The 115,343-nt window shown below is 71.1% G+C and carries 99 protein-coding genes (2 of these 99 cut by a window edge); 67 read left to right on the top strand and 32 right to left on the bottom strand.

Going from position 1 to position 115,343, the window contains the following annotated elements:
- The 8 genes from K8556_RS10635 to K8556_RS10600 form a co-directional block, all read left to right on the top strand.
- Positions 1-248: the 3' end of an ABC transporter substrate-binding protein gene (locus K8556_RS10635; protein WP_223739923.1), read on the top strand. The gene continues 940 nt to the left of window position 1, outside the view; the window shows 248 of its 1,188 coding nt (coding positions 941-1,188); its start codon lies off the left edge, out of view; its stop codon occupies positions 246-248.
- A 31-nt stretch (positions 249-279) separates the two neighbouring features.
- Positions 280-1,086, top strand: coding sequence for a hypothetical protein (locus K8556_RS10630; protein ID WP_223739922.1), 807 nt, complete (start codon positions 280-282; stop codon positions 1,084-1,086).
- Between the two features lie 118 nt (positions 1,087-1,204).
- The gene (locus K8556_RS10625) at positions 1,205-2,860 is read left to right on the top strand and encodes a hypothetical protein (RefSeq protein ID WP_223739921.1); all 1,656 of its coding nucleotides are present in this window, start codon (positions 1,205-1,207) and stop codon (positions 2,858-2,860) included.
- Positions 2,857-3,561 (top strand): ABC transporter ATP-binding protein, encoded by a 705-nt coding sequence (locus tag K8556_RS10620; RefSeq protein WP_223739920.1) that lies wholly within the window; start codon positions 2,857-2,859, stop codon positions 3,559-3,561. Before K8556_RS10625 ends, K8556_RS10620 begins: the two co-directional genes overlap by 4 nt.
- A complete protein-coding gene (locus K8556_RS10615) occupies positions 3,558-4,844 on the top strand; it encodes an ABC transporter permease (RefSeq protein WP_223739919.1) in 1,287 nt (428 codons plus the stop codon). The genes K8556_RS10620 and K8556_RS10615 overlap by 4 nt, the downstream gene beginning before the upstream one ends.
- Positions 4,841-5,611: a hypothetical protein gene (locus K8556_RS10610; protein ID WP_223739918.1), complete on the top strand. Its 771-nt coding sequence runs from the start codon at positions 4,841-4,843 to the stop codon at positions 5,609-5,611. The genes K8556_RS10615 and K8556_RS10610 overlap by 4 nt, the downstream gene beginning before the upstream one ends.
- 118 nt (positions 5,612-5,729) lie before the next feature.
- A complete protein-coding gene (locus K8556_RS10605) occupies positions 5,730-8,258 on the top strand; it encodes a serine/threonine-protein kinase (RefSeq protein ID WP_223739917.1) in 2,529 nt (842 codons plus the stop codon).
- A gap of 85 nt (positions 8,259-8,343) precedes the next feature.
- Complete coding sequence (locus K8556_RS10600) at positions 8,344-10,101, top strand: AAA family ATPase (RefSeq protein WP_223739916.1); 1,758 nt, start codon at positions 8,344-8,346, stop codon at positions 10,099-10,101.
- Positions 10,102-10,119: 18 nt separating this feature from the next.
- Here the strand turns inward: K8556_RS10600 and K8556_RS10595 are convergent, their stop codons facing one another.
- The 4 genes from K8556_RS10595 to K8556_RS10580 all read right to left on the bottom strand — a co-directional run bounded on the left by K8556_RS10595 (position 10,120) and on the right by K8556_RS10580 (position 15,338).
- The gene (locus tag K8556_RS10595; RefSeq protein WP_370639911.1) at positions 10,120-10,983 is read right to left on the bottom strand and encodes a L,D-transpeptidase family protein; all 864 of its coding nucleotides are present in this window, start codon (positions 10,981-10,983) and stop codon (positions 10,120-10,122) included.
- Positions 10,984-11,275: 292 nt separating this feature from the next.
- On the bottom strand, positions 11,276-13,240 hold the full coding sequence (locus tag K8556_RS10590) for a LysM peptidoglycan-binding domain-containing protein (RefSeq protein WP_223739915.1): 1,965 nt from the start codon (positions 13,238-13,240) through the stop codon (positions 11,276-11,278).
- 125 nt (positions 13,241-13,365) lie between these two features.
- Complete coding sequence (locus K8556_RS10585) at positions 13,366-14,952, bottom strand: multiheme c-type cytochrome (protein WP_370639910.1); 1,587 nt, start codon at positions 14,950-14,952, stop codon at positions 13,366-13,368.
- Positions 14,952-15,338, bottom strand: a complete 387-nt coding sequence (locus tag K8556_RS10580) for a PleD family two-component system response regulator (protein ID WP_206790174.1) — start codon at positions 15,336-15,338, stop codon at positions 14,952-14,954. The genes K8556_RS10585 and K8556_RS10580 overlap by 1 nt, the downstream gene beginning before the upstream one ends.
- Positions 15,339-15,519: 181 nt before the next feature.
- On the opposite strand from K8556_RS10580, the gene K8556_RS10575 reads away from it, so the two are divergent.
- From K8556_RS10575 to K8556_RS10540, 8 genes are all read left to right on the top strand, one after another.
- The gene (locus K8556_RS10575) at positions 15,520-17,163 is read left to right on the top strand and encodes a mechanosensitive ion channel family protein (RefSeq protein WP_223739914.1); all 1,644 of its coding nucleotides are present in this window, start codon (positions 15,520-15,522) and stop codon (positions 17,161-17,163) included.
- Between the two features lie 132 nt (positions 17,164-17,295).
- On the top strand, positions 17,296-17,859 hold the full coding sequence (locus tag K8556_RS10570) for a hypothetical protein (protein ID WP_223739913.1): 564 nt from the start codon (positions 17,296-17,298) through the stop codon (positions 17,857-17,859).
- Between the two features lie 10 nt (positions 17,860-17,869).
- On the top strand, positions 17,870-18,685 hold the full coding sequence (locus tag K8556_RS10565) for a hypothetical protein (RefSeq protein ID WP_223739912.1): 816 nt from the start codon (positions 17,870-17,872) through the stop codon (positions 18,683-18,685).
- Between the two features lie 14 nt (positions 18,686-18,699).
- Positions 18,700-19,311 (top strand): penicillin-binding protein activator LpoB, encoded by a 612-nt coding sequence (gene lpoB / locus K8556_RS10560; protein ID WP_223739911.1) that lies wholly within the window; start codon positions 18,700-18,702, stop codon positions 19,309-19,311.
- Positions 19,312-19,320: 9 nt separating this feature from the next.
- A complete protein-coding gene (locus K8556_RS10555; protein ID WP_223739910.1) occupies positions 19,321-20,601 on the top strand; it encodes a hypothetical protein in 1,281 nt (426 codons plus the stop codon).
- 32 nt (positions 20,602-20,633) lie between these two features.
- On the top strand, positions 20,634-21,392 hold the full coding sequence (locus K8556_RS10550; protein ID WP_223739909.1) for a ZIP family metal transporter: 759 nt from the start codon (positions 20,634-20,636) through the stop codon (positions 21,390-21,392).
- A 7-nt stretch (positions 21,393-21,399) separates the two neighbouring features.
- Entirely contained in the window at positions 21,400-22,197 is a 798-nt protein-coding gene (locus K8556_RS10545; RefSeq protein ID WP_223739908.1) for a bifunctional 2-polyprenyl-6-hydroxyphenol methylase/3-demethylubiquinol 3-O-methyltransferase UbiG, read from the top strand.
- 596 nt (positions 22,198-22,793) lie between these two features.
- Entirely contained in the window at positions 22,794-24,491 is a 1,698-nt protein-coding gene (locus tag K8556_RS10540; RefSeq protein ID WP_370639909.1) for a sigma-54-dependent transcriptional regulator, read from the top strand.
- Between the two features lie 16 nt (positions 24,492-24,507).
- Here K8556_RS10540 and K8556_RS10535 read toward each other — a convergent pair whose 3' ends face one another.
- Genes K8556_RS10535 through K8556_RS10520 form a run of 4 tightly spaced genes read right to left on the bottom strand, consistent with a single transcriptional unit; the run spans position 24,508 to position 28,154 of the window.
- Positions 24,508-25,005 (bottom strand): GDYXXLXY domain-containing protein, encoded by a 498-nt coding sequence (locus K8556_RS10535; protein ID WP_223739906.1) that lies wholly within the window; start codon positions 25,003-25,005, stop codon positions 24,508-24,510.
- On the bottom strand, positions 25,002-26,111 hold the full coding sequence (locus K8556_RS10530; RefSeq protein ID WP_223739905.1) for a DUF4401 domain-containing protein: 1,110 nt from the start codon (positions 26,109-26,111) through the stop codon (positions 25,002-25,004). Before K8556_RS10530 ends, K8556_RS10535 begins: the two co-directional genes overlap by 4 nt.
- A gap of 2 nt (positions 26,112-26,113) precedes the next feature.
- Entirely contained in the window at positions 26,114-27,124 is a 1,011-nt protein-coding gene (locus K8556_RS10525) for a DUF2157 domain-containing protein (RefSeq protein WP_223739904.1), read from the bottom strand.
- A gap of 49 nt (positions 27,125-27,173) precedes the next feature.
- Positions 27,174-28,154, bottom strand: a complete 981-nt coding sequence (locus tag K8556_RS10520; protein ID WP_223739903.1) for an alpha/beta fold hydrolase — start codon at positions 28,152-28,154, stop codon at positions 27,174-27,176.
- Between the two features lie 115 nt (positions 28,155-28,269).
- Between K8556_RS10520 and K8556_RS10515 the strand changes: the two genes are divergently transcribed.
- The 9 genes from K8556_RS10515 to K8556_RS10475 all read left to right on the top strand — a co-directional run bounded on the left by K8556_RS10515 (position 28,270) and on the right by K8556_RS10475 (position 37,341).
- On the top strand, positions 28,270-29,259 hold the full coding sequence (locus tag K8556_RS10515; protein WP_223739902.1) for a MoxR family ATPase: 990 nt from the start codon (positions 28,270-28,272) through the stop codon (positions 29,257-29,259).
- 24 nt (positions 29,260-29,283) lie between these two features.
- Positions 29,284-30,165 carry a DUF58 domain-containing protein gene (locus K8556_RS10510; protein WP_223739901.1) on the top strand — a complete coding sequence of 294 codons (882 nt, stop codon included), beginning with the start codon at positions 29,284-29,286 and terminating at the stop codon, positions 30,163-30,165.
- Entirely contained in the window at positions 30,162-31,160 is a 999-nt protein-coding gene (locus K8556_RS10505; RefSeq protein WP_223739900.1) for a hypothetical protein, read from the top strand. Before K8556_RS10510 ends, K8556_RS10505 begins: the two co-directional genes overlap by 4 nt.
- Positions 31,135-32,145: a VWA domain-containing protein gene (locus K8556_RS10500; protein WP_306799595.1), complete on the top strand. Its 1,011-nt coding sequence runs from the start codon at positions 31,135-31,137 to the stop codon at positions 32,143-32,145. The genes K8556_RS10505 and K8556_RS10500 overlap by 26 nt, the downstream gene beginning before the upstream one ends.
- Positions 32,145-33,200, top strand: a complete 1,056-nt coding sequence (locus tag K8556_RS10495; protein ID WP_223740136.1) for a VWA domain-containing protein — start codon at positions 32,145-32,147, stop codon at positions 33,198-33,200. The genes K8556_RS10500 and K8556_RS10495 overlap by 1 nt, the downstream gene beginning before the upstream one ends.
- Positions 33,197-34,225, top strand: a complete 1,029-nt coding sequence (locus K8556_RS10490) for a tetratricopeptide repeat protein (protein ID WP_223739898.1) — start codon at positions 33,197-33,199, stop codon at positions 34,223-34,225. The genes K8556_RS10495 and K8556_RS10490 overlap by 4 nt, the downstream gene beginning before the upstream one ends.
- Positions 34,209-36,086: a BatD family protein gene (locus K8556_RS10485; RefSeq protein WP_223739897.1), complete on the top strand. Its 1,878-nt coding sequence runs from the start codon at positions 34,209-34,211 to the stop codon at positions 36,084-36,086. Before K8556_RS10490 ends, K8556_RS10485 begins: the two co-directional genes overlap by 17 nt.
- Positions 36,086-36,811: an SH3 domain-containing protein gene (locus K8556_RS10480; RefSeq protein WP_223739896.1), complete on the top strand. Its 726-nt coding sequence runs from the start codon at positions 36,086-36,088 to the stop codon at positions 36,809-36,811. Before K8556_RS10485 ends, K8556_RS10480 begins: the two co-directional genes overlap by 1 nt.
- Before the next feature lie 128 nt (positions 36,812-36,939).
- A complete protein-coding gene (locus K8556_RS10475; protein WP_223739895.1) occupies positions 36,940-37,341 on the top strand; it encodes a response regulator in 402 nt (133 codons plus the stop codon).
- An 18-nt stretch (positions 37,342-37,359) separates the two neighbouring features.
- Here K8556_RS10475 and K8556_RS10470 read toward each other — a convergent pair whose 3' ends face one another.
- Positions 37,360-37,692: a PilZ domain-containing protein gene (locus K8556_RS10470; RefSeq protein WP_014398934.1), complete on the bottom strand. Its 333-nt coding sequence runs from the start codon at positions 37,690-37,692 to the stop codon at positions 37,360-37,362.
- Between the two features lie 226 nt (positions 37,693-37,918).
- Here K8556_RS10470 and K8556_RS10465 point away from each other — a divergent pair, with 226 nt between their 5' ends.
- The 11 genes from K8556_RS10465 to K8556_RS10415 all read left to right on the top strand — a co-directional run bounded on the left by K8556_RS10465 (position 37,919) and on the right by K8556_RS10415 (position 46,891).
- Complete coding sequence (locus K8556_RS10465; protein ID WP_223739894.1) at positions 37,919-38,416, top strand: hypothetical protein; 498 nt, start codon at positions 37,919-37,921, stop codon at positions 38,414-38,416.
- Positions 38,417-38,428: 12 nt separating this feature from the next.
- Positions 38,429-38,917 (top strand): ATP-dependent helicase HrpB, encoded by a 489-nt coding sequence (locus K8556_RS10460; RefSeq protein WP_223739893.1) that lies wholly within the window; start codon positions 38,429-38,431, stop codon positions 38,915-38,917.
- Positions 38,918-38,932: 15 nt separating this feature from the next.
- Complete coding sequence (locus tag K8556_RS10455; protein ID WP_223739892.1) at positions 38,933-39,748, top strand: flagellar M-ring protein FliF; 816 nt, start codon at positions 38,933-38,935, stop codon at positions 39,746-39,748.
- Positions 39,749-39,757: 9 nt separating this feature from the next.
- Positions 39,758-40,237 carry a hypothetical protein gene (locus K8556_RS10450; RefSeq protein WP_223739891.1) on the top strand — a complete coding sequence of 160 codons (480 nt, stop codon included), beginning with the start codon at positions 39,758-39,760 and terminating at the stop codon, positions 40,235-40,237.
- Between the two features lie 133 nt (positions 40,238-40,370).
- Positions 40,371-41,519, top strand: a complete 1,149-nt coding sequence (locus tag K8556_RS10445; RefSeq protein ID WP_223739890.1) for a FliM/FliN family flagellar motor switch protein — start codon at positions 40,371-40,373, stop codon at positions 41,517-41,519.
- Positions 41,516-41,986, top strand: coding sequence for a flagellar biosynthetic protein FliO (locus tag K8556_RS10440; RefSeq protein ID WP_223739889.1), 471 nt, complete (start codon positions 41,516-41,518; stop codon positions 41,984-41,986). Before K8556_RS10445 ends, K8556_RS10440 begins: the two co-directional genes overlap by 4 nt.
- Positions 41,983-42,708, top strand: coding sequence for a type III secretion system export apparatus subunit SctR (sctR, locus tag K8556_RS10435; RefSeq protein WP_223739888.1), 726 nt, complete (start codon positions 41,983-41,985; stop codon positions 42,706-42,708). Before K8556_RS10440 ends, sctR begins: the two co-directional genes overlap by 4 nt.
- Before the next feature lie 4 nt (positions 42,709-42,712).
- Entirely contained in the window at positions 42,713-42,982 is a 270-nt protein-coding gene (locus K8556_RS10430; protein ID WP_223739887.1) for a flagellar biosynthetic protein FliQ, read from the top strand.
- Positions 42,979-43,773, top strand: coding sequence for a flagellar biosynthetic protein FliR (locus tag K8556_RS10425; RefSeq protein ID WP_223739886.1), 795 nt, complete (start codon positions 42,979-42,981; stop codon positions 43,771-43,773). Before K8556_RS10430 ends, K8556_RS10425 begins: the two co-directional genes overlap by 4 nt.
- Positions 43,770-44,816: an EscU/YscU/HrcU family type III secretion system export apparatus switch protein gene (locus K8556_RS10420; protein WP_223739885.1), complete on the top strand. Its 1,047-nt coding sequence runs from the start codon at positions 43,770-43,772 to the stop codon at positions 44,814-44,816. Before K8556_RS10425 ends, K8556_RS10420 begins: the two co-directional genes overlap by 4 nt.
- On the top strand, positions 44,816-46,891 hold the full coding sequence (locus tag K8556_RS10415; protein WP_223739884.1) for a flagellar biosynthesis protein FlhA: 2,076 nt from the start codon (positions 44,816-44,818) through the stop codon (positions 46,889-46,891). The genes K8556_RS10420 and K8556_RS10415 overlap by 1 nt, the downstream gene beginning before the upstream one ends.
- 3 nt (positions 46,892-46,894) lie before the next feature.
- Here K8556_RS10415 and K8556_RS10410 read toward each other — a convergent pair whose 3' ends face one another.
- The 6 genes from K8556_RS10410 to ligA all read right to left on the bottom strand — a co-directional run bounded on the left by K8556_RS10410 (position 46,895) and on the right by ligA (position 55,180).
- On the bottom strand, positions 46,895-47,245 hold the full coding sequence (locus K8556_RS10410; RefSeq protein WP_043321998.1) for an HU family DNA-binding protein: 351 nt from the start codon (positions 47,243-47,245) through the stop codon (positions 46,895-46,897).
- Positions 47,246-47,370: 125 nt separating this feature from the next.
- Positions 47,371-48,774: a YhjD/YihY/BrkB family envelope integrity protein gene (locus K8556_RS10405; RefSeq protein WP_370639908.1), complete on the bottom strand. Its 1,404-nt coding sequence runs from the start codon at positions 48,772-48,774 to the stop codon at positions 47,371-47,373.
- Positions 48,775-49,127: 353 nt separating this feature from the next.
- Complete coding sequence (locus tag K8556_RS10400) at positions 49,128-51,845, bottom strand: Rne/Rng family ribonuclease (RefSeq protein WP_223739883.1); 2,718 nt, start codon at positions 51,843-51,845, stop codon at positions 49,128-49,130.
- 572 nt (positions 51,846-52,417) lie between these two features.
- Positions 52,418-52,861, bottom strand: coding sequence for a DUF3052 family protein (locus K8556_RS10395; RefSeq protein WP_014398919.1), 444 nt, complete (start codon positions 52,859-52,861; stop codon positions 52,418-52,420).
- Positions 52,858-53,145, bottom strand: a complete 288-nt coding sequence (locus K8556_RS10390) for an acylphosphatase (RefSeq protein WP_223739882.1) — start codon at positions 53,143-53,145, stop codon at positions 52,858-52,860. The genes K8556_RS10395 and K8556_RS10390 overlap by 4 nt, the downstream gene beginning before the upstream one ends.
- Positions 53,146-53,155: 10 nt before the next feature.
- Entirely contained in the window at positions 53,156-55,180 is a 2,025-nt protein-coding gene (gene ligA / locus K8556_RS10385) for an NAD-dependent DNA ligase LigA (protein WP_223739881.1), read from the bottom strand.
- 500 nt (positions 55,181-55,680) lie between these two features.
- Between ligA and rho the strand changes: the two genes are divergently transcribed.
- Both rho and K8556_RS10375 read left to right on the top strand, forming a co-directional pair.
- Positions 55,681-57,294: a transcription termination factor Rho gene (gene rho, locus K8556_RS10380; RefSeq protein WP_223739880.1), complete on the top strand. Its 1,614-nt coding sequence runs from the start codon at positions 55,681-55,683 to the stop codon at positions 57,292-57,294.
- 25 nt (positions 57,295-57,319) lie between these two features.
- The gene (locus tag K8556_RS10375) at positions 57,320-57,640 is read left to right on the top strand and encodes a hypothetical protein (RefSeq protein ID WP_223739879.1); all 321 of its coding nucleotides are present in this window, start codon (positions 57,320-57,322) and stop codon (positions 57,638-57,640) included.
- A gap of 22 nt (positions 57,641-57,662) precedes the next feature.
- Here K8556_RS10375 and K8556_RS10370 read toward each other — a convergent pair whose 3' ends face one another.
- From K8556_RS10370 to K8556_RS10350, 5 genes are all read right to left on the bottom strand, one after another.
- The gene (locus K8556_RS10370) at positions 57,663-60,221 is read right to left on the bottom strand and encodes an ATP-binding protein (protein ID WP_223739878.1); all 2,559 of its coding nucleotides are present in this window, start codon (positions 60,219-60,221) and stop codon (positions 57,663-57,665) included.
- A 141-nt stretch (positions 60,222-60,362) separates the two neighbouring features.
- A complete protein-coding gene (locus K8556_RS10365; RefSeq protein ID WP_223739877.1) occupies positions 60,363-61,580 on the bottom strand; it encodes an AI-2E family transporter in 1,218 nt (405 codons plus the stop codon).
- 130 nt (positions 61,581-61,710) lie between these two features.
- The gene (locus K8556_RS10360) at positions 61,711-62,172 is read right to left on the bottom strand and encodes a hypothetical protein (RefSeq protein ID WP_223739876.1); all 462 of its coding nucleotides are present in this window, start codon (positions 62,170-62,172) and stop codon (positions 61,711-61,713) included.
- A 3-nt stretch (positions 62,173-62,175) separates the two neighbouring features.
- Positions 62,176-63,009, bottom strand: a complete 834-nt coding sequence (locus K8556_RS10355; protein ID WP_223739875.1) for a triacylglycerol lipase — start codon at positions 63,007-63,009, stop codon at positions 62,176-62,178.
- A gap of 75 nt (positions 63,010-63,084) precedes the next feature.
- Positions 63,085-63,822 carry a glutamine amidotransferase gene (locus K8556_RS10350; RefSeq protein ID WP_223739874.1) on the bottom strand — a complete coding sequence of 246 codons (738 nt, stop codon included), beginning with the start codon at positions 63,820-63,822 and terminating at the stop codon, positions 63,085-63,087.
- Positions 63,823-63,931: 109 nt separating this feature from the next.
- Here K8556_RS10350 and K8556_RS10345 point away from each other — a divergent pair, with 109 nt between their 5' ends.
- The 4 genes from K8556_RS10345 to K8556_RS10330 all read left to right on the top strand — a co-directional run bounded on the left by K8556_RS10345 (position 63,932) and on the right by K8556_RS10330 (position 68,753).
- Positions 63,932-65,419, top strand: a complete 1,488-nt coding sequence (locus K8556_RS10345; RefSeq protein WP_223739873.1) for an aldehyde dehydrogenase family protein — start codon at positions 63,932-63,934, stop codon at positions 65,417-65,419.
- 66 nt (positions 65,420-65,485) lie between these two features.
- Complete coding sequence (locus K8556_RS10340; RefSeq protein ID WP_223739872.1) at positions 65,486-66,949, top strand: glutamine synthetase family protein; 1,464 nt, start codon at positions 65,486-65,488, stop codon at positions 66,947-66,949.
- Between the two features lie 19 nt (positions 66,950-66,968).
- Positions 66,969-68,153 (top strand): iron-containing alcohol dehydrogenase, encoded by a 1,185-nt coding sequence (locus K8556_RS10335; RefSeq protein WP_223739871.1) that lies wholly within the window; start codon positions 66,969-66,971, stop codon positions 68,151-68,153.
- 159 nt (positions 68,154-68,312) lie between these two features.
- Positions 68,313-68,753, top strand: coding sequence for an ATP-dependent DNA helicase (locus K8556_RS10330; protein ID WP_223739870.1), 441 nt, complete (start codon positions 68,313-68,315; stop codon positions 68,751-68,753).
- A gap of 80 nt (positions 68,754-68,833) precedes the next feature.
- Here the strand turns inward: K8556_RS10330 and K8556_RS10325 are convergent, their stop codons facing one another.
- Entirely contained in the window at positions 68,834-69,358 is a 525-nt protein-coding gene (locus K8556_RS10325) for a hypothetical protein (protein WP_223739869.1), read from the bottom strand.
- 195 nt (positions 69,359-69,553) lie between these two features.
- Between K8556_RS10325 and K8556_RS10320 the strand changes: the two genes are divergently transcribed.
- Positions 69,554-69,880, top strand: coding sequence for an ATP-dependent DNA helicase (locus K8556_RS10320; protein WP_223739868.1), 327 nt, complete (start codon positions 69,554-69,556; stop codon positions 69,878-69,880).
- Between the two features lie 80 nt (positions 69,881-69,960).
- Here K8556_RS10320 and K8556_RS10315 read toward each other — a convergent pair whose 3' ends face one another.
- From K8556_RS10315 to K8556_RS10285, 7 genes are all read right to left on the bottom strand, one after another.
- Positions 69,961-70,527 (bottom strand): hypothetical protein, encoded by a 567-nt coding sequence (locus tag K8556_RS10315; protein ID WP_223739867.1) that lies wholly within the window; start codon positions 70,525-70,527, stop codon positions 69,961-69,963.
- A 149-nt stretch (positions 70,528-70,676) separates the two neighbouring features.
- The gene (locus tag K8556_RS10310) at positions 70,677-72,527 is read right to left on the bottom strand and encodes a glycosyltransferase family 39 protein (RefSeq protein WP_223739866.1); all 1,851 of its coding nucleotides are present in this window, start codon (positions 72,525-72,527) and stop codon (positions 70,677-70,679) included.
- Complete coding sequence (locus tag K8556_RS10305; RefSeq protein ID WP_223739865.1) at positions 72,524-73,474, bottom strand: hypothetical protein; 951 nt, start codon at positions 73,472-73,474, stop codon at positions 72,524-72,526. Before K8556_RS10305 ends, K8556_RS10310 begins: the two co-directional genes overlap by 4 nt.
- The gene (locus tag K8556_RS10300; RefSeq protein ID WP_121752279.1) at positions 73,461-73,973 is read right to left on the bottom strand and encodes a hypothetical protein; all 513 of its coding nucleotides are present in this window, start codon (positions 73,971-73,973) and stop codon (positions 73,461-73,463) included. The genes K8556_RS10305 and K8556_RS10300 overlap by 14 nt, the downstream gene beginning before the upstream one ends.
- Positions 73,974-74,058: 85 nt before the next feature.
- Positions 74,059-75,015 (bottom strand): CarD family transcriptional regulator, encoded by a 957-nt coding sequence (locus K8556_RS10295; RefSeq protein WP_223739864.1) that lies wholly within the window; start codon positions 75,013-75,015, stop codon positions 74,059-74,061.
- 78 nt (positions 75,016-75,093) lie between these two features.
- Positions 75,094-75,309, bottom strand: coding sequence for a hypothetical protein (locus tag K8556_RS10290; RefSeq protein ID WP_223739863.1), 216 nt, complete (start codon positions 75,307-75,309; stop codon positions 75,094-75,096).
- Between the two features lie 97 nt (positions 75,310-75,406).
- Positions 75,407-77,626: a serine/threonine-protein kinase gene (locus K8556_RS10285; protein WP_223739862.1), complete on the bottom strand. Its 2,220-nt coding sequence runs from the start codon at positions 77,624-77,626 to the stop codon at positions 75,407-75,409.
- A gap of 208 nt (positions 77,627-77,834) precedes the next feature.
- Here K8556_RS10285 and K8556_RS10280 point away from each other — a divergent pair, with 208 nt between their 5' ends.
- On the top strand, positions 77,835-78,572 hold the full coding sequence (locus K8556_RS10280; RefSeq protein ID WP_223739861.1) for a hypothetical protein: 738 nt from the start codon (positions 77,835-77,837) through the stop codon (positions 78,570-78,572).
- A 180-nt stretch (positions 78,573-78,752) separates the two neighbouring features.
- On the top strand, positions 78,753-80,561 hold the full coding sequence (locus tag K8556_RS10275) for an acyl-CoA dehydrogenase family protein (RefSeq protein ID WP_223739860.1): 1,809 nt from the start codon (positions 78,753-78,755) through the stop codon (positions 80,559-80,561).
- A gap of 34 nt (positions 80,562-80,595) precedes the next feature.
- Here K8556_RS10275 and K8556_RS10270 read toward each other — a convergent pair whose 3' ends face one another.
- A complete protein-coding gene (locus K8556_RS10270) occupies positions 80,596-81,306 on the bottom strand; it encodes a PilZ domain-containing protein (RefSeq protein ID WP_223739859.1) in 711 nt (236 codons plus the stop codon).
- Between the two features lie 237 nt (positions 81,307-81,543).
- Here K8556_RS10270 and mraZ point away from each other — a divergent pair, with 237 nt between their 5' ends.
- The 18 genes from mraZ (at position 81,544) to ftsZ (ending at position 109,616) form a co-directional block, all read left to right on the top strand.
- Positions 81,544-81,996, top strand: a complete 453-nt coding sequence (gene mraZ / locus K8556_RS10265) for a division/cell wall cluster transcriptional repressor MraZ (protein WP_120548791.1) — start codon at positions 81,544-81,546, stop codon at positions 81,994-81,996.
- Positions 81,997-82,046: 50 nt separating this feature from the next.
- On the top strand, positions 82,047-82,430 hold the full coding sequence (locus K8556_RS10260) for an STAS domain-containing protein (RefSeq protein ID WP_014398892.1): 384 nt from the start codon (positions 82,047-82,049) through the stop codon (positions 82,428-82,430).
- Positions 82,431-82,453: 23 nt separating this feature from the next.
- Entirely contained in the window at positions 82,454-83,359 is a 906-nt protein-coding gene (rsmH, locus tag K8556_RS10255; RefSeq protein ID WP_223739858.1) for a 16S rRNA (cytosine(1402)-N(4))-methyltransferase RsmH, read from the top strand.
- Positions 83,356-83,748 carry a cell division protein FtsL gene (ftsL, locus tag K8556_RS10250; RefSeq protein WP_223739857.1) on the top strand — a complete coding sequence of 131 codons (393 nt, stop codon included), beginning with the start codon at positions 83,356-83,358 and terminating at the stop codon, positions 83,746-83,748. The genes rsmH and ftsL overlap by 4 nt, the downstream gene beginning before the upstream one ends.
- Positions 83,745-85,766: a penicillin-binding protein gene (locus K8556_RS10245; protein WP_223739856.1), complete on the top strand. Its 2,022-nt coding sequence runs from the start codon at positions 83,745-83,747 to the stop codon at positions 85,764-85,766. The genes ftsL and K8556_RS10245 overlap by 4 nt, the downstream gene beginning before the upstream one ends.
- A 49-nt stretch (positions 85,767-85,815) precedes the next feature.
- Positions 85,816-87,354 (top strand): UDP-N-acetylmuramoyl-L-alanyl-D-glutamate--2,6-diaminopimelate ligase, encoded by a 1,539-nt coding sequence (locus K8556_RS10240; protein ID WP_223739855.1) that lies wholly within the window; start codon positions 85,816-85,818, stop codon positions 87,352-87,354.
- Positions 87,355-87,381: 27 nt separating this feature from the next.
- Positions 87,382-88,782: a UDP-N-acetylmuramoyl-tripeptide--D-alanyl-D-alanine ligase gene (murF, locus tag K8556_RS10235; RefSeq protein ID WP_223739854.1), complete on the top strand. Its 1,401-nt coding sequence runs from the start codon at positions 87,382-87,384 to the stop codon at positions 88,780-88,782.
- Complete coding sequence (mraY, locus tag K8556_RS10230) at positions 88,782-89,960, top strand: phospho-N-acetylmuramoyl-pentapeptide-transferase (RefSeq protein WP_223739853.1); 1,179 nt, start codon at positions 88,782-88,784, stop codon at positions 89,958-89,960. Before murF ends, mraY begins: the two co-directional genes overlap by 1 nt.
- A gap of 30 nt (positions 89,961-89,990) precedes the next feature.
- Positions 89,991-91,361, top strand: a complete 1,371-nt coding sequence (gene murD, locus K8556_RS10225; RefSeq protein WP_223739852.1) for a UDP-N-acetylmuramoyl-L-alanine--D-glutamate ligase — start codon at positions 89,991-89,993, stop codon at positions 91,359-91,361.
- Between the two features lie 5 nt (positions 91,362-91,366).
- Positions 91,367-92,530: a putative lipid II flippase FtsW gene (gene ftsW, locus K8556_RS10220; RefSeq protein WP_223739851.1), complete on the top strand. Its 1,164-nt coding sequence runs from the start codon at positions 91,367-91,369 to the stop codon at positions 92,528-92,530.
- Positions 92,527-93,678, top strand: a complete 1,152-nt coding sequence (murG, locus tag K8556_RS10215) for an undecaprenyldiphospho-muramoylpentapeptide beta-N-acetylglucosaminyltransferase (protein WP_223739850.1) — start codon at positions 92,527-92,529, stop codon at positions 93,676-93,678. Before ftsW ends, murG begins: the two co-directional genes overlap by 4 nt.
- Positions 93,675-95,099 (top strand): UDP-N-acetylmuramate--L-alanine ligase, encoded by a 1,425-nt coding sequence (murC, locus tag K8556_RS10210; RefSeq protein ID WP_223739849.1) that lies wholly within the window; start codon positions 93,675-93,677, stop codon positions 95,097-95,099. The genes murG and murC overlap by 4 nt, the downstream gene beginning before the upstream one ends.
- Positions 95,100-95,102: 3 nt before the next feature.
- Complete coding sequence (gene murB, locus K8556_RS10205; protein WP_223739848.1) at positions 95,103-96,035, top strand: UDP-N-acetylmuramate dehydrogenase; 933 nt, start codon at positions 95,103-95,105, stop codon at positions 96,033-96,035.
- Positions 96,032-96,988 (top strand): D-alanine--D-alanine ligase, encoded by a 957-nt coding sequence (locus K8556_RS10200; RefSeq protein ID WP_223739847.1) that lies wholly within the window; start codon positions 96,032-96,034, stop codon positions 96,986-96,988. The genes murB and K8556_RS10200 overlap by 4 nt, the downstream gene beginning before the upstream one ends.
- Positions 96,989-97,122: 134 nt before the next feature.
- Complete coding sequence (locus K8556_RS10195) at positions 97,123-97,980, top strand: cell division protein FtsQ/DivIB (RefSeq protein ID WP_223739846.1); 858 nt, start codon at positions 97,123-97,125, stop codon at positions 97,978-97,980.
- Positions 97,981-98,021: 41 nt separating this feature from the next.
- Positions 98,022-99,257 (top strand): cell division protein FtsA, encoded by a 1,236-nt coding sequence (gene ftsA, locus K8556_RS10190; protein ID WP_014398878.1) that lies wholly within the window; start codon positions 98,022-98,024, stop codon positions 99,255-99,257.
- A 341-nt stretch (positions 99,258-99,598) separates the two neighbouring features.
- On the top strand, positions 99,599-108,040 hold the full coding sequence (locus K8556_RS10185; RefSeq protein WP_223739845.1) for an Ig-like domain-containing protein: 8,442 nt from the start codon (positions 99,599-99,601) through the stop codon (positions 108,038-108,040).
- 340 nt (positions 108,041-108,380) lie between these two features.
- A complete protein-coding gene (gene ftsZ, locus K8556_RS10180) occupies positions 108,381-109,616 on the top strand; it encodes a cell division protein FtsZ (protein WP_223739844.1) in 1,236 nt (411 codons plus the stop codon).
- Positions 109,617-109,635: 19 nt separating this feature from the next.
- Here ftsZ and K8556_RS10175 read toward each other — a convergent pair whose 3' ends face one another.
- On the bottom strand, positions 109,636-109,977 hold the full coding sequence (locus K8556_RS10175; protein WP_223739843.1) for a hypothetical protein: 342 nt from the start codon (positions 109,975-109,977) through the stop codon (positions 109,636-109,638).
- A gap of 173 nt (positions 109,978-110,150) precedes the next feature.
- On the opposite strand from K8556_RS10175, the gene K8556_RS10170 reads away from it, so the two are divergent.
- Genes K8556_RS10170 through K8556_RS10160 form a run of 3 tightly spaced genes read left to right on the top strand, consistent with a single transcriptional unit; the run spans position 110,151 to position 112,521 of the window.
- Complete coding sequence (locus tag K8556_RS10170; RefSeq protein ID WP_223739842.1) at positions 110,151-111,500, top strand: acetyl/propionyl/methylcrotonyl-CoA carboxylase subunit alpha; 1,350 nt, start codon at positions 110,151-110,153, stop codon at positions 111,498-111,500.
- Positions 111,501-111,527: 27 nt separating this feature from the next.
- On the top strand, positions 111,528-111,740 hold the full coding sequence (locus K8556_RS10165; protein WP_223739841.1) for a biotin/lipoyl-binding carrier protein: 213 nt from the start codon (positions 111,528-111,530) through the stop codon (positions 111,738-111,740).
- Between the two features lie 16 nt (positions 111,741-111,756).
- Positions 111,757-112,521: an enoyl-CoA hydratase/isomerase family protein gene (locus K8556_RS10160; RefSeq protein WP_223739840.1), complete on the top strand. Its 765-nt coding sequence runs from the start codon at positions 111,757-111,759 to the stop codon at positions 112,519-112,521.
- On the opposite strand, the gene K8556_RS10155 is transcribed toward K8556_RS10160, so the two are convergent.
- Together K8556_RS10155 and K8556_RS10150 are read right to left on the bottom strand one after the other, a co-directional pair.
- Complete coding sequence (locus tag K8556_RS10155; protein ID WP_014398871.1) at positions 112,518-113,111, bottom strand: response regulator; 594 nt, start codon at positions 113,109-113,111, stop codon at positions 112,518-112,520. The two genes, K8556_RS10160 and K8556_RS10155, sit on opposite strands and share 4 nt — an antisense overlap.
- A gap of 70 nt (positions 113,112-113,181) precedes the next feature.
- Entirely contained in the window at positions 113,182-115,062 is a 1,881-nt protein-coding gene (locus K8556_RS10150) for an FHA domain-containing protein (RefSeq protein WP_223739839.1), read from the bottom strand.
- Positions 115,063-115,170: 108 nt separating this feature from the next.
- On the opposite strand from K8556_RS10150, the gene K8556_RS10145 reads away from it, so the two are divergent.
- Positions 115,171-115,343, top strand: partial view of a rhomboid family intramembrane serine protease gene (locus tag K8556_RS10145; RefSeq protein ID WP_304503952.1) — the 5' end (the start) only. Its footprint extends 1,399 nt past the window's final position; only the first 173 of its 1,572 coding nucleotides appear in the window; the start codon lies at positions 115,171-115,173; its stop codon lies off the right edge, out of view.

Genomic DNA, 115,343 nt, shown 5'->3' with positions numbered 1-115,343 from the left:
TGCTGGGCGAGGTGGCGCCCTACCTGGGCGACCCCACGGAGGCCATCCGCAGCGCGCCGCCCGCGACACTGGCGGACAATCGGGCCTTCTTCGGACTTTCCGGCGAGGCGCCGGTTACCTATGACGAGCTGTTCCAGAGCGCCGCGGCGCTCTTCCAGAAGCTCAAGCGCGGGAACGCGCCCCCTCCGGCGGAGGACACGCGGGACCTGGGCGCGCTGAAGTACGTCTCCGAGGCGCGGGGGCCCTGACAGGGGCCGGAAGAGGGAAGGGGAGTCGGACGTGGCGAAGACACCGAACTACATCAAGGCCGCGTTCCTCCTGCCGGCCAACCTGGTGGGGCTGACGACGGCGGCCATGTCCAGCGCCGTGACGCAGGAGCCGCTGCCCATGATGGTGGCCCTGGGCGTGGAGGGCGTCTACCTGGCCGTCCTGTCGTCCATGAAGCGCTTCCAGCGCGTCGTGCGGTCGCGGCAGCCGGACAACCCGGAGGCCGCGCGCGCGGCGGTGGACGCGCTGCTCGCGGACCTGGCGCCGTCCCAGCGCGACCACTACCAGCAACTGGTGGGGCTGAAGGAGAAGATCCTCGCCAACTACCGCAAGCTGCCCGGCGGGCGCGTGCTGGCGGCGGACAGCGAGCCCAAGCTGGACGCGCTGCTCACGTCCTTCCTGCGGCTCATCTCCGCGCTCAACCAGTACCGCACGTACCTGAGCGGGTCCGACCGCGAGCACCTGACCTCCGAGGTGGCGGCGCTGGAGGCGGAGGTCGCGGACGAGGCCAACCCGCGCCTCAAGGACGTGAAGGGCAAGCGCGTGGAGATTCTGCGCAAGCGCCTGATGCGCTTCGAGCAGGCGGGCGAGAGCCGCGAGGTGGTGAGCCACCAGTTGGCCGGCATCGAGGACCTGATGCGCCTGACGCACGAGCAGTCCATCGCCATCCGCGACCCGGAGAGCGTCAACCGGCAACTGGACGTGCTCTCCGCGGAGACGGAGGCCACGGACGAGACCGTGCGCCAGATGGAGCGCTTCCTCGACTTCACCGAGGAGGTCTCCGCGCCCCTGCCGCACGGCGGCACGCGGGTGCGGTAGGCCGGGCACGGGCCCGGACGGGTACCTGTTCACCGTGGCACCTTGCGACCCGGGCGGGGACCTTTGACGGCGCACGAATAGATTGACTCTCCGGCGCAGGCATCCTGTCCTGCCGCCCATGCTCCGCCGCGTTGGATTCCTTCCGTTGCTCCTGCTGTTGGTCGTGTTCGCCGGCTGCTCGCGCTGCGGGAAGGAGGCGGCCGGGCCCGCGGATTCGCCCCGGGGCGTGTCGCGCTACCTGCCGCGCACCGCGCAGGCGGCCGTCGTCATCGACGACCTGGGCACGCTGGGCGAGAAGCTCGCGCGCTTCCAGAACCTCAAGGTGGCCTCGTTCGTCGCGCAGCTCCAGAACTTCCCCTCCGCGGAGCGCTACGTGTCCGCGGTGATGCGGCAGGTGGGCGTGGACCTGCGCAGCAGGAAGGCGCTGGAGGACGCGGGCATCGACCCGAAGCGCGGCGCGGGCGCGGCCTTCCTCGGCGGCACGCAGGCGGTGTCCGTCATCGGCGTGAAGGACGCGGACAAGCTGAAGACGACCTTCGCCACCTTCGCCCGCACGCGCCTGGGCGCCTCGGAGGAGAAGGAGAACAAGACGGACGCGGGGCGGCTGGTCACCTTCCACCGCCCGGGCTCCACGGAGCCCATGCTGGGCATGCTCTTCCTCAAGCACGACCTGGTGCTCCTGTCCGCGGGCGCGTCCGTGTCGCGCCTGCCGGAGCTGGCGGCGCTGCCGGAGGAGCAGTCGCTGGCCAAGGAGCCGGTGCTGGAGGCGTCCCTCAAGCGGCTCTCCGGCGACCGCGACTTCCACGTGTGGCTGCCGGGCGGCATGGGCCTGCTGCCCGCGGGCAGCGTGCAGGGCATCACCTTCACGGGGCACATCGAGGACCGCGCGGTGACGCTGCGCGCGGACGCGCCGTGGCCCGACTCGCAGGCGTCGCTCGCGGCGCTGGAGCCCAAGGGCGGTGAGGCGCTCTCGGGCTGGCTGCCGCAGGACAGCTTCTTCGTGGCGCGCTTCCGCGGCGACCCCGCGCAGTTGGATGGCGTGTGGCCGTACCTGGCCGGCTCGCAGGTGACGCGCGCGGTGCAGGAGGCGGGCTTCAACGTGAAGACGGAGGTGCTGGACAACCTCAAGCCGGGCATGGTGCTCGCGCTGTCGCTGTCGCCCAACGTCAACCTGTCCTCGGGCATGCCGGAGCTGGACCTGCGGCGCACCAACCCCTTCCGCTTCGTCAACCTGGTGGCGCTGGCGGAGGTGAAGGACGTGGCGAAGGGGCAGGCCACGCTGGACAAGGTGCCCGGCTTCGCGGGCGGCTTCGGCGCGAAGGTGGAGCCCACGGACGTGAACGGCCAGAAGGCGTACCTCACGTCCTACCGCGCGGGCGAAGGCGCGCACTTCGCGCTGTCCAGGGACGGCAAGCTGGTGCTCGCGGCGCCCAGGGCGCGCCTGGAGTCCACCCTGGCCTCGCTCGCGCAGCCGGCCGGCACGGGCCCCGTGTCCGAGGACCTGAAGTCCGTGGGCAAGGACGCCGCGCTGGTGGTGCTGCTGGACCTGCGCCGGCTGGCGGACGCGGTGAAGGCGCTGCCGTCCGCCGCGTGGGGTATTGGCGGCTTCGCCATCAAGGCCACCACGGTGCGCTGGCTGGACGCCACGGACGACCTGCGCGCGGTGACCCTGGCCCTGTCGCGCAAGGACAAGGCGCTCCAGGCCGAAATCTCCCTGCGGCTGACGCCCGCGCCTGGCCCCACCACGACCACGACGACCCCGGCCACGCCTTGATCCACGCGCGCGATGTCGTGAAGGAGTACGAGGACGGCGAGGGCTCGCGCGTGCGCGTCCTGGATGGCGTGTCGCTGGACGTGGAGGCCGGGGACTTCGTCGCGGTGGTGGGCGCGTCCGGCAGCGGCAAGTCCACGCTGCTGCACCTGTTGGGCGGCCTGGACGTGCACTACCAGGGGCAGGTGGAGGTGGGCGGCGTGAAGCTCACCGGCCTGCGCGACAAGGAGCTGGCGCGCTTCCGCAACACGCACGTGGGCTTCGTCTTCCAGTCGTTCCACCTCATCCCCAACCTGTCCGCGCTGGAGAACGTGCTGTTGCCCTCGCACTTCGGTCCGGCCACTCCGGACGGACGCAAGCGCGCGAGCCAGCTCCTGGAGCGCGTGGGCCTGGGCGCCAAGCAGGACCGCGCGCCGGTGCGGCTGTCCGGCGGCGAGCGCCAGCGCGTGGCCATCGCCCGCGCCCTCTTCGGCGGCCCGAAGCTGCTCCTGTGCGACGAGCCCACGGGCAACCTGGACGCGGCCACCGGCGCGGGCGTCATCCAGCTCTTCCAGGAGCTGCACAAGGAAGGGCTCACGGTGCTGACGGTCACCCACGAGGAGCGCATGAGCGCGGTGGCGCGGCGGGTGCTGCGGCTCAAGGACGCGCGGCTGGTGGAGGAATCCCCTGCGTCGGCGGCCCTGGCCTCGCGAGGTGCCCCGTGAGGTTCGACGCACTGTCGCGACTGGTGAGGTTGTCCCTCGCGCGCGAGCGCAAGGGCGCGTTCTTCTCCGCCTTCGGCGTGGCCATGGGCGTGGGCGCGCTGGTGTTCTTCGTGGGCCTGGGCCTGGGCGTGGGGCGCGTCATCCGCGAGCGCATCTTCCCCACGGACTCGCGGCTGGTGGACGTGGTGCCCCCGGCGGTGTCGCTGGGCCTCCTGGGCGGCGGCAAGCTGGACACGGCCGCGGTGGAGCGCCTGGCCGCGCTGCCCGGCGTGGAGACGACGTACCGGAAGATGAACGTCCGCGTGCCGGCGGTGACGCGCTACGACGGCGTCTTCTTCGGCTCGCGCCTGCGCATGGGCATGGAGGTGCTCGCGGTGGGCGTGGACCCCGGCCTGGTGCAGAAGGACGTGGGGCTGCCGGAGGCGAAGGACTTCAAGGACCCGGGGGAGGGCAAGGCCATCCCCGCGCTCATCTCCACGCGCCTGTTGGAGCTGTACAACAAGACGTTCGCGCCCGCGCGCAAGCTGCCGCAGTTGTCCGCGGAGATGCTCATCGGCTTCGGCTTCCCGGTGGAGTTCAACCGCTCCTACGTGGCCGCCACGTCCGGCGGGCCCAGCACCACGCAGCAGGCGCAGGTGGTGGGCGCGTCCGACCGGGCCATGCTCGCGGGCATCACCATCCCGCTGGACACGGCGGTGCGCATCAACCGCGCTTCCGGCGCGGACGCGGACAGCTACTCCGGCGTCACGCTGGTGGCGGCGGACCCCTCCCGCGTCCCGGAGCTGGTGGAGGCGGTGAAGGGGATGGGCTTCGAGATCGATGATCAGGAGCGCCGGCTGGCGGAGAACGCGGGCGCGGCGGTGGCGCTCACCACGTCCGCGCTGGCGCTGCTCTCCATCCTCATCTGCGTGCTGGCGGCGGTGAACATCGCCCACGCCATGTCCTCGTCCGTGCGCGCCCGGGCCAAGGAGATTGGCGTGATGCAGGCGGTGGGCGCCTCGCGCGCGGACGTGCGCGCCATCGTGCTGGCGGAGGCCGGCGTGGTGGGCGTGCTGGGCGGCGCGGCGGGCACGGCGGCGGCGCTGGTGCTGGCCTTCCTCGTGGATCGGCTCGCGAAGGGCTACCTGCCCAACTTCCCCTTCAAGCCGGAGAGCTTCTTCTCCTTCCCCGTGGCCGTGGTGCTGGGGGGCGTGCTCCTGGGGCTCGTGGCCGCGCTCGCCGGGGCCTACTTCCCCAGCCGCCGCGCCGCCGCCACGGATCCGGCCAGGACGCTGGCGGGATGAGCGGCCCTTCGCGCAAGACGCTCCTGACCCACGTCCTGTGCCTGGGGGCGCTCGGGTGGATCTACGGGGGGGACCTCTCGGATGCCCTGCGCGCCCGGACCGCGGAGGTCTCCGCGCTCCTGACGCCGCCGTCCGCCGTGCGCGCCAGCGTCGTGCTGGGGCTCGCGGGCGTGGGCCTGGCCGTGTTCGTCGCCGGATGGCTGCGCAAGAAGCCGGAGGGCTTCAAGGGCTACCGGCTCGTGCCCATCCTGCTCGTGCTGGCGCTCTTCCTGGACCTGGTGCTGGCGGAGGGCCGCACGCCGCTGGACCCGCCGGAGCTGGCCTCGGTGGCGCTGCAGCGCTTCCAGAACGAGGCCCAGAAGCTGGCCACGGTGGAGGCCGTGCCCACGCGATCCCAGGTGCTACAGCCCCTGGTGGACGCGCTGGGAACGCCGCCGTACCTGGAGCGCGGCACGCCGGTGCCGGCCTATACACTCCAGGTGCGCACGGACTGCGAGGGCCCGGTCCGTGACGCCCCAGGCGCCCGGCCCGGCACGCTGCTCTACTGCGTGGCCCGGGACGGCAAGCAGGCCTGGGTGACGCTGGTGGGGCTGCCCGCCGAGGTGCGCTTTGGTGCGCCCGCCATGCTCTCCCACCGGGGCGAGCCGCGCGTCGCCGTCGTGCGCGCCCAGCTCCCTCCAGAGCCAGATGAGGCCGAAGGCGTTCCGGGCATTGACCTGGAGATCCCCACCGTGGATGGGGGCGCGGCGGCGGCGCCTTCACCCTGATTCGGGCCGATCCAGGCCCGCCTGCCGGGCAAGCGGGCGGAAATAGGTCCGCGCGCGCGGTTGACCCTTTGGAGCCGCGATCGATAGGCTCCCTGCAAGGACTCGACCCCCACTCAAAGTGACGACCTCTCAACCGAAGCGGCAACCCATCCCGTTCGGGAAGTATCTCCTCCTGGACCGCGTCAACATCGGCGGCATGGCGGAGGTCTGGCGCGGCAAACAGTTCGGCGCCAGCGGCTTCGAGCGGCTCGTCGCCATCAAGCGCATCCTGCCGAACATCGCCGAGGATGAAGAATTCATCTCGATGTTCATCGATGAGGCGAAGATCAGCGTCCAACTGACCCACGCCAACATCGCGCAGATCTACGAGCTGGGGCAGATCGCCAGCAGCTACTTCATTTCGATGGAGTACATCCCCGGCAAGGACATGCGGGCCATCTTCGACCGCTGCCGGAAGAAGGGTGAGCCCGCGCCCGTGCCGCTGGTCGCCTTCTGCGTGGCGAAGATGTGCGAGGGCCTGGACTACGCCCACCGCAAGAAGGACGGGATGGGGCGCGACCTCAACATCGTCCACCGCGACATCTCGCCGCAGAACGTGCTCGTGTCCTTCGAGGGCGAGGTCAAGGTCATCGACTTCGGCATCGCGAAGGCGGCGGGCAAGGCGACGAAGACGCAGGCCGGCATCCTCAAGGGCAAGTTCGGCTACATGAGCCCGGAGCAGATCCGCGGCCTGCCGCTGGACCGGCGCTCGGACGTGTTCGCCATTGGCGTCTGCCTCTACGAGATGCTCACCGGCGAGCGCCTCTTCGTGGGCGACAGCGACTTCAGCGTGCTGGAGAAGGTGCGCAAGGCGGAGGTTCCGTCCCCGTCCACGTACAACCGGCGCATCCCGGAGGCGCTGGAGCGCATCGTCCTCAAGTCGCTCGCGAAGGACGTGGACGAGCGCTACCAGTACGCCAGCGAGCTGGGCGACGACCTCCAGCGCTTCCTGCTGACGAACGACTCCATCTTCGGCCGCAAGGACCTCATGCAGTACATGAAGTCCACGTTCGCCGAAGAGGTGGAACGCGAGAAGCAGCGCCTGGCCGAGTACGCGGACATCCGCGCGCCGGACGGCATGCTGGCGGCCATCGAGGCGGGCTTCAGCGGCCCGTCCCCTGTGCCCACGCAGAGCATGACCAACATCCCGGCGGTGGCGCCCTCCGCGCCCGCCGTGGAGCCCGTCGCCGCGCCGCCGCCGCGCGCGTCCAACTCCGGTGGCGCCGCGCAGGGGGCTCGCCGCTCGCCCACGCTGGCGGCGCTGCCCAAGCTGACCGCCGCGCCGGCCGCGCCCTCGCCCAAGGAGGACGAGGAACTGGCGACGCAGATGGTGGACCGCGACGCCGTCTTCAACGACGCGCCGGAGCCCACCACCCAGCCGGGCGCCGCCATTGGCCGCGCCGTCACGCCGCTGGAGTCCCCGGCCGCGCCCGCGGACGACGGGGAGGACGTGTCGGGCCGCACCGCCGTCATCCCGCCGCCCTCGTCGCTGCCCCAGCCTCCGGCGCCGCCGCGCCTGTCGCAGAACAGCGCGCCGGTGCTGACCGCCGCGCCGCCGCGTCCGTCGCTGACCAACGTGCCCACGCTGATGTCCAACGACGCGCCCGCGCCCCGGCCGACGCCGAACCGGGGCAACGACGGCGCGCTGCCGCGCATCGTCCGGCCGGACTCGCCGCCGGAGCCGGCGCCGCCCGCGCCGCGTCCGCCCGCGCCCCCCGTCCTCAACAACGGGAACGCGCCGCGCCCGCCCGCGAAGGAGGCCCGCCAGAAGAACGCGCCCGAGCCGGAGGCTCCCGCCCGGGGCGGGGGCTTCAAGGGCATGGACAAGCGGCTGCTCTACGGCGCCGTGGGGCTGGCGTCGCTGTTCCTGCTGGTGGGCGTGGCCCTGGTCTTCTCCCCGAGCAAGCCCGCGCAGGGCTACGTGATGGTGGAGCTCAAGACGCAGGAGGCGAAGGACCGCGCGATGGTGTCCATCAACGCGGGGCCTCCGGAGAAGTTCCCCTCCAACGGCTTCGTCCTCAAGCCCATGTCGGTGGGCAACGTGCTGGTGGTGGTGACCGCGGACGGCTACGAGGCCTTCAACCAGTCCGTCATGGTGGCCGAGGGCACCAACGCCACGCAGGTCCCGGTGACCCTCAAGCGGCAGGCGCGCTCGGTGGTCGTCATCTTCAAGACCCAGCCGGAAGACGCGGAGGTGAAGATCGACAAGCAGGTCGCCCGGAAGCAGGGCGAGCGGGAGCAGGTGCTCCAGGACTTCTCGCTGAGCAACGACACCCCGCTCGTGGAGGTGTCCGCCCCGGGCTACCAGCCGTTCATCCGGAAGCTGACGGTGAACAAGGACGGCCTGGACGTGGTGGCGACGCTGGAGCGCGCGCCCGTGGAGGTGCGGGTCGAGTCCACGCCCCCGGGCGCGGCCATCTTCCAGGGCAACAAGGACCTGGGCGCCGTCACCCCTGCCACCCTCCGGGTGCCGTGGGGCACGCGCGAGCTGACGCTGAAGGCGAAATGCCACGCGGACGAGGACGTATCCGTGGGGACGCCGTCCCCGGCGGGCTCCACGGTCAAGGTGGAAGCGACCCTGAAGAAGCAGGCGCGCTGCCGCGATTAGCGGCGCCGCGGTCCTGATACTTAAGGTAGGCCTGGGGGTCCTCCCCCCGGATGTCCCTGGGGGGAGCGGCGCCGGAGGGATGTCCGTGACGAAGGTGCGTAAGGTAAACAAGGCGGATCCGCTGGCGGATCTGCCCCGGTGGGCGCAGCAACTGGCGCGCAAGTACTACACGAAGACGGTCAGCACCTTCCTGCTGTACGGGGCCGTGAGGGACCTGCAGCCCCTGCAGCTCGAGGACGGCGGGCGCGGCTTCGGGACGCTGAAGACCTTCCTGTCGGAGGAGCTGTTCGGCGGGCGAGACCACGTCCTCTTCTACGACCGCTCGTCGGGCATCCGCTCGGCGACGCCGGAGACGCAGAAGGACCTGTCGCGGGCCATGACCGGCTACGACGCCATGTACGGCACGGACTTCTCCAAGGTCCTGCCGCGCGACCCGGGCCGGGCGCTCCAGATCCTGGAGAACTTCCTGCGCATGCGCCTGAGCGAGGGCCGCTCGATGGCGCTCATCATCGACTTCGCGGAGACGCTCGTCCCGGGCGGGGAGATGAGCCACCTGTCCGCGGAGGACCGCTTCGTCGTGGCCACGCTGGACAAGTGGGCGCACGACCCGCAGTTCCTGGCGGGCGACGTGTCGGTGGTGCTCCTGGCGGAGAACCTGTCGGACGTATCGCCGCGCATCAGCCGCAACCCGTACGTGGCGCCCATCGAGCTGCCGCTGCCCACGGAGGAGGAGCGCCTGGAGTACGTGCGCTCCAAGCTGGAGGGCAAGAAGCTCCAGTCCGTGTCGGAGGTGCCGCTGGCGGGCCTGGCGAAGATGACGGCGGGCCTGTCGCGCATCAACCTGGACCGCGTGCTCACGGAGGCGCTGGAGCGGGAGATCCGCATCACGCCGGAGCTGCTCAAGGAGAAGAAGAAGGAGCTCATCCAGGCGGAGTGCCACGGCCTGCTGGAGTTCATCGAGCCCGCGCACACGCTGGACGCGGTGGCGGGGCACGCGCCCGCCAAGCAGATGCTGCGGCAGGCGGCGTCCGCGCTGAAGAAGGGCCGCATCGAGGTCATGCCCATGGGCTACCTGGTGAGCGGACCGGTGGGCACCGGCAAGACGTTCATGGTGAGCTGCTTCGCCGGGGAGATTGGCATCCCGGTGGTGAAGTTCCTGAACTTCCGCAGCCAGTGGCAGGGCGTGACGGAAGCGAACCTGGAGAAGATCTTCAACCTGCTGAAGGCCCTGTGGCCGGTGGCGGTGATGGTGGACGAGGCGGACACCTTCCTCGGCAACCGCGACTCCGGCGGGGACTCCGGGACGAGCAGCCGCATCTTCGGCTCCATCGCGTCCTTCATGGGCAACACGCAGTACCGCGGCAAGATTGTCTGGTTCCTGCTGACGGCGCGGCCGGACCTGCTGCCCATCGACCTGAAGCGCCAGGGCCGCGCGGAGGAGCACCTCGCGCTCTTCTATCCGCAGACGGACGAGGAGCGGAACGAGCTGTTCCAGGCGATGAGCAGGAAGACCGGCGTGTCCGTGGAGGGCGTGGAGTCCTTCGCCGCGCTCATCCCCGGAGGCGTGCGCGCCTTCAGCGGCGCGGACATCGAGGCGGTGATGGTGCGCTCGAAGTTCCGCGCGCTGGCGGACGGGCGCGACCAGGTGACGAAGGACGACCTGGCCGCGGTGCTGGCGGACTTCGTGCCGCCCAGCTACCCGCTGGAGATTGAAATGCAGAACCTGGTGGCGGTGCAGGAGTGCACCAGCCGGGCGCTCCTGCCGGAGAACTTCCGCAAGCTGGACCGCGACTACATCAGCAAGCGCGTGCGGGAGCTGAAGATGCTCCTGGAAGAGCAGTAGGCGTCGAGCCGTAGGCCGTCAGCCCACGGTGACGGGGACGCCCAGGTGCGGGTCCTGGAGCGTCTCCACCACCGCGATGCGGTCGCCCACGGCGAGCGCGTCATGCAGCACGAGGATGTCCTCGTTCGCGTGACGGATGCAGCCGTGGGACACGTCGCCCCCGAGCAGGGCGGGGGCGCTGGTGCCGTGCAGCTCCTCGCCGCTGCGGCGGCCATCCGCCCAGGACAGGTCCAGCAGCCGGGCGCCGAACACGTGCCGGTCGTTCCACAGCCGCGCGCCCGCGTCCTCGGTGGCGACCTGATCCAACTTCGCGCGGACGACCTTGAGGCCCGGGTGCGTGGGCGTGGCGGCGGTGCCCACCGCGTTGGGGAAGATGTCCACGAGCTTCCCCTCCGGGTCGAAGAGGAACGTGCGGTGCTCGCGCAGCGCGATGACCACGCGCACGGGCTGGCCCGCGTAGAACGAAGAGGGCAGGGCGCGCGACTGTCCCCGTGAGCCCGGAGCCGGAGCGAGCGCCTCCAGGGCCTTGAGCGTGGCGGCGTCGAGCACGCCGCTGGAGCGCAGGCCCGCGTGCACCTGGAAGTTGCGGAGCGCGCGTGCCGTGTCCGGGCCGTAGCGTCCGTCCGCGCCGCCGTACAGCGCGAACCCCATGTCCATGAGCGCGCCCTGCACCGCGCGAAGCCCCTCGCCCTTCGCGCTCGTGCCGAGCACCGTCACACCGGACGCCACGTCCGCGAGCTGGGACGACCCGGCGAAGCGCGGATGCGCCAGGGCGCTTGCCGCTGGAATCGCCGTGCCCGCGAAGTCGGCCGGAGGCTCCATGACGCCCAGGCCCCCGGCCGTCACCGCGCGCGCGACGACGGTGGCCGCCGTGCCTGTCACGGTGTCTCGGGAGCGCTCCCTGGGGACGGACACTCCGTCGGACGGCGGGGCAGGGGAAGGCCCACGCGGTGCCGGACCCACGGCCGGAGCGGGCCCGCTGAAGCGCGTCAGCGAGTTGCCCCCGGTGACCGTCCTGTCCCCCGGACGTTCGACTCCACGGGGCAGGACAGGCGCGGGCCCGCGCGTGTCGGGCGTTTCAGGGGGACGGAGCGGTGACTCTCGAAGCAGTGCGGATGCGAGCATGGCGCCGGGGACTGCAAGGTCCCGGCCGCCGCGCCATGCCCTTCAGCCGCTACGGCGCGCTCAACGACAGCAGCTTGCCGGTGGGCACCGTGCGGTGGTCCTTGATGTGGTTCCACTTCATGATGTCCTCGACGGACACGTTGTAGCGCTGCGACACCGACCACAGCGTCTCGCCCTCGGCCAGCGTGTGCACCTTTCCCTTGGGGCCCACGGGCGCCTGTCCCGCCACGGCGTTGGCCACCACGATGGTGCCGCCGCGCTCCTCCACCTTCGCCGGCGCCGCGCCCTTGGACTCCGGCGGCCACACGGCCAGCAGCGTGCCCAGCGACAGCGTGCGGTTGCGCTTGGGCAGGTTGTTCCACTTCTTCAGGTCGTCCACCGACACCTGGAAGCGGTTGGCGATGAGCCACAGGCTGTCGCCCTCCTGCACGCCGTAGGTGATGCGCGTCTTGCCGTCCACCTTCTCCGTCTTCACCGGGCCCGCCGCCACGGGGCCGCGGGGCGTGCCCGCCGGGACCTCGTCCTCCGGCCGCGTCGCCACCACGCCGCTGCGCCGCGCCTGCGCCACCTTCGCCGCCAGCGCGCCGGACGCCACCGCGCCACCGCCCGCGTCGCCGCTGCCACCCCGGGCGTTCGCCGGCACCGGAATCACCAGCTCCGCGCGCACCTTCAGCACCCGCGCGCTCTTCAGCCGGTTCATCTGGAGGATGGCCTCCGCCGCCGTGCCGTACTTCTGCGCAATCTGCGACAGCGTGTCGCCCCTCTTCACCGTGTGCACCCGGAACGTCAGCCGGTCCGCGGGCGACAGCTTCGCCAGGTTCTGCGCGAAGAGCGTCGTGGTGCCGCGCGGCAGCTTCAGCGTGTAGGGCTTCGCGGCCGTCGCCGGAGGCGTGCACCAGCGCTTGAGCTCCGGGTTCAGCTCCTGCACCTCCGTCACGCTCACCCCGGCCGCGCGCGCCACCACGTCCAGGTCGGTCGCGTCCGTGAGCTTCACCTCGTCGTACTCCAGCGTGGACTCGTACTGGAACTCCTCCTCGGAGAAGCCGAACGCGGTGGGGTTCTTCGCCACCAGCGCCGCGGCGATGAGCTTGGGCACGTAGTGCTTCGTCTCCTTCGCCAGCCCGCGCTCCTCCGCCAGCACCCAGAAGTCCTTCGTCCCGTAGCGCTCCACCATCTTGCGCACCCGGTACGAGCCCGTGTTGTAGCCCGCCCACGCCAGGTACCAGTGGCCCAGCTCGCCGTAGAGGTCCTTCAGGTACGCCGCCGCCGCGTGCGTGGCCTTGATGGGGTCACGCCGCTCGTCCACCCAGAAGTCCTGCTTGAGGCCGTACTGCTTGCCCGTGCTGGAGATGAACTGCCACGGCCCGGCCGCGTGCGCCCACGAGTACGCGTTCGCGGAGAAGCCGCTCTCAATCATCGCCAGGTACACCGTGTCCCGTGGCAGGCCCTTCGCCTCAAGAATGGGCTGCATCACCGGCAGGTAGCGCGTGGAGCGCGCCATCCACTTGCGGAACCACTTGCGGCCGGGGCCCTGGAAGAACTGGATGTACTCGGCCACCCGCGGCTGCATGTCCACCGGGATGTCGTAGCGGTCCTTCACCTGCGAAATATCGAAGTTCGCCAGGTCGGTGATGCGCGCCAGCGGCGGGGCGGTGTCGTCCTCGCGGAAGGTGGGCTCCTCCAGCGCGTCCAACATTCGCAGCCGCAACGGGTTGGTCAGGCCCAGCCGCCGCAGCGACTGCATCATCTCCGCGCTCGGCTTCGCCTCCGGGTCCAGCGTCGCGCCCTCCAGCGCGCGCAGCTCCTCCAGCTCCGCGGACTCGTTCTCCACCTCCTCCGTCTCCTCGCCCTCCTCCATGGGAGCGGGGGGCGTGGCCCGGCTGGCGTTCGCCGTCAGCGAGGGAGCCTGCGAGGAGGGCACCGCATGCACGCCAGGCGGCGGCACCGGTGACGGCGCCACGCCCTGCGAGGAGGGAACCGAGGCCAGGGCAAGCAGGAGCAGAGAAAGCGGCATGGGAACGCCAGGCGAGGTCGCCCAGAAGCAGGCGAAGCCCGCAGTATTCGCCAGCTTTCTTGACAGTCAAACAACAAGTCGCTCGGTACGCCCCCGGGAAGGACCCACCGTAGGAGCGAGCGACCCTATTTCGCCGGCGGCTCGCCTGCCTGCCCGCTCTTGCCGGTTCCGCCATGGCCGGGACCGAGGATGCGGGGCAGGTAGGTGGCGAAGTCGAAGTGCGGCGAGTTCTCCGTGTTGTGGCAGGTGACGCACACGGCCTCTCCCGGCTTGCCCACGATGGTGGCCGGGCTCGGCGCGTCCACGTGCTGGGAGCCCGGGCCGTGGCAGCTCTCGCAGCCCACGTCCTCACGGCCCGCCACCTTGTCCAGCCGGCACACGCCGCCGGGCTTCTGCCAGGCGGTGATGTGGCAGCCCACGCAGTTGAGGTGGTGCTGCTTGCCCACCTCCTCCAGCGTCTCCCACGCGTGGTGGTGCTTCGTGCGCTGCCACACGGCGGTCGCGTCCGCGTGGCAGTCCTCGCACGCCGCGCTGCCGACGAAGCCCGCCTGGCCCTTCGGGGGCGCCGGGCAGTCCTGGCCGTGCGCCTTCGCCCACGCGAGGTTCAACTGGCCCACGTTCGCGTCGTACGCCTTCACCAGCGCCTGCGCGTCCGGCGCGGTGGGCAGGTTCGACTCCAGCGGCAGGAAGCGCAGCGCGAAGCCGTTGACGCCGTCGGTGGGCGCGGGCGGCGCGGTGAGCAGGCCCTGCTTGCGCGCGGAGAGCTCGTCGCGCTTGCCCTGCTTCAGCGTCTTGAGGGTCGGGTCGATGCCGGGCCGCGAAATCTCCTTGTCCAGGAGCGCGATGCGCTGCTCCAGCGCCGTCACCTCGCGCTCCACGTCCCCCTGCGAACGCTGCGGGACGAAGGGGCCCTTCGCCGGCGCGTACGTCAGGTCCACGCGCAACAGCGAGCGCCCCTTGCTCTGCAGCGCCACCACCGGCACGTCGGAGCGCACCAGCCGGTTCTCCTCCGCGGAGAACTCACCGGCGCTGTGCGTGGCCACCACCAGGTTCGCGGCCAGCCCCGGCAGCGCGGCGGCGACCTGCGCGGCCTCCAGCGGCTGGTCCAACAGGCCCACCACGAAGTCCGCGCCCTGCTCGCGCGCCTGCTGGCTCGCCTTCACCAGCGCCTCGCCGGACGCCGCCGCCACCACGCCCACCTTGCGCGTCCCCGCGTCCAGCACCTTCACGCCGCCCGCCGGAATCTCCGGCAGGCCCAGGCCCTGGCGGAAGGCCGCGCCGCGCGTGTCGTCCAGCTCGCCGGTGGCGCGCGCCGCGATGCCCATGGTGCGGAACGCGTCCGCGAGCGCCTTCGCCTTGAGCTCCTCCTGCGGCACCTGCTCCGCCTGGAGGTGCGTCTCCCCGAAGAGGCTGTTGCCGCCGTCGATGTAGAGCACCGGCTGGCCGCCCCTGCGCGCCTCCTGCACCTGGAACGCCGCCCGGCCGATGCCGCCGCGCATGTTCTCGCTGCAGCCGCACGGGCCCAGATAGCCGCGCGTGTCCGCGGAGAGGAGCAGCACGGCGCCCGGAGGCGCGGCGGGAGCGGGGGAGGCGGTCTGCTGCTGCCCGGGAGCGCTGTTCGCGCCGCTCTCCGGGGCGCGCGGCTCCTGGCGTCTGCAACCGGCGAGGAGCGCGCTCACGAGCACCGCGAGGACGGCCGCGCGCATCGTCATCACCAGAGGATGCTCTGCACCAGTTCGTCGATCTTCTCGCCCATCGCCTCCAGGCCGTTCACCTTGGAGAGACAGCCGTCCGCGCCCACCTGCTCGGCCAGCTTCGACAGCTCGTCGTCCGGCAGGCTGGAGAACAACACGATGGGGATGTCCTGCGTGTTGTACTCGTTCTTCAGCGTGCGGCAGATGTCCGTGCCCTTCGCCTCCGGCATGTGGATGTCCGTGAGGATGAGGTCCGGCCGCCAGCTCTGAAGCGTTTTCTCAAACTCCATGAGCGTGGAGGTGGCCACGACCTCATAGCCCCGCGCCTCCAGGACGGCCTTCTCCATGGCGAGGGTGATCTCGCTGTCGTCAATGAGGAGGATTCTTCGCTTCTCTTCGGACACGGCGACCTTCCTTGGGGGTCGGTTCTAGCCCACCACCCAGCGGCGCACCAATGCTTTCCCGTGTCGCGTTTCAGCACGGCTTTTCTGGATTCAACCCCGGGCGTCCCAGCGGCCGGGCGGGCTCGGAAACACCCACCGTCTTTCCCGGGCAACCCGCCCGAAAAAGGGTAAGGAGGCGCCCATGAAGCGCCATGCCTCCCGGGTCCTGGTGGCCCTCCTTCTCCTGGGGTGCGTCCTTGGTGGCCTCCCCGTGCAGGCCCTCGACAACGGCCTGGGGCAGGTCCCGCAGGACCTCGACCGCACGTCGCCGCGCGCCACGGTGCAGGGCTTCCTGGACGCGGTGCATCGCGGGGACTACGCCCGCGCCGCCTTCTACCTCTACCTGGACCACCTCCCGGAGGCCGAGCAGCCCCTGCGGGGCGCCCAGCTCGCGCGGAAGCTGAAGTTCGTCCTGGACCGGGAGCTGTCGGTGGACACGTCCGTCCTGCCGAAGACGCCCGAGGGCGAGTCCCCCAGCTCGCGCTTCGTGTCGCTGGGGGCCATCCCGCTCAAGGGCGAGAGCGTCCCCATCCGGCTGCAGCGCATGAGCGTGGACAACACCTTCATCTGGGTGGTGTCGGAGCCCACCGTGAAGATGGTGGACCCGCTCTTCGAGGAGTACGGCCCGCTGCTCACCGAGACGCTCCCGGCCTTCTTCTTCGAGCGCACGGTGCTGGGGCTGGAGCCGTGGCAGTGGCTGGGGCTCGCGGTGACGCTGCTGTGCGCGTGGATCTTCTCCTACCTCCTGGAGAAGCTCCTGCTGGCCGCGGGGCTGCGCGTGGCGCGCTGGACGCGCATCGCCTGGGACGACCAGATTGTCGGCGCGGGCCGGGGTCCCCTGCGGCTGCCCTTCTTCGCCATCCTCCTGGCGCTGGGCACCTCGTTCCTGCTGCTGCCTCCCAAGCTGAAGCTGCTGAGCGACCGGGTGAGCTACTCGCTCACCATCGTCGCGGTGGCGTGGTTCATCCTGCGCTTCCTCCGGGTGTCGGAGGCCTACGTCCAGAGCCGCGTCACCTCCGAGTCCAGCCCCCACCGCCGCGCGCGCTCGCTGCGCACGCAGTTGGCCGTGCTGCGCGCCGTCTTCGAGGTCGCCACCTACGTCATCGCCGCCGCGCTGCTGCTCATGCAGTTCGAGGTCGTGCGCAACGTGGGCGTGTCGCTCCTGGCCTCCGCCGGCATCGCCGGCCTCGCCGTCGGTCTCGCCGCGCAGAAGTCGCTCGCGTCGCTGCTCGCCGGCATCCAGTTGTCCATCACCCAGCCCGTCAGCATCGGGGACAACGTGCTGGTAGAGGGCGAGTTCGGCACGGTGGAGGAGATCACCCTCACGTACGTCGTGCTGCGCATCTGGGACCAGCGGCGCATGGTCATCCCCATCAACCAGTTCCTGGACAAGCCGTTCCAGAACTGGAGCAAGGGGTCCCCGGAGATCATGGGCACCGTCATCCTCCAGGTGGACTACATGGCGGACATCGACGCGCTGCGCGCGGAGCTGGACCGCATCCTCGCCAACGAGGGCAAGGAGCTGTGGGACGGGCGGGTGAAGACGCTGGTCGTCTTCGACGTGATGGACAAGACCCTCACCGTGCGCGCGCTGGTGAGCGCGGCGAACTCCAGCAAGCTGGGCGACCTGCGCTTCCTCGTGCGCGAGCGGCTGGTCGTCTTCCTGCGCACCCGACCCCAGTGGCTGCCCATGGTGCGCAGCGAGTCCCGCCCCGCGCCGCAGCCCCCGGCCTCCCGGGACGACCAGGAGGAGGCCATCCAGGGCGCCCCCGAGCCCCGCTCCTGAAGACGGGCGCCTGTGAGAGCCCCAGGGAAAACAGGCGCTTGCACGGACGCTCACCGCGCGATGAATATGTCGACCCACGCGGCGTAAGACGCGCGTAAGAGCAATCGCACCCTCGCTGGGGAGTCCAAAGAGATGAAGCGTCCTGTCACGTTGTGCGGAGCCCTGGCGCTCCTGGCCGTCGCCGCGCCGCTCACCGCGAGCGCCCAGGAGCGGGGCCGCACCGACGGGCCCGAGGAGTCGGAGTACGGCACGGGGGGCTACGGCGACAACCGCCGGGGCGTGTCGCTCCAGTTCGACTGGGGCGCGGCCATCAACTCCCGGGAGAACCCCGCGGGCGCGCCGGAGGGCCCGCCGCTGTACGTCGGCGCCACCGTGTCCCTCTGGGGAGATGACTGGTACCGCCTGGACGTCAGCGGCGGCTACGTCTTCGACGGGGGGCGCTTCATCGGCAACGTGGGCCCCACCTTCCGAAGCTGGGGCTGGCCGGTGGCCTTCACCCTGGGCCTCAAGGCGGGCGCCATCGTCATCCCGGAGGGCGAGGGCCTCCGCTTCGCCATCTCGCCGCAGGTGGGCGCGGAGCTCTTCCTGGACCGCCGCGACCGCGTGCTCATGGGGCTGCACTACTCGCCGGACATCCCCATCGGGGGAGGAGGAGTCACGAACCGGTTGTTCATGAACGTCGGATACCGGTTCTGACGGACACGCCATGATCGCTCAACTGCTCGCCGCCGCTGTCGCGTTGACCACGGCCCAGGCGCCTCGCGCCGCCTCGCCGTCCGTGGCGCTGCCGTTCCCGTCCGGGGACGTGCAGACCTACAACATCATCCAGTGGGACCCGAACCAGTTGCCGCGCATCTATGAGCGCTCGGATCAGATCCCGCTCACCGACGAGGAGCTGACCAAGCTGTCGCAGGCCGGCTTCGAGCCCGCGCAGTTGGTGAAGATGATCGAAGAGCGGCGCTGCGCCTGCGACGCGAGCGCGGACGGCCTCATCCGCCTGAAGAAGGCGGGCGTGGACAAGACGGTGCTGGCGGCGGTGTCGCGCCATGGCCTGGCGCCCAACCGGCAGTTGGACATCCTGGTGACGCTGGACTTCACCGGGGAGAGCCGCACCGCGCGCGAGGCGTTCCTCTACTTCTTCGTGGACGACGGGGACATCACCCGCGTGTTCTCCGCGAACCTCCCGGAGCTGCTCCAGCGCCGCAACAGCCACGAGACCATGGTGGACCGCAGCGACATCATGGTGGCGCGCACGGTGCGCCGCATCCAGCTCGCGGGCCACGTGCCGCTCAAGACGTACGGCGCGCACCGCGTGATGGTGGCCGCCAGCGCCAGCCCCACGCTCACGCACCCCTCGCAGCTCACCCCGCAGGAGCGCGCGAAGGCGCAGACGTACACCTTCGACTATCCGCGCGCGTCCCTGCAGAGCCTCTGCCGGCTGACGGCCGGCTACCGCCGCGACGCGGTGCTTGCCTACAAGTGGAACTTCGAAGGCAGCCGCTTCGAATGCGAATGGAACTAGGAGTCGACCCCACCATGAACACCCGCCGCCTGCTGCTGTCCGCCCTCGTCGCCGTGTCGCTCGCCGGCTGTGGAGGCCCCCGCGCCTTCACGCGCGGCACCTACGAGGACCCCAACACCATCGAGATGCTGGGCGACCGCTTCAACGAGAACGACCTGCAGCTCATCGCGAAGAAGATGGCCGAGTCGCTCGCCAACTCCCCGCGCTTCGCCCAGGCCCCGCCGCAGGGCCAGGCCCTGCCCATCGTCCTCGTGGGCAAGCTGCGCAACAGCACCAGCGAGCACATCGACATGCGCTCGCTGGGGGACAAGATTCAAACGGCGCTCGCGCAGACGGGCCGCTTCGCGCTGGTGGACCAGCAGGCGCGCCAGGACATCGCGGAGGAGTACGAGTACCAGCAGTCCGGCTACGTGAACCCGAACGCCGCCAAGGCCCCGGGCCAGCAGGCGTCGGTGGACTTCCTGATGACGGGCGACCTCGCCTCCATCATCCAGGAGGTCGGCCGCGACAAGCTCGTCTATTACAAGATGACGGCGAAGCTGAACGACGTGCGCACCGGCACGATCGCCTGGACGGACGAGAAGCAGATCCGCAAGAAGTTCGAGAAGCAGGGCGTGAGCTGGTAGCCGTCCGCCGTGTCCAACCTCCCCGACATCGCCCCCCAGGCCCCGCGCGCCTCCGCCTCACCGGCGGCGCGTTGGGGCCTGCTGTTCGTCCTGGCCTCCTCCCTCCTGGGGACGGGCTGCGCCAGTGACTACGTGGCGCGCACGGCCTCCGCGCGCTCCGCGTACCAGGCCTCCGATTATCCGCGCGCCCTGCGTGCGCTGGACGACGAGCAGAAGGAGGCCCCCGAGCGCGACCAGCTCCTGCTGCTCCTGGACAAGGGCATGGTGCTGCACGCGTCCGGGCAGTGGGAGGAGAGCACGAAGGTGCTGGCCCAGGCGGACGAGATGAGCGCGCTGCTGGACGTCACCTCCGTGAGCGAGGAGGCCGGCATCCTGCTCAGCAACGAGCGGCGCCGCGCCTACCGGGGCGAGGACTTCGAGAAGCTGATGATCTCCGTCCTCCAGGCGCTCAACTACGCGGAGCTGGGCCGGGACGAGGACGCGCTCGTGGAGGTCCGCCGCGTCAACGAGCGCCTGGAGAAGATGATCACCGAGGAGAAGAAGCCGTACGAGCAGCTCGCCATCGCGCGCTACCTGGGCGGCGTGCTGTACGAGGACCAGCACGAGTGGGACTCGGCCTTCATCGACTACATGAAGGCGTACGAGCTGGAGCCCCGGCTGGGCGGGCTGGTGGAGCCCCTCTTGCGGCTGGCCAAGAAGACGGGCCGCGACGACGCCTACGCCATGCTCTCCCAGAAGTTCCCGGACGTGGCGCACGACGCGCTGGGCCCCGGCGACGGGCAGCTCGTCGTGGTGGTGGAGGCGGGCCTGTCGCCCCAGAAGGAGCGGGCGTCGCGCGACTACGGCGACTCCGGGGACCTGATTGAAGTGCCCGTGTACCGGGACCGCGGCGGCACACCGCCGGTGCGGGTGTCGGTGGAGGGCCAGGCGCAAGCGGCGGTGACGGTGACGTCGCTGTCGCGCGTGGCCCAGGTGCACCTGAACGACCGCATCGGCCGCATGCTGGCGAAGCAGCTCGCGGGCGCGGTGGCGAAGGCGGGCGTGGCCGCGGGCGTGGGCGCGCTCACGAAGAGCAAGGAGCTGGGGCTGCTCGCCTTCCTGGTGCTCAACGCGGGCAACCAGGCCGACCTGCGCTCCTGGCTTTCACTGCCGGCGGAGTTCCAGGTGGCGCGCTTCCGGCTTCCTCCGGGAAAACACACCGTCCAGGTGGATGCACCGGGCCGGCCCACCACCCACCTGGTGGAGGTGAGGCCGGGGCGGGTGGAGGTGCTGGTGGTGCGAAGCTACTGACGGCGTCGTTTTGGGAGTAGGGTGCGCGCCCCATGTCGCCGGTCGTGGCAGAAGTCATCCTGTACTCCTTCATCGTCGTGGCGAGCGCGCTGGCCGGCGCGGGCGTGGTCATCTTCAATGACCGCTCCACGCGGCTCGTGACGTTCCTGGCCTTCGCGGCGGGCGTGATGTTCGGCGCGGCCTTCTTCCACATGCTCCCGGAGGCGTACGAGGGCGGCGGCTGGTGGGCCTTCGCGCTGGTGCCCATGGGCTTCCTCTTCGTGCTGGTGCTGGAGCGCTACCTGGTGGCCCACACCTGCGAGGAGCCGCCGGACTGCGCCGAGCACGTGCACGGCCACGCGCTGGGCCTCAGCGCGTTTTTGGGCCTGTCCACGCACACGCTCTTCGACGGCATCGCCCTGGGCTCCTCGGTGAAGGAGGGCGTGGGCGCCATGGCGCTGCTGGCCATCACCGCGCACAAGGTGCCCTCGTCGCTGTCGCTCGCGTCCATCCTCCAGGCGGAGGGCAAGAAGCGCGGCACCATCCTGGCGTACACCGCGCTGTACGGCCTGATGGTGCCGGTGGGCGCGGTGCTCTACTTCGGCTTCGACGCGGTGATGCGCTTCCAGTCGCTGGCGCCCAAGGCCCTGGCCTTCTCCGCCGGCACCTTCCTCTACATCGCCGTGTCGGACCTGCTGCCGCACGTGAACAAGCACGGCAGGGACAAGCCCGGACGCAACCTGGTGGCATTGGCAGCCGGGTTGCTGGTGATGTTCGTGCTCGCGCGCGTCCTGGGGCACACGGAGCACTGACGGCACCATGGAACGACGCAAGGACTGGTACGAGCACCCGGAGTACTACGAGGCCATCTTCGGCACGGACACCGTGCGGGAGGCGGACTTCCTCCAGGCGCTGAGCCGGCGCTTCGGCACGGGAGGCAACCAGTGGCTGGAGCCCGCGTGCGGCGCGGGCCGGCTGGTGGCGGAGGCCGCGCGCCGGGGCCTGAAGGTCGCGGGCTACGACCTGTCGGAGGCCATGCTCGCGCACGCGCGCAAGCGCCTGTCCCCCGCGGAGCGCCGCCGCGTGAAGCTGTCCCAGGCGCGCATGGAGGACTTCTTCGACCCGTCGCTGGAGGGGCGCGTGGACCTGGCCCACACGCTGGTGTCCACCTTCCGCTACCTGGACAGCGAGAAGGCTGCGGTGGAGCACCTCACCGGCACCCGCCGCCTGCTCAAGCCGGACGGCATCTACGTGCTGGGCTTCCACCTCACGGACTACGCGCGCTCCGGCCCGGAGCACGAGCGCTGGGTGGGGCAGGTGGGCGCGGACAAGGTCGTGTGCAACACGCACGAGGGCCTGCCGGAGCAGCGCCTGCGCCGCTCGCCCATGCGCAACCGCCTGCGCGTCACCGGGCCGGACAAGGACTGGCTCATCGAGACGACGTGGTACTTCCGCACGTACGACGAGGCCCAGGTGAAGCGCCTGTTCCGCAAGTCCGGCCTGCGCGTCGTGGCCACGTTCGACTTCGACTACGACCTGGACTCGCCCGTGGGGCGCGGCAGCCCGCGCCTGGACCGCGTCTTCGTGCTCAAGCCGGACACCGCCTCCAAGGCCTGACGCCGCGCGCCCCGCCGGGGTGTCGTTCGGTGGATGGAGCGCCCGCGCCGGGTCGCGGGCCTCCGGTTCGCGGGTGCTAGCCTCTTGCGCCATGGAACCCTCCGTGGCGGCGGGGACAGGGGCGGCGCCGCCTGCTTCGGCTTGCGCATGGTCAGCGTCTGGCGGGGCTGGAGCCTGCCCCACTTCTCCCTGACTGGTATGGAATGACCCGGCTGTCCGCCTGGACGGCCGGCCGGGTTCGTCAGGCCTCGGGGGTCGAACGGCAGGGCTTTGCGTCCTGTCCGGACGCGCTTGCGTTCCAGTCGGACGCAGCCTGGAGGGGGGTCTCCTCGTGACCCCTCGAAATCATTGGACTTCCCTTCTGGCACGACATCCGCAATGCGTCCCGCCCATACGCTGGCAACGGCGTGTACCGCATCCGGATGCACCCGGAGCGCGGAAGGAGGGGCCGCTCCTTCCGCGCTCTCCATCTGAACCCGCACCTCCCCGTCATCTCCGATAGAGTCCGCGTCTGTTTTCTGGACGGCTTCGCCGGTCGGCGGTGGCGCGGCTTCGGCACGAGAGGCGAGGGGATGCAAGACGAGTTGGCGCAGCTCATGGCTGCGCTTCGGGATTCCAGGGACTTCGAAACCGCGGCGGCTGCGACGTTGCGCCGGATGCTGGCCGTGGCGGAAGGCGCGGTGGCGGCCAGCCGCTATGCGGGCCGGGCCCGGGTCCTGCGCGGCATCGTCCACCTCCGCCCCGGTGAAGCGTACCGCCGGCTGGCGGCGCTGGACGTGGGCGCGCGCGAGGTGACGGACGCGGGCGTCGGGACGCCGTTCTTCACCTCCGCCACGGCCTGGCGCGCGGTGGTGGAGCACCGGTGCGCGGTGTCCATCGACGTGAACATCGGCACGGTGCAGCCGCACGCGCCGGACGCGCCGGTGACGGGCGACCCGGGCCTCGCGGGCTTCCACAGCAACGAGAGCAAGCAGCGCTTCCTGGGGCGCCACGCGACGCACGTGTGCGTGCTGCCCCTGCGCACGCCCTCGGGCATGGAGGGCATGATTTCGCTGGAGGCGGACTGTCTGGCCGCCATGGGGCAGGAGTTCGTCTGGCGCGACGCCGGGGACCTGCTCCAACTGCTCACGGACATCGCCGCGCCGTACCTCACCGCGCTGCCGCAGCGGCCGGTGGCCACGCCGGAGGTGGACGAGTTCCTCCCCGTGGTGGGCCGCTCCATGGCGGAGCTGCTGCCCATCCTCCGCACCTTCGCGCTCCAGGACGAGACCATCCTGGTGAGCGGGGCCACGGGCGCGGGCAAGTCGCGCCTGGCGCGCTGGTGCCATGAGCGCTCCGGCCGCCGGGGCAAGCCCTTCGAGACGCTGGACCTGGTGACGGTGCCGGAGGACCTCCAGATGGCGGAGCTCTTCGGCTGGAAGAAGGGCGCCTTCACCGGCGCGGTGCGCGACGCGCCGGGCGTGGTGGCCCGCTCGGACGGCGGCACGCTGTTCATCGACGAAATCGACAAGCTGTCGCTGAAGGCGCAGGCGGGCCTGCTGCACCTGCTGGAGTCGCGCAGCTACCGGCCGCTGGGCGAGGGCACCGGCGAGAAGCTCGCGGACGTGCGCTTCATCATCGGCACCAACGCGGACCTGCACGCGCAGGTGCGCGCCGGCCGCTTCCGCGAGGACCTGTACTACCGCGTGAACGTGCTGCCGGTGCGCATGCCGCCGCTGCAGGACCGGCAGGACGAGATCCCCCTCTGGGCGCGGTACATGGTGAACCGCCGTCACCGCGAGCGGCTGCCGGACGGCTCCGCGCGGCTGGCGCCGGAGGCGGAGCTGCTGCTGACCACCAGCTCCTGGCCGGGCAACCTGCGGCAGCTCGACAACATCGTGCGGCGTGCGTACACGCTGGCGATGGTGGAGCACGCGGGCGGCACGGGCGACCTGGTGCTCCAGGAGAAGCACGTGGCGCGGGCGCTGGACTACGAGCAGTCCCCCGGCGGCCGGCCGCTGCCGGAGGCGCTGCGGGCCGCGGCCCAGGCCTTCGTCGGCGAGGCGCGCCGGCGCGGCACGCCGCTGGACCTGGACCACGCGGACGGCTTCCGCGGGCTGGTGCTGGGCCTGGCCATCCGCCAGGTGGGCCGCGACGAGGCCTTCCGCCTGCTGGGCCGCGAGAGCCTGGTGAAGAACCGCAACCACCACAAGGCGCTCAAGCGCGAGCTGGAGAAGGTGGACGGCCTCTACAAGGCGCTGGGCGAGGACGGCTCCCCGTTCTCCGACCTGCTGGAGAACGAGGACGCGGACTGACGAAGGGGGCGCGCCTTCAGTGGATGGCGCTGCCCAGCGGCTGGTAGTTCTCGTCGCGCAGGCCCACGAGCACGCTGGTGCCGTTGTCCGTCACCCGCAGCTCGCCGTAGCGCGCGTTCGCGTAGCGCTCCGCGTGGCCCTCCTGGAAGAAGAAGGCCTCCGCGCCCAGCCGCATCTGCGAGTTGCGGATGCGGAAGCGCAGGCGCACCTCGCCGGGCGCGAGCGTGGAGGCCGGCGGCTCGTAGCGCACGAACTCGCCCACGTTGTGCTCGTCCAGGCGCAGCACCACGTTGCCGTCCTCCTGGGGCTGCTCGCGGCCCTCGCGCCAGCCCTGGTTGATGGCGTAGTCGAGCACCATGTAGTCGCCCTGGATGAGCGAGCGAGGATCCACCGGAGCCAGCCGCAGCAGCACGGGCTGCCCCCGCGCGAGCACGGTCTCCTTCTGCACGACGAGGAAGGCGAGCGCGACGAACACCAGCGCGAGCCCACCGAAGATGACGGCGCCGCGTTTCATCGGGCCTCCGTGAGGGCGGCGGGCTGCCGCCGCAGGAAGAACTGCCGCACGCCCAGCAGCACCAGCCCGCTGCCCGTGAGCGCCAGGGCCTTGGCCAGGAGCGTGATGCGCAGGTCGTAGTAGTAGTACGCGCCGAAGGTCAGCAGGAACGCCACCGCCAGCCCCAGCATCACGCGGCTGCGGCGGTGGAAGCCGAGCGTCAGCATCAGCACCGCCACCAGCACGCCCGGCGTGTTCAGCGTCATCCCCGTGAGCAGCACGAGCGCGCAGACCGCGGGAATCCAGACGCGCTGCTCCCGCGCCAGCCCCAGCTCGCGCAGCACCCGCCACCCCGTCCACAGCAGGAGGAGCGCCAGCAGGAGGGCGAGGTACGCGCTCGGCACGAACTCGCTCTCGAAGCGGAAGACGTAGCGGAAGCCCTCCTGCGAGCTCTCGAAGCTGCGGAACAGCAGCCACCCGGGGACGGCGCACGCGAGCGCGAAGGCGATGGGGCCCACGCGAGCGCCCAGGGGCCCGCGCCGCAGCAGCGGCTCGAAGAGCAGGGTGCCGGAGAGCGCGGCGGCGCACAGGAGCATCCACGCGTCCACGCCCGCGCCCCCCACGGCGTCGAGCGCGAACACGCCGACGGACACGCAGAGCCCCACCGTCGCCAGGAAGTAGAGGATGAGGTCCGGGAACACGGCGAGCAGCGCGATGGACGCTGCCGCCCCCGCGAACGCGAGGGTGAGGGTGTCCTGCTCCAACTGCCCCAGCCCCACGAGGAACGCGCCCACGCCCGCCATGCACAGGGCCAGGGCGAGCTGCTCCATGAAGGGGCCCTGGGTGCTGCGGCGCAGGAACACCGACGCCACCGTCAGCACGAGGCCCAGGCCGGTGAGCGCCACCTCCTCCTTCCACAGGCCCACGCAGGCGAAGAAGCTGAGCAGGAAGGCGGCGGACAGCCACGCGCCTCCTCCGGCCAGCGCCTTCACGAACCAGGGCGAGGCCCCCAGCGTCTTCTGACGGATCTCCAGGGCGGTGCGGGCGCGTGCGTCCACCTCCGCGTCCACGTGGCCCTCGGCCTTGAGCCCCGCCAGCACGTCTTGGATGGTCGGTCGCAGGGACATGGTCAGGTCTCCTCCGAGACGCCCGTGGCCTGCGACTCGTGGCGCAGCCAGTACACCGCCAGGCCCACCTCGCCAATGAGCACCAGGGGCAGGATGAAGAGGGTCAGCTCCTCGGCGTGCATGGACTCCATGAGGAAGTAGCCCACCGCCGTGGTGACGAGCGTGATGATGCTCAGCGCGGCCACGGTGAGCAGGAACAGCTCCCCATGCAGGTGCCGGTGCAGGGCGTAGATGGCGACCAGCGCTCCCAGCACCAGCGGCAGGGACAGGGCGGACTCCAGCGAGCGGTCGTGCTTGCTCACGATGAACAGGATGCCCAGGGTCACCAGCGGCATCAGCGTCATCAGGGACAACACGCGGGGCATCCACCGCCCCTGGAGCCAGGACACCTTCCGGTGGGCGAAGTGCTCGTACGTCGCCCAGGCGAACCCGTTGAGCAGCCCCAGCACCAGCGCGAGCCGCGCCTCGTAGGAACCGAAGCGCGTCATGCGCTGGCCCCAGAAGAGGATGACGCCCGTGTTGACGAGCACGAGCTGGAGCATCCACAGCGGCGTGAAGCGCGCCAGCGCCACCCACGGCAGGATGAGCACGCCCCAGCCGATGAACAGCTCATATGGATCCGCGCCGGTCTGGTACGCCTGCCCGTACACGGCCAGCAGCGGGCCCACCAGCACCGCGGCCGCGAGCAGCGCGAACTGGCCCGCGGGCCGGTCGCCCAGCCGCCACGCGCCCACCGCCGCTCCAGCGATGCCCAGGCAGATGAGGCCCAGCTTCGAGAAGCGCCCCAGCTCCGCCCAGTTGAAGGCGAAGAAGTACACCACGCCCGCCAGCACCAGCAGCGAGCCCAGGGCCATCAACGTCGTGGACAGGAACGCGCGCCACGCGGGCCGCGACGGCGAGGCGACCGCCAGATGCAGCGCTCGCCCGTACGCGTCCGGGCCCAGGATTCCGGCGTCCGCCAGCGCGTGCAAGCGCTCCGGCGTCGCCTCCAAGTCGAGAAAGTCTTTCGGCACGGCCGGGCACTGTACCCGGTTCACGTGACGCCGGGGACACCGCGCCCGCTCACGGCCCGGAGCGCTCCGCGTCCAGGAAGGCCTTCAGCTCGGGGAGCACGCGCTCGGGATGCTCCAACTGCGGACTGTGTCCGCACGCCACGCGCAGCACCCGGGCCTGGGGAAGGCGGCGCGCGGCCTCGTCCGCCATCGAGACGGGCAGCGTCTCGTCGCGCTCGCCCCAGATGATCAGCACGGGGACCTGCACCTCGCCCAGCCGCTCGCGGCGGTGGAACAGCGGCCCCGTCAGCGGCACCAGCGCGTTGAAGGCCTGCGCGGCTTCGGGCCTCCCGCCGGGCACGCTCAACAGCTCGTAGCCCAGCGCGCCCAGCTTCTCTCCCAGCGGCGTGGGGGGCGGCGGCAGCATCCGCGCCATCGCCCAGGGGCCCAGGTTGCGCGCCAGCCGCTCCGGCCCCGCGCGGAAGAAGAGGCGCGAGGCGCGCGGCATCTCCGGGCCCAGCCCCATCGCGTCCACCAGCACCAGCCGCTCCACCGGCACCGCGCCGCGCAGCGCGAGCTCCAGCGCCACCAGCCCGCCCAGCGAGTGGCCGACCACCGACACCGGCCCCGGCGCCACCATCCCCAGCGCCTCCTCCACCGGCGCCGTGAAGAAGCGCACCGCGTCCTCCGCGGTCTTCACGTGCACGTCGGCCGGGGTGGACTGTCCGAAGCCGGGCAGGTCCAGGGCCAGCACCCGGTGGTGCCGGGCCAGCGCCGTCAGGTACGGGAACCAGTGGGTCGCCGCGTTCCCACGCCCATGGAGGAAGACGACCGTGGAGCGCGCGCCCTCGGGGGGGCCCCCTTCGAGGATCCGCACCGCGCCACCCCCGGGCAGCCAGTGCACCTGGGCCGCCACGGCCGGGGCCAACTGGGCCAGGAGCCCCGTCTCCACCGGGCCCACGGGGGGCGTGGCGCCCGGGGCTCCGGGGCGGCCGGAGGCGTCCCAGCGAGGGGGGAGGGCGGAGCGGCGGGGCGGGGGCGGGCGGGACATGGGAGATGACCCTTTACGGCACGGGGCGGCTTGACGGAATGTCCGGCCCAAAGCGGTGTTGAGCCGGACGCCCGGGAACCCTAGGCTGCCCGCCGCCCAGGCCGACAGAGGGGACATGAACACCGACATTCGCGCGCTCACCGAACGCGTGCAGCAGGAAAGCAGCTTCGTCGAGGTCCTCAACCAGGAGACCGGCAAGGTCATCGTCGGGCAGCGGTACATGCTCGAACGCATCCTCATCGGCCTCTTGTGCAACGGCCACGTCCTCCTGGAGGGCGTGCCCGGACTCGCCAAGACGCTGACCGTGCGCACCGTGGCGGACTCGCTCAGCGCCACCTTCATGCGCGTGCAGTTCACGCCCGACCTGCTGCCGGCGGACCTCGTCGGCACCATGATCTACAACCAGCAGACGGCCGCGTTCACCGTCCGCAAGGGGCCCATCTTCGCGAACATCGTCCTCGCGGACGAAATCAACCGCGCCCCCGCCAAGGTCCAGTCCGCCCTCCTGGAGGCCATGGCCGAGCGCCAGGTCACCATCGGCGACCAGACCTTCGGCCTGCCTTCACCGTTCCTCGTGCTGGCCACCCAGAACCCCATCGAGCAGGAGGGCACCTACCCCCTCCCCGAAGCGCAGGTGGACCGCTTCATGCTCAAGGTGAAGGTGGGCTACCCGACCCGGGATGAGGAGAAGGTCATCATGGACCGCATGGCCGGCGGCTCGTCGCCCAAGGCCCAGCGGGTCATCGCGCTGGAGCACCTGGTGCGCGCGCGCGAGCTCGTCCACGCCATCTACATGGACGAGAAGGTGAAGGAGTACATCCTCAACGTGGTGTTCGCCACGCGCGAGCCCGCGCGCTACGGCCTCAAGGACCTGGCGGACTCCATCCAGTTCGGGGCCTCGCCGCGCGCCACCATCGCGCTCGCGCAGGCGGCCCGCGCGCACGCCTTCCTGCGCCACCGCGGCTTCGTCACCCCGGAGGACGTGAAGGCCATCGCCTTCGACGTGCTCCGCCACCGCATCGCGATGACCTACGAGGCGGAGGCCGAGGAGCTCACCCAGGAGAAGATCATCCAGCGCGTCTTCGACCGCGTGGAAGTCCCCTGACCAGGCCCCGGTAAGAGCGCGCCCGTGCTGCCCAAGGACCTCATCCGCCGCATCCGCAAGCTGGAGATCCGCACCCGCAAGGTGGTCTCCGACATGCTGGCCGGCCAGTACCACTCGGTGTTCAAGGGCCGCGGCATGGCCTTCTCCGAGGTGCGCCAGTACCAGCCCGGCGACGAGATCCGCTTCATCGACTGGAACGTCACCGCGCGCATGAACGAGGCCTTCATCAAGGTCTTCACCGAGGAGCGCGAGCTCACGGTGATGCTCCTGGTGGACGTGTCCGCCTCCAACGAGTTCGGCTCCAAGGACCGCACCAAGGCGGAGGTGGCCGCGGAGGTGGCCGCGCAGATCGCCTTCAGCGCCATCGCGAACAACGACCGCGTGGGGCTCATCCTCTTCTCGGACCGGGTGGAGAAGGTCGTCCCGCCGCGCAAGGGCCGCATGCACGTGCTGCGGCTGGTGAGCGACATCCTCACCTTCCAGCCCAAGGGCCACGGCACGGACCTGTCCGCGGGGCTCACGTACCTGACGCAGGTGTCCAAGCGGAAGGCCGTGACGTTCCTGGTGTCGGACTTCATGGCCACGGGCTACGAGAAGCCGCTGCGCCTCGTCGGCCGCCGCCACGACCTGGTGCCCGTGGTCATCGAGGATCCGCTGGAGCACCGCTTCCCCGCCCACGGCCTGGTGGAGATGGAGGACCCGGAGACGGGCGAGCGCTTCGTCGTGGACACCAGCTCCACCGCCGTGCGCGGCAGGTTCATGCGCGCCATGCAGGCCCAGCGCGACGAGCGCCGCAAGCTGTTCAAGAAGCTGGAGCTGGACCACGTGGAGCTGCGCGCCGGGGATGATCACGGCAAGGCGCTGGCGAACTTCTTCCGCGCGCGGGCCCGGAGGATGGCGGCATGAGACACGCGCTCGTCCTCGCGGCCGTCCTCCTCGTCGGGTCGCCGGCCGTGTGGGCCCAGGCCCCGGCTCCTGGCGCCCCCAAGGCCCCTGTCGCCCTGGAGACGGTGGCGCCCACGGGCGCGTCCGCGCGGGTGGAGCCGGAGTCGGTGCACATCGGCGAGCCCTTCACCTACCAGGTGACGCTCACGCACCCGAAGGACCAGCGCTATGAGCTGGTGGCGCCCACGGGTGAGGGCCCGGTGGAGCTGCTCCAGCAGACGCGCCAGCGCCAGGACCAGGCGAACGACGCGACCACGACGTTCGGCCTGCGCTTCTCCGCGTTCGAGCTGGGCGACGTGCGGCTGCCGGACCTCACCTTCGACGTGACCACGCCGGAGGGGCCGCGCCGCTTCGTGCTCAAGGGCAAGACGGTGGAGGTGACCTCCACGCTGCCGCCGGACGCGCAGGGGCAGGGCGCGGAGCTGTTCGACTATCAGCCCCCGCAGGAAGTGCCCATCCGCTCCTGGACGCTGCTCTACGTGCTCGCGGTGGTGTTGGCGGTGGCCGTCGCGGCCTGGCTGCTGGTGCGCTGGTGGCAGCGCCGGCCCAGGCGCGAGAAGCTCGTCCCCGTGCTGCCGCTGGACGTGCGCGTGCGCCAGTCCCTGGACGCGCTCAAGCGCGAGGACCTGCCCGGCCGCGGCCACGTGAAGGACTTCTACTTCCGCCTCTCCGAAATCGTGCGCGGCTACCTGGGCGAGCGCTACGGCTTCGAGGCCCTGGAGTGCACGTCGTCCGAATTGATGGCGTCCCTGCGCCGGCTGCCCACGCCGGGTCTGCCGGAGGACGCGCTGATGCGCTTCGTCTCCGAGTCGGACATGGTGAAGTACGCCCGCGCCGACGCCTCCCCCGAGTCCTGCAATCAGGCGCTGGCCTTCGGCTACGACCTGCTCGCCAGGACGTACGTTCCTCCCGCTCCCCCCAAGCCCGATGCTGCCCCCGGACCTCGCGTTCAATAACCCGGAGGCGCTCTGGGCCCTGCTGCTGGCGCCGCTGCTGCTGGCGCTCGCGTTCTGGGAACGCAAGCGCCGCGCCACGCTGCGCTTCTCCGCCGCGCACGTCTTCGCGAAGGGCGGGCGGGGCTTCCGCACGTACCTCCTGCCGCTCCTGCCCATCCTGCGCGTGGCGGCGGTGGTGGCGGCGGTGGTGGCCATCGCCCGGCCGCAGTCGCGCGACTCGCGCGTGCGCGACCTGTCGGTGGAGGGCATCGACATCGTGGTGGCGCTGGACCTGTCCACGTCCATGGAGGCCGGTGACTTCCGTCCGCAGAACCGCCTCAACGTGGCCAAGGAGGTGCTCACCGACTTCATCTCCGGCCGCGTGAACGACCGCCTGGGCCTGGTGGTGTTCTCCGGCGCCGCGTACACGCAGTCCCCGCTGACGCTGGACTACGGCGTGCTCAAGGAAGTGCTCAAGCAACTGCGCACCCGCGTGCTGGAGGACGGCACGGCCATTGGTGACGCCATCGCCACGTCGCTCAACCGACTGCGCGACTCCGACGCGAAGAGCCGCGTGGTGGTGCTGATCACCGACGGCGACAACAACGCCGGCAAGATCTCCCCGCTGGACGCGGCGAACATGGCCGCGTCGCTCCACATCCCCATCTACACCATCCTCGTGGGCAAGGGCGGCAAGGTGCCCTTCCCGCAGGGCACGGACCTGTTCGGCAACACCGTGTGGCGCGAGACGGAGATCCCCATCAACCCGGAGCTGATGCAGGACATCGCGGACCGCACCGGCGGCGAGTACTACCGCGCCACCGACCCCGAAGGCCTCAAGCAGGGCCTGCAGAAGGTGCTGGACGCGCTGGAGCGCTCCAAGCTGATGGAGGGCGGCGCCAGCGCCACGTACAAGGAGAACTTCCACCCGTTCCTGCTGGTGGCCTTCGGGCTCGCCGCGCTGGAGCTGCTGCTGCGCGCCACCGTCCTGCGGGTGTTCCCATGATGCCCACGGTGGAGGCCTGGCGCTTCACGCTCCTGGGCTATCAGGTGGGCCTGGCGCAGCCGCTGTTCCTGGGGCTGCTCCTGGTGGGCCTGCTTTTGGGGCTGCTCGCGCTGCTCAAGGCGCTGGGCCGCAGGACGCGGCTGTCGGCGCTCATCGCGGAGCGCCACGTGACGGCGCTCGCGCCCGGCGTGTCCGTGTGGCGGCCGGCGGTGCAGGGCGGCCTCTACGGGCTGGGGCTGATGCTGTTCGGGCTCGCGCTCGCGCAGCCCCAGTGCGGCACGAAGAGCGAGCTGACGAAGCGCCGGGGCATCGACGTGGTGGTGGCGCTGGATGCGTCCAAGTCCATGCTCGCCAGGGACGTGCAGCCCAGCCGGCTGGACCGCGCGCGGCTGGAGCTCAACACGCTGCTGGATGAGCTGAAGGGCGACCGCGCGGGCCTGGTGGTGTTCGCGGGGGACGCGTTCGTGCAGTCGCCGCTCACGTCGGACTACTCGGCGGTGAAGCTGTTCCTGCGCGCGGTGGATCCGGACGCGATGCCCCAGGGCGGCACGAACGTGGGCGCGGCGCTGCGGCTGGCCAAGCAGGTGCTGGACAACGCGGACCGGGGCTCCAAGGAGCGCGTGGTGGTGCTGCTGTCGGACGGCGAGGACCTCACGGGCGACGTGCGCGAGGCCACGGAGGCGCTCAAGGACGCGCGCGTGCAGGTGCTCGCGGTGGGCGTGGGCTCGGACTCCGGCGAGCCCATCCCCGTCTATGACCGGCGCGGCGAGTTCGTGGACTACAAGAAGGACTCCAACGGCGACACGGTCATCACGCGCCTGGACCGCGCGGGCCTCACGGCCATCGCGGACGCCACGGGCGGCGCCTTCTTCTACCAGCCCAACGGCGTGGCCATGGGGCAGGTGGTGGAGCGCATCGACCAGTTGCAGAAGAGCGAGCTGGAGAGCCGCGTGACGGTCCGCTACGACGAGCGCTTCCAGTGGTTCGCCGTCCCCGGGCTGGTGCTGCTGGTGCTGGGCATGGCGCTCATCCCTTCGCGCCGGAGGGCCGCATGAGCACGCAACCGATGCGGCGGCGCGCGGCGCGCGCGATGGCGGTGGGGCTGGCGGGCCTGCTGGCGCTGCCGGGGCCCGCGTGGGCGGTGGGGCCGCTGGAGAAGGACCACCCGCTGGTGCAGCGCGGGCGCGAGGCCTACGCGGCCGGACGCTACGAGGACGCGCTGAAGGACTTCGAGGCCGCGAAGAAGGAGCGGCCCAATGATCCGACGGTGGAGTTCAACCGCGCGGACGCGCTGGCGAAGCTGGGCCGCAACGCGGAGGCGCGCGAGGCCTTCAAGCAGGTGGCGGAGTCCTCGCGCCAGCCCGACCTGGCGCAGAAGAGCTGGTACAACCTGGGCAACCTGGCGGCCACGTCGGGCGACCGCGCGGAGGCGCTCAAGTCCTACCGCAAGGCGCTCACGCTGGACCCCACGGATCCGCAGGCCCGGCACAACTACGAGGTGGTGCTGCGCGACCTGCCTCCGCCGCAGAACGGCCCGGATGGCGGCACCGACGGAGGCCAGGACGGCGGCAACGACGGCGGACGTCCGGACGCGGGCGAGGACGGCGGCCAGAAGGGTGACGGCGGCACGCCGCAGGACGGAGGCCAGGACGGCGGTCCGGATGGCGGCGCGGACGGTGGGGCCGACGGAGGCGAGGACGGCGGCGGCCAGGATGGCGGTCAGGACGGCGGCGCGGACGGAGGCGGCGGTGATGCCGGCCCCGGCGACGGTGGCGCGGACGGGGGCCAGGACGGCGGCAGCGGCGACGGGGGCTCCCGCGACGGCGGCGCGGACGGTGGGGCCGACGGAGGCCAGGACGAGGGCGAGGGCGACTCGCGCGATGGCGGCGCGGACGGCGGCAGCGAGGGCGAGGAGGAGACGGAGTCGAAGCCGCGCGACGGCGGAAGTTCGCCGGGCGACGTCGACCGGCAGGAGGCCGAGCGCCTGCTGGATGCGATGAAGCAGAACGAGAAGAATCTCCAGCTCTGGCGTTTCCAGCAGAAGAAGAAGCAGAGGAAGCCCAATGAGAAGGACTGGTAGCGGGCGCACGGCGCTGCTCGCCGTGCTCGCCCTGCTGGCCACGGCGCCAGCGTGGGCGGCGGACATCGAGTTCTACCAGACGGTGGATCGCACCGAGGTGGGCACCGGCGACACCTTCAAGCTCACCGTGGTGGTGGTGGACGCGCCGTCCAACGCCCAGGTGCGCCTGCCCGAGTCCAACGACTTCGAGGTGCTCTCCTCGTCGCGCGGCAGCCAGCGCTCCATCTCGTTGTCCGGCGGCGGCCCCGCCGTCATCCAGGACATCACCCGCCACGAGCTGCTGATGCGCCCGCTGCGCGCGGGCAGGCTCACGCTGCCGCCCGCCACGCTCACCGCGGGAGGCCGCACGTACCGCACGGACGCGGTGCAGTTGACCGTGCGCGAGGGCCGCGTGGGCAACGCGCCCCAGGCGCAGCAGGGCGGCCGGCCGCAGTTGCCGGATCCGTTCCGCAACTTCCGCAACATGCCGGACCCGTTCGGGGACGACGACTCGGACCTGCGGGACGACGAGCCGGTGATTCCGCGCGGGGACTCGGACCTGTTCCTGCGCGCGAGCCTGGACCGCGACGACCTCTACGTGGGCGAGCAGGCCACGCTGTCGCTCTACATCTACTCGCGCGTGGACCTGTCCAGCGTGGACGCGGTGACGATGCCCAAGCTGGAGGGCTTCTGGACGGAGGAGGTGGAGAGCCCCACGCAGCTCACGGGCGAGCAGAAGGTGGTGGACGGCATCCCGTACCGCGCCTACCTGCTGCGCCGCCGCGCGCTCTTCCCGGTGAAGTCCGGCACGTTGCTCATCACCCCGGCGGAGGCGGACATCACCACGGGCTTCCTCTTCGCGGGCCACCGCGTGCACCGCGTCTCCAACGGGCTGAAGGTGAAGGTGCGGCCCCTGCCGAACGGCGCGCCGCCCGACATGTCCAACGCGAACGTGGGCTCGTGGCGCCTGTCGCTGGACGTGTCGCAGACGCGCGTGGAGCTGGGGCAGCCCATCACGGTGAAGGTCATCCTGGAGGGGCAGGGCAACGTGAAGAACGTCACCCCGCCGAAGCTCACCGGCCCGGCCGCGCTGAAGATCTACGAGCCCACGACGACGGACCGGCTCACGCCCAACCGCAACCGCATCCAGGGCCGCCGCGTGGTGGAGTACCTGGTGATGCCGCAGCGCACGGGCACCTTCACGTTGCCGGAGCTGCGCTTCCCGTACTTCGACCCGTCGCGGCGCCAGTATGAGACGGCGCGCACGGACCCCGTGACGCTCACCGTGGAGGCGGGCGCGGGCGGCGTGTCCTCGCTGCCGTCGACGATGACGCCCTCGCAGGTGGCGGACGCGGCCAACGAGCAGAAGAACGTGCTCGCCACCGGGGGGCTGCGTCCGGTGCGCGCCCGGGCCCACTTCGTGGGGCCGTCCCAGCCCGTGTGGATGCGGCCCTTCTTCGTCGCGGGCGTGCTGGCGCCGCTGGGCCTGCTGGCGGGCGTGGCGCTCGCGGGCGGCATGCGCGGCCGGCTGGCCACCCGCTCGGAGGCGGGCAAGGGCCGTCAGCAGGCGAAGGCCGCGCGCAAGCGGCTGGCGGAGGCGGAGAAGCTCAAGGCGGGCGCGGACGCGGGCGCGTTCTACGTGGAGGTGGAGCGGGCGATGGTGGGCTTCCTGGCGGCCCAGTTGGGTCTCCCCGTGGGCGGGCTGACGCGCGAGGCGCTCGGGGAGAAGCTGGCGGCGGCGGGCGTGGACGCGGAGCGGCGCGCGCGCGTGCTCTTCGTGCTGGAGGCGTGCGACCTGGGCCGCTACGGCGGCGGGGTGGAGCCGGGCGAGCGGCGCAAGGTGCTGGCGACCGCGGCGGCGGTGATGGAGGGCTGGGCGTGATGAGCGACGCGGCGACGCAGGGCTACTACACCGCCGAGGAAGCGGAGGCCGTCTTCCAGCAGGCCAACGACGCGTATGGCCGCGAGGACTACGCCAACGCGCAGGCCCAGTACGAGAAGCTCCTCGCCCACGGCTTCGGCGGGCCGGACGTGCTCTACAACCTGGGCACCACGCACCTGGCCCGGGGCGACCTGGGCCGCGCGGTGCTGGCGCTGGAGCAGGCCCGGAAGCAGGGCGGACGCGCCGAGGACCTGGAGGCCAACCTGGCCCTGGCGCGGGCGCGGCAGGTGGACAAGGTCGTGGGCGCCGCCGCCGACGAGGCCTTCCTCCCCCGGCTGGCCGCCGCGACGGACGGCGCCGCCGTGGCCTGGGTCTTCTTCGTCGCGTGGCTGGTGGGCTTCGCGCTGCTGCTCTTCCGGCGCGCCTTCCCCTCGATGCGGAGCACGGCGGTGGCGGTGGTGGCCGGCCTCTGCCTCACGGCGGCGGTGCCGGCGGCGCTGCTGTTGGGGGCGCACATCTGGGTGCACCAGAACGTGCACGAGGCCGTGGTGCTGGCGCCCACGCTGGTGGCGCGGGAGCTGCCCCGCTCGGAGGGGCGCTCGCTCTTCGAGGTGCACGCCGGCCTGAAGGTGCAGCTCCTGGAGGAGACGGGGAAGTACGTCCGCATCCGCCTGCCCAACGGCCTGGAGGGCTGGGCCGAGCGCGACGGCGTGGCCGAAATCTAGGCGGGGCCGGAGCGACCCTGCCCGGAGGGAAAACCGGCAGGGGACCGCTTTCGTACAGAGGGCTGCCGGGAGGCGTCGCTTCGCTGGACGCCGCCAGGGCAATGGCCTACGAGGGGCCCCGAGGAATCATGGCTGGCAACGCGCAAGCGCCATTCCACATCCTGCTCGTCGAGGACGAGCCCGTCATCCGCGAGCTGGTGCGCTCCATGTTGAGCGACGGCGCGGTGGACGTGGTGTGCGCGGCCAATGGCCTCGAAGGCCTGAAGCTGGCCCGCGACCGCGACTTCCACCTCATCCTGATGGACGTGGTGCTGCCGCAGTTGGACGGCGTCTCCGTGTGCCGCATCCTGAAGAGCGACCCGGTCACGGCGAAGGTGCCGCTCTACATGCTCACCGCGAAGGCGAAGAAGTCGGACGTGGAGAGCGCGACGCTGGCGGGCGCGGACGGCTACATCCACAAGCCCTTCCGCGGCGCGGAGCTGATGGACCTGGTGGAGCGGCTGCGCGCGGCCCGCTCGGCCGCGGACTGACGCGCTCCACCGGCCGCCTTACGGCAGGTGGGGGTGGAGGAAGCGGGCCAGGGCGATGAGGTCGTCCCAGTCCAGCTCGCCGAACTCCAGTGCGACGCCGTCCACCTCCCGGCGGCGGATGGTGCACATGGTGACCAGCTCCCGGTCGCCCGGCAGCGGCAGGGCGATGGTGAGCGCGCGCTGCGAGTCCGCCGGGTGGGCCTGGAGGAACAGGCCGTTCATGGAGATGTCGCGCGCCTGCGCCGTCACGGTCCGGCCCGACAGGAGCACCTTCACCTGGAGCCGGGCTTCGACGCGCGGGTGATAGCGCTCGCGCTCGTTCGGACGGGGACCATTGGAGGGGTTCATCATCGGGGGCTCACCTTCGGGTGCGACAGGACGCGACAACTGTGAAGCAGGTTGGCGCGGTGGCAAGTTTTCGGGTCTTCCCCAGCCGTCCCGCGCCGTGGACGTGGAGCGCGCGCACTGGAGACGCCTGACGCGAAGCGGACGGAGCGCGCCCCTGTCGTTTCAAGGGGTTGGCCCTTGGCACGGACGGTGGAAGGCAGCCCCGGCGAATCCCTGCCGGAGGCACCCCTTGGAAGACCGTCGCATCCCGTCGTTGAGCATCGCCCCGTCCATCGCGCGCCAGACGCCGAAGACGGAGTTCGGCCCCACGCTGGCGCGAGCGGCGCGCGAGGTGGTGCGCACGGGCGCGGGGCTCGTGGGCGGCATGTTGCCGTCGGGGGCCATCTCCAGCGCGGTGGTGTCCTCGCTGGCGGGCACGGTGTCCGCGGCGGTGCCGGCCGAAGCGGTGTCGTCGGTGCCGGCGGCGGGCGGCGCCTCCGCGATGTCGGCGCGCGCGAGCACTGCGGGGATGGCGGCTTCGACGGGGAGCGCGGCGGCGGGGCAGGGGGACGCGTGGGACCTGCTGGAGGCCCAGAAGCTGATGGCCGCGGACGGCCAGAAGTTCAACATGGCCTACCTGTCGCTCCAGAACGAGATGCAGAAGGAGAGCCGCGAGCACAACGCCCTCTCCAACATCATGAAGGTCCGCCACGACTCGGCGAAGGCCGCCATCAACAACATCCGCTGAGGCGCGTTCGCGATGGCCATCGACAAGTTGGGAGCCGTGGGCGGCGCGGGCCCGTCGCCCGCGGTGGAGTCCGGCAGGGAGACGTTCGGCAAGGTGCTGGAGGGCGTGCGCACGCCACCGTCGCGCCCCGTGCCGGTGACGACGGAGGGGCCGCCGAAGCCGGTGCGCACGCCCACCGAGGCCACCGCCGGCACGTCGCGTGCGGACGGGGTGGAGCGGGCGAAGGCGGGCTGCGCGGAGGTGAAGCCGGGGGCCCGCGTGGACTCGGCCCAGGCCGCGCGCGGTCAGCAGGCGGTGGAGGTGCTGGACCGGGTGGGGCAGGCGCAGCAGCGGCTGGACCACATCCTGAAGCTCGCCGAGTCCGGCCGCACGTTCAGTCCCGCTGAGCTGCTCGCGCTCCAGGCCCACGTCTACCGCGCCAGTCAGGAGCTCGATCTCGCCGGCAAGGTCGTCGAGAAGGCCACCGGCGGCGTCAAGCAGGTCCTCCAGACCCAGGTGTGAGGAGTCCTCTCTTCCATGCGTTCCGCTCCCCTTCGTTGTCTCTGTCTCCTCCTGCTCCTGGGCGCCTCGGCGTGCCGGGAGCGCATCCAGCACGGCCTCGACGAGCGTCAGGCCAACGAGCTGCAGACGGTGCTCGTCGAGCGGGGGCTCGACGCGCGCAAGGTGCCCGAGCCGGGCAAGAAACCCACCTGGGCCATCGAGGTGACGGACGCGCAGTCCTCGGACGCGGTGCGCATCCTGGCGGAGCTGGGGCTGCCCCGGCTCGCGGCGGAGACAGGCTGCGACGTGTTTGGCGGGAGCGGGCTGGTGCGCTCGCCGCTGGAGGAGCAGGTCTGCCGTGTCCGGGGGATGGAGCGGGAGCTGGAGAAGACGCTCCAGACGGTGGACGGCGTCCTGCTGGCGCGCGTGCACCTGGTGGTCCCACCGCCGCCGAGGCCGGGACAGGCGCCCGCGCCCTCGAAGGCATCGGCCATGCTGCGCACGGCGCCCGGCGAGGCAACCCGCGTCCGCAAGTCGGCGGACACATTGCGTGAGCTCATCGCGGGAGGCGTGGAGGGGCTGTCACCGGAGGCGGTCTCGCTGCTGGTGGACGAGGTGACGACGCACGTGGAGGCGCCGTCCCCGAAGGGAGGTCCCGTCCCGCTGCGGCTGCGCGTGGTGCTCGCCCTGCTGGGCGTGCTGGTGACGGGGCTGTCCGGAGCGCTCGTCTGGACGACGCTGCGCTGGAGGCACTACCGGGCCCTGTCGGAGCAGCCGCCCGCCGCGCCGCCCGCACCGCCCACGCCCGCGAGGCCGGTGGTGACGCCGGGCTCCACGCGCAAGCTGGCCTGAGCACGCGCCATGGACGTCACACGTGTGGGACGGGTGCTGCGCAAGGCCCGGAAGCTCCTGCCCGCGAGGAAGGAAGCACCACGGGCCACGGTGGCGGAGGTCACGCTGCCCGCGCTGTCCCTGCCGTTGGAACGCATCGCGCTGGTCGTCTGTGTCCTGGCGCGGGACCGCGCCGCGGAGCTACTGGGGGGGCTGGTGGACGCCGAAGCGGGCAGGGCGCTGCGCCACCTGGAGCGCTTCGCCGCCATGCCCTCCGCCCAGCGGCAGGGCAAGGTGGCGCTGGAGTTCGGCGAGCGGGCGGACGGCGCGCACCGTCTGGCCCTCTTCCTGGAGGCAGCCCCCGAAGCCCTGCGGCAGGAGGCCCTCCGCGGCCTTCCGCCGTACCACCGCAGCCGCTTTCCCCAGTGGGAGGGCGCCGCATCGCGAGCGGATGCCGCTCCGGCCCTGACGGCGCTGGCGGAGCGGCGCATCCGCGAAGCCCTGCGCTGAGCGTCCCCGGGCGTGGAGGGCCATCCCGAAGACGGACCTCCACCCCCTGCCAACACCCTGATTCCACGAGCCGGCCCCCTGGCCACGGCCGTGCACAGGGGACGTGTGTCCCATCGCCGTCCCGGAGCTCCGGATGCAAACGAACCCAGTCAGGTCCCCCAGCGCCGCGAAGAAGCCCACGCGACCGTTCCGCCCGGGAGCGCGCCGGCTGACGCGCGCCCACCTGGTGTTGGACCAGCGGCCCCAGGTGGGGCGCTGGGGCGCGGAGCTGCTGCGCGACGTAGGCGCGGCGCTGTCGAGGGACCTGGGGGCGGCGGTCAAGGTGGAGGGGCACCTGGTGCCGGCGGCGGTCCAACCGGAGCGTGAGCTGGCGGTGGGAATGGTGTTCGCGCTGGTGGAGCTTTCGGCGGGGGGCACCGCCATCGTGGAGCTGGAGGTGCCGCTGGTCTTCGCGGCGCTGGCGAGGCTGGCGGGGACGGGGCCGCGGCCGGCTCCCGTGGCGGAGCTGACGCGGCTGGAAGAGTCCACGCTGGTGTACCTGCTGCTGTCGGCCCTGGCCGCGATGCGCGGGCAGGGCGAATGGGTGCGAAGGCTGGGACCTCGTCTGTCCGCGGTGTCGATGCGGCGCGCTGACGTGCTGACGCGGGTCGACCCGAGACAGCCCTATGTGGCGGTGTTGCTGACGGCGACGGTGGAGGGCGCGACGGTGGGCGGCCGGGTGCTCCTGCCCGCCCGTGCCGTGCAGACCGCGTTCCAGGAGCTGCCCGTGGAGTCAGCAGGCGCGGTGGCGCCCCAGGTGCTGGCGGCGTCGATCCCCGCGCGCTGCCTCATGGGGCGCAGTCCATTGCAGGACTCGGCGGTGGATGCGCTGGCTGCGGGAGACGTCGTGCTCTTCGAGGGCGTGCGTCTCCGGGACGGTCGGGTGGAGGGCCAGGGCCAGTTGATCACCCGGGGCTTCGCGCTCCGGGGCGGGTTTCTCGCGGAAGGATTTTCGACGGGGAGCGTGCACGCGCGCGCGGCCCTACAGGAGTCGGACATGGTGGCGACGAACAAGCGGAGCGAGGCGATGCCGCCGCTCCCGGTGGATGTGGAGATCGAGCTGACCCGGTTGATGTTGCCCCTGGCCGAGCTGGCGGCGCTCAAGCCGGGCACGTTGCTGCCGCTGCACGTGAACGCGAGCAGCCCGGTGCTGTTGCGCGTGGGCGACCGCGTGGTCGCGCGCGCGGAGTTGGTGGAGATCGAAGGCGAAGTGGGCGCCCGCATCCTGGCGTTGCTGCCGTGAGCGCACCCGTGAACACGCTGCTGTCCTCCTTTTCGCCCCGCGGCAGGTTGCTGTTCGCGTCGGCCCTGCTCGTGGGGCTGGCGACGCTCGCGCCCCTGGGGGGCCTGTCGCTGGTGGGCACCTCGCGCCTGCTGATGGGTTCGATGGCGCTGGCCGGACTGGGCTGGGTGCTGCTCCGCAAGGGAGGCGTGGCCAGGAGTGCCGACGCGGCCTCTCCGGCGCCCTTGAGCATCGTCTCGAGGACGGGGCTTTCCCAGCGCTGTGGCCTCGCGCTCGTGGAAGCGGAGGGACGGCGGTACCTCGTGGCCTACGGCGACACCTTCGCGCAGATCCATGAGACCCGCGCCAATCCCATGCCGGCGATGAAGTCCCGGTTCGACCTGGACCTGGAGCCGACGGTGCTCTTCCCCCGTGCGCGACAGCCCAGGACGGCGTGCGGCGCGCTCCGGAAGCGGGGTGGGGGATGAAGGCCCTCGGATGGGGATGCGGCGTGCTCCTGCCCGCGAGCGCCTTCGCCGCGGAGCAGTCCCTGTCGCAGGCGTCCTATGCCGGCAGCCCGCTGGCGATGATGGGGATGCTCGCGCTCCTGTCGCTGCTGCCGTTCGCGGTGCTGATGCTGACGAGCTTCTCGAAGATCGCCGTGGTGCTCTCCCTGGCCCGCTCGGCGATGGGCACGCAGCAGGCACCGCCGACGCTGGTGCTCACGGGGCTGGCGGTGGTGCTGACGGGGCACATCATGGCGCCGGTGATGGAGCGCATGTACGACGCGGGACAGGCGGCGTACGACGAGGTGCATTCCGGAGCGCAGATCCTCTCCGCCGCGAAGCAGGTGACGGAGCCCCTGCGCGCCTTCCTCATGAAGCACGGCGGTCCGGAGGAGCGGGCCCGCTTCGTGGACCTGGCCCGCGAGCTGCGTCCTCCGGAGGAGTCCGAGCAGGTGCAGGAGACGGACCTGTTCGTCGTCATCCCGGCCTTCGTCATCACCGAGCTGAAGGAGGCCTTCCAGATTGGCTTCATCGTCTTCCTTCCCTTCCTGGTGCTCGACATGGTCATCGCCAACGTGTTGCTCGCGTTGGGCATGCAGACGTTGTCGCCGGGCCAGGTGAGCCTGCCCTTCAAGATCCTCCTCTTCGTCGCCGTGGATGGCTGGGCCCTGCTCGCGCGGGGACTCATCCTCGGCTACCGGTGACGCCATGACCCAGGACGTCCTGCTCACCCTGGGGCGTGAAGCCCTGCTGTTGATGGTGCTCGCGTCGCTGCCGCCCATCGGCGCGAGCCTGCTGGTGGGCTTCCTGATGAGCCTCTTCCAGGCGACGACCCAGTTGCAGGAGAGCTCGCTGTCGGTGGTGCCCAAGCTGTGCGCGGCGGTGCTGTCCCTGGTGCTCGCGGGGCCGTGGATCGCCGGACAGCTCACGCGCTTCACCCAGCAGCTCCTCATGCTCATCGCGGAGGTGGCGCTGTGAACCCGGAAGCGTTGGGCGAACAGCTCCTCGCCCTGGGGCCGCACATGGTCGCGGTGGCGCTGTGCGCGGCGAGGCTCGTGCCCATCGCGTTCCTCTGTCCATTGCTGGGAGGCCAGGCCGCGCCGACGACGGTCCGGCTGGGACTGGTGCTCGCGCTCTCGCTCTTCCTGCACGTCGAGGCGGGCGTGGAGTTCCGCGGCACGGTGGAGACGCCGGTGGTGATGGCGGCGCTCGTGGTGCGTGAGCTGGCCTACGGCGTCTCCGTGGGGCTCGTGGCCGCGCTGCCCTTCGACGCGGCGAGGATGGGCGGCCGTTTCATCGACCTGTTCCGGGGAACCTCCGCGGAGGCGAGCCTGCCGCAGGCGGGCAGCCGTGAGTCGGCCACGGGCGACGCGCTGTACCACCTGCTGGTGGCGAGGGTGGTGTCGGGCGCGCTGTTCCCCGTGGTGCTCTCCGCCCTGCTGCGAGGCTTCGGAGTGGTTCAACTGGGGGCCTTCGTGCCCACGGAGGCCTCGGCCCTGCACGTGGTGGTGATGGTGGGCGGCGCCATGGCCACGGGGCTCGCGGTGGGCGCCCCGGTGGCCGCCGCATCGCTCGCGGTGGACTGCTTCCTGGGCATGGCTTCGAGGGCCGCGGCCCAGGTGAACCTCCAGGAGCTGGGGGCTCCGCTGCGCATCCTCGGAGGCGGCGCGCTCTTGTGGTTGGGCGTGGGCCTGCTGTGTGAGCGGCTGCTCGCGGGCGTGGCCTCGACGGAGGGCGCGCTGGCGCTGCTGGGCGAGGTCTCCCGGTGAGCGGCGAGAAGACGGAGCAGCCCACCGCGAAGCGGCTGCGAGAGGCCAGGCGCAAGGGGCAGCTTCCGCGCAGCCGGATGTTGACCTCCAGCGCGACGACGCTGGGCGGGCTGCTGGGCTTCATCGCCTTCGCGCCCGAGGGCTTCGCTCGGCTGAAGGACTGGACCGCGCGGTTGATGCTGGAACAGGCCGCCGCTGGCGCCTGGGAGGAGGGGGCCTGGGTCGCCGCGCGATTGTGCGGCCCTGCCCTGGGCGGAGCGCTCGTGGCCTCGCTGGCGGTCTCCGTGGCCACCGTGGGCTTTGAAATGGACGCCCGCCATGCCGCGCCGAAGCTCGAGCGCATCAACCCCGCCGCGGGCCTCAAGCGCCTCTTCAGCGTCCGGCCGCTGCTCGAAATGGGCAAGGCGCTGTTCGTGGCGGCGCTGCTGGGCCTCATCGTCTGGAACGAGGTGGAGGACGTGGGCCCCGATGCCTTGCGGACCGCGTGGCTCGAGGGGACCCGGGGAATGGAGTTCCTGGTCGGCCGATTGGCGGCGCTGGTGACTCGACTGTCGTGGGTGGTGCTGGGGTGCGGCGCCGTGGACTACGCGCTCGCCCGCCGCCGTCACCGGCGCGAGCTGATGATGACCCGCGAAGAGGTCAAGCGGGAGCACAAGGAGAGCGAGGGCGACCCGCGTCACAAGGGCCAGCGGCGGGCCCTGCACCGCCAACTGGCGCAGGGCGGTCCGGCACGTGGAGTGCAGAAGGCCACCGCCGTGATCGTCAACCCCACGCACATCGCGGTCGCGCTCCGCTACGACGCGGGCGAATGCGACGCGCCCTACCTCGTGGCCAAGGGCCGCGAACAGGACGCGCTCGCGCTCAAGGAGGAGGCGCGCCGGCAGGGCATCCCCGTGGTCCGGGACGTGCCGCTGGCCCGCAGCCTCATCCACTTCGACATCGGAGAGTCCATCCCCGAGGAGCTGTACCAGGCGGCGGCCGTCGTGTTGCGGACCGCGATGGAGCTTCGCGAGCCGGACGACCGTCCACGGAGACAGACGTGATGCCCCCATTCCTGAAGGTCTTGCTGAAGGCCCGTCAGTCCTCAGACGTCGTGCTCGCGGTGGCGATGGCGGCGGTGCTGGGGGCGCTCATCATCCCGCTGCCGGCATGGCTCCTCGACATGGGGCTCGCGGTGAACCTGGCCGCGGCGGTGGCGCTGCTGGTCGCGGCGCTGAACGCGAAGGACGCGCTGCGGGTGACGTCGTTCCCCACGCTGCTGCTCTTCACCACGCTGTTCCGGCTGTCGCTCAACGTGTCGTCCACGCGGCTGGCGCTCTCCGAGGGCCACGCGGGTGAGGTCATCCAGGCCTTCGGCGAGTTCGTGGTGCGAGGCGACTACGTGGTGGGCGCGGTGGTGTTCGCCATCCTCACGCTGGTGCAGTTGCTGGTGGTGACCAAGGGCGCCGAGCGCGTGGCGGAGGTGTCCGCCCGCTTCACGCTGGACGCCATGCCCGGCAAGCAGATGTCCATCGACGCGGACCTGCGCGCGGGCGCCATCGACCAGACGGCGGCCCGGCGCAGGCGGCGCGACCTGGAGCGCGAGTCCCAGATGTTCGGCGCCATGGACGGCGCGATGAAGTTCGTGAAGGGCGACGTCGTCGCGGGCCTGGTCATCGTCGCGGTGAACCTGCTGGGCGGCACCCTCATCGGCGTGTTGCAGAACGGCCAGTCCTTCTCCGAGGCCGCCGCCACCTTCGCCCTCATCGCCATCGGCGACGGGCTCGTGTCCCAGGTGCCCTCACTGTGCATCGCAGTGGCCGCGGGCCTCGTCGTCACGCGGGTGGCGTCGGAGAAGGAGGAGGACTCGCTCGGCACGGAGATCGGCTCGCAGTTCTTCGGTGACTTCCGCACGCTCGCCACCGTCGCGGGCCTGTGCGTCGCGCTGGCCTTGATGCCGGGCATGCCGCACCTGACCTTCCTCGCGTTGGCGGCGGGCCTCGGCGGGCTGGGGTATGCGCTGCGGCGCAAGAGCCAGTCACCGGAGAAGTCACCGACGAAAGAGGGCGCCTCCCCGGAAGCCGCGATGCCCGCTGGCGCCGCGGGCAAGCCGCCGGAGAGCGCGAATGCACCCGTGGGGGTGACGCCGCTCACGCTGGACCTGTCCTCGCAGTTGACGCCGCTCGCGGAGGCTGACGGAGGCGCCTTCGTGCACACCGTGCTGAACGCCGTGCGCGACGAGCTGTTCTTCGAGCTGGGCGTGCGCATCCCTGGCATCCGGGTGCGGACCCACGCCGCCTACCTGGGCCCGGGCGAGTACCGCATCCTGCTGGACGAAGTGCCCGCCGGTGGCGGCGTGGTGCAGCCCGGCGCCCTGTACGCGCTCGTTCCTCCCGGCGAGCTGGCCTTCCTGGAGGTCCAGGCGGAGGCGTCGGTGGAGCCCGCCAGCGGGCGGCCCATCAGCCGCGTGGGGGAGGGGGCCCGTTCCCGGCTGGAGCTGGCCCAGGTGCCGGTGCGCAAGCCCTCGGAGCTCATCGCGGACCACCTGCGGGCCGTGCTGCGCCTGCGCGCCGCGGCGCTGCTGGGACTCCAGGAGGTGCAGGGACTGCTGGAGGGACTGGAGGCCCAGTCGCCCGTACTGGTGAAGGAGGCGCTGCAGAAGGTGCCGCTCCCGCTGCTGGCGGACGTGCTGCGGCGGCTCGTGCAGGAGCAGGTGAGCATCCGCGACCTGCGCGCCATCCTGGAGGCGCTCGTGGCGCCCACCACCGAAGGCGACGCCACGGCCCTGGCCGAGCGCTGCCGTCAGGCCCTGCACCGCTACCTGAGCCACCAGTTCGCGCCCACGGGCCCGCTGTACGCGTACCTCGTGGACCCGGAGGTGGAGGAGGTGCTGCGCGCCAGCGGTCCCCGGGGGCCCGCGCCGGAGCCGGAGCGCATCCTGGAGATTCTGGAGGGGGTGCGGCTCATCGCCAACGGGGGCCGGGCGGTGCTGCTCACGGCCCCGGACATCCGCCGGCCACTGCGCAAGCTGTGCGAGGGACCGTTCCCGGACGTGGCGGTGCTCACCTACGGCGAGCTGGACGGAGACCTGCAGATTCGCCCCATCGGCCGGCTGTCGCCGGTCGCCGTGGGGCGCTGAAACCTAGAGGGTGCCGGTGCCGCTGCTGCCCTTGAACTCGGAGGAGGGCGGCAGGTCCGACTGGGCCTGCAGCGGCGCGGGGCGGTTGACCCGGTCGCGCAGCTCCTTGCCCGTGCGGAAGAGCAGGCCGCGCTTGGGCTTCACCGGGATGACCTGGCCCGTCTTCGGGTTGCGGCCCTGGTAGCCCTGGTAGTTCTTCACGTGGAAGGCGCCAAGCCCGCGAATCTCGATGTTCTCCCCGCGGCAGAGGGCGTCCTTCATCGACTCGAAAATCGTCTCGATGGTCGCCTCCGCCTGCTTCTGGGTCACGCCTCGTTTGGCGACGAGGATGTTGATCAGATCGGACTTGAGCATCGGACGCTCCCGCAAACCCCGTGACCCCTTGGTGACAGGGCTCTCTGGCCCGTGGTCGAGTCCCGAATACATAACAGAACACCTCCTCCTTGCAAGCCGGGTAGGCTCCCAACCCTCTAAAAACGTTACGGATTTCCGCCGCTGGCCGCTGCCTTGGGGGCCTCTGGGGCGGGCGGGGCGAGCAGCCCCGGGCGCAGCGGTGTCACCAGGTCCAGCCACCGGGTGCGGCGCAGCAGGTCGACCCCGGCACAGTCGGCCGCCTGGAACAGCGGTTCGAACTGTTCGAAGCCCGGGGCCCTGGGCCCCGTCCAGGTCTCCGGGCCGCCGGAGATCATCACCCCGTGCACGGCGAGCGTGGTGTCGGCGAGGGTGATTTCGGCGGGATCCCTCGTGGGGCGCAGGCCGCCCCGCCGCGCCCGCTCCAGCAGGCGGGCCTCCACCAGACGGTCCACCACCTCGTGCACCAGCGACTCCGGCACGCGCAGCCGCGTGGCCAACTCCCGGGGCAGGGGCGGGGTGCGGCCATCCACCCAGCACAGGGTGACGTCCTGGGCGACGCGCGCGGCCACCAGCTCGTGCGCGCGCGGGTGGCCGCCGAAGGCGAAGAGCGAGTCGCGGAAGGAGACGTGCTCCACCGCGTAGGACAGCCGGGCGCCGAACAGCATCACCAGCCAGCTCACGTACACCCAGGCGAGGAACAGGGGCAGGGCGCCCAGCGACGCGTAGAGGGGGTTGTAGAGGAAGCTGCGCGCGGCGAACTCGGCGTACACCTGCTTCGCCAGCATCCAGCCCAGGCCGGCCACCAGTCCGCCCGCCAGCGCCGAGCGCACGCGCACGTGGGCATACGGCGTCCAGAGGTACAGCAGCGTCAGGCTGCCCATGGCGATGAGCGTGGTGCCCACCCCGATGAACAGCGGCGCGGAGGGCGCGTAGGTCTGCAGGAGCACGCGGACCCGGCCCGTGCCGGAGAAGGAGATGGCCAGGAAGATGGGGCCCAGGAGCAGCAGGCCCGCGTAGATGGCCAGCCGCGTGAGCCACGGGCGCTGGCGCCGGATGCCCCACAGCTCGTTCACCGCGCCGTCGATGTGGCGCAGCAGGGAGCCCGCCGACAACAGCACCGCGAGGAAGCCCACGCTGCCCACCGCGATGGAGTCGCCCGGGTGCAGGAACCGGTCGAGCAGGGCGGCGGACTCCTCGCTGACCCCCGGCGCCAGCACCTCGGAGATGACGAAGCGCAGCTTCCGCTGGAACTGCTCCTGGTGCAGCGTGCGCAAGAGCACGATGCCCACGGTCAACAGCGGCACCAGCGAGAACATGCTGATGTACGTGAGCGCGGCGGCGCGCAGGCGCAGGTTCTCGCCCATGAAGCCGCGCGCCACGGTGCGCCCCGCGAGGAAGATGTCCGCCGCGAAGCGGCCCGCCGACGTGGCCCCGAGGGGCGCCCACGCGCGGGCCGCTGTCTGGACCGCCCAGGCCCGCGCGCGCACCAGCGAACGCCGCACGCCCCAGGACAGCTTCCGGAGCCTCACGACGCCCTCCCGGCGCGCTTCCAGCCCGGTGCGTCCAGGTCGCGGGAGTCCAGGGGCGTGCGAAGGCGCGGAGGCGAGCGGTTCATCCCAGGCGATTCAAATGGGGCCGGGGACTCGAGTGACACCCCCCAGCGTGGAAGTGCCACCGTAGTCAAACCCCGCCCCGCTGAACCAGCCCTCCCACCCCGCCCGAACGGACGGTGTCCGCACATGCACGGACCTCGGCCGCCCGGCTGCCCACCCGGCGGGAGGCCGTGCCCCGGCTCCAATGCGAAAGGCCCGGCGGGATGCACCCACCGGGCCTTCGCGGTCACTCACGGTCCGGACTCAAGGGCCCGGTGTCGCTGATGCGCTCAGCCTTCGCTGCTCCCGCCGGACGGCTCGGACGAGCCCCCGCCGGACGCCGCGGGAGGCGCGCCGCCACCATTGCCACCGTTGTGGTTGCCGTTGCCCTGGCCACCGCCGGAGCCGCCGCCACGCTCGGAGCGCTCTCCGCGTTCGCCGCCACGGTTCTCACCGCCGCCGCGCTCGCCGCCACGGCCCTCGCCGCCGCCGCCGCGACGCTCCCGGTCCCGGTTGCGGTCACCGCCACGCTCGCCGCGCTCGGGACGGCGGCCCTCGCGACGGTCACCGCCGCCGCGCTCGCCTCCGCGTTCCCCGCCGCGCTCACCGCCGCCGCCGCGCTCACCGCCGCCGCCGCGGTTCTCACCGCCGCCGCGCTCGCCCCGGTCGCGGTCCCGGCCACCGCCCCGGCGGCCCTGGTCCTGACGGCCGCCGCCGTAGTTGCTCTCCGGGCGGCGCTGCTGCATCGCCAGCTCGCCGTCACCGGAGCCCGGCGACGAGGCCACCTTGTGCTCGGGGCCCGTGGCCGACCGGCCGTAGATGTCGTACTGCTCGCGGTGGTAGTTCTGCTGCGCCTTCACCTGGATGGACTTGTTGTAGCGGTCCATCAGGTGCCGCAGCTCGTTGCGCTCCTCGCCCTGGAGCAGGCGCGCGACCTCCGCGTTGCAGTTGATGACGAGCGTGGAGTCCTTGTAGCCCGGCGCCTCGCGGCGGATCTCCCGGAAGATCTCGTACGCCACCGTGGTGGCCGTCTTCACGAAGCCCTTGCCGTCGCAGTACGGGCAGTCCTCGTGCAGCACGCGGCCAATGGACTCGCGCACGCGCTTGCGCGTCATCTCCACCAGGCCCAGCTCGGAGATGCGCAGCACGTTCGTCTTGGCCTTGTCCCGGCCCAGCGCCTCCTGCAGCGACTTGAAGACCTTGTCGCGGTTCTGCGCCTTCTCCATGTCGATGAAGTCGCAGATGATGATGCCGCCGATGTTGCGCAGCCGGAGCTGGTAGACGATCTCCTTGGCCGCCTCGACGTTGATCTTGGTGATGGTCTCCTCGAGGCTCTTCTTGCCGACGTAGCGTCCCGAGTTGACGTCGATGGCGGTGAGCGCCTCCGCCTGGTCGATGATGAGGTAGCCGCCGCTCTTCAGCCACACCTTGCGCTGGGTGGCGCGCTGCAGCTCCTGCTCGATGCCGTAGGCGTCGAAGACGGGCTCGTCCGTCTCGTGCAGCACCACGCGGTCGCGCAGCGCCGGGTCCTGCGCGGTGACGAAGCCCTGGATGCGCTCGTACTCCTCCGCGTCGTCCACGACGAGCTTCTCCACGTCGTGGGCGAACAGGTCGCGCGTGGCGCGCAGGATGAGGTCCAGGTCCGGGTGCAGCAGGCCCGGTCCGCCGCGCTTCTCGTTGCGGCGCACCACCTGGTTCCACACCTCGATGAGGAACCGGATGTCGCTCTCCAGCTTCTCCTGGGGAACGTTCTCCGCCACGGTGCGCACGATGAAGCCCGTGCCGGGCGGCCGCAGCCGGTCCACGATTTCGCGCAGCCGGCGGCGCTCCTTCTCGTTGGAGATGCGGCGGCTGATGCCCACGTGGTCCACCGTGGGCATGAACACCAGGTGACGGCCGGGGATGGAGATGTGCGAGGTGAGCCGCGCGCCCTTCGTGCCGATGGGGTCCTTGGAGATCTGGACCACCACCTCCTGGCCCACCTTCAGCAGGTCTTCAATCTTGTCCGTCTTGCGCTGCTTGGGCTTCTCCTTCTCCTCGTCGCGCTTCTCGCGGCGGGGCTGCTCCTGGCGGCGCTTGTCCTTGTCCTTGTCCTTCTCGCGGCCGTCCCGGTTGCGCGGCTCGCGGGCCTCGCGCGCCTCACGCGGGGTGCGGCGCTCGCCGGAGACCTCGGCGGGGCGGGCGGGCTCGGCGGCGGGGGAGGGGATGAGCTCCCCCAGGGCGGCCGCGTGCGGCGGCGGCTCGGCGGCGCTGCCCTCCGTCGCGGGCGCCACGCCGGACTCGGCGGCGGCGATGGCGCTCTCCGCGGGCGTCTCCTGCACCACCGCGGGGGCCTCCACCGCGGCGGGCGTGCCGTTCTCCGTCAGCGGCACCGCCACGGCGGCGGTGGACACCTCCACCGGGGACTCCGGCGAGGCGCCCTCGGCCGGGGTCTCCTCGATGACGGCCACGGCGTCCGGGGTGGCCTGGGCCTCCACCGGGGCCGGGGCGGCCTCCAGGGCAGGCTTGACGGCCTCGGGCGCCTCGACGTGGGACGCTTCGGGGGACTCCGGCTGGGGGACGGCCTGGGCCTGGACGTCCAGCGCCAGCGCGCCGTCGTGCGCCAGCACCGGCGCCGGGGCGCCCGCAGGGGCTTGCGTGCCGGCCGGCAGCGCGTGCGTGGCGTCCGGGACCGTGGAGGCGGCGGCCTCGACGGCGTCGGCCTCGGATTCGGTGGGGACCTCCGGCGCGTCCTCGTGCTCGCCCTCGGTCAACTCGAACTGCGCGCGGGCGAAGTCCGGGTCGTAGACGACGTCGCTGACGTACAGGAAGGCGGCCTTCTCCAACCCGATGTCCACGAAGGCCGCCTGCATGCCCGGGAGCACCCGGACGACGCGACCCTTGTAGATGTTTCCGACGACGCCCTTGTCCTTCTTACGCTCGAGGTAGAACTCCGCGATATGGCCGCCCTCGACGAGGGCCACCCGGGTCTCCCGACCCGCGGCATTGATGACGAGCACACTGCTCATGGATGAATCCTGGTAGCGCGCGCGGTAGGGGGGACCTCACCGGACGGGAGGCGGCGAGACGCCACACCTCCGAGCACGCCGCGAGGGGAGAGGCGGCCAGCGGCCCCCCGGCGTGTGCACGCCTTCCGGAGGACCCGGAGGGAGAACGCATCACCTGGGTGGGGGACGAGGACATCGCCGCCTGCTCCTCCGAGTTCATGTCGCCCCGCATTGCGACCGGCACCGTGCCGGGCGGGGCTGCTTCTCTTCACGCGCTCGAGGCTCCCCCCACGCCCGTGCCGTCCGCCCCCTCTTCCGCACCCGGTCGGTGCCCGTCAGTGGGCCACCTTGGGGGGGTGTCTGGGGGCCCCGGAGCAGCAGGGGTCCGGAGGAAACCGGAAGCGCAACCCGTCGAAATTCCTGCCTGGGCGTGATGTCCCGCCAACGCGGGGCGTCACACAACCGCCCAGAAACACGGAGAGTTTTCCACGCCCCTCCAGGTGTGTAAAGGCCCGATGCGCCCGTTCATCCACTGTCGGGCAGATGGAAGGCGGGCCCGCCCGGCGGGTCCCCGGGCGCTCGGAAACGGACGTTCAGGCCTGGGCGGGGGCCTGCTTGCGCCCCTCCGGCTTGTCCAGCTTCCCGCGCGGACGCCGCACCAGCCTGAGGCCCGTCCAGGTCTCGTCGATGATGCAGATCTTGTTGTCCACCAGGCCGATGTCGAGCGCCGCCTGGCGCACGAAGTCCTCGGACAGGCGCGTCTTCACGCCCTCGCCGGCGGGCCAGCAGACCCAGATGCCGCCGTTGAGCGTGGTGGCGCGCGACAGCGCGGGCAGCCGCTGCACCAGCTCCGTGGCGTCGGAGGTGAAGAAGAGGATGACGTCCAGCCCCGTCTGGGCCGTGACGAGGAACTCCACCCCGTCCGGCAGCGGGTTGAGCTTCTGCACGAAGCCCCGCGGGGGGTTGATGACGGAAACCTTGGTGCCGGACCGGATGCCCAGCATGGCCGGCAGGGAAGCCAGCGCGTAGGGCGTCATGATGTGCGCTCCACGGTGAAGGTGCGGAACTCGCCAGAGGCCTGCCCGTCCGTGCGCGCCACGTCCGTGACGCGCGCCGTGCGGGGACCCGTATGACACCAGCGGATGAACTCTTCCAGCGCGCCCGGTTCGCCTTCCACCGTGGCCTCCACGGAGCCGTCGCCCCGGTTGCGCACCCAGCCGGAGAGCCCAAGGCGCAGCGCCTCCTGGCGGGCGCTCTCCCGGTAGGAGACGCCCTGGACCGTGCCCTGGATGCGCAGGGTCGCCCGGCGCTGCGTGCTCATGCCTCTGGCCTCATGCTCTGACGTCCCCTTCTAGCAGCTTCAGGAACGCCTGCTCATCCAGGATTCTTACGCCCAATTCCTGCGCCTTCTTCAGCTTGCTGCCCGCGTCCTCGCCCGCGACGACGAAATCGGTCTTGCGCGAGACACTTCCAGAGACCTTACCCCCGCGCCGTTCGATTTCCTCCTTGGCCTGCTCGCGCGCAAGCCGCTCCATGGTGCCGGTGAGCACCACCGTCTTGCCCACGAAGGGGCCGCCCGTGGCGACCGCCGGGGGGGCCGGGTGGACACCCGCGTCCAGCAGGGCCTGGATGGCGGCCTGGTTCTGGGGCTCCTGGAAGAAGGTGTGGATGACCTGCGCCATCACCGGGCCCACGTCCTTCACCCGGCTGATGTCCTCCAGGCTGGCCGTGAAGAGCGCCTTCACGTCCGGGAAGGCCTCCGCCAGGGCGCGCGCCGTGGAGTCGCCCACGTGGCGGATGCCCAGCGCGTACAGGAAGCGGCGCTGGGTGGTGTTCTTGCTGCCCGCGATGGAGGCCAGCAGGTTGTCCGCGCTCTTCTCCCCCATGCGCTCCAGCTCGAGGAGCGAGTCCCGGGTCAGCGCGTACAGGTCCGCGAACGCCTTCACCTGGCCGGACGTGACGAGCTGCGTGGCCAGTTTGTCCCCCAGGCCTTCGATGTCCAGGGCGAGGCGGCTGGCGAAGTGGCGCACCTTCTCCACCAGTTGCGCGGGGCAGGACGCGCCCGTGCAGCGGATGATGGCGCCGTCCTCGTCCTTGGCCGCCACCGCGCCGCACACCGGGCAGTGGGTGGGGAAGGTGAAGGGCTGGGAGTCCTCCGGGCGCTTGGACAGCACCACGGAGACGATCTCCGGAATCACGTCGCCCGCGCGGCGCACGAAGACGGTGTCGCCCTTGCGCACGTTCTTGCGGCGCAGCTCGTCCTCGTTGTGCAGCGTGGCGCGCGACACCGTCACGCCGCCCACCTTCACCGGCTTCAGGTGCGCCACCGGAGTGAGCGCGCCCGTGCGGCCCACCTGGATGCCGATGTCCTCCACCGTGGTGGACTCCTCCTCCGGCGGGAACTTGTAGGCCACCGCCCAGCGCGGGCTCTTGGACACCTGGCCCAGGCGGCGGCGCAGGTCCTCGTCGTCCACCTTCACCACCATGCCGTCCACTTCGAAGGGCAGGGCGTGGCGGCCCTTCAGGGACTCGTCGTAGCGCTGGCGCACCCCGTCCGCCCCGTCCGCGTGCTGGTAGCGGTTGATGGGCAGGCCCAGCGTCTTCAGGTACTCCAGCTTCTGGGTGTGCGTCTTGAAGGCGGGCACGCCGTCGCCGGGCACGCACTCGTACAGGTAGACGGACAGGGGCCGGGCGGCGGTCTCCTTGGGGTCCAACTGGCGCAGGCTGCCCGCGGCGGCGTTGCGCGGGTTGGCGAAGAGGGACTCGCCCGCCTCTTCGCGCTTCTCGTTGAGCTTGCGGAAGTCCTCCTTGCGGATGAAGACCTCGCCGCGCACCTCCAGCCGCCTGGGCACCTTCACGCCGTCCTGGGGGAACAGCTCCAGGGGCAGGCTCTTGATGGTGCGCAGGTTGCCCGTGACGTCCTCGCCGGTGGTGCCGTCGCCGCGCGTGGCGCCCTGCACGAAGCGGCCGTCCTCGAAGCGCAGGGAGATGGCCAGGCCGTCCAGCTTGGGCTCGCACACGTAGCCCACCTGGGACAGGCCCGTCAGCTTGCGGATGCGCTCGTCGAACTCCGTCAGCCCGGCGTCATCGAAGATGTTCGCCAGGGACAGCATCTGCGTGGTGTGCACCACCTGCCCGAAGTCCTCCACCGCCGCGCCGCCCACGCGCTGGGTGGGCGAGTCCGGCGTCACCAACTGGGGGTACTGCTCCTCCAGCCCCTGGAGCTCCCGCATCAGCGTGTCGTATTGGGCGTCGCTGATTTCCGGCGCGTCCAGCACGTAGTAGCGGTGGTTGTGGTGGGCCAGCTCCTGACGGAGCGCTCGGGCGCGGGCTTCGGCTTTCGGGAAGGTGTCCACGGGGTGTGTCCTTACCCCAATTCAGGGGCGCGGCCAGTTGCGCACGCCCCGCGTTGGAGGAAGGGGACTCTACCGGCACCACCTGACAGGGCCGCCCGCCGCCTCCCGGGAAGGCGAACCCGGGCACGCGTGTTCACGGCAAGGAGGCGCATCCGTGGCGCCCCATTAGGCCCGAATTTCAGCTACATAGCGGATTCCCTGTTGGCAAGACCCCCGCCCTCCAGTGCAACCCCCTGAAAAACGGGACAGAGCCAGGCACGGATGCCTTGACAGCTCTGGAGGCGGTCAATAGTTTCCAGCGCGGTTCCTGGCGCAGGGGTTCCCCCGGCGCCGTCTCTTCCCAACCACAGGCCCACGCGCCCTCCGGTCCGTTCCCAGGACTTGGGTGGTGCTGCCCCCTGGAAGGTGCTTCCGAGCGCCGCGCGGACGGACTCGCCGTCCCGCGTACAGCCTGCCCGAGCCTTCGGGCGATTCCCCCTCAGTCCGTTGCGCAGACCGTCATGGCCAAAGCCCGTTCCCCCCGAGAGAAGGTAGTCGAGCCGGAGTTCACCGAGGAGAAGCCCCGCCGCAAGCGCGCGGCGGCGAAGGAGGCGGAGAAGCCCGCTCCCCGGTCGCGCCGCGCGCCCGCTCGTCGTGAAGAGGCTCCCGCCGAGGAGGCCGAGGCCCCCGAGGTCGCCGCGGAGGCGCCCCGCCCGGTGCTCACGCCCATCTCCCGTCCCGTGCGCGACGACGAGCTCCAGGAGCTGCGCGGCACGGAGGAGGAGGCGCCCGCCGAGGAGGCCGCTCCGGCCGCCCCGCAGGAGTCCGCGGAGGGCCCCGCCATCACGGAGGTGCAGCGCGACGGCACCCCGATGCAGGTCATCAAGCTCAATGACCTGAAGCGGATGAAGATCGTCGACCTGGCGAAGATGGCCCACGACACGGGCATCGAGGGCTACCAGGGGCTCAAGAAGCAGGACCTCATCTTCGCGCTGCTGGGCGGCATCGCGGACAAGCGCTTCGAGGTCCACGCGGAGGGCGTGCTGGAGCTGTTGAGCGACGGCTTCGGCTTCCTGCGCAGCGCGGACAGCGACTACCAGCCGTCCCCGGACGACATCTACGTGTCGCCGTCGCAGGTGCGCCGCTTCAACCTGCGGCCCGGCGACACGGTGACGGGCCCCATCCGCCAGCCCCGCGAGGGCGAGCGCTTCTTCGCGCTGCAGAAGGTGGACAAGGTCAACTTCGCGGACCCCATGTCGGACGCGGCGCGCGAGCGCATCCTGTTCGACAACCTCACGCCGCTCTATCCGACGCGCAAGCTCAAGCTGGAGCACGAGTCGTCGGAGATGACCACGCGCATCATCGACATGTTCTGCCCCATCGGCCTGGGCCAGCGCTGCCTCATCGTGGCGCCCCCGAAGGCCGGCAAGACGGTGCTCCTGCAGAACATCGCGCACGCCATCAGCCGCAACCACCCGGACGTCTACCTCATCGTGCTGCTCGTGGACGAGCGCCCGGAGGAGGTGACGGACATGGAGCGCAGCGTGCGCGGCGAGGTGGTGTCCTCCACCTTCGACGAGCCCGCCACGCGCCACGTGCAGGTGGCGGAGATGGTCATCGACAAGGCGAAGCGCCTGGTCGAGCAGAAGTACGACGTCTGCATCCTGCTGGACTCCATCACCCGTCTGGCGCGCGCCTACAACACGGTGGTGCCCGCGTCCGGCAAGATTCTGTCCGGCGGCGTGGACGCCAACGCGCTCCACAAGCCCAAGCGCTTCTTCGGCGCGGCCCGCAACATCGAGGAGGGCGGCAGCCTCACCATCATCGGCACGGCGCTCATCGACACCGGCAGCCGCATGGATGAAGTGATTTTCGAGGAGTTCAAGGGCACGGGTAACTCCGAAATCGTCCTGGACCGGAAGTTGATGGAGAAGCGCATCTTCCCAACGCTCGACATCAACAAATCCGGCACCCGCAAGGAGGAGCTCCTCTTGTCTCCGGCGGACCTGGTGCGCATTACGGCGTTGCGCCAGGTGCTCCACCCGTTCACCCCCATCGACGCGATGGAGTTCGTGCTCAAGCACATGCGTCCGACGGCGGCGAACGCGGAGTTCCTGGGCTCGATGAACCGGTAGTTCCCTTCCGGCCCAAGGAGCCCCCATGCGTCGTGCCCGCCTCCCGCTGCTCGTCGCCCGCGCTGTCGCGGGCCTCACCCTGGGGCTGTTGGCGGGCTGCGACCTGGGGGTGGAGGACCTGCCCATTGGAGACACCCCGCCGGTGCTCTCCAGCCAGGTCTGCTACGACGACTCGGACTGCGTGGCGAACGCGTGCTGCGGTGAGGGCACCGCCATCACCCACCGCGACGTGGGGCCGGACTGCGCCGGCGTGCGGTGCGACGGGACGTGTCCGCCCAACAGCGTGGACTGCGGCCGGTGCATCCCCACGTGCCGCGAGGCGCGCTGCGCCGCCGCCTGCCAGTAGCGGCGCGGCCCCCGCCTCCCGTTCAGCTCGCGAGCCCGCCGGCCATGTCCACCGGCGGGTCCCTCAAGGGCAGCGTCACGCGGAACGTGGTGCCGCCGCCCGGCGTGTCCTCCACGTCGATGCGGCCCTGGTGCGCCTCCACCACCTGGCGTGACACCCAGAGCCCCAGGCCCAGGCCGCCGTAGTGGTGCGTGGACACGGCGCGCTCGAAGCGCTCGAAGATGCGCTCGCGGTCCTCCGGCTTGATGCCGATGCCGTGGTCCACCACGGACAGGCGCACCACCTCTCCGTCGGGCTGAAGCGACACGTCCACCGGACGGCCCCGGCCGAACTTCAGCGCGTTGGCGACCAGGTTGTGCACCACCTGCGAGATGCGGGACGGGTCGAAGGTGCCCGTCACCGGGCCCTTCACGTCCACGGTGAGCGGCGTGCCGTCACGGCGCGCCTCCTCCTCCGCGAAGCGCGTCACCTCCACCAGCAGGTCGCCCAGGTCCACGTCCGTGCGGGTGAGCTTCAGCCGGCCGCTGGTGATTTGCGACACGTCCATCAGCACGTCCACGAGCATCGCCAGCCGGCGGATGAAGGACCGGGCATGCCGCAGGCGCTCCACGGCCTTGGGCGGCGCGTCCCGGCCCAGGCCGCGCTCCACCAGCTCCAGGTGCAACTGAAAGGCAGCCAGGGGCGTGCGCAGCTCGTGCGCGGCCACGGAGAGGAAGTCGTCGCGGGCGCGCAGGGCCTCCGCCAGGTTCTCCGCGCGGGCGCGCTCGTTGGCCATCTCCCCGCGCATCCTCGCGAGCTTCAGGTTGGACGCGATGCGCGCCAGCAGCTCGCCCGCGGAGAAGGGCTTCACCAGGTAGTCGTCCGCGCCGGACGTCAGGCCCTGCACCGTGGCCTCCTCTCCGGCCTTCGCGGACAGGAGCAGGATGGGCAGCTCGCGCGTGGTGGGCGCGGCGCGCAGGGCCTTCAGCAGGCCCATGCCGTCCAGCTTGGGCATCATCACGTCCGACAGCACCAGGTCCGGCGGCCGGGCCAGCGCGGCCTCCAGGCCCTTCTGGCCGTCCGTCGCCACCTCCACGTCGTACTCCGGGGAGAGCACGCGCTGGATGTAGTCGCGCATGTCCCGGTTGTCATCCACCAGCAGGATGCGCGCGCGGGGCAGCGCGTGGCCGTCCGCGGACGCCGGGTGATGGTGGTGCGAGGACTGCGTGCGGTCCTTGGGCTTCGCGTTGCTCCACAGCAGCGCCTCCTCCACGTAGGCGGACGTGGCCTCGCGCGCCGCGGAGCGCGGCCGGGCGGTGGTGCGGATGCGCTCCGGCGGCAGGTGCGCGTGGCCCAGGGGCAGCTCCACGCGGAAGGTGCTGCCCTCGCCCTCCGTGCTGCTCGCGGACACGCTGCCGCCGTGCAGCCTGGCGAACTCCTGCACCAGCGCCAGTCCAATGCCGCTGCCCTCCACCGTGCGCGACGGCGAGCCCGACACGCGGTGGAAGCGCTCGAAGAGGCGGGGCAGCTCGTGCGCGGGGATGCCCGAGCCGGTGTCCTCCACCTCCAGCGACACGCGCTGCCCGTGCTCGCGCAGGCGCAGCGTGACGCCGCCCTGGAGCGTGAACTTGAACGCGTTGGAGACCAGGTTGAGGACGATCTGCTCCCACAGGTCCGGCGCCACGTAGACGGGCTGGGACAGGGGCGGGCAGTCCACCGTGAGCTTGAGCCCCGCGCGCTCCATGGCCGAGCGGAAGCTGGACGCCGCGTCCTTCGTCAGCGCGGCCAGGTCCGTGGGCGCGAAGCGCTCCTCCTTCGGGCCCGCCTCCAGCTTCGACAGGTCCAGGAGCGCGTTCACCAGCTTGAGCAGGCGCCCGGCGTTGCGGTGCACCCGCTCCATCTCCTTGCGGACCTCGTCCGACAGCGGGCCCGCGCGCCCGGCGAGCAGGTCCTCCGTGGGGCCCAGCATCAGCGTCAGCGGCGTGCGGAACTCGTGGCTGACGTTGGCGAAGAACTCCGACTTGAGCCGGTCCAGCTCCCCCAACTGCTCGTTCGCCACGCGGAGCTGCTGGTTCGCCTCTTGAATCTGCTGGGCGCGCCGGAAGATTTCGCCCTCCATCTCGTCCGCGCGGGCGCGCAGCTCGGCGTGCTGGCGGCTCTGCTCTTCGTCCAGGTGCCTCAGGCGGATGAAGTCGGTGACGTCCTCCACCCGGTGGATGACGTAGCGCACCTGCCCGTCCTCGCCGAACACCGGGGTGTTCAGCGGGCTCCAGTAGCGCGGCTCGAACCCGCCGCCGGCCTCCGCGGGCCGGGGGAGGTCGTACTTCTGGACCGCCATCGCGTCCGCGGTGCGCGCCTTCACCGCGCGCTCCAGCGACGCGCGCAGGTTGGTGACGCCGTTGGCCCGCGGGTCGTCCGGGTTGTCCGGGAAGACGTCGAAGATGACGCGGCCCAGGATGTCCTCGCGCCGCGTCCGCGTGACGCGCAGGTACGCATCCGTCACCGCGACGATGACGAACTCCGGCGTCAGCACCAGGTACGGGTTGGGCGCGGCTTCGAACAGGCTCCGGAAGTCCGGGGCCGGTGAGGGGCTGGGGGGCATCACACGTCCTCAGAGGCGGAGGCGTGCGTGGAATTAGTCACTCCCTCCCGGGATGGCCAGGGGGGAAGGTGGGACCCGGCCCCGGGTCTTTCCACCGGTGGACGCTTGGGGCGCCCGCGCGTCCCGCCCCGTTGGAGAAGTTCAGGCCGCGGGGGCGGCGTCCGTGGAGGCGACCGCCTGCTGGGGCGTCGCGGCCACCAGCGGGGGCGGCTGCGCCTTGAGGCGCGCGAAGTCGAAGCAGGCCACCGCGATGGAGGCCACCGGCACCGCGAACAGCGCGCCCCAGAGGCCGAAGAGCTTCTCGCCCGCGATGAGGGAGAAGGCCACCACCACCGGGTGGATGCGCGCGGCCTCGCCCATGATCTTCGGGTTGAGGAAGTACGCCTCCAGCGCGTGGATGCCGATGATCCACAAGAGGAGCGCGACGCCCTTCTGGAAGCCGTCCGCCAGCGCGATGAGGACGATGGGTACCGAGCTGATGATGGTGCCGAAGATGGGGATGAGGCTGAAGAGCGTGGCGATGGTGGCCAGCAGGAACGCGAACTTCACGCCGAACAGCAGCAGGCCCACCAGCGTGAGGCCGCCGTTCACCAGGCAGATGGTGACCTGTCCGCGCACCACGCCGGACAGCGACTTGTCGATGCGCGCCACCAGCGTCTTCGCGTCCGGCAGCAGCTCCGCGGGGATGAGCGTGCCGAAGTAGCGGCGGATGGCCTGCGCGTCGATGGAGAAGAACGCGGCGACCATCAGGATGAAGAACAGCATGAAGACGCCGGCCAGCACCTCCGTGACGATGCGGCGCGACACGTTGACGATGTCCGCCAGGTTCTCCTTCACGAGCGACGTCACGCGCGCCACCGCGTCGGTGAGCATCTGCTCCAGGTCCAGCGCCAGGCTGAAGCCGCCCGCGGACCCCGCCGCGCCCTCCATGGCCCGGTCCGACAGGGCCACCGGGATGCCGTACGTGTTGAGCCACCCTTCCGCGCGCTGCGCGAGCCCCTGCACGTGCTCCGGCGTGAGCGCGCTGGCGAAGCCGGCCATCTCCCGGCTGATGCGCACCACCTCCCGGTAGAGCTGCGGCACCAGCGCGACGAAGAAGAGGTACACCGCGAGGAAGAACCCCGCGTAGATGAGCAGGATGGCCACCCAGCGCGGCACGTAGCGGCCGGCCACCTCCAGCCGGGTGATGCGCGCCACCAGCGGCTGCACCAGGTACGCGATGAGCGCCGCGCCCGCGAAGGGCATCACCACCGAGCGCAGGGCGAAGAGCGTCACCGCGAGGGCCACCCACAACCCCGCGAGGAGGAGCAGGCGCTTGCGGCGTTCGTCGGGGGCGGTGGCTTCCACAGGCGGCGACATGCACCCGGGCTTAAGGCAGCGGCCTCCCTCCTGACAAGCTCCCGAGACGAAAGCTTCCACGCGGCCCGGCTCCTATGCCCCCCAAGGGTCTGGAACCCCTCGGATGGGAGCAGGCGGCCGGCCGGGGGCTTCAGGCCTGGGGCAGCCGGGAGCGGTCGCCCAGGCGGGCCTCCACGCGGTCCAGGCAGTCGCGCATCAGGGGGCGCTTGATGCGGCCCTGGGTGGCCTCTCCCAGGCCCAGCATCTGTTCGGTGAGCCAGCGGGTGAGGAAGAGCAGGGGGACGCGGTCGTCGGGGCCCAGGCCCCGCTCCAGGTAGCGCTTGTTGCGCACGTAGTCGTCGAAGGCGTCGAACTCGCGGGCCAGGTCCCACTTCGCCAGCCGCAGGGCCTCCGTGTAGACGGCCGGGGCGGGGCGCCGGGTGGCCTCCTGGAACAGCGGGGCGAACTCGCCCAGGGTCGCGGGGTCCAGGTCCTGGACGGGCGGGGGCCAGGACTCCAGGTCCTTGGCGAGCAGCCGCGCCACCTCGTCCAGCAGGTGGTCCACGAGGGCGACGGGCTTGAGGTCGAAGAGGTGGTCCCAGCGCGAGGGCATGTGTCAGGGGCTGGCGGCGGCGGCGGGCAGGGCCACCGGAAGGGGAGGGGACGGAAGCACCGCGACGGGCGCGGCCACGGGGGCGTCAGCATAGCCCAGCGCCAGCTCCCGCTGGATGACCTCCCACACGGCCCGGCGCGTGAGCAGCTCGCCGTGGGGCACCACGCCGGACAGCTCCACGTTGAAGACGTTGGGCTGGCCCTCCACGTCCAGCACGGACGAGGGGTAGCGCGCGATGACGTCGTCGCGCGAGTAGATGGACACCAGCCGCACGTGGCGCGGGAAGGCGCCCACGTTGAGCTCCTTGATGAAGCGCGACGTCGGGGTGAGCTGCCACATGCTGCGGCTGAACCAGCCCAGCGTCGCGCAGCCCAGGTAGGCCATGCGCGTGCCCTTGTGCGGGGTGCCCAGGGTGATGAGGCTCCTGACGCGCGTGTCCCCGCCCAGCCGCTTCACGTAGTACGTGCCGATGAGGCCGCCCTTGGAGTGGCCGATGATGGTGAGCGGCCCCATGCCCGGGTGGCGCTCGTAGAGCCGGTCCACCTTGCCCTGGACCTTGCGCGCCAGCTCGTCGATGCGGTGCGTGTTGAAGCGGTCCATGGTGCCGCCCAGGTGGATGGACCAGACGCAGTAGCCCTCGCGGCGCAGGCGGTGCTCCAGCACCTCCAGGACGCGGCGCGTGCTGAAGAAGCCGTGCAACAGGAGCACCGGCTTCTGGCAGCGCTTGAAGTCCGTGCGGCGCACGACCTGGTTGCCGCGTGGATCCAGATCCACGTAGCTGGCCAGGTACTTCAACTGGCACTTCAGCTTCCGGTACTGCAGCACGAACGGATTCATCCCCAGCCCCCGTCCTGGAACACGGAGCAAGCTAGGGAGCGGGTCTTCCCACGGCCTGGATCAGCGCCCGTCCGGTCAGGTGAAGTGTTGGAGAAAATTCATCAGTACCCGGTGCGCGTGCGGCGTCGGGGTGATGCCGGACAACAGCCGGGGGACGTATTCGCCCTCGGGGACGCCCTTCTCCTGGGCGAGCGCGTCCAGCTTGTCCTCGCGAGCGAGGATGACCGCGCGCATGGCGTCCGTGGGCATCTCCGGGTGGAACTGCACGCCGCGCACGTTGTTCCGGAACGCGAGCGCCTGGTTCGCGGTGTTGGCGTTGCCCGCGAGCACCGTCGCTCCTTCTGGCAGGCGCGCGACGATGTCCTCGTGGGTGGCCTGCACCGCGAAGCGCTCCGGCAGGCCGGTGAACAGCGGATCCGCGCGGCCCTCGGGTGAGAGCGCCACCTCCACGGTGCCCGTCTCGCGGCCGTTGGGGTTGCGTGTCACCTTGCCGCCGTAGGCCTCGGCGAGGAGTTGTTGGCCAAAGCACACGCCGAGCACGGGGATGCCCTGCTCGCCCGCCTCCACCATGAAGGCGCCCGCGCGCTCCATCCACGGCTCGCGCTGCGTCACCGACAGGGGCGAGCCCGTCATCATCACCGCGTCGTAGCCCTTCGCGTCCTTCGGCAGCGGCGCGCCCCGGTGCACGGGGAGGATGTCGAAGCGCTGACCGGACAGTCCAATGGTTTGCAGAAACCACCGCTCGTAGTCGCCCACGGAGAGCTGGACGGAGGTCGCCGCGTCGCCGGCTTTCAGCAGGAGGACGTTCTTCATGGGGGCAGCTTGCCGCGTCATGTCTCCATTCCTACCGTGTCCAGCCGTCCGTGTCCGGTGCCCGCCACTTCCAGGTCGCTCGCGCGCCGTGCTCACCCGAGGCCTCGTCATGACCGACGCTCGTTCGCTTACTCCCAAGCTCCCTGTCCTCAAGCTGCTCATCGACGGGCAGCAGGTGGACCCCGTTGAAGGCGGCACCTTCGCGGTGGTGAACCCCGCCACCGGCCAGAAGATCGCGGACGTGCCCGCGGGCACCGCCGCGGACGTGGACCGCGCGGTGAAGGCCGCGCGCCGCGCCTTCGAATCCGGGCCGTGGGGGAAGATGACCGGCCGCGAGCGCGGCAAGCTCATCCGCAAGCTGGCGGACCTGCTCTACGAGCGCCGCGAGGAGTTCGCGCTCGTCGAGTCGCTGAACAACGGCAAGACCTTCAAGGACGCCATCCGGGGTGACGTGGCGCCGGCAGCCGCGACGCTCGCGAACTTCGCGGACATGGCCAGCACCATCACGGGCGAGGTGCTGCCCGTGGACGGCCCCTTCCACACCTACGCGCTCAAGGAGCCGGTGGGCGTGGTGGGCGCCATCGTTCCGTGGAACTACCCCACGTGCATGCTGGGCTGGAAGCTGGGCCCCGCGCTGGCCGCCGGCTGCACGGTGGTGGTGAAGCCCTCCGAGTACACGCCGCTCACCGCGCTGAAGCTGGGCGCGCTGGCGCTGGAGGCGGGCTTCCCGCCCGGCGTCATCAACGTCATCACCGGCCTGGGCGACCCCGCGGGCGAGGCCATCGCGCGGCACCCGGACGTGGACAAGATCTCGTTCACCGGCTCCGGCCGCACCGCGCGCCGGCTGCTCCAGGCGTCCGCCGCGAGCAACCTGAAGAAGCTGACGCTGGAGCTGGGCGGCAAGAGCCCGCAGATCATCTTCCCGGACGCGGATTTCGACCGCGCGGTGGAGGCGTGCTTCTGGGGCATCTTCGGCAACAAGGGTGAGACCTGCAACGCGGGCAGCCGCGTGCTGGTGCATGAGAAGGCCTACGACGCCTTCGTCGCGAAGCTGGTGGAGAAGGCGCGCGCGATGAAGGTGGGCGACCCGCTGGACGCGACCACGGAGATGGGCGCGCTGGTGAGCCAGAAGCAGATGGACGTGGTGCTGGGCTACATCGAGAGCGGCAAGCAGCAGGGCGCGAAGCTGCTCTCGGGCGGTGGCCGCGACACGGAGGGTTTCAAGGCGAAGGGCTGCTTCGTGAAGCCCACCATCTTCGGCGACGTGAAGCCGGACATGAAGATCGCGCAGGAGGAGATCTTCGGCCCGGTGCTCAGTTGCCTGCGCTTCCGCGACGACGCGGAGGCCATCGCGATGGCGAACAGCACGCAGTACGGCCTGGCCGCGTCCATCTGGACGGGGGACGTCGCGAAGGCGCACGCGCTGGCGAAGCAGGTGAAGAGCGGCGTGGTGTGGATCAACTGCTTCAACGAGTTCGACGACGCTGCGCCCTTCGGTGGCTACAAGGAATCCGGCTGGGGCAAGGACCTGGGCCACCACGCGCTGGACGGCTACCTCCAGACGAAAGCCGTGTGGACGAAGCTGCCGTCTCCCTGACGCGCGCGTGCATTCCCCTCCATTCCACCGCTTCACCGCCGCATGACGAAGAAAAGGAAGGTCCGCATGGCGTCGCGTCCCAAGGCCAAGGTGCTCACCCATCCGGCGATGGCCCGCCGGGCCCGCGCGAAGGAGCGGAGCGAGGGAGGGCCGCGAGCGGTGTCCGGACAGCAGGGGGACATGGACGCCCTGCGCCGGTGGATGGACGAGAAGGGCGTCCGCAAGGTGAAGCTGGGCGCCATCGACGTGGATGGCGTCTTCCGCGGCAAGTACGTCTCGCTGGAGAAGTTCTACAGCGCCGCGAAGAGCAACATGGGCTTCTGCGACGTCGTCTTCGGCTGGGACCTGGGCGACGAGCTGCTGGACAACACGAAGGTGACGGGCTGGCACACGGGCTACCCGGACACGCCCGCGAAGGTGGACCTGTCCACCGCGCGCATCATCCCGTGGGAGCCGGACACCGCGGCCTTCCTGCTGGACTTCGTGAACCCGGACGGCACGCCCTTCGAGGCGAGCCCGCGCCAGCTCCTCCAGAAGATGGGGCAGCGCGCGCGCAAGCTGGGCTTCCTGCCCAAGTTCGGCGCGGAGTACGAGTTCTTCCTCTTCAAGGAGGGCCCGCAGAGCCTGCATGAGAAGGGCTTCAAGGACCTCACGCCGCTGACGCCGGGCATGTTCGGCTACTCGTGGCTGCGCACGTCCATGAACGCGCCGCTGGTGCACGCGCTCATCGACGGGTGCAACGCGTACGGGCTCAACATCGAGGGCTTCCACACGGAGACGGGCCCCGGCGTCTTCGAGGCCGCCATCCGCTACGACACGCTGGAGCTGGCGGCGGACCGCGCGGCGCTCTTCAAGACGGTGGTGAAGGAGATCTGCGCGAGGCACGGCGTGTCCGCGTGCTTCATGGCGAAGGTGGACCCGAAGCTGCCGGGCTGCTCCGGCCACGTGCACCAGTCGCTGTGGAACCTGAAGGACGAGGAGAACCTCTTCCACGACCCGTCGCAGAAGCACGGGATGAGCAAGCTGATGCGGCACTACATCGGCGGGCAGGTGGCGCTGATGCCGGAGCTGACGGCGCTCTACTGGCCCACCATCAACAGCTACAAGCGCAGCGTGGAGAACACCTGGGCGCCCACCACCGCGACGTGGGGCCTGGAGAACCGCACCTGCGCCATCCGCGTCATCGGTGACAGCGGCAAGTCCATGCGCATCGAGTACCGCCAACTGGGCGCGGACATGAACGCGTACATCGGCATGGCGGTGAGCCTGGCCGCGGGCCTGTGGGGCATCGAGAACGAAATCGAGCCGCCCGCGCCCGTGCTGTCCAACGCCTACGAGGCGAAGAACACGAAGCCGCTGCCCCGCAACCTGAAGGACGCGGTGGCGCTGCTCAAGAACAGCGAGCGCGCCCGCGAAATCCTGGGCGACGGCTTCGTGGACCATTTCGTGCGCACCCGCGAGTGGGAGGTGCGCCAGTACGAGCGGGCGGTCACCTCCTGGGAGCTGGAGCGCTACCTGGAGCTCATCTGATTTCGAAGGAGGACCGTTCATGAAGCCTTTCGACATTCCCTCGGAGCCGCGCGTCACGGAGATGGCGTGGCCCACGCGCATCGTGTTCGGCGCGGGCGCGCTCCAGAAGCTGCCCGCGCACGCGGCGCGGTTGAACATGAAGCGCCCGCTGCTGGTGACGGACGCGGGCGTGGTGAAGGCGGGGCTCGCCGCGCGCGTGACGGACGTGCTCAAGGGCGCGGGGCTGGACTGCGCGGTGTTCGACCGCGTGGAGCCCAACCCCACGGAGAAGGACGTGTTCGCGGGACTGGAGGCGTACCGCGCGCACAAGGCGGACGGCATCGTCGCCCTGGGCGGTGGCAGCGCGCTGGACGCGGGCAAGCTGGTGCAGTTGCTCACCACGCACGAGCCGCCGCTCAGCCGCTACGACGACGCGAAGGGCGGCGACCAGTACGTGCGCGACGACCTGCCGCCGCTCATCGCCATCCCGACGACGGCGGGCACGGGCTCCGAAGTGGGGCGCTCGGGCGTGGTGACGCTGGCGGACACGGGCCGCAAGACGGTCATCTTCAGCCCGCACCTGCTGCCGAAGGCGGCGGTCATCGACCCGGAGCTGACGCTGGGCCTGCCCCCGTCCGTCACGGCGGCCACGGGCATGGACGCGCTCACCCACTGCATCGAGGCGTATGTCGCCAATGGCTTCCACCCGCTCGCGGACGCGGTGGCCATCGACGGGGTGATGCGCGTGGGGCGCTCGCTGGTGACGGCGGTGAAGGAGGGCCGCGACCTGGCGGCGCGCACGGACATGATGGTGGCCGCGATGGAGGGCGCCATGGCCTTCCAGAAGGGCCTGGGCGCGAGCCACGCGCTGGCGCACGCGCTCACGCCCATCTCCCACGTGCCGCACGGTCTGGCGAACGCCATCGTCCTGCCCGCGGTGATGGAGTTCAACCGCGCGTCCTGCACGGCGCGGCTGGCGCGCATCGCCACGGCGCTGGGGGACACGACCCACGCGCGCGAGGAGGTGCTCGCGGCGAACGCCATCGACCGCGTGCGCAAGCTGGCGGCGGCCGTGGGGATCCCCACGCGGCTGCGCGACGCGGGCGTGCAGGAGAAGGACCTGGAGCACATCGCGCAGAAGGCGTTCCAGGACGCGTCCCACCAGGGCAATCCGCGCGCCGTGACGGAGGCGGACCTGCTGGCCATGGCCCGCGAGGCGTACTGAAAAGCGGCTTCACTCCGGCTTGATTTCAGAGTGTTTCAGCGGGGCCTCTTCCGAGGGAAACGGGAGGGGCCCCGTGCTTTTGGCGCGGTTGAATCGGGCAGGGACTCCTCCGTCAGAAGGTTCAGAACGCAGCAACAACGCGGCTCACGGAGGCAGGTCATGAAGACGATGCTCAAGAAGATGGTGGTGGCTGTGGCGCTCGTCGCGAGCTCCCCGGTGATGGCGGCGGACTTCCACGGCGCCTCTCCCTTCGTGAGCCGCCAGGACCAGGCCCGCATGGAGCGCGAGCGGCAGGAGCGGGAGCGCCTGGCGCGGCTGGAGCGGGAACGGCAGGAGCAGGCGCGGATGGAGCGCGAGCGTCAGGCCCGGCTGGAGCGCGAACGGCAGGAGCGCGAGCGTCAGGCCCGCATCGAGCGCGAGCGGCGGGAGCGCGAGCGTCAGGCCCGCATCGAGCGCGAGCGGCGGGAGCGGGAGCGCCTGGCCCGGATCGAGCGGGAGCGCAGGGAGCGGGAGCGCCTGGCGCGGCTGGAGCGCGAGCGGCAGGAGCGGGAGCGGCTGGCGCGGCGCGACTCGCACTACCGGGGCGGCTGGGTGAACTAGGCGACCATGGTGGCACCGCTTGAAGCAGCACGGAGGCCCGGGGGCGGAGATCCACCCTCGGGCCTCTTCGCGTCTGGAGCTCAGCGGGGGCCGGACTCCACGGTCCGCGTGCGGGCGCCGGCGTCGGGGGCCGTGCTTCCCGCGTCCGCGACGGCGGCGGTCTCCGGCGTGAACTCCAGCGTCTCCACGAAGATGTGCCCCGGCAGCCGCAGGTCCATGGCGGTGATGCGCTCGCGGTCGCGCAACTCGTAGAGCTGCCGAGCCACCCAGTTCGCCTGCACGGGTTCGTCGGTGAAGAAGACGTAGACGCGCACCTTCCCCTCCTGCACCGGCACGCGGAAGCGCGTGTTGGCGACGGGCTGGTTCGCGTCGCAGCGGATGGAGCGGTTCTCGCGGGTGAGCGTGAGCTGCCGGATGACGCCCTTCTCGGACATGGTGAAGAGCAGGCAGTAGGGGAGCTGTCCCTCGAAAGGGATGATCTCCATCGTCGCGGGGCCCGTGCGCTTCACCAGCGCACGCGTCACCTTCACGGGCTTCGCGTCGTCGCAGCTCACGGAGCCCGCGGCCAACGCCATCACCGTCAACAAGCCCGTCCAGCGCGTCACGTGTTCTTCCCAGGAAAGGTGGAATGCAGCGGCCGCGAGCCTACCCCTCCTGTCCGCGTCCGGAGCGGCTTCACTCGGACTTGATTTCGGAGTGTTTCAGCAGGGCCATCTTCCGATGGCGAGGTTGAATCGAGCAGGCGCTCCTCCGTCCGTAGGTTCAGAACGCAGCGACAACGCGGCTCACGGAGGCAGGTCATGAAGGCGATGCTCAAGAAGATGGTGGTGGCTGTGGCGCTCGTCGCGAGCTCCCCGGTGATGGCGGCGGACATCCACGCCGCCAGCCCCCTCGTGAGCCGCCAGGACCAGGCCCGCATGGAGCGCGAGCGGCAGGAGCGCGAGCGTCAGGCCCGGCTGGAGCGCGAGCGGCAGGAACGCGAGCGGCAGGCGCGGGAGCGGCAGGCGCGGTTGGAGCGGGAACGGCAGGAGCGCGAGCGGCAGGCGCGGCTGGAGCGGGAACGGCAGGAGCGCGAGCGCCTGGCCCGGCTGGAGCGCAGCCGCTACGGCGGTGGCTGGCTGAACTAGGCGGCCACGGTGGCACGGCTTGAAGCAGCACGGAGGCCCGGGGGCGGACATCCACCCTCGGGCCTCTTCGCGTCTGGCGCTCAGTTGGCCAGCGGCTCCATGGTCAGCGCGCGGGTGCCCGCGTCCTGGGCCGTGCCTCCGTCGGAGGTCACCACGCCGCCCGCGCCCACGATGCCGCCCGTCTGCTCCGGCTCGCCCGTCTCCGGCGTGAACTCCAGCGTCTCCACGAAGACGCGCCCCGGCAGCCGCAGGTCCATGGCCGTGACGCGCTCGCGGTCGCGCAGGTCGTAGAGCTGCTGCGCCACGGAGCCCGCAGGCACGCGCTCGTCGGAGAAGAAGATGTAGATGCGCACCTTCCCCTCCTGCACCGGCACGCGGAAGCTGGTGTTGGCGACGGGCCGGCCCGGGTCGCAGCGGATGGAGCGGTTCTCGCGCGTGAGCGTGAGCTGCCGGATGACGCCCTTCTCGGACATCGTGAAGAGCATGCAGTAGGGGAGCTGCCCCTCCACGGGGATGATCTCCATCGTGGCGGGGCCCGTGCGCTTCACCTGCGCGCGCGTCACCCTCGCGGGCGGCTTCGCGTCGTCACAGCCGACGAAGCCCACGCCCAGCGCCATCACCGTCAACAAGCCCGTCCAGCGCGTCATGTGTTCCTCCCCGGGAAGGTGGAATGGCCGACGGCCACGAGCCTACCCCGGCGCCACGCCTTTCCGTCCTGTCCGCTTTTCGTGGACGCCCGGGAGGCCGCCGAGTGCACGGTCGTGCACATGGCCCCCTGCGTCATGCTGGCCCGCTGCTACTCCGGGCGTTGGTAGACGATGACCTGCGGCGTTTCGTCCAGGTACAGCCCGGTGACGGGCGTGCGCGTGCCGAAGGCCTGCCACGTGAGGAACTCGTGCTCGCGGAACTCCTGGTGGTACTGGTACGCGACGATGTCCGCGTCGAACGGGCTGTTCACCGGCCGCACGTCCGGACGCAGCATGCCGTTGCGCTGGTAGTCGCGGAACGAGAAGCCGTTCACCTCGTGCAGGTAGATGCGCGCGCCCGGCTTCGCGTGTTCGTTGATCCACGGCAGCACGCCGGTGACGTGGCTGGACCAGAACTGCCGCTGCATCCCCAGCGTCGCCGCGCCCGGCAGCCCGCCCGCCAGCTCCGAGTACGCCGCCGTGCCGTACGGGAACACCCGCACCAGCCCCAGCAGCGCGGGCACCAGGAGCAGCGCGAACACCGGCACCGTCACCACCCACGGTGACACCGAGGGCCGCCGCGCCTTGAGCACCTCCCACAGCGCGAAGCACCCGCGCGCCACCGCCGCGCCCGCGAGGATGCCCAGGAAGGGCATGGACGGGAACCAGTGCTTCACGCCGCCGAAGTGCGGCACCTGCGGGTGGCTGATGATGAGGATGGACGTCACCGCGTTGACGCCCACCAGCGCCTCCGACGCGGTGGGCATCCGCACCCAGTCCCGCGTGCGCGCGCTCAGGCTCAGGAGCGCGCGGCCCACGAGCGCCACGAAGCCCGTCACCATGGGCGCGAAGAGGCTGGTGGGCACCGTCAGCGCCGTCTTCACCACCACGTAGCTGAGCGGGAAGGGCGGCCCGCGCATCAGCGTGCCCAGGTAGAACCAGGCGTAGTGGTTGTGCGTCGCGTGGAAGGCCAGGTACCACGCCGTGCGGTCCACCGGCGCGTGCCACAGGTAGGGCCAGTGCAGGTAGAAGAGGACCGGGCCCAGCACCGCCATGGCCGCCAGCGGCACCAGCGCCCGCGTCACCGGTGGGCTCACCCGCCCCAGGTCGCGCAGCAGCACCACGCTGCCCACCGCGAGCCCCACGAAGAACAGCGTGTGCGGGCTCAGGAGCAGGAACTTCTTCTGGAACCCGGCGGGCCCGCCCAGGAACACCACCAGCAGGCCGTACAGCACCGCCACCGCCGCGAACAGGCCCACGAAGCGGACGAGCCGCACGCGGGCCTCCGGGGCGCCCTCGCTCGCGTGCCACGCGCGCCACAGCGCGAACGGCGTCAGCACGAACGGCAGGAAGAGGGCGTTGTGCTTCGTGGCGATGGCCAGTCCGAACGCCACGCCGCACGCGACGCCCCAGCGGGTGCTCTCCAGCGCGCGCCAGAAGCAGTACACGACGAGCAGCCACATCGCGGCCACCGGCATGTCGAAGCACGCCAGCTCCGCGTTGAAGTACTGGCGCGGCACCAGCAGGAAGGAGAGGGCGGCGAACCACCCCGCGGTGCGGCCGTACAGCGCGCTGCCCAGGAGGAAGCACAGCGCGGGCACCAGCGCCGCCATCGCGAACGCGGGCAGCCGGTAGGCCGTCGCGTCGCGCAAGAGGCCCAGCGTGTCGTGGAAGAGCAGGTGGCTCAACCCGAACAGCGTCTTCATCAGCGCCGGGTGCTCGTGGTTGTAGTCCCACAGGCGCACGATGGCGCTGTCCGTGAACGCCTGCGCGGGCGAGTGCAACAGCAGCCGGAACCACTGCGAGTAGCCCTCCGCCGCGGCGAAGTAGACGCTCTCGTCGCGCGTGAAGCCCACGGCGGCTTCCGTGCTCCACAGCGCCGCGAACGCCAGCACCCACAGCGCCAGCGCCGTGAGCTTCTCCTCGCGCGTCGCGGGGCGTCCGGTGCCCAGCGCGCTCATGGCTTCACCCCCACCGCGGGCTCCAGCGCCATCACGTCCAGGCACACCTGCCGCGACTCCGCGTTGTCCGCCTGCGTCCAGACCTTCACCGTGCGCGGCGGCCCGGGCGGCAGCACCACCTCCGCCTTCTGCACGCCCTCGCGGCCCGGGGGAATGGGCACGTACATCAGCCGCTCGCCCGTGACCGCGTCATCCACGCCCACGTACGCGGTGGACAGGCGCGGGTCCTTGGAGTGCGCGAACTCGAAGATGATGCCGCCCTCCATCCGCAGCCCCATGCCGGAGGGCACGTTGGCGAACTCGGCCACCAGCCGCTGCGCGCCTCCGGGCGCGTGCATCCACAGGCAGTGCCGGGGCTCGTAGAAGATCTCGTGCCACTCCGGCGCCACGTACAGGTGCGGCGGGCCGGGGCAGCGGTGCACGCGCCCGTCGAAGGGGCAGTCCTTGCGCGAGCCGTCCGGCTGCTCCAGGTACACGCGCGCCGCGCTCGCGGACTCGCTCGCCACCCAGTGGCGCGGGCGGTAGCGGCCGTTCTCGTAGAGGCGCAGCGACAGCGGGCCCATGCGCGACCCGGGGCCCAGCGCCTTGCGGCCGGGGAGGAAGGCCGCTTCGAACGCGCCCACGTCGGAGCGGGGCAGCTCCGGCTGGCCCAGCACCCAGATGCGCGGGTGCGCGCTCAAGTCCGCGCCGTCCGACTCCAGCCACCCGTACACGGGCACGGAGGACGGCACGAAGAGGCGGGCGCGCTCGGTCCACCAGGGGAACAGCAGCACCGCGTCCCCGGGCCGCGCGTCGCGGGCCAGCACGTCCGCCACGGCGCGCTCATCCGCGTCCGTGGGCAGCCGGCCCGGGAGCCGCAACTGGAAGGCCAGGCACAGGAGCGCGACGAGCAGCAGGGCCCCCAGCTCCACCAGGGGCAGGGCGCGCAGGGCCTTAGGACTTGGCAAGACGGATCTTCTGCTCGCTCTTTTCGCGGCAGAAGGTGCAGAAGATGTGGTCGCCCTGGTTGAAGGACGGCGTCCAGGGTGGGTACATCGAGCAGCGCGGATCCAGGCAGTGGTGCAGCTCCCAGAGCGTGCCCAACTGGTGCAGCGCGTGCCGCGCGATGGGCTTGAAGTCCTTCTCCAGGTCCTTGAACGGCGCGATGGAGAGGATGGCGCGGTCCTTGCCGTACCTCGCGAAGCCCGACGTGGGCGCCTTGCCGCTGGGCAGGTCCCGGTCCTTCAGCTTGCGCGAGGTGAGCAGCAGCACCTTGTCGTCCTTGTAGGCCCGGATGCCCTTCACCTCATCGAGCAGCTTCTCCGCGTCCAGGGGCTCGGACATGCCCGCGGGCACTTCCGCGGAGCCGCTGTGCTCGCTGCCCACGCCGAAGGCCGTGTAGAGCGTGCGGTTGAACTTGGCGAGCTGCTTGTCGTCGAAGGGGTCCAGCGTCACGACGCGAATCACGGGGCGTCACCTCGGCGGGAAGGCCCTCGCGGCGTGCCGGGCGCGCTGGGACGCGCGCCGCGGGCGGCCGGGAGGGCCGTGGGGTTCACTCGTCCTCGGGCGGCTTCGCCTTGGGAGGACGGCCACGCTTCTTGGGCGCGGCGGGCTCCGCGGGCGCGGCGCCTTCGGGCGGCTTCGCCTTGGGCGGACGGCCGCGCTTCTTCGGGGCGGCGGGTTCGGCACCCTCCGCCACCTCCGGCTTCGGCTTGGGCGGACGGCCGCGCTTCTTCGGGGCGGCGGGCTCCGCGCCCTCGGCCGGCTTGGCCTTGGGCGGACGGCCGCGCTTCTTGGGGGCGTCCTCGGCCCCCTCCTCGCCGCCTTCCTCCTCGCCACCCTCCTCGGAGGACTCCTCCTCGGACTCGGACTGCGGCTCCTCGTCCGAGGGCAGGTCCAGCTCTCCGCCCTCCAGACCCATGAGGTCGCCGTCCAGGTCCATGTCGTCCTCGTCGCCACCGGGCCGCGCGAACTCCGCGGCGGTGCGCTTGGGACGCTCCTTCCCGGGCGGGAAGAGGACGATGTCGATGGAGTCCTCGGCGTTGGCCTCGGCGGTGCCCAGCGCGGCGGCGACCTCCGACACCAGCAGGTGCCGGGCGTTGTCGTAGAGCTCGCGCTCCTTGGTGGGCAACGGCCGCAGCTCGCTGAGGACCTGGAGGCCCTTGACGACCTCCGCCAGCCCCAGGATTCCGCCCTGGGTCATGCGGTCCAGGTTGGTGCGCGCGCGCTGCTTCCAGTCCAGGTCCGCCTTGTCGCTGTCCGAGCGGAGGAACGCGTAGATCTCCTCCACGTCAGCGGGACTGGCCACCTTGCGGACGCCAATGGAGACAATCTTTCCCTGCGGCACCATCACGACCGCGCCGTCTTCCTCCCGGCGCATGGTGACGAAGGTGAGGCTCTGGCCCGCCACCTCCTTCACGTCGATGGCGGCGACGCGGCAGACCCCCTGGTTGGGGTAGACGACCCGGTCTCCAACCTGGAGCTGGAGTGCAGCGGACCCTTCTGGCATGGCCCCCTCGTGGGCGGGTGTGATGAGCACCGAAGCGAGCGCCGGTCGTAGCACCGTGCCCCGCCGGATGCCACGAGATTACCGGGGAAGCGGTGTCGTCCGGTGGGCATTGCGCTGCGCTTCCAACAGCTTGGCCATGACCTCGTGCGCCCGCGAGTCCAGGACCGCGTCGATCTGGGCGTCGGTCGGCCCCTCGTCCACCGTGCTTCCGGGCCGCGCGTCCACGCGGGTGGAAAGTCCCACTGTCGCCATCACCGCGAACCCCAGGGCCAGCACCGCCAGCAGCTTCTTCATGAGCGTCCTCCGTGGCGGCCCAGGGTAGGGGCGGCCTCCGGATGATCAATTTTTCGGCTACAGGCTGGCGGTGCCCTGTAGCGGCCCGTCGCGCGCGCTACTGGTGCAGCGGCGCCACCGGCGTCACCTCCAGCGTGAGGCCGCCGGAGTTGTCGTGGACGTCGTCGTCCGGGAACGCGAGCCGCAGCCAGCTCGCGCCGCGCATCACCGTGGGCTGGTTGACCTCCAGCACCTCCAGCGTGCCCGGGGCCACGGCCGGGGACGGCCCCGCGCCGTGCAGCGCGAGCACGCCGTCCACCGCGCCGCCGCCGAAGCCGCGCGTGCGCGCCGGCTCCCCGGACGAGCGCACGACGACGCGGTAGGTGGTGGACGGATCCAGCTCCCGCAGGGTGAAGCCGTCATGGGGGGACAGCGAGACGGCGTGCCGGCGCGCGTCCAGGAGCAGGGTGGTGATGGCGCCGCTCGCCTGCTCGCGCACGTGCACCTGGAGCGCGCCGCGGTTGTCGTCGGGGCGGTCGTCCCAGAGGAACACGTAGAGGACGGAGGCGTCGCGCACCAGCACCTCGTCGGCGCCCACCAGGCCGAAGCTGTCGCGCGCGGCCAGCGCCGTGCCGCCCTCCAGGAAGTACACGGCCTGGGCGACCGGCAGCGGGCCGCCCACCGACACGCGGCCCTCCACGCGCAGGCCATAGGCGCGGGTGGGGTCCAACCGCAGGCGCGCCGCCTGGGACGAGGGCACGCGCAGGGCGTGCGCCGCCGGACTGAGCGCGAACGGGCCGCCGGAGGAGTAGCGGGCGATGGACGCGGGCGTCTCGGCCGGACCCGCGGGGGGCAGGGCGCGCGCCGTGGCCGCATGCTTCGGGGCGAGCCGCGCGTGGACCGCCAGCGTGGTGCCGCGCTCGGCGTGGATGCGCTGGCTGAAGGGCACCATGCCCGGCAGCAGCACCTCCAGCACGTGGTCGCGGTCCGACGGCAGTTGGGTGATGAGCGTGGGCGTCGTCTCCACCAGCGTCCGGCCGTTCACGCGGATGGTGGCGCCCGCGGGCGAGGAGCTGAGCTCCACCGCGAACGTGTTGGAGCCGCCCATCATCAGCCCCAGCCACGTGGCCACGAGCGCCGCCACCGCCACCGGCGCGCCGCGCACCGCCCAGCCTCGCAGGGAGCGGTGCCACGCGGGCGGCGGCTCGGGAGGCATCGCCTGCGGGGGCAGGGGCTGCGTCGTCAGGTCGCCCCGGGGCTCGCGGGGCTCCCCCCCGGGCTCGGAGACGTGGCGGGGAACCTCCGGAGGCGTGGCGATGGGCGGCGGCTCGGCGACGCCGCTCCAGCGGCCCACCCGCGCGATGAACTCGCGCGGCAACTGCACCGGGCGGCCGGCCTCCACGAGCTCCGGCTCGAAGAGGTAGCCCATGAAGTGCCCCAGGTCGCTGGCGGACACGTCCGGCGCGGTGACGTGGAGCTGGCGCGCCAGCGCCTCCGCGAAGGCCTGCGCGGTGGGGTAGCGCTGCTCCGGGCTCGTGGCCATCGCGGTGAGCAGGATGCGCTCCAGCGCGGCCGGGATGTTCGGCGTCCACTCGCGCGGGCGGGCGAAGTCGCCCTGGGCAATCTTCCGCAGCACGTCCTGGAGCGAGCCCTCGAAGGGGCGCCGCCCGCAGAGCATCTCGTAGAGGACCGTGCCCGCGGCGAACACGTCCGTGCGCGCGTCCAGCGCCTCGCCGCGCGCCTGCTCCGGCGCGAAGTAGACGTACTTGCCCTTCGCTGGATCCACCTTGGTGTCGGAGCGCCCGGCGAGCCGCGCCCGCGCGATGCCGAAGTCCACCAGCTTCACCTGCCCCTCGAAGGAGAGGAGCACGTTCTGCGGGCTCACGTCCCGGTGGACGATGTGCAGCGGGCGGCCGTTGTCATCCAGCCGCGTGTGCGCGTACGCCAGCCCCCGCAGCATGTCGATGGCCACCAGCACCGCCAGCGGCGGCGGCAGCGCGGGCAGCCCCTTCTCCCTCGCGCGGCGCAGCACGCGGGAGAGCGGATGGCCGTCCACCCACTCCATCGCGAGGAAGTACTCGCCCTCCACCTCCCCGAAGTCGAAGATCTGCGCGATGTTGCCGTGCGACAGCCCCAGCGCGATGCGCGCCTCGTTGATGAACATGGACACGAACGCGCTGTCGTCCGCGTAGCCGGGGAGGATCTTCTTGATGACCACCGGCTTCGTCACGCCCGCCACCGCCGTCATCCGGGCGCGGTAGATCTCCGCCATGCCGCCCGTCGCGATGCGCTCGAGCAGCTTGTACTTGCCGAACTGGAAGCCGGCGGAAGGCGGCACGTTCGAATCGGCTCCGGTGGAGGGGAGTCCTTCGCAAAAACCGCGAGACGCTATCATGAGGCCATTCAGACGCTCCGGGTGGAATATTCCGCTACGCTCGCCAGCCCGTTCCTGTAACCCTGCATTCTTCCTCTTGGTGTGGAGCAGCCTCACATGGGGTGGTTGCCGGGAGTCTCCGCCCGCCGGACCCGCACGCGCGGTGGCCCAAATGCCCTCACTCGCCGTGGATGCGGGGGCCCCTTCAACCGCTCCCGTGGACGCGGGCACCTGGGCGGACGCGACCGTCACGGCCGTGGCCGCGCCTGTCTGGGGCGAGCCCCTTCCGGACGACGTCCTGCGCCTGGAGCTGTCGGGAGAGCAGGTGCTCCTGGGCGCGGAGGCCTTCACTCCGGCCCGGGCTCCGGACTCGGCCCGGCTCGCGGAGCGGGTGCGGGGCAGGGACGTGCTCATTGCCGTAGGGGACGTGGACACGTTCCTCGCGCAGGTGTCGGACGCGCTGGCGGTGCTCCGGACGCAGGCGGACGGGGTATGGCTCCAGCACCCGGACGCGCCGGTGGCCTACCGGGTGGTGCTGCGCGACGAGCAGGGCTTCCGGGCGTGGCTGGAGGAGGTGGCGCCCGGCAAGCTGCGCGTCATCCAGCGCGCGGACGGCTTCGAGCTGACCACCAGCGTGGGCAAGCTGCCGGGGCCGGACCGCAACGGCCCGTCCGTGCCGGTGCGTGGCGGGCGCCAGGACATCGCGACGCTGCGGCGGGAGCTGGCCCGGCTGAAGACGCGCTTCACCACTTCGGATGACCTGTGCCTCGTCCCGTCGTTCGGCACGGAGGTGGTGCAGGTGGCGCGGGCGCTCGGCGGCACGTACGTCGCGCCGCGGGAGGGGCTCTTCGACACGCTCTGCCTCGTGTACCCCACGCCCCGCGCCGCTCCGGACGCGGATTCCCCGTAGGACGGGGGCCCTGAAGCCTCCCGCCTGGCGGGCGGGCACGCACCCCGGGTGGAGTCCCGGGTCGCATTGAGGCGGTGGGGCCTCGCCGCTACTACCGGTGACGTGGCGCGCGCCCTAATGTGCCGCGCGCCTTTTTCCCGAAGGCTTCGGAGGGACATGCTCCCTCCCCGGAGGTCGTCGATGGTCGCCGCAACCGAGCCCGCTTCCCGCCCCCAGGATGTCCTCGCCGGGGGCACCTTCCTCTTCCAGGAGGTGGGCTCCACCCGCATCCTCACGCCCGAGACGTTCTCCGAGGAGCAGCGGCTCTTCTTCAAGACGGCGCTCCAGTTCTGCCGCGAGCAGGTGCTGCCCCAGGCCGAGCGCATCGAGGGCAAGGACAACGCGCTCCTGCGCGACCTGCTGCGCCGCGCGGGCGAGCTGGGCCTCCTGAGCGTGGACATCGCGGAGACCTACGGCGGCACGGGCCTGGACAAGACGACGTCGCTGCTGCTGGCGGAGGCCATGAGCCTTTTGGGCTCCTGGTCGGTGACGTCCAGCGCGCACACCGGCATCGGCTCGCTGCCCATCGTGTGGTTCGGCAACGAGGCGCAGAAGGCGAAGTACCTGCCCAGGCTCGCCTCGGGTGAGTGGGTGGCGGCGTACGCGCTGACGGAGCAGGGCAGCGGCAGCGACGCGCGCGGGGCGAAGACGAAGGCGGTGAAGTCCGCGGACGGCAAGCACTACGTCCTCAACGGCTCCAAGCTCTACATCACCAACGCGGCCTTCGCGGACGTGTTCGTCGTCTTCGCGCAGGTGGACGGCGACAAGTTCACCGGCTTCATCGTGGAGAAGGACACCCCGGGCCTCACCGTGGGCCCGGAGGAGCACAAGATGGGCATCCGCGGCTCGTCCACGTGCCCGCTCTACTTCGAGGACGCGCAGGTGCCCGTGGAGAACCTGCTGGGCGAGCTGGGCAAGGGCCACCGCATCGCCTTCAACATCCTCAACTACGGCCGCCTGAAGCTGGGCGCGGGCGTCATCGGGAGCATGAAGCTGCAACTGCAGAGCGCGCTGCGCTTCGCCCAGGAGCGCAAGCAGTTCAAGGCGCCCATCGCCACCTTCCCGCTCATCCGCGAGAAGCTCGCGCGCATGGCCACGCTCGTCTACGCGGTGGAGAGCATGACGTACCGCACGGCGGGGCTGGTGGACGGGCGCCTCGCGTCCAAGGAGCGCTCGGACGCGGACTACGACGCGCACGTCATCGCCGCCATGGAGGAGTTCGCCACCGAGGCCTCCATCATGAAGGTCTTCGGCTCGGAGGCCATCGGCTTCCTGGTGGACGACGCGGTGCAGGTGCACGGCGGCGCCGGCTACATCGAGGAGTACCCGGTGGAGCGCGCCTACCGCGACGCGCGCATCAACCGCATCTTCGAGGGCACCAACGAAATCAACCGGATGCTCATCACCGGCATGCTGCTCAAGCGCGCCGTGAAGGGCGACCTGCCGCTGTTCGCGCAGGCGCGCGCCGTGGCGGAGGAGCTGGGCCGCGGCGAGCGCCCCCGCGCGGGCCGCCAGGACGCGCTCGCCAACGAGGAGATCGCCGCCGAGTGCGCCAAGCACCTGGCCATCCACGGCATGCGCCTGGCCGCGGAGACGTTCGGCACGGAGCTGGACAAGCACCAGGAGGTCATGGCCGCGCTGGCGGACGTGGTGATGGACGCGTACGCGCTGGACTCCATGGTGACGCGCACCCGTCAGGCCGCCACCGGCGGCGTGCAGGACCCGGTGCGCGTGGCGCTGGTGCGGCTGTACGCGATGGAGTCCACCGCCCGCGCCTTCGAGCGCACCCGCCGCGCGCTCTGCGCCACGCTCAAGGGGGACGCGCTCTCGCTGGAGCTCAAGCGCCTGTCCGCGTTGGACGCCTTCACGCCGTATGATCCGGCGGAGCTGCGCGAGGCCGTCGTCGCGGGCCTGGAAGAGGCCGGCGGCTACCCGTACAACCCGCTGTAACCGGCGGGACCGCGCGGGTGCCCTGCAAGCAGCGTCAGGGCATCCGCGACACGGCATCCAGGCCGAAGCTGACCCGGGCCCGCCAGGGCGCGGGCGGCAGGTGCTCCAGCGCCATCAGGTCCTCCAGCCGCTGGAGCATGTCCGGCCGCAGCCGGCCGAACGTCGCGCCGAACCCCGGCGTCACCGCCTGCGCCACGCCCTTGCGCGGCACGGACGACGTCCACGCCACCTCGCCGTGGAGCAGGAGCGGCCCCTCCGTCATCTCCATCTCCATGAAGAAGGGCGTGCCCACCTGCACCTCGCGGGGCAGGGCGGGGGCGTCCACCTCCAGGCCCACGCCGCCCCGGGAGATGTCGCGCACGTAGAAGAACGGCGCCCGGGGGTCGGCCTCGCGCGCGCGCAGGTGCAGCGGCAGGCGCGGGAAGCGGCGCAGCCCGTTCTGCTCCTCCTGGGCGAAGATGAACTGGAGCACCGCGTCCAGCGCGCTGCGATCCTCCGCGCCGTCGTACCGCACGGTGAGCAGGAAGCGCTCGCCGGGGCGCGGCTCCACCTTGACGACCTCGCCCAGCACCTCCACCGGACGCGGCATGCCGCCCGCGTGCAGCTCGAAGGTGAAGCGGGTGCCCAGCGGAAGGGCCCTGCGCGTCTCCAGGGTGACGCCGCCCTGACCCACGCTGCGGGTGTACTCGCCGACCAGCGACTGCGGCGTCTTGTAGGCCACCTTCAGTCGAACGTTCGTGTTCACGCGCCGCCAGTCTCAGCCTGGGAGCGGAAGAACTCAAGTTTACCCCATCCTCAAAGGTAGGCCGCGCGGCGTGTGCCCTGGCGGATGTCCGGCCCCGGGCGCGCGGTGTTCCAGCCTGTTGCGCGCTTTCTTGACCCCCCTGGGGGGGGCGCGTATGTATGCCGGCCGCAGAGGGGTAAGAAGTGGGAAGGAGTGGTGGTCCGTCCCGTGTCGGGCTGAAAAGGTGGATCGTCCCGCGTGTTCCGAGGCGTCTATGAGCACCAGATCGACGCGAAGGGGCGCACCAGCCTCCCGGCGAAGCTCCGGGAGACGCTGGTGGGCGCCTACGACGAGCGGCTCATCGTCACCACGGCCCTGGACCCCTGCCTCCACGCCTACCCGGTGCGGGAGTGGGAGGCGTTGGAGACCGCGCTCGCCCGGCGCAACCCCATGGAGCCGGGGGTCAAGACGTTGATGCGGCTGTACGTGGCCAGCGCGCAGGAGTGCCCGCTGGACAAGCTGGGACGGCTGCTGATTCCGCCGTCGCTCAGGGCGTACGCGAAGCTGGAGAAGGACGTGGTGTGGGCGGGGATGGTGAAGGTGATTGAGCTTTGGAGCCAGGAAGGCTGGGCGAAGGCGCAGGAGGACGCGCGCCAGGAAGCCACCTCCCCGGACGTGTTGCGGGTGCTGGGCGAGCTGCGCCAGCCGTAGCCAGGAAGTCGACAGCTTCAGGTTTCGCAAAGAGAAGGGTGGGCAGGCGCATGGACCAGGTGCAGGAGGTTCGTCGGAACAGGGCGGTGGTGGCGGCGTCCGAGCGCGTGGAGACGCTGATGCTGGAGGGCGAGCTGGAGGAGGCGGACCTGCTCAAGCTGTGCGAGGACCTGATGCACCGGCTGCACCGGGGCACCCGTCAGGTCGTCCTGGACTTCGCGGACGTGTCGCACCTGAACTACCGCGGCGTGCGCCCGCTGATGGCCCGCACGGACGCGTTCCGCCGCGCCGGTGGGGACGTGAAGCTGTCCGGGCTGTCGCCGTACCTGGCCGCCATCTTCCGCGCGGCCGGCGCCCATGACGCCTTCGAGCTGTACCCGCACATGAACGATGCCCGGGCCGCCTTCCAGCTCGCGCGCGCTCCCTTCGTCTGACCCCGCACCCAAGGCCCCCTCCCGTGGACTTCCAGCACCAGACCGTCCTGCTCCACGAGACGGTGGAGCTGCTGAACCCGGCGGAGGGCAAGGTCATCCTCGACGGCACGCTCGGCGGCGGGGGCCACACCCAGGCGCTGCTCGCCCGGGGCGCCACGGTGGTGGGCGTGGACCGGGACCCCGTGGCGCTCGCCGCGGCCACCGCCCGCATGGGCGGCAACCCGCGCTTCCAGGCCCGGCAGGGCAACTTCGCGGACCTGCCCCGCGTGGCGCACGACCTGCTGCCCGTGGACGGCGTGCTGGTGGACCTGGGCGTGTCCTCGCCCCAGTTGGACGTGGCCGAGCGCGGCTTCTCCTTCATGAAGGACGGCCCGCTGGACATGCGCATGGGCGACAGCGGCGTCACCGCCGCGGAGCTCATCGCGGAGACGGACGAGCGCGACCTGGCGAAGCTGCTCAAGGACTACGGCGAAGAGCCCTTCGCGCGGCCCATCGCGCGGGAGCTGAAGAAGGCGCTGCCCCAGCGCACGCTGGAGGCCGCGGAGGTGGTGAAGCGCGCCGTGCCGCGCAAGGCGTGGCCGGACCGCATCCACGTGGCCACCCGGACCTTCCAGGCGCTGCGCATGGCGGTGAACGGCGAGCTGGAGGCGCTGGACGCGCTGCTCGCCGCGCTGCCCTCGCTGCTCAAGGTGGGGGGCCGCGCCGCGGTCATCTCCTTCCACTCCCTGGAGGACCGGAAGGTGAAGGAAGCCTTCCGCGCCCTGGTGGGCGGGTGCACCTGTCCGCCGGGCTTCCCGGTGTGCGTGTGCAACAGCCAGGGTGACTTCGCCCTCGTGTCCAAGAAGGCCGTCGCGGCTTCCGAAGCGGAAGTCGAGGCCAACCCCCGCTCTCGCAGCGCGCACCTGCGCGCGGTGGAGAAAATCCGATGAGCAAGGCCCTCTCGCGTCCCTCCGTGTCCGTGGCTGGCGTGCTGATGCACCTGTTGCCCGCCGTCATGCTCTTCACCCTGTTCGCGGCCGTGGGCATCCTCCACGTCACCAGCCGCGTGCTGGTGGTGGACATGGGCTACCGCCTGTCCAACGCGGAGGGCGAGAGCCGCTCGCTCACCCGGGAGAACGACCGGCTCAAGCTGGAGCTGGCCACGCTCAAGGCCCCGACCCGCCTGGAGCGCGTGGCGCGTGAGCAGTTGGGCATGGCCATGCCCAAGGGCAGCGCGGTGGTGTCCCTCGCGGACGAGCGCGTGAAGGGCTCCAGCACCGCGCAGGCCCGCTCGGCGGCCCCGGCCGTCCGCGTGGCGGAGCGGGGGACCGGGCGGTGAGGGACCTCAAGAGCGCGCGGCTTCCGGAGTCGAACACGAAGGGGCTCAGGCTGCGGGTCCAGCTCCTGTTCGGGCTGTTCCTCGCGCTCCTGGGCACGGCGTTCGGCCGCGCGGTCTACCTCCAGGTCTTCCAGCAGGAGAAGCTGCGCGGCCTGGCGCAGGACCAGTACGTCCGGCAGATCGACATCCCCGCCCGGCGCGGAGACATCTACGACCGGCGTGGCACGCCGCTCGCGCAGAGCGTGGAGGTGGACTCCATCTGGGTGGACCCGTCCATGCTCCCCGACGTGCCGCAGGCGGCCCGCCAGCTCGCCCGCGCCGTGCACCTGGACAGCCGCGACCTGACCGCGCGCCTGTCCCGCGCCAAGCGCTTCGCGTGGGTGAAGCGCCAGGCGAAGCCCCAGGAGGTGGAGGCGGTGAAGGCGCTGGGCCTGCCGGGCCTGGGCTTCACCAAGGAGCCCAAGCGCTTCTATCCCCAGCGCGAGCTGGGCGCGCACATCGTGGGCATGGTGGGCACCGACGGGCACGGCCTGGAGGGCCTGGAGCTGGCCTTCGAGGACGAGCTGTCCGGGCAGAACTCGCGCACCTCCGGCTTCCGCGACGCCAAGGGCCGCAAGCTGATGGTCCAGGGCGCCATGGATCCGCTGGAGCGCCAGGGCGCCACCGTGACGCTCACGCTGGACCGCCACCTCCAGTACGTGGCGGAGAAGGCGCTGGCCAAGGCCGTGGACGACGCCAAGGCGACGGCGGGCATGGCGGTGGTGCTGGACCCGCGCACCGGGGAGCTCCTGGCGCTGGCCAACAACCCGCGCTTCAACCCCAACACGCCGGAGGACGGCGTGAAGAACGCCATCCGCAACCGCGCCGCGCTGGACGCCTTCGAGCCCGGCTCCACGATGAAGGCCTTCGTGGTGGCCGCCGCGCTGGAAGAGAAGGCCATCACCCCGGACCAGTTGTTCTTCTGTGAGAACGGCGCCATGCGCATCGGCCGGCACACCATCCGGGACACCCACCCGCACGGCTGGCTCAACGCCCAGGGCATCCTCCAGGTGTCCTCCAACATCTGCGCCGCGAAGGTCGCCGAGGCCCTGGGCCGCGAGAAGTTCGTCGCCGCCTACCACGCCTTCGGCTTCGCGGAGCGCACCGGCCTGGCGCTCACCGGCGAGAGCCGCGGCGTCATCCCGTTTCCGAAATCGGACATCTCCCTGGCCACCCAATCCTTCGGCCAGGGCATGACCTCCACCGCCGTCCAGCTCGCGGCGGCCTACGGCGCGCTGGCCAACGACGGCGTCCTGATGCGCCCGTACCTGGTCTCCAGGGTCGTGGACCCGGACGGCGTGGTGCTCCTGGAGAACCAGCCCACGGAGCTGCGGCGGGTCGTCTCCCAGAGGGTGGCGCGCCAGGTCGTGGGCATGCTCGAGAGCGTGGTCGTCAAGGGAGGGACCGCGCCCAAGGCCGCCATGGACGACTACCGGGTGGCCGGAAAGACGGGCACGGCGCAGAAGGCGGACCCCGTGGCACGGGGGTATTCCGACAAACGCATCGCGTCGTTCGCGGGCATGGTGCCAGCCGAGGCCCCGCGCGCCGTGATTCTCGTGGTGGTGGACGAACCCAAGACAGACGTATACGGGGGGAACGTGGCTGCCCCTGCCTTCAAGGAAATCGCTACCGCCGCCATGGCCCACCTGGCCGTGCCCCCGTCCCGGACGGTGGCACCCGCCGAGGTGGCCGCGGCCGCCGCGCCCGTGGTGCCCCCTCCGGCACCGAAGGCGCTGGCGAAGGCCGTGCCCTCACGGGCCGGCCTGGAGGATGCGGTGACCGAGACCCCGGAGCCCGGCACGGTGCGTGTGCCGGACGTCCAGGGACAGGCGGGACGGGAGGCCGTGGTGAAGCTGCTCGCCTCGGCGCTGGAGCCACAGTTGCAAGGAAGTGGACGAGTCGTATCTCAGACCCCCCCCGCCGGTGCGCTGGTGGAGAAGGGGGCCCGGGTGACGCTGGAACTGGCGACGCGGCAATGAGGCCGTGTCCTTTCCAGGCCCCGCAAGCAATGCGTGTGAAGGGGAAGAGATGAAGCTGACGGATGTCCTCGCAGGGTGTGGAGCCGAGCAGACCTCGGGCGGCCGTTCCGCGGTCGACGTCACGGGAGTGACGCAGGATTCGCGGCGCGTGAAGCCGGGGGATCTCTTCATCGCCGTGCCGGGCCTGAAGGAAGACGGGGCCCAGTTCATTGGTGAAGCCGTGTCGCGCGGCGCCGTGGCCGTGGTGTCGGAGAAGCAGGGGCAGTCCTCGCAGGTGCCGTTCTTCAAGGTGAGCAGCGCGCGCAAGGCGCTGGCCCTCATCGCGGCCAACTTCCACGGCCGCCCCGCGGACAAGCTGACGCTCCTGGGCGTCACCGGCACCAACGGGAAGACGACCACCACGTACCTGCTGGAGGCCATCCTCGCCACCGCCGCCATGTACACCGGCTCTCCGGCGCCGGGCGTCATCGGCACGCTGGGCTACAAGTTCGGCGGCAAGACGACGGAGCTGGCCAACACCACCCCGGACCCGCTGGAGCTGCACCGCATCTTCCGCGAGATGGTGGACGCGGGCGTGGAGACGGTGGTGATGGAGGTCTCCAGCCACGCGCTCGCGCAGGAGCGCGTGCACGGGCTCACCTTCAAGGCCGCGGGCTTCAGCAACCTGTCGCGCGACCACCTGGACTACCACAAGGACCTGGAGGAGTACTTCCAGGTGAAGCGCAAGCTCTTCGTGGAGAACCTGGGCGCCTCCGGCACCGCGGTCGTCAACGGCGACGACACCTTCGCCAGCCGCATCTACACGGAGCTGCGCAACCAGAAGCGCATGGCGTGGAAGTTCAGCCGCACGGGCGCGGGGGAGATCTCCGCCGCGGACGCCACCTATTCGCTCAAGGGCATCGAGGCCACCCTGAAGACGCCCGCGGGCGACATCAAGGTGAAGAGCAAGCTCCTGGGGCCCCACAACCTGGAGAACATCATGCTCGCCGCCGGCATCGCGCTGGGCGCGGGCATCAGCCGCTCGGACGTGAAGAGCGGCATCGAGCTCGTCACGGGCGTGGCCGGCCGCATGGACCGCGCGGAGAACCACCGCGGCGGCCCGGCGCCCGCCGTCCTGGTGGACTACGCGCACACGGATGACGCGCTCAAGCGCTCCATTGAGGCGGCGCGCGCGCTGGCCAAGGGCCGCGTCATCGTCGTCTTCGGCTGCGGCGGCGACCGCGACAAGGGCAAGCGCCCGCTGATGGGCACGGTGGCCGCCGAGGGCGCCGACCTGGTGATGGTCACCAGCGACAACCCGCGCACCGAGGACCCGGAGACCATCATCTCCGAGGTGACGCCGGGCCTGGAGAAGGGCGGCCTGCGCCGCATCTCCGAGGGCAAGGCGAAGAACGGGGAGAAGGGCTACCTGGTGGACGCGGACCGCCGCGCCGCCATCGAGCAGGTCATCAACCTGGCCAAGGACGACGACGTCGTCCTCATCGCCGGCAAGGGCCACGAGACCTACCAGACGGTGGGCACCGAGAAGCTCAAGTTCGACGACCGCGAGGTCGCCGCGCGCGCGCTGGCCAACCGCATCCCGGGCTGAACCGGCTCAAGGCCACACCCCCCCTCCATGGCCGCTCGATTCTCCGATGACGAGGTGGTGCAGGCGACGGGTGCGACCCGGCGCGGGGAGCCCGTGGAAGCGGGCTTCCCCGCGGTCTGCACCGACACGCGGTCGCTCACCCCCGGGTGCCTCTTCGTGGCGCTGCAGGGCGAGCGCTTCGACGCCCACGACTTCGTGGACGGTGCCCAGCGCCAGGGAGCGGCCGGGGCGGTGGTGAAGCGGGGGAGGGCGCTGCCGGCCCTGCCCCCTGGCTTCGCCCTGTACGAAGTGGACGACACCCTGGCCGCGCTCGGCGGCCTGGGCGCGCTGCACCGCCGCCGCTTCCGCATCCCGGTGGCGGCGGTGGGGGGCTCCAACGGGAAGACGACCACCAAGGAGATGGTGGGCGCCATCCTGGCCACGCGCGGCCCCGCGCTGAAGACGGAGGGCAACTTCAACAACGAGGTGGGCGTCCCGCTCACGCTCTTCCGGCTGGAGCCGTCCCACGTGGCGGCGGTCATCGAAGTGGGGATGAACCAGCCGGGCGAAATCGAAAGGCTCACCCGCAAGGTCCAGCCGGACGCCGGGGTCATCACCGTCGTCCAGCCGGAGCACCTGGAGGGGCTGGGCAGCCTGGAGGGCGTGGCGGAGGCGGAAGGGGAGATGTTCCGCGAGCTCCTGCCCCAGGCGACGGCCGTCGTGAACCTGGACGACGCGCTCATCGTGCGCCAGGCCGCGCGCAGCGGCGCGAAGCACCTGACGTTCGGCCGGGCGGAGGGGGCGGACGTGCGCCTCACGGCGGTCCACACGCTGGGCCGCGACGGCATGGTGGCCACCGTGCGCTACCAGGGGAAGGACTGGCCGGTGCGCCTGCACTTCGTGGGGCCGCACAACGCGCAGAACGCGACGGCGGCGTTCGCGACGGCGCTGGCCCTGGGCTACTCCCCCGAGGAGTGCGTGAGGGGCCTGGAGTCCGCGCGGCCGTACGCGCGCCGGCTCAACATCGTGGATGGCCGCAACGGCATCACGGTGGTGGACGACTGCTACAACGCCAACCCGGCCTCCATGGAGGCCGCGCTCGTCACGCTGGGCACGCTGGTGCCCGAAGGTGGCCGGGCGGTGGCGGTGCTGGGCGACATGCTGGAGCTGGGCGCGGGCGAGGCGGAGGAGCATGCCCGGCTGGGTGAACTCGTCGCGCGGCACGCGAAGCTGGTCGCGTTCTTCGGCCCCCGGTCCGCGGGCGGCCTGGGCAGCGCGGACATGGGAGATTCCGCCGCCCACTTCACCGAAGTGGAGCCGTTGGTGGCGTGGTTGACGCCCCGGCTTCAGCCCGGTGACGTGGTGCTGGTGAAGGCCAGTCGCGGCATGCGGCTGGAGCGCGTGGTGGCGGCCCTCACGGGCGCGGCCCCCCCCGGAGGGAGTCACTAGTGCTGTACCTTCTGTACGAGCTCATCCAGAACACCGAGGCCGGGCGCGTCCTCAACTTCCTGCGCTACCCGACCTTCCGCATCATCGCCGCGGGCGTCTTCGCCCTGCTCCTGGGGATGCTCATCGGTCCGCGCCTCATCGCGCGGCTGCGCCTGAAGCAGCACGGGCAGAGCAACGTGCGCGAGGACACCCCGGACAGCCACCAGAAGAAGAAGGGCACGCCCACCATGGGTGGCGCGCTCATCCTCATCTGCATCGCGGCGGGCACGCTCCTGTTCGCGGACCTGAAGTCGCGCGGCGTCTGGGTGATGATCCTCCTCACCTTCGGCTACGGCTTCATCGGGTTCCTGGACGACTGGCTGAAGCTGTCCAAGCGCAACTCCAAGGGGCTGGCCGGGCGCAAGAAGATGGCGCTGCAGACGCTCTTCTTCCTCATCGCCATCTTCGGCCTGATGTGCACGTGGACGAAGGCGGACGGCTCCTTCGGGCCCACGCTGCTCATCGACACGCGGCTGACGCTGCCCTTCGTGCCGTCCCATTGGTTCAACCCGGACCTGGGCTGGTTCTACGTCGTCTTCGCGTGGATCGTCATCGTGGGCACGTCCAACGCGGTGAACCTCACGGACGGCCTGGACGGCCTGGCCATCGTGCCCACCATCGTGTCGGCGGTGACCTTCTGCGTGCTCTGCTACGTGGCGGGCACCACGCTGCACATCGCGGACACGGAGACGGTGAACGGCGTCGCCAGGCTCACGGCCACGCCGCTGTACCGCTACCTGGGCATCCTCCAGGTGCCGGGCGGCGCGGAGCTGGCCGTCTTCTGCGCGAGCATCGTGGGCGCGGGCATCTCCTTCCTCTGGTTCAACACCTACCCGGCGTCCGTGTTCATGGGCGACATCGGCTCGCTGGCCCTGGGCGGCGCGCTGGGCGGGCTGGCCGTGTTCTCCAAGAATGAAGTGGTGTCCGCCATCATCCACGGCATCTTCTTCGCGGAGGCGCTCTCCGTGATGATCCAGGTGGCGTCCTTCAAGATGACGGGCAAGCGCGTCTTCAAGATGGCGCCCGTGCACCACCACTTCGAGCTCAAGGGACTGGCCGAGCCGAAGATCATCGTGCGTTTCTGGATTGTCGCCATCCTCTGTGGTGGCGTGGCCCTGCTGTCCCTGAAACTGCGCTAGTCGCTTTCCCGTAGAGGTCGGCCCGCCCATATGAACCCCTCGCTGTCCGGTCGGAAGGTCGCGGTGTTCGGGCTGGCCAAGAGCGGCGTCGCGGCGCTGCGGCTGCTGGTCCAGCACGGCGCGAAGGTGACGGCGCTGGACGCGCGCTCAGAAGACGCGCTCGGCGACGTCGCGAAGGAGCTGCGCGCGAAGGGCGTGGAGCTCGTCACGGGCGCCACGCCCCCGGGGCTGCTCACCCGCCAGGACCTGGTGGTGGTGAGCCCGGGCGTGCCGCTGTCCCTGCCGGAGCTGGAGGCCGCGCGCACGTCCGGCGTCCCGGTGTGGGGCGAAATCGAGCTCGCGGGCCGCTTCCTCACGGGCACGCGCCTGCTGGGCATCACCGGCACCAACGGCAAGAGCACCACCACGGCGCTCACCGGCGAGCTGTACGCGAAGGCGGGCCTGCGCACCTTCGTGGGCGGCAACCTGGGGCGCCCGCTGGCGGAGGCCGCCATGTCCCCCGGGGACTGGGACGCGCTGGTGGTGGAGCTGTCCAGCTTCCAGTTGGAGGGCATCCACCAGCTCAAGCCCACGGGCGCGGCCATCCTCAACCTCACGCCGGACCACCTGGACCGCTACGCCAACCCCGCCGAGTACGGCGCGGCCAAGGCGCGCATCTTCATGAACCAGGACCCGGGCAGCGACTTCGCCGTGGTGAACGCGGACGACGCGGCGGTGATGGGGCTGGCCACTTCCGCGCGCGCGCCCGTGTACGGCTTCAGCCTCACGGGCCGCCCGGTGGTGGCCGCGCCAGGGCTGGCGGGGCTGGCCATCGCGCGGCCCGGCGGCTTCGAGCTGGAGTTCGCGGGCGAGTCCTACACGCTCACCAACCGCTCGCTCCGGGGCGCGCACAACGCGCAGAACGCGATGGCGGCGGCGCTGCTGGCCCGGCTGGGCGGCGTGGCGAAGGACGCGGTGCAGGCGGGCCTGGACAGCTACCCGGGCCTGGCGCACCGGCTGGAGAGCGTGCGCGTGCTGGACGGCGTGGAGTGGGTGAACGACTCCAAGGCCACCAATGTGGACTCCGTGCTGGTGGCGCTCAAGGCGTTCGCCGGGGACGTGTGGCTCATCGCGGGCGGCAAGGGCAAGGGCGCGCCGTACGCGCCCATGGTGGAGGCGGGCCGGGGCAAGGTGAAGGGCGTGCTCACCATGGGCCAGGACGCGGACGCGCTGGCGCGGGCGTACGCGAACGACGCGCCGGTGCACGCGTGCGGCACGCTGGACGCGGCGGTGGCGAAGGCGCGCGAGCTGGCGAGGGCGGGGGACACGGTCCTCCTGTCCCCGGCGTGCGCGTCGTACGATCAGTTCAAGAACTTCGAGGACCGGGGCGACACGTTCAAGCGCCTCGTCGGGGCGCTCTGACCGTGATGAAGACCTCTCCTCCGGCCGCCCCCGTGCGGTTCGATCCGATCCTGCTGTGCGCGGTGCTGGCGCTGGTGGCGCTGGGCCTGGTGATGACGTACTCGGCCAGCGCGGTGCTCGCGCAGGACAAGCTGGGTGACAGCCTCTACTTCCTCAAGCGCCAGGTGTCCGCCGCGGGCCTGGGCCTCGTGGCCATGGCGGTGGCCATGAAGCTGGGGTGGCGGAAGCTGGCGCGGCTGGCGTACCCGCTCCTGCTCATCGCCATCGTGCTGCTCATCGCCGTGGCCATCCCCGGCATCGGCACCACGGCGGGCGGCGCGCGGCGGTGGATCCGCCTGCCGGGCTTCAGCCTCCAGCCGGCGGAGATCGCCAAGTTCGCGTGGCTCGTCTACCTGTCCTATTCGCTGGCGAAGAAGCGGGAGAAGGTGGCCACGTTCTCCATCGGCTTCCTGCCGCACCTGGCCCTGTGCGGCATCCTGGTGCTGCTGTGCATGCTCCAGCCGGACTTCGGCAGCAGCGTGCTGCTGGTGTTCATGCTCTTCGTGCTGCTGTTCGCGGCGGGCACGAAGCTGTCGTACCTGGTGGGCTCCGTGCTGCTCGCGCTGCCCCTGGCCTTCGTCGCCATCGCGACCAGCCCCTACCGCATGAAGCGCATCCTCGCGTTCCTGGACCCGTGGGCCCACCGGCACGACGTGGGCTACCAGGTGGCGGAGTCGCTGATGTCCATCGGCTCGGGCGGCATCACCGGCCTGGGGCTGGGGGACGGCCGGCAGAAGCTGTTCTTCCTGCCGGAGGCGCACACGGACTTCATCTTCTCCATCCTCGGTGAGGAGCTGGGGCTCATCGGCGTGGGGCTCCTGGTGGTGCTGTACGCCATCGTCCTGTGGCGCGGCATCCGCGCGGCCCTGGCGGCGGGGGAGACCTTCGGCACGTACCTGGGCCTGGGCATCAGCTCCATCATCGCGTTCCAGGCCACGGTGAACATGTGCGTGGCCATGGGCCTGTTGCCCACGAAGGGCCTGACGCTGCCGTTCGTGTCCTACGGCGGCACGTCGCTGGTGGTGCTGATGGGCTCCGCGGGCGTGCTCCTGTCGCTCAGCGCGAACACGCAGGGCGCGACGCGGCCGGTGCGCACGGGCACCACGGACCTGCGGGAGGTGACGGCGTGAAGGTGCTCATCGCGGGCGGCGGCACCGGCGGCCATCTGTTCCCGGGCATCGCGCTGGCGGAGGAGGTCGTCACGCGCCACCCGGCCAACGAAGTGGTGTTCGTGGGCACGGAGAAGGGCCTGGAGGCGCGCGTGGTGCCCAAGGAGGGCTACCCGCTGGAGCTGGTGAAGGTGCAGGGGCTCAAGGGCAAGGGGCTCCTGGGCCTCATCAAGGGGCTGCTCGCGCTGCCCCTGGCGTTCCTCGCGTCGTTCCGCATCCTGTCGCGCCAGAAGCCGGACGTGGTGGTGGGCGTGGGCGGCTACGCGAGCGGGCCGGTGGTGCTGGCCGCGTGGCTGATGGGCATCCCCACCGCCATCCAGGAGCAGAACGCGCTGCCCGGCCTCACCAACAAGGTGCTGGGCCGCATCGTGAAGGTCGTCTTCACCGCCTTCGAGGAAGCGCGCGCGTTCTTCCCCGAAGCGAAGGTGCAGATGATTGGCAACCCCATCCGCAAGAAGCTGATGGACAACTACCTGCGCAGCAGCGCCGCGCACGAGAAGTTCTCCGTCCTCATCTTCGGCGGCAGCCTGGGCGCGCGCGGCCTCAACACCCGCGTGCTGGAGGCGCTGGACTCGCTGGGCGACGTGAAGGACCAGCTCTCCATCGTGCACCAGACGGGGAAGCTGGACCTGGAGACCGTGAAGAAGGGCTACGCGGACAAGGGCTTCGCGGACGTGGCGCAGGTGGTGGAGTTCATCGACGACATGTCCTCCGCCTACGCGAAGGCGGACCTGGTCATCTGCCGCGCGGGCGCCACGTCGCTGGCGGAGCTGACGGTGTGCAAGAAGGCCAGCATCCTGGTGCCCTTCCCGCACGCCACGGACAACCACCAGGAGGTGAACGCCCGCGCGCTGGTGGACGCGGGCGCGGCCATCATGTTCCGCGAGTCGGAGCTCACCGGGCAGAAGCTGGCGGAAACGCTGCGCGGCCTGATGACGGACCCCGCGAAGCTCAAGCAGATGGCGAAGAAGGCGGGCATCCTCGGCCGCCCCGCCGCCGCGAAGGAGCTGGCGGACGTGTGCGTGGACCTCACCACCCAGGCCTGGGGCCCGGGCGGACGCGACCGCGGACAGAAGGACGTGAAGAAGGCACCCGGGAGCAAGGCATGAGCAGCAAGACCGTCAGCAACAAGCCCGGCAGCCTCTTCAAGACGCGCCACGCGGCGCACGTGCACTTCGTGGGCGTGGGCGGCATCGGCATGAGCGGCATCGCGGAGGTGCTGCTCAACCTGGGCTACCGCGTCTCCGGCTCGGACCTGCGCGAGAGCGACATCACCCGCCGCCTGGCGAAGCTGGGCGCCACGCTCTACGAGGGCCACCGCGCCTCCAACCTGGTGCACGCGGACGTGGTCGTCATCTCCTCCGCGGTGCGCAAGGACAACCCGGAGGTGGTGACGGCGCGCCAGCGCAAGATTCCCGTCATCCCCCGCGCGGAGATGCTCGCGGAGCTGATGCGCCTGAAGTACGCGGTCGCCGTCGCCGGCAGCCACGGCAAGACGACGACGACGTCCATGGTGGCCACGGTGCTGTCCGCGGCGGGCCTGGACCCCACGGCGGTGGTGGGCGGCAAGGTGAACGTGCTCGACTCCAACGCCAAGCTGGGCAAGAGCGAGCTGATGGTGGTGGAGGCGGACGAGTCCGACGGCAGCTTCCTCAAGCTGCACCCGTCCATCGCGGTCGTCACCAACATCGACCCGGAGCACATGGACCACTACGGCGACCTGGAGACGCTCCAGTCCGCCTTCGTGGAGTTCTGCAACCGCGTGCCCTTCTACGGCCTCAACGTGTTGTGCCTGGACAACCCCAACGTCCAGGCGCTCCTGCCGCGCATCGAGAAGCGCTTCGTCACCTACGGCAGCTCGCACATGGCGGACTACCGGCTGGAGGGCATCGCGCTGGACGGCTTCACCACCACCTTCCGCGCCTTCCGCCGGGATGAAGACCTGGGCGAGTTCCGCGTGCGCATGGTGGGCGCGCACAACGCCTTCAACGCGCTGGCGGTGGTGGCCATCGCGGAGGAGATGGACATCCCGCTGGAGACGGTGCGCTCCGCGCTGGCGGAGTTCGGAGGCGTACAGCGCCGCTTCACCGTGCGCGGCGAGGTGGGCGGCGTCACCGTGGTGGACGACTACGGGCACCACCCCACGGAGGTCATGGCCACGCTGTCCGGCGCGCGCCGCGCCTTCGGCCGCCGGGTGGTGGCCGCCTTCCAGCCGCACCGCTACACGCGCACGCACGACCTGATGAAGGAGTTCGCCACCGCGTTCAACGACGCGGACGTGCTCTTCGTCACCAGCGTCTACGCGGCGGGCGAGGAGCCCATCCCCGGCGCCACCGGCGACGCGCTGGCGGAGGCCATCCGCGCGCACGGCCACCGCGACGTGACCTTCGTGGAGAAGCGCGCGGACGTGGCGAAGGCGCTCCACGAGCGCGTGCGCGAGGGCGACCTGGTGCTCACGCTGGGCGCGGGCGACATCACCCAGGTGGGCCCGGACCTGCTGAACCTGATGGGCGCGGCGAAGGGCGGGTAGGGGATGCAGCCGGGGCAGGTGACACCGCTCGCGGCGCGCGTGGCGCGGCTGCCGGGCCTGGACGTCAAGCCGGGCGAGCCCCTGGCGCCGCTCATCAGCGTGCGCGTGGGCGGCCCCGCGGAGGCGCTGGTGCGCCCGCGCTCTCCGGACGCGCTGGTGGACCTGCTGCGCCTGGCCCGCGACGAGGGCATCCCCGTGACGGTGCTGGGCGGCGGGGCCAACACGCTGGTGGGGGACGGCGGCGTGCCGGGGCTCACCGTGAAGCTGCCCCCGGATTTGTTCCCGGAGGCCCTGGACGTGGGCCCGGACGACGGCCGGGTGACGCTGGGCACGGGCGCGGCCATCGCCCGGCTGGTCAACGTGATGCGCGCGCAGGGCCTGGTGGGCGCGGAGTTCCTCGCGGGCATCCCCGGCACCCTGGGCGGCGCCGTCACCATGAACGCCGGCACCAAGAACGGCGAGTGCTTCCGGGTGGTGGAGGCCATTGAAGTCGCCACCGCGGACGGCGTGGGGTGGCTGACGAAAGCGCAGGTGCCCCACACCTACCGTCACGCCACGCTGCCCGCGGGAGGTATCGTCACCCGCGTGCGCTTCCATCTTCCCAAGGGCGATGTCGCGGCCAGCAAGGCGGCCATGGACGCGGACCTGGGCTACAGGAAGCGCACGCAGCCCTTGAGTCAGCCCAACTTCGGCAGCGTGTTCACCAACCCGCCGGGCGACCACGCCGGGCGGCTCATTGAACTCGTGGGCCTGAAGGGGCACACCCTGGGGCGCGCGCAGGTGTCCCCCCTGCACGCGAACTGGATCGTCAACCTGGGCGGCGCGGCCGCTCGCGACGTGCGGGGCCTCATCACCCTGATGCAAGAGCGGGTGAGGGAAGCCTCCGGCGTCGTCATGCACCCCGAAGTCAAATTCGTCGGAGTCTTCCTGCCATGACCATCGGTCCCCGAGGCTTCACCCCCGCCGAGTTGAAGGCGAAGCGCGTCGGCGTGCTGTACGGCGGCCTCTCCAGCGAGCGAGAGGTGTCCCTGCGCACGGGCGCCGCGGTCGCCGGCGCCCTCAAGGGGCTGGGCTACGACGTGGTGGAAATCGACGTGGGCAAGGACCTGCCCGCGCGCCTCGTCGCGGAGAAGGTGGACGTGGCGTGGCTCGCGTTGCACGGCCGCTTCGGCGAGGACGGCTGCATCCAGGGCCTCCTGGAGGCCATGTTCATCCCCTACACCGGCAGCGGCGTGATGGCGTCCGCCGTGGGCATGGACAAGGTGTACGCGAAGGAGATCTTCGTCGCGCGCGGCATCCCCACGCCGCCCTACCGCGCCTTCGACTCGGCGGAAGGAGCGCTCGCGGAGGCGGACCGGCTGCCGTTCCCCTTCCCGGTGGTGGTGAAGCCCAGCCGCGAGGGCAGCAGCGTGGGCGTGCACATCTGCAAGACGCGCGAGGAGTACACCGCCGCCGTCCAGGACGCCGCGAAGTACGCGGGCACGCTCCTGGTGGAGCAGTTCATCAAGGGCCGGGAGGTCCAGGGCGGCGTGCTGGACAACGAGGCCCTGGGCGTCATCGAAGTGAAGGCCGCCCGCGAGTTCTACGACTACGAGGCCAAGTACAAGGCCGGCAGCGGTACTCAGTATCTCTTCCCCGCGCCGCTGCCCCCGGACCTGTACGCGCGCGTCAACGAGGTCTCCCTGGGCGCCCACAAGGCGCTGGGGTGCTCCGGCGGCTCGCGCTCGGACGTCATCGTCACGGACAGTGGCGACGTGTTCCTGCTGGAAATCAACACGCTGCCCGGAATGACGGCCTCCAGCCTCCTGCCCAAAATCGCGGCGGGGCGGGGCATCGACTTCCCGGCCCTCTGTGAGCGGCTGCTCCAGGGCGCTTCACTCAAGGCCTGAGCCGCTGCGCGTTCTTTCCTGGAGTTCCGGCCTCTTGTGAGGCCGGCGTGTCCCCCCGTGCCGCTACAGCGACGTGCCTGTAGCCAAAAACTGGCGTGGTTCGACGTCCGCACGCAGCATGCGCCTCCCTAGTCATGGCCTTCGGAAAATCCAAGAACCGCCGCCGCCTGGACGCCGCACCGCGCAATGACGCGGTGAAGGGCGCGGTCCGTTCGCACGGGCCGTCGGTGGCGAAGGCGCTGGGGCTGGCGGTGGCGACGGCGGGGCTCATCTGGGGTTCCATCGAGCTGCGTGCGTGGGCGGTGGTGTCGCCGCGCTTCGCGCTGGAGTCGGTGAACTTCACCGGCCTGGAGCGCGCGTCGCGCCCGGAGCTCCTGAAGCTGTCCGGCCTCACGGCGGGGCAGAACCTGTGGACGCTGGACCCGGCCGCGCTGGCCCGGGCCATGGGGCAGCACCCCTGGGTGCGCACGGTGGAGGTGACGCGGCGGTTTCCGCGCGGGGTGTCCGTGGAGGTGACGGAGCACGCACCCGCGGCGCTGGCGGTGCTGGGCGACCTCTACGTGCTGGACGAGGAGGGCGAGCCCTTCAAGCGCGTCACCCCGGGGGACGGGCTGGACCTGCCGCTCGTCACCGGCGTGGAGCGCGACGCGTACGTGGCGGACCCGGACGCGGTGCGTTCGAAGTTCCGCGAGGCGCTGGATGTAACCCGTGCTTATGCGCGGCTGTCGCCGGGGCGATCCGACCGGCTGTCCGAGGTGCGCCTGGAGAACACCGGGCTTGCGCTGGTGACGGCGACGGGGCAGGAGGTGCGCCTCGGTGCTGGCGACACGGAAGTCAAGCTCCAGCGGCTGGCGCGCGTTCGTCGCGAGCTCAGCACAAGGGGGCTTGCAGCCGCGATCATTCGCCTGGATAACCGTGCCCGACCGGGTTGGGTGGCGGTGAGGCTTTCGAGTGGGTCCGACTCCGAGAGGAGCGGGGGCTCGACGCAGTGAGGATGCTTCCTTCACGAAAGTGAGGGAGCCTGGGAGGAGTCATGGCGAAGCAGAAGTCGGGGGAGATCATCGTCGGCCTCGACATCGGCACGACGAAGATCTGCGCCATCGTCGGCGAGCTGACCGATAGCGGTATCGACATCATCGGTATCGGTACGCATCCGTCGAAGGGGTTGCGCAAGGGCGTCGTGGTCAACATCGAGGCCACGGTGTCGTCCATCCGGCGCGCCGTGGAGGAAGCCGAGCTGATGGCCGGGGCGGAGATCTCCCACGTCTACACGGGGATCGCCGGCGGCCACATCAAGGGCTTCAACTCCCAGGGCATCGTCGCGGTGAAGGACAAGGAGGTCCGCGACGCGGACATCGCGCGCGTCATCGACGCGGCGAAGGCGGTGGCCATCCCGTTGGACCGGGAGGTCATCCACGTCCTGCCGCAGGAGTTCATCATCGACGACCAGGGCGGCATCAAGGAGCCCCTGGGCATGGCCGGCGTGCGCCTGGAGGCCAAGGTGCACATCGTCACGGGCGCCGTCTCCAGCGCGCAGAACATCGTCAAGTGCGCCAACCGCACGGGCCTGAACGTCTCCGACATCGTGCTCCAGCCGCTGGCCTCCGCCGAAGCCGTGCTGAGCGAGGACGAGAAGGAGCTGGGCGTGTGCCTCGTCGACATCGGCGGCGGCACCACGGACATCGCCATCTTCTCCGGCGGCTCCATCGTCCACACGGCCGTGATTGCCCTGGGCGGCAACAACCTGACGAGCGACATCGCCATCGGCCTGCGCACCCCCGCGCACGAGGCCGAGCGCATCAAGCAGAAGTACGGCTGCGCGCTCGCGTCCATGATCAACAAGGACGAGACGATTGAAGTGCCCAGCGTGGGCGGCCGTCAGCCGCGCGTCCTGGGCCGGCAGATCCTCTCGGAGATCCTGGAGCCGCGCGTGGAGGAGATCTTCCAGCTCGTGCACCGGGAGATCCAGAAGTGCGGCTACGAGGACCTGCTCGCGTCCGGCATCGTCATCACGGGTGGCTCCACGCTGCTCGCGGGCATGCCGGAGCTGGCGGAAGAGGTGCTGGGACTGCCGGTGCGCCGGGGCATGCCGCGCGGCATCGGCGGCCTGGTGGACGTGGTGAAGAGCCCCATGTACGCCACGGGCGTGGGCCTGGTCGTCTACGGCGCCAAGCACATGGACCGCCGCATGTTCCGCATCCGCGAGGACGGCAACGTCTACAAGAAGGTGAAGGGCCGGATGCGCGAGTGGCTGGAAGAGATCTTCTAGTCCGGTTTCCGGAACCGTGACGCGCTGAGCCAAGGGCCCCTCCGGGGGCCTTTTCGCGTTTCTGGAGCCTGTGTCCGGGGACTGGATTGACGTGTCAGAGGAGGACGCTGACGCGTCTGTCCAGGACGCGGAGGGTCTTCCAGAATCCGGAATCTGGATCCGACTTCCGGACGGCCGCCTTGGGCACGGGCGACCGGCCGTGCAAGTTCCAGGATTTGGACGGATTGGGAATTCGACAGAGGATGGCGCTCCGCTTGCTAGGGGGAGCCCATCGCTCCCGGAATGGATTTCTCCGCTCCTGGTGAGCCTCTGAACTTATGACTCCACAAAAGACTTCGCGGTTGCTGACGTCCCTCACGGGACTTCGCCGCTCGGCTGCGGGCCTGTTGGCCCTGCTGTGTACCGTGCTGTTGGCGTCGCCCGCCTCCGCTGAACCCGACATCATTGGCCTGGGCGATGGCCACAGCGGTGCGCTGACGGTCAACACGCCCAACACGGTCGTCAACACGTACGCGCGGCTGACGGCGGGTGCTCCCGTTGGCCAGACGTTCGTGAACGTCACGGACACGACGGGCTTCGCCGTGGGCGACCTGGTGATGATCTACCAGTCCACCGGCTTCACGGGCGCGGTCACCTCCGGTGCGACGGGCCCGTTCGACTTCAACGCGAACGCGGTGGGCAACTGGCAGTTCGTGCGGGTGACGGCGCTGACGGGCACGCGCCTGACCTTCACGGGCACGCCGCTCACGGCGGCGTTCACGGGAGGCACGAGCGCGACGGCCATCCGCACCTCGGCGCAGGCCATCCGGGTGCCGGAGTACACGAACGTGACCATCAACGCGGGCGCGAGCATCGTCGCCCGTCCGTGGTCCAGCGCCGACATCAACGACACGGTGGGTGGCGTCGTCGCCTTCTTCGCCACGGGGACGGTGACGAACAACGGCGCCATCTCCGCCACGGGCGCGGGGTTCCGCGGCGCGGATTACTTCAACAGCAGCGGAGATAACTGCGCCGCGAACGCGTATGACCTGTCGCAACCCAATGGCGGCGCCATGAAGGGCGAGGGGCTTGTGCCTGCCCGCTACAAGCCGCCCACGGTGTTCTTGCAGACCGCGCCAATCTCGGGCCGGGGCAACATCCTCAACGCGGGGGGTGGCGGCATCTGCCACAACTCCGGTGGTGGTGGTGGTGGCAACGGCGGCGCGGGGGGGATCGGCGGTCGGACGTGGACCGGTGACACCGCTCCGGCGCGTCCGGTGGGCGGCCTCCCCGGTGGCCAGATGCTGTTCAGCCCGGCGGCTCGCGTCCTGTTCGGCGGCGGCGGTGGCTCGGGTCACGGCAATGACGATACTGGCTCCGGCGGCGGAAACGCGGGCGGTGTCGTCTTCGTGCGCGGCGCGGCGCTTGCGGGAACAGGCAGCATCACGGCGGACGGCGTCTCCGCGGCGGACTCCCAGAACGACGCGGCGGGTGGTGGTGGCGCGGGCGGTACCCTCTCCCTGCGGTTCACGGGCGCCCTGGCGTGTAGCGGTACCGGCGCGCTGTCCGCGAAGGGTGGAAACGGCGGCAACAGCACCTTCTTGGATTCGCCGCACGGCACGGGTGGTGGCGGTGGCGGTGGTTACATCCACCTGCAGGCCAGCTCCTACGCCTGCCCCGCGTCGGTCTCGGGCGGCGCGGCGGGCATCCAGCCCACGCTGACCGCTCCGGATGGTGCGACCTACGGCTCGGCGCCGGGCAACCCGGGTGTCATCACCATGGGCCCGGCTCCCACCGTGCTGACCCCTGCCAATGGTTCGTCCACGTCGAACCCCACGCCCCCCATCACGGGCACGACGCCGGGCCCGAACCAGACGGTCCGCATCTACATCGACGGTCAGCCCCAGGCCACGACGGTGACGTCCGACGCGGCGGGCAACTTCAGCTTCACGCCGACGGTGCCCCTGAGCGTGGCCGCGCACACCGTCTACGCGGTCACGGTGACCAGCGGCGTCGAGAGCGCCCCGAGCAACACCAACACCTTCACCGTCACCGCCCCCGCGACGCCGACGGTGGCCATCACCGCGCCGGCCAACGGCGCCACGGTGACCAACCCCACCAACGTGACGGTGTCGGGTACGGCGGCCAACGCCACCTCCGTCACGCTCACCGTCAACGGGACGAACTACGGCCCCATCCCGGTGACCGGCGGCGCATGGAGCCAGGTGCTCAGCCCGAGCCCGCTGCCCAACGGCACCTACAACGTGTCCGCGGTGTCCACGAACGGCACAGTCAACAGCACCACGGCGACCTCCACCTTCACGGTGGCAGCGCCGACGGTGGCCATCACCACGCCGGCGAGCGGCTCGACGGTGACGAACCCCAACGTGACGGTGACGGGCACGGCCGCGAACGCGACCAACGTGACCGTGACCTTCCAGGGCACGAACTACCCGGCGACGGTGACGAGCGGTAACTGGAGCGTGGCCCTGCCGGGCCCGCTGGCCAACGGCAACTACACCGTGACCGCGGTCTCCACCAACGGCACGACCAACAGCACCACGGCGACCTCCGCCTTCACGGTGGCCGGGCCGACGGTGGCCATCGTCACCCCGGCGAACGGCTCCACTGTGACGAACCCGAACAGCGTGACGGTGACCGGTACGGCCGCGAACGCCACCTCTGTCACGCTCACGGTCAACGGGACGAACTACGGCCCCATCGCGGTGACCGGCGGGGCATGGAGCCAGGTGCTCTCCCCGAGCCCGCTGCCCAACGGGACGTACAACGTGTCGGCGGTGTCCACGAACGGGACGACCAACAGCACCACGGCGACCTCCACCTTCACGGTGGCGGGTCCGACGGTGGCGATCACCACCCCGGCCAACGGCTCGACGACGACCAACCCCAACGTGACGGTGACCGGTACGGCCGCGAACGCGACCAACGTGACCGTGACCTTCCAGGGCACGAACTACCCGGCCACCGTGACGGGCGGTTCCTGGTCCGTGGCCCTGCCGGGCCCGCTGGCCAATGGCACGTACACCGTGACGGCCGTGTCCTCGAACGGCACGACCAACAGCACCACGGCCTCGTCCACCTTCACGGTCGCGGTGCCCGCGCCGACGGTGGCCATCACCACCCCGGCCAACGGCTCGACGGCGTCGAACCCGAACGTGACGGTGACCGGTACGGCCGCGAACGCGACCACGGTGACGGTCACCTTCCAGGGCACGAACTACGGTCCCATCACGGTGACGGGTGGCAACTGGAGCCAGGCGCTGCCCGGCCCGCTGGCCAATGGCACGTACACCGTGACCGCCGTGTCCACGAACGCGTATGGCACGAACAGCACGACCGCGACCTCCACCTTCACGGTGGCGGGTCCGACGGTAGCGATCACCACCCCGGCCAACGGCTCGACGACGACCAACCCCAACGTGACGGTGACGGGCACGGCCGCGAACGCGACCAACGTGACCGTGACCTTCCAGGGCACGAACTACCCGGCCACCGTGACGGGCGGCAACTGGAGCGTGGCGCTGCCGGGCCCGCTGGCCAATGGCACGTACACCGTGACCGCGGTGTCCACGAACGGCACGACCAACAGCACCACGGCGACCTCCACCTTCACGGTCGCGGTGCCCGCGCCGACGGTGGCCATCAGCACCCCGGCCAACGGCTCCACGGTGACCAACCCGAACGTGACGGTGACCGGTACGGCCGCGAACGCGACCACGGTGACCCTGACGTTCCAGGGCACGAACTACGGTCCCATCACGGTGACCGGCGGTAACTGGAGCCAGGCGCTGCCCGGTCCGCTGGCGGATGGCACGTACACCGTGACCGCCGTGTCCACGAACGCCCAGGGCACGAACAGCACGACCGCGACCACCACCTTCACGGTGGACCAGACGCCTCCGACGGTGGCCATCAGCACCCCGGCGGACGGCGCGATCCTCAACACCCCCAACGTGACGGTGACCGGCACGTCCGTGGGCGCATCGTTCGTGACGCTCACCTTCGACGGCGCCAGCTACGGCCCCATCACCGTGAATGGTGACGGCACCTGGAGCTACGCGCTGCCCGGCCCCCTGGCCGAGGACACGTACACCGTGACCGCGACGGCCACGGACGCGGCGGGCAACACCAGCACGCCGGACAGCTCCACGTTCACGGTGGACCTGACCGCGCCGACGGTGGCCATCAGCTCGCCGGCCGACGGCTCCGTCATGGGCACCGACACGGTGACGGTGACCGGTACCGCCACGGGCGCGACGTCCGTGACGCTGACCTACGGCGGCACCAACTACGGCCCCATCCCCGTGGATGGCTCCGGCAACTGGACCTACGCGCTGCCCGTGACCCTGCCGGAAGGCCCGAACACCGTGACCGCGGTGTCCACGGACGCGGCCGGCAACACCAGCACGCCCGCGACCTCCACCTTCACGGTGGACCTGACCGTCCCCACGGTCGCCATCACCACGCCGGCCAACAACACCTCGGTGAACACCGGCTCGGTGACGGTCACCGGCACGACGACCAACGCGACCTCCGTGACGCTCACCTTCGATGGCGCCAGCTATGGCCCCATCACCGTGAATGGTGACGGCACCTGGAGCTACGCGCTGCCCGGCCCCCTGGCCGAGGCCACGTACACCGTGACCGCGGTGTCCACGAACGGCGCGGGCACCCCCAGCGCGACCGCGACCTCCACCTTCACGGTGGACCTGACTCCGCCGACCGTCGCCATCAGCACCCCGGCGGACGGCTCGACGACCAACACCCCCAACGTGACGGTGACGGGCACGTCCACGGGCGCGACGTCCGTGACGCTGAGCTACAACGGCACGGACTACGGTCCCATCCCCGTGGATGGCGCGGGCAACTGGACCTACGCGCTGCCCGTGACCCTGCCCGAGGGCTCCATCACCCTCACCGCGACGTCCACGGACGCGGCGGGCAACAAGAGCACGGCTGCCAACACCACCTTCACGGTTGACCTGACGGCTCCGGAAGTCGAAATCACCGCGCCGGTGGACGCCACGACGGTGGCCTCCGGCACGGTGACCGTCACCGGCACCTCCGTGGGCGCCACCTCCGTGACGCTGTCCTTCCAGGGCAATGACTACGGCCCCATCCCCGTGGATGGCTCCGGCAACTGGAGCCAGGCGCTGCCCGGTCCGCTGACGGATGGCACGTACACCGTGACCGCGGTGTCCACGGACGCGGCCGGCAACGAGAGCACGCCCGACAGCTCCACCTTCACGGTGGACACGGCCGCCCCGACGGTGGCCATCACCACCCCGGCCAACGGCTCCACGGTGGGCGCCAACGTCACGGTCACCGGTACGACCGCGGGCGGGGCGACGAGCGTGACCGTGTCCTTCCAGGGCACGGACTACGGCCCCATCCCCGTGGATGCCTCCGGCAACTGGAGCCAGGCGCTGCCCGGCCCGCTGGCCAACGGCACGTTCACGGTGACGGCGGTGGCGGTGGACGCGGTGGGCAACACCAGCACGACCGCGACCTCCACCTTCACGGTGAACACGGCCGCCCCGACGGTGGCCATCACCACGCCGGCCAACGGCTCCACGCTGACCAACCCCAACGTGACGGTCACGGGCACGTCCGCGAACGCCACGTCCGTGACGGTGACGTTCAATGGCACCAACTACGGCCCCATCGCGGTGAACGCCTCCGGCAACTGGAGCCAGGCGCTGCCCGGCCCGCTGGCGGATGGCACGTACACCGTCACGGCGGTGTCCACGAACGGCGCGGGCACGAACAGCACGACCGCGACCACCACCTTCACCGTCAACACGTCGGGCAAGGTGGACTCGGACAACGACGGTCTGCCGGACGACGAGGAGATCCTCGCGGGCACCGACCCGAACAACCCGGACACCGACGGCGACGGCATCCCCGACGGCATCGAGGTCAAGGTGGGCGGGACGGATCCGCTCGACAGCGACTCGGATGACGACGGCATCCTCGACGGCAACGAGGACAAGGACCACGACGGCGTCGTCGACGCCGACGAGACCGACCCGAAGATCATCGACACCGACGGCGACGGCCTGACCGACGGCGTGGAGCTGGGCCTCACCGAGCCCCAGGGCACCGGCACCGACCCGTCCAAGTTCGTGGCGGACAAGGACCCGTCGACGAAGACCAACCCCCTGGACGACGACACGGACGACGACGGCCTCACCGACGGCAACGAGGACGCCAACCACGACGGCAAGGTGGACCCGACCGAGACGGACCCGAACAAGCTCGACACGGACGGTGACGGCCTGACGGACGGCCTGGAGCTGGGCCTCACCCAGCCCCAGGGCCAGGACACCGACCCGGCGACGTTCAAGGCGGACCAGGACCCCGACACCAAGACGAACCCGCTCGACCCCGACACCGACAAGGGCGACGTGCTCGACGGCGTCGAGGACCGCAACCACAACGGCCGCGTGGACGTGCAGGAGTCCGACCCGCTCAACCCGGCGGACGACCAGGACGCGGACGGCGACGGCGTCGACAACGCCACGGAGCTGGAGCTCGGGATGGATCCGTTCGACTCCGACTCGGATGACGACGGCGTGCCGGACGGCATCGACGGGATTACCGACACGGACGGCGACGGCACCATCGACGCGCTCGACCCGGACAGCGACAACGACGGCATCAACGACGGCACGGAGCTGGGCGTCACGGCGGAGACCGCTCCGGCGGGCACCGACACGTCGTCCCCGAACTTCAAGCCGGACGCGGACCCCTCGACGAAGACGGACCCGAAGAACCCGGACACGGACGGCGACGGCCTGAAGGACGGCGAGGAGGACGCCAACCACGACGGCCGCCGTGACGCCACCGAGACGGATCCGAACATGAAGGACACCGACCAGGGCGGCATCGACGACGGCACGGAGGTGAAGGGCGGCTCGGATCCGCTCGACGCCAACGATGACTTCCTGGTGGTGGGCCACGGCTGCAGCACGGGCGGCTCCGGTTCGCTGGCGCCCTTCGCGCTGATGCTGCTGGCGCTGCCCCTGGTGGGCCGCCGCTTCCGCCGCGCCGGGGACCTCCTGGCGCGCGCGGGTGGGGCGCTGGCCGTGTTCATCACGGCGCTGTTCGCGAGCGGCTCCGCTCACGCGCAGGCCACCGCCGTGTCGCAGGCCATCGACGTGCAGCAGTACAAGCCGGGCCCGGGCGTCGCGGACGTGCTCGCGGTGCACGGCGCGAAGGTGCAGCGGCACCTGGGGTGGAACGTGGGGCTGTCGGTCAACTACGCCGACAAGCCGCTCAACTTCTTCGACCCCCGCTCGGACACGTACGTCACCTCCCTGGTGAAGAGCCAGGTGGGCTTCGACCTGATGGGCGCCGTCGGCCTCTTCGACCGGTTCGAAATCGGCGTGGTGCTGCCCATCACCATCCAGGGCTCGGAGGCCTCGCCGGCCGTGGACTCCTCCTTCGCCAACGGGGTGAGTGGGGGCGGCATCGGCGACCTGCGCCTCATCCCGAAGGCGCGGCTGCTGGACGGTGACGACTACGGCGTGTCCGTGGTGCTGCCCATCTCGCTGCCCACGGGCGGTGCGTCGGACTTCCTCGGCGGGTCGGGCGTGTCCGTCAACCCGCGCGTGGTGGCGGAGTACGGCAAGCGCTTCCGCCTCCTCGCCAACGTGGGCGTGGACCTCCGCAAGGCGGAGCAGCTTCGCAACCTGAACGTCGGCAGCGCGCTGGCGTACGGGGTGGGCGCGGAGGTCCCGCTGGGGAATTCGCCGCTGGCCGCCCAGGCGTCGCTGGTGGGCGCCATGGGCTTCAAGCAGCAGAACGAGGAGGAGCGTCCCCTGGAGCTGCTCGCGGCCCTGAAGTACCGCGCGCCGACCGGCCTGTCCGCGCAGGTGGGCGCGGGCCCGGGCCTCACGCACGGCTACGGCACGCCGACCTTCCGCGTGCTCGCGTCCGTGGCCTACACCGCCCCGGAGCGCGCCGCGGAGCCGCCCCGGCCGGTGTGCCCGGAGGGCCCCGAGGACTTCGACGGCTTCCAGGACCAGGACGGCTGCGCGGACCCGGACAACGACGGCGACGGCATCATGGACACGGAGGACAAATGCCCCAACGAGCCGGAGACGGTGAACGGCTTCGAGGACACCGACGGCTGCCCGGACACGCAGCCCGTGGCGCCGCCTCCGCCCGCGCCGGTGGACAGCGACGGCGACGGCATCCTGGACCCGGACGACAAGTGCCCCAACGCGCCCGAGGACATGGACGACTTCCAGGACCAGGACGGCTGCCCGGATCCGGACAACGACAAGGACGGCATCCCCGACACGGCGGACAAGTGCCCGCTGGAGCCGGAGACCATCAACGGCGTGGAGGACGAGGACGGCTGCCCGGACAAGGGCAAGGTGAAGGTGCTCGTCGAGGGCGAGCGCATCTTCATCCTGGAGAAGGTCTACTTCGCCACGAACAAGGACGTCATCCTGCCGCGCTCGTTCCCCATCCTGAAGCAGGTGGCCGCCGTGCTGCGCGCCAACCCGCAGGTGGAGCTGCTGCGCATCGAGGGCCACACGGACAGCCAGGGCAACGACGCCGCCAACCTGGACCTGTCCAAGCGCCGCGCCGCCAGCGTGAAGACGTTCCTCGTCAACGAGGGCATCGCCGCCGAGCGCCTGGACTCCGAGGGCTTCGGTGAGTCGAAGCCGGTGGACACCAACAAGACCGCCGCGGGCCGTGAGAACAACCGCCGCGTGGAGTTCAACATCGTGAAGCTGGGCAAGGTGGAAGTGGAGAAGCCCACCCCGTAGCGCTTCACGCCCGGAATGAAACACGCGAGGCCCGGTTCCCCCCGAGGGAGCCGGGCCTCTTCGTCATCCGCGCCCCGTCCTGTCACGTCAGGTGTGCGCGGAGGGCGCGCACAACGGGTCACGGTGAGTCACCGGACGCGAGTCAAGAGGGTGTTTACGCGCGCGCGATGTCCGCATGGCCGCTGATGCCATTCGCGTAAGTGGGCGTCAGGACTCGGTCGCGCAGCAGGGCGCTACAGGCTGGTAGCGGAATACTTGCCAAAGCGCCCGACTTCCTGATGATTGTCGAGGGTGGGTGTTTCCGCGGACGGCGCCGCGGTGCTTCCGCCACGAGGACGACATGGACCAGTTCGAGCAGAACAAGCAGGCCGCGAAGATTCGTGTCGTGGGCGCGGGCGGGGCGGGCTGCAACGCGGTCAACACGATGATTCTGTCGAAGCTGGACCGCGTCGACTTCATCGCCGCCAACACCGATGTCCAGGCGCTCGCCGCGAGCAAGGCGCCCACCCGGCTGCAGTTGGGCCAGGCGCTCACCAAGGGTCTGGGCGCCGGCGCCAACCCGGAGATGGGCCGCGAGGCCGCCCTGGAGTCGCGCGATCAGATCGCCGCGGTGCTGGAAGGCGCCGACATGGTCTTCGTCACCGCCGGTATGGGCGGTGGCACCGGCACGGGCGCCGCGCCCATCATCGCGGACATCGCCAAGAGCCTGGGCTGCCTCACGGTGGGCGTCGTCACCAAGCCCTTCCTCTTCGAAGGCAACAAGCGCCGCAAGCAGGCCGAGCAGGGCATCGTGGAGCTCAAGGCCGCGGTGGACACGCTCATCACCATCCCCAACCAGCGCCTGCTGTCGCTCTCCAATGAGCCCATGCCGCTCTTGGAGACCTTCAAGCGCGCCGACGAGGTCCTGCTCAACGCCGTGCAGGGCATCAGCGACCTCATCCAGTACCACGGCTACATCAACGTGGACTTCGCGGATGTGAAGACCATCATGAGCGACAAGGGCCTGGCGCTCATGGGCACGGGCCACGCCTGTGGCGACCGCCGCGCCATCACCGCCATGCAGCAGGCCATCTCCAGCCCGCTGCTGGAGGACGTCTCCATCGACGGCGCCACCGGCCTGCTCATCAACATCACCGGCGGCCGCGACATGACCCTGCAGGAGGTCAACGAGGCGCTGACGCTGGTGCACGACGCGGCGGACGGCGAGGCGGAGATCATCTTCGGGTCGCTCATCGACGAGCAGATCCAGGACGAGGTGAAGATCACCATCATCGCCACGGGCTTCGTGCACCGGGACGCGCCCAAGGTGCGCTCCATGCCGCAGGTGGTGCAGGTGCCGCTGGTGGGCCGTCCCTCCACGCCGCCGTCCGTGCTGTCCTCGACGCGTGAGGAGGTGGCCAGCCTGGTGCCCGCGAAGAGCACGCCGCGTCCGACCATGTCCACGGTGGAGGCGCCCAAGTCGTCCATGCAGAGCGCGCGCACGGCCGTGGTGAAGGACGCGGCGCTGCCCCTGGACGAGGATCAGTTCGACATCCCCACGTTCCTGCGCCGCCAGGGCCAGACGGAGCTGCCGTAAGCAGGCAGCGGCGGGGACGCTAGCGGGGGAGGCGGGCGACGCTCGCCGTGCCCCTGCCGGTGAGGCGGTCGCATCGGGTGAACAGTCCGTCCACCTCGTCGTAGAGCGCGTCGATGCGCTCCGACGCGCTGGGGGCGGGCAGCAGGCCGTCGCCGGACAGCTCCTCCAGGCGGGTGCCGGCGCGCTGCAGCAACTGCAGGGCCTTGAGCAGGGAGCGGCCCTGCTGCGTGCCGTCGGGCGTGAAGAGGGTGCCGCCCTCGTAGAGCGTCACCAGGTTGGCGCGGGTGTCCTGCTGCCGCTGGTTGAGCCGGTTCCGGTACAAGTCCAGACGGCGGGCGCGACGGGCACCATGCAGGTCCACGACGCTGTGCGTTCCTGTCGACGGGGGATTCACGTCGGGCAAGGTACGCCAGGGGCTCGCAAGCCCGCAAATTTACGGGACTGTACGGACCTGTTGCGCGGCTGCCCGGACGCTTGTCAGTCAAGGGGGTGGGGGTTAGTTTGGCCGCCCTTCGCAACGCCAGGGTGCCTGCCATGTTCCAGAAGCTGCTCATCGCCAACCGGGGTGAAATCGCGCGTCGCATCGGGGCGGTGGCCCGAGGCATGGGCGTGAAGACGGTGGCGGTGTACTCGGACGCGGACGTGAACCTGCCCTTCGTGAAGGAGGCGGACGAGGCCGTGAGGATCGGCCCCGCGCCCGCGAAGGACAGCTACCTGAGCATCCCCGCCATCCTGGAGGCCGCGAAGAAGACGGGCGCCCAGGCGGTGCACCCGGGCTACGGCTTCCTGTCGGAGAACGGCGAGTTCGCCCAGGCGTGCGCGGACGCGGGGCTGACGTTCGTGGGCCCGCCGCCGGAGGCCATGGCGCGGATGAAGGACAAGAGCCAGGCGCGCAAGCTGGTGTCCGCCGCGGGCGTGCCGGTGGTGCCCGGCAGCGACGGCGTGCTGCCGGACGTGCAGAGCGCCCTGGAGGCCGCGGAGCGCATCGGCTACCCGGTGCTGTGCAAGGCCGCCAGCGGCGGTGGCGGCATCGGCATGGCGGCGGCGAACAACCCCGCGGAGCTGGAGAAGGTCTACCGCCAGTGCACGGACCGCGCGAAGGCCGCCTTCGGCCGCGAGGGCGTGTACCTGGAGCGCTACTTCCCGGCGCCCCGCCACATCGAGGTGCAGATCCTGGGCGACACCCACGGCCACCTCATCCACGGCCTGGAGCGCGAGTGCTCCATCCAGCGCCGGCACCAGAAGGTGGTGGAGGAGGCCCCGTCGGTGCTGTTCGCCAACGGACGCAACGCGGGCCTGGCGGAGGAGCTCTTCACGGCGGCCGTCAAGGCGGCGAAGGCGTTCGGCTACGCCAACGCGGGCACGGTGGAGTTCCTGTACTCCGACGGGCAGGTGTACTTCATCGAGATGAACGCCCGGCTCCAGGTGGAGCACCCGGTGACGGAGCTGACCACCGGCCTGGACCTCATCGGCTGGCAGTTGCGCATCGCCGCGGGCGAGAAGCTGACGGTGAAGCAGGAGGACGTGAAGCGGAAGGGCGCGGCGCTGGAGTTCCGCATCTACGCGGAGGACCCGGTGAAGTACTTCCCGTCCCCCGGCCCGCTGAAGGTCTTCCAGCCGCCCACGGGCGAGGGCGTGCGCCTGGACTCCGGCTACGCGGAAGGGGACGTGGTGACGCCGAACTACGACCCGATGATCGCCAAGCTCATCATCAGCGGCGCCACGCGCGACGAGGCCATTGCCCGCGCGGTGAAGGCGCTGGAGTCCTTCCGCATCGAAGGCATCAAGACGAACATCCCGCTCCACCTGCGCATCCTGAAGGACCCTGCCTTCAGCGCCGGTGAGCTGGACACGCACTTCCTGGATTCTCACGCGAAGCCTTAAGTATTCCCACCCGAGGAGGGACGGTTCATGGCGGACGTTGCGGCGCACATCACGGGCACGGTGTGGAAGATCGAAGTGAAGGTGGGCGACAAGGTGGATGCCGGCACCACGCTCGTCATCCTCGAGTCCATGAAGATGGAGATGCCCGTGGAGGCCGAAGAGGGCGGCACGGTGAAGGAGATCCGCTGCAAGGAGGCGCAGCCGGTCAACGAGGGCGACGTCCTCGTGGTGCTCGAGTAGCCACGGGCGCCACCGGATGGAGCCCACGCTGGAGGTGGAGGATCGCGAGGGCGGTGTCCGGGTGCTCACCGTCTCCAACCCGTCGCGGCGCAACGCGCTGAATGACGCGTTGCTGGCCCGGCTGGACGCGGCGCTGGAGCCGGCCGCCCACGTGCGCGCGCTGCTGGTGCGCGGCAAGGGCGGGCACTTCTGCGCGGGCTACGACTTGACGCACCTGGGGCCGCCGGGCGCGGACGGGCGGCTGCCGGATGACCCGCTGGTGGCGTGCCTGCTGAAGCTGGAGCGGCACCCGGCGCCGTCGGTGGCGCTGGTGCAGGGCGGCGCGGTGGGCGCGGGCTTCGACCTGGCGGCCTCCTGCGACTTCCGCGTGGGCGCCGCCGACGCGTTCTTCCTCATGCCTCCGGCCCGGCTGGGCATCGTGTACTCGCCGGAGGGGCTGGCGCGGGCGGTGCGGCTGGTGGGGCTGTCGCGCGCCAAGCAGTTGTTCCTCACCGCGCGCCGGCTGCCGGCGGCGGAGGCGCTCGCGTGGGGCCTGCTGGATGAGTGCCCCGAGGACGCGGAGGCCCGCGCGCTGGCGCTGTGCGCGACGCTGGCCGCGGGGGCGCCCAGGGCGGTGTCGGGGATGAAGGAGGCGTTCGGGCTGCTGGCGCGCTCCGGGCTGTCCCCGGAGGACGTCGCGCACCTGCGTCAGGTGCGCGGCGAGGCGTTTGGCAGCGAGGACGCGAGGGAGGGGCGCGCGGCCTTCCTGGAGAAGCGCGCGCCCCGGTTCTCCGGCCGCTAGGTGTCGCCGAACAGCTCGCCCATGCGCAACTGCAGCGCGGAGGCGATCTTGTAGAGCGACGAGATGGACGCGGAGGACTCCGCGCGCTCAATCTGGGACAGCAGGGACACGGACAGGCCGGTGCGGCGGGCGAGCTGCTTGAGCGTGAGCTCCTGCGTCTTGCGCGCGTCGCGGATGGTGCGGCCGATGGCGCGGTGCAGGTCCGCTTCCGGGTCCTGGGACAGGCCCTTCTTCTGCAGCGCGTTGCGCACGGCGGCCGTGAACTGCTCCGGCTCCATGGGCTTCTTCACATAGTCGGACGCCTGCGCCTTGAGCGACGCGACGGCCGTGTCCACGGTGGGGTACGCCGTGGCGACGATGACCGCGATGTCCGTGTCGTACTTGCGGATCAGCTCCAGCACCTCGGTGCCGGACATCTGCGGCATCATCATGTCGAGGATGACGAGATGGAAGTCGGAGCCACGGAGGATGTCCACCGTCTGCGTGGGGTCCGTGGTGGTGACGACCTCGTAGCCTTCACGGGTCAGCACGAGCTTGAGGTAGTCGCAGTTGTCCTGCTCGTCATCAACTACCAGGATGCGAATCTGCACAGCGTCTCCTCGCTGCAGGGTTGAGGGAAGTGCTGCGGGGGGGGCTACTCGCCAGTGTTGGAGGCGGGGGTTATTGAGCCTGGGACGCTGCTTGGGTGACCTTGCTCAGGGCTTTGATCACCAGGTCGCGCTTCGGATAGCCCTCGGGGGTGAGCAGGAGGAAGGTCTTGTAGGCCTGCTCACTCGCCTTGAAGTCCTTCAGCGTGGCGTGCACCACGCCCAGCATCAGGTGACACTCGGGGACCTTGGGGGCTCGCGCCGCGCAGTCTTTTGCGAGCGAGAGGGCTCCGTTGGCGTCCGTCTTGGCCAGGGTGAGCACCTTGGCCTTGATGGGTTCGATGTTCGCCGCGACGTCCGCCGGCTTCATCGTCTTCAGGGTGTCCGCCGTCACGTCCTCCGCCGTCAGGGTGGCGGCGCTGGCCGGGCTGGCGGCTTCGGTGTCCTGCGGCTTCTGGGCGTCCAGGCGTTGCTTCACGCCGTCGTAGCGGGAGCTGAAGACGGTCTCCGGGGAGACCCTGGCGAAGCTGGCCGCCGCCTCCTTGAACTTGCTGGCGTCCAGGGCTTCCTGGGCGGCCTTGAGGTTCTTGTCGGCTTCCATCTCCTGGGCCAGCAGGCGCTCGCGCGCGGCCTGCGCCTTGACGGCCTGCGGGCCCCGGGCGCCTTCGCCCAGGCTCTTGAGGATCGCGCTCGCGACCTCGAAGTCGGCGGCCCTGAGCGCGGTGGCGAAGTCCTCTTCCGTCGCCTTCGGGGTCTGGGGCTCCGGGGGCGGCTTCACCGGCTCCGGAGTCCTCGGCGCGTCAGGGGCCTTGGTGTCCGGCGGCTTCGCCGCCACGGTCTCCGGGGGCTTCGTCTCCGGGGGCGGGGGCCGCGGCGGCGCCTCCGGGGGCGGCTGCTGCGGATCCGCGGCGACCACGGGCGGCGTGGTGTCCGGCGGCTTGGGCAGCAGCTCCTGGCCCTTCACCACGAAGAGCGCCGCGCCCGCGCCAATGGACAGGAACACGATGACCGCGGCCACCCACATCTTCTTGGAGCCGGCGCGGCCCTGCTGCGCGGCGATGTCGTCTTCCAGCGAGCCGGGCCCCACGAAGCGCAGCTTCACGTGGCCCATCTCGATGATGTCACCGTGGGCGAGCGTCGCCTGGGCGTAGCTCTCGCCGTTGACCGTCATCCCGTTGGCCGACTGCATGTCGATGACGCGCCACTCGCCGGTCTCCTCGCGCACGACCTTCGCGTGCGTGCGGGACAGCGAGCGGTGGTCCAGGGCCACGTCGTTCTCCGACGTGCGGCCGATCCGCAGCTCCGTGCGGTTGCAGTCGAACTCCTGGCCCTTGAACTCGGCGGGGCCGAGCACCACCAGCCGGGGCTGCTCGTCCTCCGGCACGCGCTCCACGCGCCGGGGCCGGTCCGCCTCCATCTGGTCCATGCGGATGATGGACGTGGCGTTGCGGCGGGCATCCGCGGACACGGGCGTGTGGTCGTGCTCGTCGTCCGAGTCGTCGTGGTCCTCCGCCTCGTCCTCCCCGTCCACCATGGTGTCGCGGGGGCGGGGGCCGCTGGCGACGGCGTCCTCGTCGTCGTCCTCCTCGGGCTCCGGCTCCGGCCGGCGGGAGGCGGGCACCTTGGCGGTGATGGCGCCAGTGGGGGCGCTGGCGTTGGCCGCGCCCTCGACCTGCAACGCCAGATCGTAGTCGCCGATCTGGATGAGGTCGCCCTCCTTGAGAGGGAGCTGGCCTGCGACGCGCTCGCCGTTGATCCGGGTGCCGTTGTAGCTCCCCAGGTCTTCGAGCACGACGTGGCCATTGAGGCGCACGAGCCGGGCGTGTCGACGTGACACGTTCCGCTCGGTCAGGCGGATGGTGTTCCCTTCCTGACGGCCAATGGTGATTTCGTCGCGCACGAAGGGAACAACGGTCTTGCGCCCCTCGTCGTCTTCGATGATGAGCTTCAGCACGGGTCCGGTCCGAGTACAGCTATAGCAGAATGCCCTTCACCGAGACAAGCCATGTATCCCCCGAGAACAACAGGGTTTTTCGCCCATCCCAGGGTCAGGAAGGCACTGTTGTCCATCGGTCGATTGGCCGGAAAGGGTGGTGAGGGCAGGGTACCGGCGCTCACGATAGCGCTGATCGCGGCGCAGGCCATTCTGTACGCGTTCGTGGCGTCCGGAGGGCCGCCCGGCGTGGATGCGCTGATCCACTGGGGCGCCAAGTCGGGCCCCCTGGTGACGGACGC

The sequence above is a fragment of the Corallococcus sp. AS-1-12 genome, assembly GCF_020036995.1.
In the GTDB taxonomy this organism is placed as follows: Bacteria; Myxococcota; Myxococcia; order Myxococcales; family Myxococcaceae; genus Corallococcus.
This window is presented reverse-complemented; position numbering and strand designations above follow the sequence as displayed.

What these genes read in the sequence shown, in the direction of transcription:
- K8556_RS10280 (WP_223739861.1), top strand. Translation starts at nt 77,835, where the DNA reads ATGCCCTCACTCGCCGTGGATGCGGGGGCCCCTTCAACCGCTCCCGTG.
- K8556_RS10535 (WP_223739906.1), bottom strand. Translation starts at nt 25,005, where the DNA reads ATGAAACGCGGCGCCGTCATCTTCGGTGGGCTCGCGCTGGTGTTCGTC.
- K8556_RS10330 (WP_223739870.1), top strand. Translation starts at nt 68,313, where the DNA reads ATGAAGACGATGCTCAAGAAGATGGTGGTGGCTGTGGCGCTCGTCGCG.
- K8556_RS10445 (WP_223739890.1), top strand. Translation starts at nt 40,371, where the DNA reads ATGCAAACGAACCCAGTCAGGTCCCCCAGCGCCGCGAAGAAGCCCACG.
- K8556_RS10495 (WP_223740136.1), top strand. Translation starts at nt 32,145, where the DNA reads ATGCCCACGGTGGAGGCCTGGCGCTTCACGCTCCTGGGCTATCAGGTG.
- sctR (WP_223739888.1), top strand. Translation starts at nt 41,983, where the DNA reads ATGAAGGCCCTCGGATGGGGATGCGGCGTGCTCCTGCCCGCGAGCGCC.
- ftsL (WP_223739857.1), top strand. Translation starts at nt 83,356, where the DNA reads ATGAGCAAGGCCCTCTCGCGTCCCTCCGTGTCCGTGGCTGGCGTGCTG.
- K8556_RS10260 (WP_014398892.1), top strand. Translation starts at nt 82,047, where the DNA reads ATGGACCAGGTGCAGGAGGTTCGTCGGAACAGGGCGGTGGTGGCGGCG.
- K8556_RS10200 (WP_223739847.1), top strand. Translation starts at nt 96,032, where the DNA reads ATGACCATCGGTCCCCGAGGCTTCACCCCCGCCGAGTTGAAGGCGAAG.
- K8556_RS10570 (WP_223739913.1), top strand. Translation starts at nt 17,296, where the DNA reads ATGAAGCGTCCTGTCACGTTGTGCGGAGCCCTGGCGCTCCTGGCCGTC.
- K8556_RS10585 (WP_370639910.1), bottom strand. Translation starts at nt 14,952, where the DNA reads ATGACGATGCGCGCGGCCGTCCTCGCGGTGCTCGTGAGCGCGCTCCTC.
- K8556_RS10410 (WP_043321998.1), bottom strand. Translation starts at nt 47,245, where the DNA reads ATGCTCAAGTCCGATCTGATCAACATCCTCGTCGCCAAACGAGGCGTG.
- K8556_RS10275 (WP_223739860.1), top strand. Translation starts at nt 78,753, where the DNA reads ATGGTCGCCGCAACCGAGCCCGCTTCCCGCCCCCAGGATGTCCTCGCC.
- K8556_RS10480 (WP_223739896.1), top strand. Translation starts at nt 36,086, where the DNA reads ATGAGCGACGCGGCGACGCAGGGCTACTACACCGCCGAGGAAGCGGAG.
- K8556_RS10390 (WP_223739882.1), bottom strand. Translation starts at nt 53,145, where the DNA reads ATGAGCACGCAGCGCCGGGCGACCCTGCGCATCCAGGGCACGGTCCAG.
- K8556_RS10320 (WP_223739868.1), top strand. Translation starts at nt 69,554, where the DNA reads ATGAAGGCGATGCTCAAGAAGATGGTGGTGGCTGTGGCGCTCGTCGCG.
- K8556_RS10375 (WP_223739879.1), top strand. Translation starts at nt 57,320, where the DNA reads ATGCGTCGTGCCCGCCTCCCGCTGCTCGTCGCCCGCGCTGTCGCGGGC.
- K8556_RS10365 (WP_223739877.1), bottom strand. Translation starts at nt 61,580, where the DNA reads ATGTCGCCGCCTGTGGAAGCCACCGCCCCCGACGAACGCCGCAAGCGC.
- K8556_RS10610 (WP_223739918.1), top strand. Translation starts at nt 4,841, where the DNA reads ATGAGCGGCCCTTCGCGCAAGACGCTCCTGACCCACGTCCTGTGCCTG.
- ftsW (WP_223739851.1), top strand. Translation starts at nt 91,367, where the DNA reads ATGAAGACCTCTCCTCCGGCCGCCCCCGTGCGGTTCGATCCGATCCTG.
- K8556_RS10355 (WP_223739875.1), bottom strand. Translation starts at nt 63,009, where the DNA reads ATGAATCCGTTCGTGCTGCAGTACCGGAAGCTGAAGTGCCAGTTGAAG.
- K8556_RS10505 (WP_223739900.1), top strand. Translation starts at nt 30,162, where the DNA reads ATGAGACACGCGCTCGTCCTCGCGGCCGTCCTCCTCGTCGGGTCGCCG.
- K8556_RS10360 (WP_223739876.1), bottom strand. Translation starts at nt 62,172, where the DNA reads ATGCCCTCGCGCTGGGACCACCTCTTCGACCTCAAGCCCGTCGCCCTC.
- K8556_RS10565 (WP_223739912.1), top strand. Translation starts at nt 17,870, where the DNA reads ATGATCGCTCAACTGCTCGCCGCCGCTGTCGCGTTGACCACGGCCCAG.
- K8556_RS10625 (WP_223739921.1), top strand. Translation starts at nt 1,205, where the DNA reads ATGCTCCGCCGCGTTGGATTCCTTCCGTTGCTCCTGCTGTTGGTCGTG.
- K8556_RS10470 (WP_014398934.1), bottom strand. Translation starts at nt 37,692, where the DNA reads ATGATGAACCCCTCCAATGGTCCCCGTCCGAACGAGCGCGAGCGCTAT.
- ftsZ (WP_223739844.1), top strand. Translation starts at nt 108,381, where the DNA reads ATGGACCAGTTCGAGCAGAACAAGCAGGCCGCGAAGATTCGTGTCGTG.
- rho (WP_223739880.1), top strand. Translation starts at nt 55,681, where the DNA reads ATGGCCAAAGCCCGTTCCCCCCGAGAGAAGGTAGTCGAGCCGGAGTTC.
- K8556_RS10520 (WP_223739903.1), bottom strand. Translation starts at nt 28,154, where the DNA reads ATGTCCCGCCCGCCCCCGCCCCGCCGCTCCGCCCTCCCCCCTCGCTGG.
- K8556_RS10195 (WP_223739846.1), top strand. Translation starts at nt 97,123, where the DNA reads ATGGCCTTCGGAAAATCCAAGAACCGCCGCCGCCTGGACGCCGCACCG.
- K8556_RS10170 (WP_223739842.1), top strand. Translation starts at nt 110,151, where the DNA reads ATGTTCCAGAAGCTGCTCATCGCCAACCGGGGTGAAATCGCGCGTCGC.
- K8556_RS10460 (WP_223739893.1), top strand. Translation starts at nt 38,429, where the DNA reads ATGGCCATCGACAAGTTGGGAGCCGTGGGCGGCGCGGGCCCGTCGCCC.
- K8556_RS10160 (WP_223739840.1), top strand. Translation starts at nt 111,757, where the DNA reads ATGGAGCCCACGCTGGAGGTGGAGGATCGCGAGGGCGGTGTCCGGGTG.
- K8556_RS10455 (WP_223739892.1), top strand. Translation starts at nt 38,933, where the DNA reads ATGCGTTCCGCTCCCCTTCGTTGTCTCTGTCTCCTCCTGCTCCTGGGC.
- lpoB (WP_223739911.1), top strand. Translation starts at nt 18,700, where the DNA reads ATGAACACCCGCCGCCTGCTGCTGTCCGCCCTCGTCGCCGTGTCGCTC.
- K8556_RS10400 (WP_223739883.1), bottom strand. Translation starts at nt 51,845, where the DNA reads ATGAGCAGTGTGCTCGTCATCAATGCCGCGGGTCGGGAGACCCGGGTG.
- K8556_RS10530 (WP_223739905.1), bottom strand. Translation starts at nt 26,111, where the DNA reads ATGTCCCTGCGACCGACCATCCAAGACGTGCTGGCGGGGCTCAAGGCC.
- murC (WP_223739849.1), top strand. Translation starts at nt 93,675, where the DNA reads ATGAGCAGCAAGACCGTCAGCAACAAGCCCGGCAGCCTCTTCAAGACG.
- murB (WP_223739848.1), top strand. Translation starts at nt 95,103, where the DNA reads ATGCAGCCGGGGCAGGTGACACCGCTCGCGGCGCGCGTGGCGCGGCTG.
- K8556_RS10475 (WP_223739895.1), top strand. Translation starts at nt 36,940, where the DNA reads ATGGCTGGCAACGCGCAAGCGCCATTCCACATCCTGCTCGTCGAGGAC.
- K8556_RS10430 (WP_223739887.1), top strand. Translation starts at nt 42,713, where the DNA reads ATGACCCAGGACGTCCTGCTCACCCTGGGGCGTGAAGCCCTGCTGTTG.
- ftsA (WP_014398878.1), top strand. Translation starts at nt 98,022, where the DNA reads ATGGCGAAGCAGAAGTCGGGGGAGATCATCGTCGGCCTCGACATCGGC.
- K8556_RS10540 (WP_370639909.1), top strand. Translation starts at nt 22,794, where the DNA reads ATGGCTGCGCTTCGGGATTCCAGGGACTTCGAAACCGCGGCGGCTGCG.
- K8556_RS10335 (WP_223739871.1), top strand. Translation starts at nt 66,969, where the DNA reads ATGAAGCCTTTCGACATTCCCTCGGAGCCGCGCGTCACGGAGATGGCG.
- K8556_RS10350 (WP_223739874.1), bottom strand. Translation starts at nt 63,822, where the DNA reads ATGAAGAACGTCCTCCTGCTGAAAGCCGGCGACGCGGCGACCTCCGTC.
- K8556_RS10345 (WP_223739873.1), top strand. Translation starts at nt 63,932, where the DNA reads ATGACCGACGCTCGTTCGCTTACTCCCAAGCTCCCTGTCCTCAAGCTG.
- K8556_RS10545 (WP_223739908.1), top strand. Translation starts at nt 21,400, where the DNA reads ATGGAACGACGCAAGGACTGGTACGAGCACCCGGAGTACTACGAGGCC.
- K8556_RS10370 (WP_223739878.1), bottom strand. Translation starts at nt 60,221, where the DNA reads ATGCCCCCCAGCCCCTCACCGGCCCCGGACTTCCGGAGCCTGTTCGAA.
- K8556_RS10315 (WP_223739867.1), bottom strand. Translation starts at nt 70,527, where the DNA reads ATGACGCGCTGGACGGGCTTGTTGACGGTGATGGCGCTGGGCGTGGGC.
- K8556_RS10575 (WP_223739914.1), top strand. Translation starts at nt 15,520, where the DNA reads ATGAAGCGCCATGCCTCCCGGGTCCTGGTGGCCCTCCTTCTCCTGGGG.
- K8556_RS10415 (WP_223739884.1), top strand. Translation starts at nt 44,816, where the DNA reads ATGCCCCCATTCCTGAAGGTCTTGCTGAAGGCCCGTCAGTCCTCAGAC.
- murD (WP_223739852.1), top strand. Translation starts at nt 89,991, where the DNA reads ATGAACCCCTCGCTGTCCGGTCGGAAGGTCGCGGTGTTCGGGCTGGCC.
- K8556_RS10340 (WP_223739872.1), top strand. Translation starts at nt 65,486, where the DNA reads ATGGCGTCGCGTCCCAAGGCCAAGGTGCTCACCCATCCGGCGATGGCC.
- K8556_RS10590 (WP_223739915.1), bottom strand. Translation starts at nt 13,240, where the DNA reads ATGCCGCTTTCTCTGCTCCTGCTTGCCCTGGCCTCGGTTCCCTCCTCG.
- K8556_RS10550 (WP_223739909.1), top strand. Translation starts at nt 20,634, where the DNA reads ATGTCGCCGGTCGTGGCAGAAGTCATCCTGTACTCCTTCATCGTCGTG.
- K8556_RS10395 (WP_014398919.1), bottom strand. Translation starts at nt 52,861, where the DNA reads ATGACGCCCTACGCGCTGGCTTCCCTGCCGGCCATGCTGGGCATCCGG.
- K8556_RS10490 (WP_223739898.1), top strand. Translation starts at nt 33,197, where the DNA reads ATGAGCACGCAACCGATGCGGCGGCGCGCGGCGCGCGCGATGGCGGTG.
- K8556_RS10290 (WP_223739863.1), bottom strand. Translation starts at nt 75,309, where the DNA reads ATGAAGAAGCTGCTGGCGGTGCTGGCCCTGGGGTTCGCGGTGATGGCG.
- K8556_RS10240 (WP_223739855.1), top strand. Translation starts at nt 85,816, where the DNA reads ATGAAGCTGACGGATGTCCTCGCAGGGTGTGGAGCCGAGCAGACCTCG.
- K8556_RS10450 (WP_223739891.1), top strand. Translation starts at nt 39,758, where the DNA reads ATGGACGTCACACGTGTGGGACGGGTGCTGCGCAAGGCCCGGAAGCTC.
- K8556_RS10165 (WP_223739841.1), top strand. Translation starts at nt 111,528, where the DNA reads ATGGCGGACGTTGCGGCGCACATCACGGGCACGGTGTGGAAGATCGAA.
- K8556_RS10295 (WP_223739864.1), bottom strand. Translation starts at nt 75,015, where the DNA reads ATGCCAGAAGGGTCCGCTGCACTCCAGCTCCAGGTTGGAGACCGGGTC.
- K8556_RS10485 (WP_223739897.1), top strand. Translation starts at nt 34,209, where the DNA reads ATGAGAAGGACTGGTAGCGGGCGCACGGCGCTGCTCGCCGTGCTCGCC.
- murF (WP_223739854.1), top strand. Translation starts at nt 87,382, where the DNA reads ATGGCCGCTCGATTCTCCGATGACGAGGTGGTGCAGGCGACGGGTGCG.
- K8556_RS10310 (WP_223739866.1), bottom strand. Translation starts at nt 72,527, where the DNA reads ATGAGCGCGCTGGGCACCGGACGCCCCGCGACGCGCGAGGAGAAGCTC.
- K8556_RS10515 (WP_223739902.1), top strand. Translation starts at nt 28,270, where the DNA reads ATGAACACCGACATTCGCGCGCTCACCGAACGCGTGCAGCAGGAAAGC.